Raw genomic sequence first — 112,734 nt, 5'->3', positions numbered from 1 at the left:
TCCCGGCCCCTACGACGAGGTCCTGCGGGAGATGGTCGAGGAGGGCTGGCGGGTTGACGCGGTCCTCTTCGACCTTGGGCTTTCGAGCCACCAGGTCGACGACCCCGGACGGGGCTTCAGCTACGTGCGCGAGGGGCCGCTGGACATGAGGATGGATCCGACCTCTGGTGTCTCCGCGGCGGACTTCCTGAACGGGGCTTCCGAAGAAGAGATCGCGGGGGTCCTCGTGCGCCACGGGGACGTCGTGCCGGGCGAGGCCCACCGCATCGCGCGGGAGATCGCCGCGCGGCGCCCGCTTTCGACCACGACGGATCTCGCGGAGGCGGTGAGGGCGGCGGTCGGCTGGAGGCGTCGGGGGGGCAATCCCGCCAAGCGCGTCTTTCAGGCGGTGAGGATGCACGTCAACGACGAGCCCGGCGGGCTCCGGCGCGCGCTCGAGGCCACGGAGCGTCTGCTCCGGGAGGGAGGGAGGCTCGTGGTCGTCTCCTTCCACTCCGGGGAGGACCGGATCGTCAAGCGGTTCATAAGGGAGAGGGAGGGCAGGTGCACCTGTCCCCCGGAGCTGCCGGTCTGCGTCTGCGGGGCCCGTCCGACGTTCCGGCGGGCCAAGGTGATGCGTCCCTCGCGGGAGGAGGTGGGGCGCAACCCCCGCAGCGCCTCCGCCCGGCTCAGGAGCGCCGTGCGTACCGCCGAGCCTCCGAGGGAGGGTGAGGCTTAGGTGGCCGTCCCGCAGGAGAACCGGGGGCGTGCGTGGTCGCCGGAGATCTGGGAGAGGGGCGACGAGCGGGAGCGTGAGATCCGGCGGCGCGAGATCCGGCGCCGCCGGCAGATGCGCCGGCGTGCCGCCATCCGGCGTCGCAGGTTCATCGCGCTCGTCGTCGTTCCCGTGTTGCTGATGCTCGGCAACGTCTACGTACACACCATCTTGAGCCGGCTGGACGTCCGGGTGCAGGATCTCAGGCAGCAGCAGGCCCGGATGCAGGCTCAAGGGGAGAAGCTCGACGTCCGGGTGGCCCGGCTTTCGCGGCCGCAGAGGATACGCACGCTGGCACGCACGGAGCTCGGGATGAGAGACCCGGGCGGCACCGACATGAAGGTCTACGTCACAGGAAAGAACGGGGAGGATGGGGAGAATGCCCAGCAGAAGAAGGACGCCGGAGGAGGAAGATAGGCGGAGGATGAAAACCAGGCGCGGGAGGCGATCCCGCGCGCGTCCCGGGACCGGCCGGTCACGCCTGCGGGCGGTGGCGGCCGGGGTTGCCGTCGCGGGGCTCCTGCTGGGCGGACGGGCTGCCTACCTGAGCCTGGATGGGACCGGGGCGTACAGGACGCTCGCCTCCGAGCAGGCGGGGGGCGTGGTACAGGACGTGGCCGCCGGGCGTGGCGACATCGTCGGCATGGGGGGACAGAAGCTCGCGACCTCGGTCAAGACCGCCGACGTGGTGGCCACGCCCTATCAGGTCAGGGACCCGGAGAAGGCCACAAAGGAGCTCTCGCGCGTCCTCGGCGGGGGGATGAACCCGAAAGAGATAGAGGGGTTGCTCACCAGGCGCGGCTCCGACGGCCGGCTCAGCGGCTACAGTGTGGTCGCCCGGGACGTGGATCTCGGGGTGGCGCGGAAGGTGCGTGCACTCGGTATAGAGGGCGTATACACCATATCCGACGCGAAGCGCGTCTATCCCGACGGGGACCTCGCCAGCCAGCTGCTCGGCTACTACAGCGATTACGGCCGGGCCTACGGTGGAGTCGAGGCGACCTACGACGGGAGGCTCTCGAGGGGGCAGGACGTGCGCCTGACCATAAACGCTGCGGTGCAGCAACAGCTGCAGAAGGCCCTCTCCGAGTCGATGAGCCGCTTCCACGCGAGGAGCGCCCAAGGGCTGGTGATGAACGTGAGAGACGGCTCCATCCTGGCCCTCGCCAACGTTCCCGGCTACGACGACAACCACTACGACCAGGCGCCGGGCGCACTCCAGCGCGACCGGGTGCTCACCGATCCGTACGAACCGGGCTCGACCTTCAAGGCGTTCACGGTCGCCGCCGCTCTGCAGGAGGGGGTAATAACCCCGCGAACCACCTTCACGGTGCCGGATCAGATCCAGATACCCGGCGCCGTGGTGCATGATTCGCTGCCTCATCCTGTGGAGCAGATGACCCCGGCGAAGATACTGCAGCAGTCGAGCAATGTGGGGGCGACCAAGATCGCGGAGAGGCTCGGGGGGCGGCGGCTCTACGAGTACATAGAGCGGTTCGGGTTCGGCAGGAAGACCGGCATAGACCTCGCCGGTGAGGCGACGGGGTACGTGCCCCCGTATCGGCAGTGGAGCGGGACGACGATAGGCAACATACCCTTCGGCCAGGGGCTCACTGTCACCCCGCTGCAGCTCGCCGCCGGCTACGCGGCGATCGCCAACGGCGGCCGGCTCGTCACCCCACACGTGGTGCAGGGACACGACACCAGGCCCGGACCCAGGGTGATAAGCCCCCGAACCTCATCTATAGTAAACCGGATGCTGCAGAGCGTCGTCGACAAGGGGACAGGAGTGTGCGCCAGAATTCCGGGATACAGGATCGCCGGGAAGACCGGTACGGCACAGAAGGTCGATCCTGCGACCGGTGCCTACTCGAGCACGGACTACGTCGCGTCGTTCATCGGGTTCGCTCCAGCCGACGACCCCAGGTACCTGGTGCTCATGATCGTGGATGATCCACAGGGGGATATCTACGGGGAGACGGTCGTGGCACCGTACTTCAGGGATGTCATGGGCTACACATTGAGCTACTACAACGTGCCGCCCGACCCCCGGGTCGCGGGCGTGGCCCCCGACAAGAGGGCGGTTTGCCAGACATGAGGGGTACGCCGCTCGAAGAGGTGGCCCGGGTGATCGGGGCCCGGCTGGTGGGCGCACGGGTCGGACGGACGGTGCGCGGCGTGTGCATCGATTCCCGCCGGGCGGGGCCAGACGAGCTCTTCTTCGCGCTCAGGGGGCGCGTGGACGGCGCCGAGTACGCCGGGGACGCCCTCGCGCGCGGGGCCGTGGCGGTGGTCGCCAGCCGGCCGGTCGAAGGGCCCACGCTCGTGGTGGACGACCCGCTCGACGCCCTGCAGCGTCTGGCGCGCTGGAGCATCGAGACCTGGGAGCCCGAGCCCCCGGTCGTCGTCGGGATAACCGGGAGCGTCGGCAAGACCACGACAAAGGACGCGCTCGCCGCCATCCTGAGGACGGCGGGCAGGCACGTTACCGCCACCGGCGGCAACTACAACAACGAGATCGGGCTGCCGCTCACCGTACTCTCGGCGAACGAGAGCTCGGAGGTGATGGTGCTCGAGATGGGGGCGACGCACGAGGGTGACATCGCCCACCTCTGCCGGATCGCACCCCCGCAGGTGGGTGTTCTCACCGCCATCGCCCCGGTGCACCTGGACACTTTCGGGAGCATCGAGGGCATCGCCCGGGGCAAGGGGGAGCTCGCGCGCTCGCTCCCCGACGATGGGGTGATGGTCGCGCCGGTGGGGGTTCCCCCGGCGGCGATCGCCGAGGGAAGAAACCTCCGTCGCCGGATAACCTTCGGTCGGGAGCGGCAGGAAGGCGTGGACCTCTGGGCCTCGGAGGTCAGGGAAGGGCCGGAGGGGCTCGGTTTCAGGATGCACCTGGGGTCTCAGAGCGTCCGGGTGTGCAGCCCCGTCTTCGGGACGCACCTCGTTCAGCCTCTGCTCGCCGCCACGGGCGGGGCGCTCGCTCTGGGGCTCTCGCTGGAGGAGTGTGCGGCGGGGCTCTCGCGGGTGAAGCGGACCGGGCTGCGCGGGGAGGTCTATCGCCTGCGGGGGGACATAGTGCTCTACGACGATACCTACAACGCCTCTCCGGCGGCGATGCAGGCCGTGCTGCGCTACGCGAGGTCGCAGGCCGGAGAGCAGGGGCGGAGATGCGTCGCCGTGCTCGGCGGGATGTACGAGCTCGGTCTCTGGGCCCGGGAGTACCACCGGGAGATCGGACGCCTCGCGGACGAGCTCGGCTTCGATCTTCTGGTCTGCGTCGGCGACGAGGCGCGCTGGTACGCCGAGGGTTTCTCCGGCGAGGTCGTCCCGTGCGGGGACGTCGAAGAGGCTTACGGGGTGCTGGAGGAGCGCCTGGAGGACGGGGATTACGTGGTCGTCAAGGGGTCGCGCGGCGTCGGGCTCGACGCGCTGACCCGCAGGCTGAGAGAGAGCCTGGCCGTTGTTTAGCGTGATTCTGGGGGCCGGGGTCGCATTCTTCGTGACGGTCAGCCTCGGCTCCAAATTCATAGCGTTTCTGCAGAGCCGGAAGTTCGGCCAGTTCGTGCGCGAGGAGGGTCCGCAGACGCACCTGATCAAGGCGGGCACCCCGACGATGGGCGGGGTGGTCATGCTGCTGGGGCTCCTGGGGGCGCTCGCGGTCGTGGCGCGGCTCAACTGGACGACGGTGGCGATGCTGATAATCATCGCGGTGGCCGCCGGGATCGGGCTCTACGACGACTGGCAGAAGATCTCCAAGCGGCGCAGCGAGGGGCTGAGCGCCCGCTACAAGTTCCTCTTGCAGGTGGGGGCGGTGGTGGTTGCGGACGTGCTGGCGCTGCACTACGTCGGGATGACGCAGGAGGTCGTGGTGCCGGGGCTCGACCGGAACCTGATGCTCGGTCCCGGGGTACTGGGAGTGGTGTTCTTCTGTTTGTTCTCGCTGCTCGTCATAGCCGGGACGACGAACGCGGTGAACCTCACCGACGGGCTCGACGGGCTCGCGGCCGGGACCGGAACGCTGGCGCTCACCGCCTATACCGGGATAGCCTTCCTCGAGCGGCAGTACGACGTGGCCGTGATCTGCGGGGCGATGGCCGGGGCAGCGGTCGGATTCCTCTGGTACAACGCGCACCCCGCGGAGGTGTTCATGGGGGATACCGGGTCTCTGGCCATCGGTGGGGTGCTCTCCGCGGCCGCCATCCTGACCAAGACCGAGCTGATCCTGCCGGTGGTGGGCGGGCTGTTCGTCATAGAGGCCCTCTCGGTGATCATCCAGTACACGGTCTTCAAGATGACCGGCCGGCGGGTGTTCAAGATGGCCCCGATCCACCACCACTTCGAGCTCTCGGGGTGGAAGGAGAACAAGGTCGTGGTGCGTTTCTGGATCGTGCAGGCGGCCTTCGCCGCCTCGGGGTTCATCCTCTACTACTTCACCCTCTACAACTCGGCGTGAGGAGGTCATGAAGTCAGGGAAGACACTGGTTTACGGGCTCGGAGAGTCGGGACGCGCGGCGTGCCGGGCGCTGCTCGATGAGAGCGGGATGGGGGTCGTCGCCGCGGACCTGGCGGATTCCACGGAGCTGCGCCGGCTCGTGCGGGAGCTCGGGGTCGAGGGACGGCTCGGGGTCTCCCCGGACGAAGCCCTGGAGGGCGTCGGGCGGGTGGTGGTGAGCCCGGGCGTGCCGCCCTCTGACCCGGTTCTCTCGGCTGCGGAAAAGAGGGGGCTGGAGATCGTACCCGAGGTCGGGGTCGCGCTCGGGATGCTCGGAGGTGGGGTGCGGATCGCGGCGGTGACGGGCACCAACGGCAAGACAACCGTGGTGGACATGGCGGGCGCGATGCTGCGCGAGGCCGGCGTGGATCACGCCGTGGCGGGCAACTCCTGGCGGGCGCTCAGCGGTTGCGTCGAGGAGGCGCGGCGCGCGGGGGTGCTGCTGCTCGAGCTCTCCTCCTTCCAGCTCCACTACCTCGAAGGGTTCGGTTTTGAGGCCGCCGCCCTCCTCAACGTGCGGCCGGACCACCTCGACTGGCACTCCTCCTTCGAGGAGTACGCCCGGGACAAGCTCAGGATCTTCGCGGGGCAGCGGCCGGAGGATCTCGCGGTCGTGAGCGCCCGCGACCCGGTCGGGAGCGGGGCAGCGCCGTCGCTCGCGGCCGAGACTCTCGTGGTCGGGGAGGAGGGAACGGAGGTGCGCGACGGGTGGCTCCTTCTGCGCGGCGAGCGTCTCGTCGAGACCGGGCGGCTCTCTTTCACCGGCCGGCACAACCTGGAGAACGCGCTCTTCGCGGCGGCCCTGGCGCAGAGGCTCGGCGCGGACCGGGCCGGGATCGCCGCAGCCCTCGTCTCCTACCGGCTCAAGCCGCACCGCATGCAGGTCGTCGCCGAACGGGGGGGCGTGCTCTACGTGGACGACTCGAAGGCGACCAATCCCTCCTCGGTCGCCGCCGCCCTGGAGAGCTTCGACCGGCCGGTGGTGCTCCTGCTCGGAGGCTCGGAGAAGGAGACCGGCTTCGAGGAGATCGTGCCGTACCTCGGGCGGTGCCGGACGGTGGTCTGTTTCGGGAAGGCGGGCCCCAAAATACGAGGTTATCTGGCGCGGGAGGCGGCGATGGACGGGAGGCTGTTGCTGGTGCCCGACCTGGCCCAGGCGGTGGAAGCCGCGCGCCGGGAGGCCCGGGCCGGGGACGTGGTGCTCCTCTCGCCCGGATGCGCGAGCTTCGACGAGTTCTCCGGATACGCCGAGCGGGGGGAATTCTTCGCGCGGCTCGCGAGGGAGGAAGCCGGCTAGATGCTGCAGCGGGGATCCGTTCGGGCCAATCTGTTCCTCGTCGCGCTCGGGCTCTCGCTGCTCGGGGCGGTGATGGTCTACTCGGCCACATATAGAGATTACGGGGCGCACTACCTGCTCGTACGGGCGGCGCACATCGTGCTCGGGGTCGTCATCTTCGCGGTAGTCAGGAAGATCCGATACACCACGTGGCGCAGGGTCTACCCGGCCTTCTACCTGGCCGTGCTCGCGGCCCTGCTTCTGGTCCTTGTGCCGGGGGTCGGGACCGAGGTCGGGGGGGCGAGGAGGTGGTTCGACCTCGGATTTTTGAGCCTGCAGCCCTCGGAGTTCGCCAAGCTGGCCGCCATCTTCGTCGCGGGCTTCGCGCTCGCCCGCTACCGGCCTGGTGGGAGGTTCCCGGTCGGCGCGCTCGCGGCGGTCGGGCTGCTCTTCCTGCTGGTGGTCGCCGAGCCGGACTTCGGGACCTCGCTCGTGATCATCTCCGGGGTCGGCGGGGTGCTCCTCGCCTCCGAGGTACGCACGCGGAGCCTGGTCTCTCTGGGAGCGGTGTCGGCCGTGCTGCTGGTCGGGGTCATGCTGCTCGAGCCCTACCGCAGGCAACGGTTCCTGACGTTCCTCGACCCGTGGTCCTCGGCCAAGGGGTCGGGGTACCAGATCGTGCAGTCGATACTGGCGATAAAGAGTGGCAACATACTCGGGGCCGGACCCGGCGCCGGGGAGCGGGTGGCCTACATCCCGGAGATACGGACGGACATGGTCTTCGCGCTCATCGGGGAGGAGCTCGGCCTGATAGGCATGCTCGTCGTCATCGCGGCTTTCGTCTTCGTGGCGCTCGCGGGCTACAGAATCGCGCTCGATGCCCCCACGATCGCCGCGCGCTGCGTGGCGGCCGGGATCACGACGATGCTCACCGTGCAGGCGGTCTTCAACGTCGGGGCCGCGACCGGTATGCTGCCGCTCGCCGGGATGACGCTCCCGTTCGTGAGCTATGGCGGATCGAGCCTGATGGTATCTTTTGCAGCCGTCGGTATCCTCTACCGGATATCCGAGGACAGCGAGCGAGTGAGAGAGGTCGATGCGGGTGCGAGCACCAGCGAGGATACTGATAGCGGGCGGCGGAACGGGCGGGCACGCGATCCCCGCGCTGTGCGTGGCCGGGGAGCTCGCCGGGCGGAGGGCCACGGTTGAGTTCGTGGGCGCCTCCTCGGGGATAGAGGCGGATCTGGTGCCCCGGGCGGGATACCCCTTCCACCCGCTGCTGCTGCGGGGGATGGCGGGCGGCGTCTTCGCCCGGGGACGGGCGGCGGCGCTCTTCGCCCGGGCCGTGCTCGCCTGCCGCGGTCTGATGCGCTCTTTCGAGCCCGGCGCGGTGCTCGGGGTCGGTGGGTACGCGAGCGCGCCGGCGGTGGCCGCGGCCCGCTCGCTCGGGATACCGACGTTCCTGCACGAGCAGAATTCGGTGCCCGGCCGGGTGAACCGGCTGGCGAGCCGCGTGGCCTCCGGTACGTTCGTGACCTTCCCCGAGGCGGCCGGGGTGCTGCGCGGGGCGCGCGTGGTGGGGATGCCGACCCGGCGCGAGTTCTTCGCGGCGGACAGGGAGAGGGCGCTCGCGGAGCTCGGCCTCGAGCCGCCGGTCGTCCTCGTCTTCGGCGGGAGCGGCGGGGCGCTCAGGATCAACCTGGCCGCACAGGAGGCCTTCGGCTCGGGCGAGACCCCGTACACGGTGGTGCAGGTCGCGGGCAGGAGGGACTACGGCCGGCTCTCGACGAAGAACCCTCGGCACCTCATCCTGGAGTACGAGCCCGAGCTGTGGCGCTACGTCGCGGCCTGCGAGCTCGCGGTCACGAGAGCCGGCGCCGGCTCGCTCTTCGATCTGGCGGCGGCCGGGAGGGCGGCGATACTCGTCCCCTACCCCTACGCCGCCCAAGACCACCAGCTGCACAACGCCCGCTACTTCACCGGGCGTGGGGCGGCCGAGCTGATGCTGGACGGGGAGGTCGACGCCCGGAGGCTGCGGGAGAGGGTCGAGGGGTTGCTCGGCGACAAGGGGCGCCGGGAGCAGCTCGCCGCCCGGATGAAGGAACTGGCGACGCCGGATGCCGCCGCGGAGGTGGCCACGGCCCTCCTCGAGGCGGCCTGGCGGAAGGACGATCAGGGGAGGATGAAGCGTTGAGGATACACATGGTCGGGATCGGGGGGGCCGGGATGAGCGGCATTGCCCAGATCCTCCGCGCCAGAGGACACGATGTGACCGGCTCCGACCTCAAGGAGTCCAGCTACACGAGGCGGCTGCGCGAGGTGGGGGTGCCGGTGGTGATCGGTCACGACGCCTCCAACGTCGGCGATGCGGAGGTCGTCGTGGTCTCCACCGCGATCCCGGAGACCAATCCGGAGGTTCTCGAAGCGAGGAGGAGGGGTATCTCCGTCATCCCCCGGGCGCAGGCCCTCTCCAAGATACTGGAGGGCAAACGGGGTATCGCGGTCGCCGGGACCCACGGCAAGACGACCACGACGAGCATGATCGCCCACGCTCTCAGGGTTCTCGGGGAGAGCCCGACGGCGCTCGTCGGCGGGGAGCTCAACGACATCGGCTCCAACGCCCTTGATGGTACCGGGGAGCTCGTGGTGGCCGAGGCGGATGAGAGCGACCGCTCGCTGCTCTACCTGAGCCCGGAGGCTGCCGTGGTGACCAACGTCGAGTTCGACCACCCGGACTTCTACCACTCGCTCGACGACGTCCTGGAGACTTTCGCGTGCTTCGTCGGGAGGCTGCCGGAGGACGGCCTGCTGGTGACCTGCGCCGAGGACGAGCGCTGCCTGAAGCTCGCCTCCCGGGCTCCGTGCGAGGTGGTCACCTACGGCATCTCCGGCGGGGAGCTGCGGGCGCGCATACTCGGCCCGAACCGCTACGTCCTGCTCGAGGACGGGAAGGAACTCGGCGAGGTCAGGCTCGGTGTCTTCGGGAGGCACAACGTGCTCAACTCGCTCGCTGCGGCCGCGGTGGCACGCTGGCTCGGCCACGACGCCCACGAGGCGGCCCGCGCCCTCGCGACGTTCTCCGGGGTGCGGCGGCGCTTCCAGCTCAAGGGGGTGCGCTCGAACGTCAGGGTCGTCGACGACTACGCCCACCACCCGACCGAGCTCGCCGCGACCCTTGAGGTGGCGCGGGCGACGCTGGAGCCCGGAGGTAGGGTGATCGCGGTCTTCCAGCCGCACCGATACTCGCGCACCCGCCGGCTCTACCGCGAGTTCGGCGGAGCTTTCTCGGCGGCGGACGCGGTGCTCGTCACCGAGGTCTACGGTGCCGGGGAGATGCCCCTGCCGGGCGTGAACGGGAAGCTGATCGTCGACGCGATCTGCGACGTTCCGGACTACGGACCGCGCCGGCCCGAGGTCTATTACCTCCCGGAGCTCAACGTCATCCCCCGCGTCCTGCGCGAGATCTGCGAGAGCGGGGATACCGTGCTCACTCTCGGCGCCGGGGACGTCTCCAGGGTCGGCGATGAGCTGCTCGCACTACTCTGAGGGGAGGGGGATGAGCTTTTCGCCGGCCCGGCTGCTGCGCGCGATCTCGGTCTCGGTCGCCGTCGCAGCCCTGACCGCCGCGACCGTCTACATCGTCTCCGGGCTGCTCTTCCCCGTCAAGGGCGTCCGGGTCACGGGCAACCACGTGGTGTCCGACGGCGAGGTCCGGGCCCAGATTCCGGACCATTCCAGCCTCCTCACCCTCAACTCCGGACTTCTGATCCGCAGGCTCAAGACTGACCCATGGATCGAGGGTGTGAAGGTGATCCGTAACTGGAGATCAGGTATAGTGACGGTTGAGGTAGAGGAACGGCGGGCCGTCCTGGCCGCGAACGTCTCCGGAAGGAGGATCTTCGTCGCGCAGGACGGTACGCGTCTGCCGGGGTCGGGAGGCGCCCGGCTCAGCCCCGTGAACCTCGACCACTACGAGCTCGGGAGGGTGGTGGAGAATGTCAGGGTGCTCGAGAGAAACGGTGTGCGCGTGCAGGAGATAGGAGGCGTGACCCCCGGAGGGGTGCACGCCCGGGTCTCCGGGCGTGAGGTGGTGTTCTACGGAAGGGTGACGACCGCGCAGGCCCGGGCGCTGAAAGAGATCATGCGCCGCAACCCCACCGCGAAGGTCTTCGATCTGCGCTCGCCGGAGCGCGTGGTGGTCGGCAGCTCCGGAGATGCCGGCAGGGGGTAGTGGGGGCGCGGACTCTCCGCGCCGTCAGGTCTACGCGCTGGACGTTGGCACGACCAAAGTGGTAGCCCTCGCCGGGGTGCCCGCCAGAGGGGAGGATCCCGCCGGGGTCGCCTCGATGGGCGAGGCGCCGAGCCGCGGGCTCAGGAAAGGCGTTGTCGTGGACCGGGACGCTGCCGCCGATACCGTGGCGCGGGCGCTGGAGCGCTGCGGCGTCCCGGCCGGCTCGCAGGTCGTCGTGGGGATCGCGGGCAGTCACATCGAATGCACGCGGCTCGAGGCCACGTTGCTCAACCGCGGGGGGGACCTGACCGTTACGGAGACTTTCCTTCGGAGGCTCGAGGAGGAGGTGAGGCTGGCCGCCGCCCGGGAAGGTCGCCAGGTCATCCACGTCGTGCCCCGCGAGTACGTCCTGGACGGCTCCGAGGGAGTCAGGCACCCGATCGGGCTCGCCGCCCACCGGGTGACGCTTCGCGCGAGCGTCGTCAGCGGCGCGATGACCAGCATCCAGAACCTACTCTACGCCGTGGGGGACTGCGGGGTAGAGGCGCAGAGGGTCGTGCTGGAGCCTCTGGCCTCCGCCGGGGCCTGCCTGCCGGAACGGGCCCGCTCCAGGGGCGCGGTTCTCCTGGACGTCGGTGGCGGTACCACCGACGTGGCCGTCTTCGAGGACGGCGCACTCGTGCACGCCGCGGTCATCCCCATAGGCGGAGAGAGCTTCTCCTCGGACGTGGCCTACGGTATGAAGGTGCCGTTCGAGGTCGCCGAGCGGCTCAAGGTGCGCTACGGCTCCGTCCTCTCCCGCACCATAGATCCCGTCGCCGCCGTCAGGCTCGGCGGCCGTTATTACAACGCCCACTTCCTGAGCGAGATACTCGAGTACCGCGCCAGGGAGGTCTTCGAGTACGTCCGCGAGACCCTGCGGGAGGCCGGCGTGCGGAGCCTCCCCGGTGGGGTCTTCATCACCGGCGGGGGATCCCTGCTCGAGGGTATGGACGAGGTGTGCGAGGAGATACTGGGGATGCGCGCCTCCAGAGCCGCGCCTCGCAGGCTCGAGGAGAACGCTAAAGCTCTACGCAAACCTCAGTATTCGACCGCCGTAGGGCTTCTGGATTTCGCTCCGCCCGACGATAACCCTGTAGCAGAGAGTGAGGGTGCAACGAGATTCAGTTTTGGTAGCATTGTGGCCGCTATCAAGAGTTGGTTTTGGGGCGAGTGAGTAGCCAAGAGGAAACTTCGGGAGAACAGGCGTTGGAGGAAGAGCACGGATGTTAGACGCGGGCACGAACTATCTGGCGGTCATAAAGGTCGTGGGCATCGGTGGTGGCGGGACCAACGCTGTCAACCGCATGATCAACTCCGGGTTGCAGGGGGTTGAGTTCGTCGCGGTCAACACCGACGCGCAGGCTCTGCAGATGTGCGACGCGGACCAGAAGATCCACATCGGGGAGAAGATCACGCGGGGCCTCGGCGCCGGGGCGGACCCGAAGATCGGGATGGAGGCCGCCGAAGAGAACAAGCAGGAGATAGAGGAGGCGCTCAAAGGGGCGGACATGGTCTTCATCACCGCCGGGAAGGGCGGGGGCACGGGGACCGGGGCCGCGCCGGTCGTCGCGAAGATAGCGCGCGAGCTCGGGGCGCTGACGGTCGGGGTGGTGACCCGGCCGTTCACCTTCGAGGGGCGGCGGCGCTCGACCTACGCCGAGGAGGGGATAAAGCGCCTCAAGGAGAACGTCGATTCCCTGATCGTCATCCCCAACGACCGCCTGCTGCAGGTCGCCGAGAAGCGCACCAGCATGATGGACGCCTTCAAGATGGCCGACGACGTGCTGCGCAAGGGCGTGCAGGGGATAACGGACCTGATAACCGTGCCCGGTCTCATAAACCTCGACTTCGCCGACGTGCGCACGATCATGCAGAACTCCGGGTCCGCGCTGATGGGCATCGGGGAGTCCAACAGCGAGAACCGCGGCGTGGAGGCGGCTAAGGCGGCCATCTCGAGCCCGCTGCTCGAGGCGAGCATCGAGGGGGCGACCGGGATCATCCTGAACATCACCGGCGGGCCGGACCTCGGGCTCTTCGAGGTCAACGAGGCCGCCGAGATCGTACACGGCGCGGCGCACGAGGATGCGAACCTGATCTTCGGGGCCGTCGTAGACGAGAACTTCGGCGACAAGGTGAGCGTGACGGTCATCGCCACCGGCTTCGACGAGCGTCTCGCCAACCAGCGGCGCGAGCGGCCGGCGTTCGAGCCGCGGGAGAGCGGAGCCTCCTCCGAGGCCGACGGCGACGAGGACTCCCTTGACATCCCCGCGTTCCTGCGCCGCCGCTAGCGGCCTCCACACCGCCCCCGGCGGGGCCGTCTACCTCGCCCCCGAGCCTCAGCCCGAGGGCGTGCGGGTGTGGTTCTTCACCCGGCGTGGGGGCGTCTCGGCTCCACCCTACGCGAGCCTGAACGTCTCCAGGGCGGTCGGGGACGACGAGAAGGCCGTCGCGCAGAACCTGCGCCTGGTCTCCCGGGCGCTCGGGGACGCTCCGAGGGCCTGGGCCGCCCAGGTCGCCGGAGACACGGTGGTCGAGGTCTCCGAGGGCGGCTTCGCCGGGGAGGCCGACGCCCTCGTGAGCCGGGAGCGGGGGCTCGCGCTCACCGTCACCGTGGCCGACTGCGTGCCGGTCGTGCTCGTGGGCGAGGAGCAGGTCGCGATCGTCCACTCCGGCTGGCGGGGGACGCTCGCCGGCATCTCCGGGAAGACCGTCCGGAGCATGCGCTCCCGCCCCCGCCTCGCGTACATAGGGCCCTGCATCCGGCGCTGCTGCTACGAGGTCTCGCCCGGGCTCGCCGGACGCTTCGCGGAGAAGTTCGGGGAGGAGGTCGTCACCGGTCGGATGCTCTCGCTCCCGGAGGCGATACGGCAGGACCTCGAGGATGCCGGGGTGGAGGACGTGTGCGACCTCGGGGTGTGCACGGGGTGCACGCCCGACCTCTTCTTCTCCAACCGCAAAGAGAAGCCGAAGACTGGCAGGAACCTGGCGGCGGTGATGAGGCTCTGATGCGGGTCTCCTCGCGCACCATACGCGAGAACCTAGAGGAGGTCGAGCGAAACGTGGCGCGCGCCCTCGAGCGCGGCGGCCGCACCGGGGAAGAGGTGCGGGTGCTCGTCGCGACGAAATACTTCGAGCCCGAGCAGATGTCCGCGCTCGCCGGGGCCGGGGCGCGCCTGGTCGGGGAGAACCGGCTGCAGGATCTCGTGCGCAAGCAGGAGATCTTCGGCGAGACCTTCGAGTGGCACTTCATCGGGCACCTCCAGCGGCGCAAGGTTAGGGAGGTGGTGCGCAGGGTCAGCCTAATACACTCGGTAGACTCCGTGCGGCTCGTCGAGGAGCTCGCGAAGCGCGCCCCGGAGGGTGGAGGGGTGCCCGTGCTCCTGCAGGTCAACGTCAGCGGGGAGGAGTCCAAATACGGCGTGCCGGAGGGCGAGGTGGAGAGGCTCCTCGAGGCGGCCGCCGCGACCGGGGGGAAGGTCTCCGTGCGCGGGTTCATGACGATGGCCCCGCTGGTTGAAGATGCAGAAGATGTGCGCTATGTTTTCGCGAGGTTAAGAGCCATTCGCGATCGTCTCAGGGAATCCTGGCGCGGATGCTTCGACCTTTCGGAGCTCTCGATGGGGATGAGCAACGATTACACGGTCGCCGTCGAGGAAGGTGCCACCATAGTGAGGATAGGGCGCACGCTGATACGGGAGGGTTGAGCCCTTTGAGGAGGCGAGATGGGAGTTAAGGACAGCTTCGGACGCATGGCGGCGTGGTTCGGCTTCGGGGTGGACGAGGAGGACTACTACCTCGAGGAAGAGGAAGAGGGCGTGCGGGCCAGGGGGGAGTCCGCGCGCCAGCGGGAGATAGAACCCGAGCCGACCGTCAGAAGGCTCGGGCGCTCCGAGCGCTCCCCGTCCTCCTCCTACGGGGGCTCCTCGCTCGGGGACATCTTCGGCGAGAGCCGGGAGCGATCCTCCGGGGGTGCCCCGGCGCGCCTGCGGGCCGTCCCCGACCAGCGCCCGACGCGGGTGAGCGTGGTCGAGCCCACGAGCTTCAACGACGCGCAGGATCTGGCGGACCGCTTCAAGCGCCAGCAGCCGGTGATCCTCAACCTGCAGAACGTGGACTCCGACCTCTCGCGGCGGATGGTCGACTTCTGCTCCGGGCTCACGTACGCGCTGGAGGGTCAGATCCAGACGGTGGCCAGCCGGGTCTTCCTGCTGACGCCGCGCAACGTCGAGGTCTCCGCCGAGGAGCGCAAGCGCCTCGCCGAGCGGGCTTTCTTCAACCAGCTCTGAGCATGGAAGGGACGGGCCGCAAGAGGCGGGTCGGGATAATCGGAGCCGGCAAGATCGGGGGCTCGCTCCTGGTACGGCTCGCCGCATCGGGGGACTACGAGCTTTCGGTGAGCGACACCCACCCCGAGAGGCTCGCCGAGTACGAGAGGTCCTACGGCGTCGGTGCGGCATCCTCCAACGCGGAGCTCGCCGAAGGATGCGAGATAATCATCGTGGCGGTCAAGCCCTGGGACGTCGCCGGGGTGCTGCACGAGATCTACCCGGCGGTGGAGGGGACGGAGAAGGCCGTGACCAGCGTGGCCGCCGGTGTATCCATCGCGTCGATCGAGGATGGGCTGCCTCCGGGGACGGCGGTGTTGCGGGTGATGCCGAACGTGTGCGCCTCGGTCGGGTTGGGGTCGGCCGTGGTCACGTCGAACGAGCCGGGGAGGCGCCTGCTGCCGGAGGTCATGGCGATCTTCCGGCACGTGGGGGACGTGATCGAGCTGCCCGAGCGCCTCTTCGACGCGGCGACGGCGCTGCACGGCTCGGGGCCGGCCTACGTGGCGTTGTTCGCCGACGCCCTGATCCAGGCCGGTGTACGCGAGGGCATCCCGCGCGAGGTGGCCCGTCGGCTGGTGAACGCCACGCTGCAGGGAACGGCGGTCCTGCTCAAGGAGCAGAGCCCGCATCAGGTGCGCGACGAGGTGATGACGCCGGGGGGGACGACCGCCGCGGCGTTCGTCGCGATGGAGAAGGCCGGTTTCGTCGGCGCCGTCTACGACGGGGTCAACGCCGCGGCCGAGCGGGCGCGCGGGCTGGGCGGTAAGTAGCGGTGGCCCTTCTCCTGCAGTCGTTCGGCTTCAGCGTGGCCCGGCTTCTCGCGGGCGTGGTCGTCTACTTCTACTACATCCTGTTCGCCTTCATCCTGATAAACGTGCTCTTGAGCTGGTTCCCGGGGTATCCCTCGAACAGCTTCCTGCAGGCGCTCTACGACATCGTCGGCAGCGTGGTGCGGCCGATCCTCTCTCCCATAAGGCGGGCGATACCCGCGTTGCAGTTCGGTGGAATCGCGCTCGACCTCTCGCCGATCATAGCCTTGATCGGGCTCTCGATAGCGCGTAGTCTACTGCTCTCGATCATCGCGAACTTCATCCGACCTGTGACGGGGTGATGAGTCATGAGCATCAAGCCGCTCGATATCCGAAACAAGGAGTTCGGCCGCAGCTTCCGGGGGTACGACACCGCCCAGGTGGAGGACTTCCTTGAGACCGTCGCCGACGAGTTCGAGCGCATCTACACCGAGAACATCAAGATAAACGAGGAGATCTCGAGCGTAAGGGAGCGCCTGGAGCAGTTCGAGGAGCTCGAGTCTTCGATCCGCGAGGCTCTGGTTCAGGCGGAGAAGGCGGCCGAGGACGTGCGCGAGAGCGCGAAGAGGGAGGCCGAGGGACTCCGGCTGAACGCCAACCGCGAGGCGGAGCTCATCGTGCGGGAGGCGCGGACGAAGGCCTCCCAGATGCTCTCCGACGCCTCCGCGCGTATCGAGCAGGCACGCTCCTCCTACGAGGCACTCAAGGCGGCGAAGGAACGGTTCGCCTCGGATTTCAGGGAGCTGCTCAGCGGCTACCTGCGGGTGATGGAGGGGGCGGAGGTGGCCTCGGCCAGGGAGATCGAGGCGTCGCTCAGGGAGCGGCTCGACCTGCACGCCGTGCGCGCCCTGCAGGAGGAAGAGCCTCCAGATGAGGAGGCCCGCCCGGCGGAAGAGGAGACGCGGGTGCTGGAGGGGCGGGAGGAAGGAGATCCGCCGCAGGCCGGCGAAGGGGAGGAGGCGGCCTCCGGGCGTGGATGAGGGGTTCCTCCTGGAGGCCGGCGACGGTGGGACGCTGCTGAGGGTGCACGTCTCGCCGGGGAGCGGGCGCAGCCGGATCGCGGGAAGCTACGGCGGGAATGCGCTCAAGGTCCGGGTGGGCGCCCCGCCCACACAGGGCCGGGCCAACGCCGAATTGCGCCAATTCGTCGCCGGCCTGCTCGGGATGAAGCCCTCCGACGTGGAGCTGGTGCGCGGTTCTTCGGCTCGTGAGAAGGTGCTCTTCCTGAAGGGTGTGGAGCCGGAGGGCGTCGCCGGGGCCTTCGACGAGTACCTGCGCGGCGGGTGAGCACCGGGCGGTTCGAGATCTCCCCCGGGGACGAGGGCGAGCGGCTCGACAGGCTCGCCGCGGAGCGCCTCGGGATCAGCCGCAGCGCCGTGCAGCGTATGATCCGCGACGGAGAGCTCCTGGTGGACGGCGCCCCTTCCACGCCCTCCTACCGGGTGCGCGGCGGTGAGCGCGTGGAGGCCCGCCTCCCCGAGACGGTTCCCTCGCCCGAGGAGATCCCCGTCCCCGTCGTCCACGAGGACGATCACCTGCTGGTCGTGGACAAGCCCGCCGGGCTCGTGGTGCATCCGGGCGCGGGCAACCCCTCCGGGACGCTCGTGAACGCGCTCCTGGACCGGGGCATCGCGGGCGGGGACGACCCGCAGAGGCCGGGGATCGTCCACCGGCTGGACCGGGACACCTCGGGGCTCATGATCCTGGCGAAGGGAGAGCCCGCCTACTCGCGGCTCGTGGAGATGATGGCCGCCCGGCGGGTGCGGAGGATCTACCGGGCGCTCGTCGTGGGGGAGGGGCTGCCCGAGACCGGCACGATAGACTCCCCGGTCGGGCGCGACCCGGAGCGCCCGGCGCTGATGGCCGCCGGGGTGGGGAGGCCCGCCGTCACCCACTTCGAGGTGCTGCGGGAGGCCGCCGGGCACACGATGCTCGGGGTGCGCCTGGAGACGGGGAGGACGCACCAGATCCGGGTGCACCTCGCCGCCATAGGCTACCCGGTCTACGCCGACCCGCTCTACGGCAAACCCGTCCCTGGCAGGAGGCTCTGGCTGCACGCCGAGTACCTCGCCTTCGAGCACCCGGTCACCGGGGAGAGGATGGAGTTCCGCTCGCCGATCCCGGAGGAATTGCGCGAGGCCGCGCACGCGCTTGATTCATCCTTCGACCTCTGGTAACTTGGCCAGAAGCACTGGCCATCCTTTAACGGCGTCCCGTGAGGCGCGAAGGAGGTGATCTTTTGGGTGTCTCAGGCACCAATGAAAGGGTGCGCGCGGAGATACTCTCCCCGGACGTCCTCGCCCGCTCTCTGAGGCGCATCTCGCACGAGATCCTGGAGAGAAACGCATCCCGGCTCGACGACCTCGCGCTCGTCGGCATACTGACGCGCGGGGTGCCGCTGGCGCACAGGATCTCGGAGAACATCCGCCGCTTCGAAGGGATCGAGGTCCCGGTGGGATCTCTGGACATCACGCTGCACCGCGACGACCTGACGGATGATGAACCCGAGGTCAGGGGCAGCCGCATCCCGTTCGAGGTCGAGGGCCGGATCGTCATCCTGGTCGATGACGTACTCTTCACCGGCCGGACGGCGCGGGCGGCGATGGACGCTTTGCTCGAGCGGGGTCGCCCGGCGGCGATACAGCTCGCGATCCTTATCGACCGCGGGCACCGGGAGCTCCCGATCCGGGCGGACTACGTGGGCAAGAACGTCCCGACCTCGCTCGACGAGCGGGTGCGGGTGAGGCTGGTCGAGACCGACGGGGAGGATGGGGTGATCACCATTGAGCGCTAAGGACTTCATCTCGCTGGAGAACGTCGGGAGGGAGGAGCTCCTCGAGGTGATGGAGCTCGCGCGAGATCAGGAGGAGGGGCGCCTCGGCCGCCTGCTCGAGGGCAGGACGGTCTGCCTCGCCTTCTTCGAGCCCTCGACGAGGACCGCTGCCTCCTTCGAGCTCGCGGCGCGGCGGGCCGGGGCCGACGTGGTCTCACTCTCGTCGGGGACCTCCTCGATCTCGAAGGGCGAGTCGCTGGTGGACACGGTGGTGACCCTGGACCGGCTCGGGATGGACGCGCTCATCATCCGGCACCCGGCGGCCGGGGCGGCCTCTCTCGCCTCGAGGCACACCTCCGCCGCGGTGGTAAACGCCGGGGACGGCTGCGGGCAGCACCCCACGCAGGCGCTCCTCGACCTCTACGCCCTCGGCAAATCCCTCGGCGGATTCGAGGAGCTCGCCGGTCGGCGGGCGGCGATCGTCGGGGACATCCTGCACAGCCGGGTGGCGCGCAGCGTGATCCCGGCCTTCGGGACGGCGGGGATCGAGGTCTCGCTCGTGGCTCCTGCCACCCTCCTGCCGCGCGAGGCGGACGTGTGGGGGCTTCCGGTCCTCGGCTCGGTCGACGAGGCGCTCGAGTGGGGGGCGGAGGTGCTCTACATGCTCCGGCTGCAGAAGGAGAGGATGAGCGGCGCGCTCGTCCCCTCGGTCGCCGAGTACGCCCGCTACTACGGGGTCGGGCGGCGCCACCTGCGGCCCGGCGTGCGGGTGATGCACCCGGGGCCGGTGAACCGGGGCGTCGAGATCGCCTCGGACGTCGTCCTCGACAGTAGCTCGCTCATACCCGATCAGGTATCCGCCGGGATCGCGGTGCGTACCGCCGTGCTCGCGCTCGCCACGGGTTCCGTCGAGAGGGCGGCGGCGTGAGCACGCGCAGCGGAGCGGACCGCGAGCTCGTCATCCGCGGGGCGCACGTCCTCGACCCCTCCTCCGGACTCGACGGGGTGATGGACGTGCGCATCAGCGGCGGGCGCGTGGCCGAGGTGGGGGAGGATCTGCACGGGGTGCGTGAGCTGGATGCCTCCGGGCTGCACCTCTTTCCCGGCTTCGTCGACGTGCACGCCCACTGGCGGACGCCGGGGCGCGAAGAGGAGGAGGACCTCGAGAGCGGTTCGGCGGCGGCCGCGGCGGGCGGGTTCACGGGCGTGGTGATGATGCCGAACACCGACCCGGTGCTGGACAGACCCGCGCTCGTCTCGGGCCTCGTGCGGCGGGCGGAGCGGGAGTCGAGGGTGCGGGCGTACGTCGCCGCGGCGCTGCACGCCGGGCTCGCCGGGAGCGAGCTCACCGAGATGCGCCTGCTGAAGGAAGCGGGGGCGCTGTGCGTCTCGGACGATGGGCCCGGCACGCAGAACGCCGACGTCTTGAGGAGCGGGATGCTCTACGCCCGCTCGGCGGGGCTCGCGGTCCTGCTGCACTGCGAGGACCGCTCGCTCGCGAAAGGCGTGGTGCACGACGGGGTCGCGGCGGCGCTCGCCGGGGTTCCGGCGACGCCCGCGAGCGCCGAGGACGCCGCCACGGCGGCGGCGCTCGTCCTCGCCGCCGAGACCGGGGCGAGGGTGCACATAACCCACGTCTCGACCGCGCTCTCGGCCGCGCTCGTCGGTTTCTTCAAGGGGCGCGCCGGCGTCACCGCGGATACCACCCCGCACCACCTGACCCTGACCGACGACCTGGTGCGCACGCTCGAGGGGCTCTACCGGGTCAACCCGCCCCTCAGGCCCGAGGGGGACCGCCGGGGGGTGATCGAAGCGCTGCGCGACGGGACGCTCGACTTCGTCGCGACCGACCACGCCCCGCACGCGGCGCAGAGGAAGGAGCTCCCGCTGCAGGAGGCCGCCCCGGGTTTCCTCGGGCACGAGACGGCCTTCGCCGCCCTCTACACGGAGCTGGTGCTGGGGGAATCTCTCCCGCTCTCCCGCCTCGTCGAAGCGATGAGCTGCGCGCCGGGGCGATGGGTCGGGGGGCTCGGGAGCCTCGCCGTGGGGGCCCCGGCGGACATCGCGCTCGCCGACCTCGAGGAGGAGTGGACCGTGGAGCGGGAGAGCCTCTCGAGCCGCTCGCACAACAGCCCCTACCTGGGGAGGAGGATGAGGGGCAGGATCGTGGGTACCATAGTCGGAGGAGAGCTCGTACACGACAGGATGGGAGCGAAGCTTGGAGTACGGACGTAACAAGGCCCTGGTCGTCCTGGAGGACGGGACGGCCTTCCGGGGGTGGAGTTTCGCCGGCGAGGGCGAGACGGCCGGCGAGGTGGTCTTCACGACGAGCATGGTCGGCTACCAGGAGACGATCACAGACCCCTCCTACCGGGGTCAGATCGTGCTGTTCACCTATCCCCTGATCGGTAACTACGGCGTCATCCCCGGCGACGAGGAATCCAGACGGGTGCAGGCCGCGGGCGTTTTGGTGCGCGAGTACACCCCCTACCACAGCAACTGGGCAAGCGAGCGCTCGCTCGCGGAGATGCTCGATGAGGCCGGGGTGATCGGGGTAGAGGGCATAGACACCCGCGCGCTCACCCGCCACATCCGCACGGCGGGTGCGATGCGCGGCGTGATCTCGACCGAGACCGACGACGTCCAGGCCCTCAGGGAGAGGGCCCGCTCCCACCCGCAGATGGTCGGGCTCGACCTCGCCTCTTCGAGCGCCCAGCTCACCGAGCCCACGCTGCTGCCCGCCATCGGCGAGGAGCGCTGCCGCATCGCCGCGCTCGACTACGGGGTGAAGGGTTCGATCTACCGCGAGCTCAGGAGCCGCGGCGCCTCGGTGCTCGCCCTGCCCGGCGCCACGCCCCCGCAGGAGATCCTCGCCTCCTCTCCCGACGGGCTCTTCCTCTCCAACGGCCCCGGCGACCCGGCGGCGCTCGAGGCGGCGATAGAGCGCCTCAAACCGCTGCTCGGTGAGCTACCGGTCTTCGGGATCTGCCTGGGGCACCAGCTCCTCGGGCTCGCGCTCGGCTGCGAGACGTACAAGATGCCCTTCGGGCACCACGGGGCGAACCACCCGGTGAGGAACCTTTCGACCGGGCGCATCGAGATCACCTCGCAGAACCACGGCTTCGCGATCCGGGAGGAGACGATGCCCGAGGGCGTCGCGCTCACCCACCGCAACCTCTACGACGGCACGGTCGAGGGGCTCCGCTGCGACGCCGCGGGCGCCTGGAGCGTGCAGTACCACCCCGAGTCGAGCCCCGGACCGCGCGACTCGGGCTACCTCTTCGACGAGTTCGTCGCGGCGGCCTCCGGCGGAAAGGTGGTGGCCTAGCATGCCCCGGCGCGAGGACATAGAGAGCATACTCATCATCGGCTCCGGGCCGATCGTGATCGGGCAGGCCGCCGAGTTCGACTACTCGGGCACCCAGGCCTGCCGCGCGCTGCGCGACGAGGGCTACCGGGTCATCCTGGTCAACTCGAACCCGGCGACGATCATGACCGACCCCGAGGTGGCCGATACCACCTACATCGAGCCGCTCGACGCGGAGACGGTCGCGGAGATCCTGCGCCGCGAGCGGCCCGACGCCCTGCTCCCGACCCTGGGCGGCCAGACCGCCCTCAACATCTCCGTCGAGCTCTACGAGGCGGGCGTCCTCGACGAGCTCGGCGTGGAGCTGCTCGGGGCGTCGGTCGCCTCGATCCGCAAGGCCGAGGACCGCAAGCTCTTCCACGACGCGATGGAGCGTATCGGCCTCAAGGTCCCCGAGAGCAGGACCGTGAAGAGCGTCGCCGAGGCCGAGGAGCTCGCCGAGAAGATCGGACTGCCCCTCATCATCCGCCCCAGCTTCACCCTGGGCGGCAAGGGCGGCTCGATGGCGACCACCCTCGAGGGGCTCCGGCGCTCGGTCGCCGAAGGGCTCGCCGCAAGCCCCGTCCACAGCGTCCTCGTCGAGCGCAGCATCGCCGGCTGGAAGGAGTTCGAGCTCGAGGTCATGCGCGACCTCGACGACAACGTCGTCATCATCTGCTCCATAGAGAACGTCGACCCCATGGGCGTCCACACCGGCGACTCCATCACCGTCGCCCCCGCCCAGACCCTCTCCGACAGGCAGTACCAGGCCCTCCGCACCGCAGCTATACGCATAATACGGGAGATCGGGGTACAGACGGGGGGATCGAACATCCAGTTCGCGGTCGATCCGGGGAGCGACGACTTCTACGTGATCGAGATGAACCCGCGCGTTTCGCGTTCGAGTGCGCTGGCGAGCAAGGCGACGGGTTTTCCGATCGCGAAGATCGCGGCCAAGCTCGCTTGCGGGCTGAGGCTGGATGAGATCCCGAACGACATCACGGGGGTGACCCCGGCCTCCTTCGAGCCGGCGCTCGACTATGTGGTAACCAAGATCCCGCGCTTCGCGTTCGAGAAGTTCCCCGGGGCGGCGCCGCGGCTGACGACCCGGATGCATTCGGTCGGGGAGGTGATGGCGGTCGGCAGGACGTTCACCGAGAGCCTCCTTAAGGCGATGGCGTCGCTCGAGGTCGAGCCGCAGGACGTGAAAGCCGAGCTCGACGAGCCGAACCCGTACCGCATCTTCGCCATCTTCGAGGCGCTTCGGGCCGGGATGGACATCCCCGAGATATACCGCAGGACCAGGATCGACCCGTTCTTCATCGCCTCGGTCGCCCGGATCGTCGCCGCCGAGGGGGCGGTGCAGCCCGAGATGCAGCCCGGGGAGCTGCTCGAGGCTAAGCGGGTCGGGCTCTCCGATGCGGCGATAGCCGCGGCGGCCGGGACCCGGACCGACGTGATCCGGGGCGTCAGGAGGATGCTCGGCATCCGGCCGACCTACAAGGCGGTCGACACCTGCGCCGCCGAGTTTCCGGCCCGCACGCCGTACTACTACTCCACCTACGAGGAGGAGGACGAGGTCGAGCGGGGGGAGAACCGTTCGATCGTGGTGCTCGGGAGCGGACCGAACAGGATCGGGCAGGGGGTCGAGTTCGACTACGCCTGCGTGCACGCCAGCTACGCGATAAAGGAGAGCGGCTACGACGCGGTGATGGTCAACTCCAACCCCGAGACCGTCTCGACCGACTACGACACCTCGACCCGGCTCTACTTCGAGCCGCTCGACGCCGAGCACGTGCTCGAGGTCATCCGGAGGGAGAGGCCGGAGGGGGTCATCCTGCAGTTCGGCGGGCAGAGCCCCCTGAAGCTCGCGCGGGAGCTCGAGCAGGAGGGCGTGAGGATCCTTGGCACCCCCTCCGAGGCGATAGACCTCGCCGAGGACCGCTCCCGTTTCGGACGGCTCCTGGAGGAGCTTGGGATGCCGCACCCCCGCTTCGGTGCGGCCCGGAGCGCCGAGGAGGCCCGGGCGGTCGCGCGCGAGGTGGGCTACCCGGTCGTCGTCCGGCCCTCCTACGTGCTCGGGGGGCGCCGGATGGAGATCGTCTACACCGAAGAAGAACTGGACCGCTACCTGGAGTCGGAGGCCGGTGCCACGCCCGAGCACCCGACCCTCATCGACCGCTTCATGGAGGACCACGTCGAGGTGGACGTGGACGCGGTGTGCGACGGGGAGCGGGTCTACATCGGTGGGATCATGGAGCACATCGAGGAGGCCGGCGTCCACTCCGGGGATTCCTCGTGCGTCATACCCCCGATCACGCTGCCGCGTCCGGTCGTGGCGAAGATCGAAGAGTACACCAGGAGCCTGGCGCTCGCGCTCGGCGTTGTCGGCCTGATGAACGTGCAGTACGTCGTGCGGGGCGAGGAGGTGCTCGTCATCGAGTGCAACCCGCGCGCCTCGCGCACGGTCCCGTTCGTCTCCAAGGCGACCGGGGTGCCGCTCGCCAAGATCGCCACCCGCGTCCTGCTCGGCGAGAAGCTCGCGGAGATGCGGCTCGAGGGGAACCGTCCGGAGCACTTCTCGGTCAAGGCGCCGGTTCTGCCGTTCGAGCGGTTTGCGGACGTGGACCCGCTGCTCGGCCCCGAGATGCGCTCGACCGGGGAGACGATGGGCATAGACGAGACCTTCGGCGGGGCGTTCGCCAGGGCCCTCTCCGCGGCAGGGCAGCCGCTGCCGGTCTCCGGTAGGGTCTACGTCTCGGTCAACGACCGGGACAAGCGGGCCGTGGTCCTGCTGGCGCGGGCGTTCGCCGACCTGGGGTTCGAGATCCTGGCGAGCGAGGGGACCGCGGAGGTATTGCGCAGCAACGGCCTCTCCGTCGGGGTGGTGCCCAAGATCGGGGAGCCGGGGAAGGACGTGCTCGCGCTCATCGAGGCGGGGGAGGTGGACCTGATCGTGAACACCCCCGGCGGGCGGGGGCGTCGGGAGCGCACCGACGGCTACGCGATAAGGCGCGGGGCGCTCATGCACGGGGTGCCGTGCATAACCACGCTCTCGGCGGCTGCCGCGGCGGTGCAGGGGATAGAGTCGAAGATCCGGGGCAAGACCCGCAGCGTGCGCGCGCTGCAGGGTTTGTATCCCGCCAGGGCGTGAGGCTGCGCGAGGCGGAGATCGTCTCTCGCGAGAGCCTGGGCTCCCACCGGCTGCTCCGGTGTCGCTGGCGGGGCGAAGAGCCCTCGCCCGGGCAGTTCCTGATGGTCCGTCCCGGGGGGAGCACCCTTTCTTACGACCCCTTCCTCTCACGACCCTTCTTCGTCCACGACTTCGAGGGGGACGTTGTCTCTCTTTTGTTCGAGGTCCGCGGCCGGGGCACCGAACTTCTCGCCCGCGAAGAGGGGGATCTGCTCCTCGGTGGGCCGCTCGGGCGCGGCTACCCGCTCCCGGAGGCGGGGCCGGTCGCGCTCGTCGGCGGGGGGGTGTGGGTCTCTCCGCTCGGGTTCCTCGCCCGGCGCCTGGAGGAGCTGGGTGTGGAGCACGAGGTCTTCCTGGAAGTGCCGGCTGGTGCTCCAGAGGCCTACGTGGAGGGGCTGCGCGGCCTGTTCCCGGGGGCGGAGCTCGTACCGACCGGGCCCGATGATCCCCCGGCCGCCCTGCTCGGGGCCATCGGGAACCTCTCGCGCTACCGCGCGCTCTACGCCAGCGGCCCGGCGGCCACCCTGCGGGCGGTGGCCGGAGCCGGCGTCCCCGCGTACCTCGCCGTGCGCGAGCGGATGGCCTGCGGCACCGGCGCCTGCCGGGGCTGCGCCGTCCCGGTTCGCCGCCCGGGCGGCCTCTCCTACGCCCGGGCCTGTGCGGAGGGGCCGGTCTTCGCCGCAGAGGAGATCGCGTGGTGAGGGAAACCCTCGAGGTCGAGCTGTGCGGCTTCCGGCTGCGCACCCCGCTCGTCCCGGCGGCGGGCACGCTTTCCAGAGAGGAGCTGCCGGAGATCGCGGGGGCGTTCGGAGCCGTGCTGCCGAAGACGGTGACGCTCGAGCCGCGCCCGGGCAACCCTCCTCCCCGGATAGCCGAGGCTCCATCCGGCATGATCAACTCGATCGGGCTCGAGAACCCCGGGCTGGACGCCTTCCTCTCGGAGCTCGACCTCTACGACGTCGGGCTCCCCGTCTTCGTCTCGGTCGCGGGGGAGACGCCCGGGGAGTTCGCCCGGGTGTGCCGGAGGCTCGCGGGTGACGAACGGGTGGCCGCCGTGGAGCTGAACCTCTCCTGCCCCAACACCGAGAGGGGAGAAGAGACTTTCTGCTCGCATCCCCCCTCCGTCGAGGAGGTGGTCTCGGCCTGCCGGGAGGCTATGCCGCAGAAACCCCTCTTCGCCAAGCTCGCGAGCGAGCGGGTCCTGGAAAACTCTTTAGCAGCCGGGCGCGCCGGGGCCGACGCCCTGACCCTCATAAACACCATCCCGGCGCTCGCGGTGGACGCCCGCACGCGGCGGGTCTTCCTCGCGGGAGGACTCTCCGGACCCGCGATAAAGCCCGTGGCGCTCCGCTGCGTCCACCAGGTCTCCCGCACCGTGGAGGTCCCGGTCATCGGCTGCGGCGGCGTCGTGAGCGGCACCGACGTAGCCGAGTTCATGCTCGCCGGGGCCACGGCCGTCCAGGTGGGCTCCGGGAGCTTCGTCAGGGATGTGCGTGAGATCCTGGAAGGGTTTTTATTCTACCTGCAGGAGAACGGCCTGCGTGCCCGCGACCTTACGGCAGGTTCAGTACCGCTGCGGCGGCCGGTAGGGCCACCTCCCTGACGGTCTGCTCATCAGCTTCGGGGAAGGAGATCACCGCCGAGCGCAGCACCCATAGCGCGCCATCGGCCCGTATCATCTGCTTGAGGTCAGCTCCCTCTCCGGCCACCTGTTCTCGCAGCCGCCGCATCAACTCCACAACCTTCTCGCCTACGCCGGGACGGGTACGCACCGAGAGATCCGTAGCCAGCAAGGTGGCTAGGTCCCGCTCTGCGAGCATGATCTCCAGGTACCCTTCCAGCAGTTCCTTCTGTCCGGGACGCCTCTTTAGGAGCTCCTCCACCCTCCCGAAAGAAGGTTCGAAGAGGGCGCAAAGCAGCTCGTCTTTGGACCTGAAGTGGTGATAGAGTCCCGCCTTGCTGATCCCGACATTCTCCGCGATCTCCGACATCGAGGTGCCCTTGAACCCACGCTCTCGGAACGACCTCAACGCGACCCCGAGGATCTGCGCCTCGCGTACCTTCCCGGGTAACCTTGTTCTTCCCACTTCTTACACCTCCGCCGCTGCTCCACTGCCTGCCCATTCGCTCATGTCTTGTCTACTTCAACCATTCTTGTAGTGTAAGGACGAGATCTTAGCAGACGCCCTTGACAGTAATGATGCGCTTGAGACATAATCTTACCGGTAGGACGGTAACAAGGGTAAGGGTGTCATCATGGAGATGGCGGAGCTCGGGGCGTACGCCGCGAGGTTCTTCCTGGCTGCGGTGTTCGTTGCGGCTGGACTGTCAAAACTCTTCAGGAGTGCCGAGTTCGAGCGTGCGGTGGAGAACTACCGGCTTTTGCCTGCGGGCTGGTCGCGTACTGTGGCGTTCTGGCTTCCCGAGGCCGAGCTTCTGGCGGGAATATTTCTGGCTTTTGGGGTGCTGCTCGTTCCTGCGGCTTCGGTGGTCGGCTTGATGCTGCTCGTCTTCAGCGGAGCGGTGGCTATAAACCTGCTCCGGGGCAGGGAGATGGGCTGCGGGTGCTTCGGGGCGGGCTCACCGGAGAAGATGACCTGGCTAACGGTGGTAAGGAACCTGCTCCTCTTTGGCTTGGCGCTCGTGGTCGTGTTCGTTCCACCGGCGGCGCTCGCGGTGTGGGCAGGGCCGGGTGCGGGTTCGGCCATCGCAGTACAAGATGCATCCGTGATCGCGATGCTCATCTTCTCTACTTCCGCTGCGCTCTTGTTGGCACTTTTGGAAGAAGGCTGGCGGGTAGCGAAAAGCTTTCGCCGGTTGGCGCAGCGCAGTACTTCTGAATTCAGACAGGAGGGTAATTCGTGAGCTGGCCCTGGGAAGCGGCCATCGTGGTTTTGTGGGTGGTGGTGCTCGTCCTCTGTGTGATGGTGCTAGGGATGCTAAGGAGGATCGCCCCCGTGCTGGCCCGGGCTGAAAAGATCATCGAGCTACAGCAGACGCTCTCACCGGGGATCGGAGGTCTCGAGCCCGGCTCCGAAGTTACGCCTTTCGAGGTAGTGGCAGACGGAGACAAAGTCCTCCGGCTGGGAGAGGAGCTTGCTTACCGACGCTGAATCTCTGTTGCGAGAAGAGTTCAAGACGCTCCGGGAGCGTGGTTTAGAAGTCTTCGAGCAGAGAGAAGAAGCTGCTTCCAGGGCGTTCCGGCAGAAAGCCTTCCCGCAGGCTTTCGACGTGGATGCCTCTCGCAAGGTGAAAGAGGTAAGAGTGCCCACCACCGTCGAGGACCTGAAGGTGCTGGCCGAAAGAGTCGCCGCGTACCGGGGAAAGGAGGTGCAGGAGGAGAGCATAATCGAGGGCAGAAGAATGTAAGCAAAAGCGGGAAAGGGAAAGAGGAGAGAGATCGTGCAAGACGATCAAAGCCGAGAGAAGCTACCGGCAATCCTCCAGGAAGAAGGTGTGGTGGAGGAGTACCGAGGGCTGGAAGAGGTGCCGATGGACCGCCGGGGGTTCTTCAAGTACCTCGTCTACACCCTGCTGGCAGGGTTGGGCTTCATCGGGGTTTCGGCTGCATTCCCCAAGCAGGCGTTCGCTGCCGGGATAACCTGCTATCCGGCCAGTAACTGCAGTAGTGGTAATAACTGCTCCGGAGGCAAGCACAGGTTCCATTGCTACAACAACTGCAGCGGGGGAGCCTTTTACACCTGCGTGAACCACTCTTGCAGCACTTTTGTCACACCTTGTTGAGAGCTTGTGATGTGCGGGGTAAGCGCGCCTAAGTAGACACGGCTAGGCTAGGTAGGAGAGAAGCGAACTGCTCCGCTATCTCACAAACCAGCTCAGGTCCCGGGGCGGACGCACCCTCGCGCTCGCCTTCGGGATACTCGTCGCTGCAGTTAGCTTCGTGCTGCTCACCTCAGCCGCCACCACCAGCCAGCTCGAGGTAAAGAGCACCTTGAGGAAGAACTTCCGTCCCGCCTACGACATCCTTGTACGTCCCAGAAACTCCTTTACCCCTTTGGAGAAGAAGGAGAAGCTGGTGAAGGCCAACTATCTCAGCGGCATCTTCGGTGGGATCAGCATGAAGCAGTACCGCCAGATAAAGAACATACCCGGTGTGGAGGTTGCAGCTCCTATAGAGAATTTGGGATACGTCTTGCTGCAGGTTCCTATCCCTATACGCATAAACGGCGTTCTGAACAAGAACCCTGTGCAGATCTACCGGCTCAAAGGCGTATGGAAGGCTGACAGGGGGCTTTCTACCTACCCTGAGAACCTCACTACCTACGTCTACTACACTCGCAAGGACCCTCTGGTCTCGATGGGGAGCTCATCTCCCGGCGCGCCGCTCGCCAGGCAGGCTCCGAGCCAGGGTGATCCCTACGAGGTAGTACCGGGCAAGAAGAACCCGCTGCCCGTTTGCACCACCCTGGAGAAGGCGGAGTCCGGAGGCTCGCCGTTCGGATACATGCCGGACTCTCCGTTCGCCCACGTTCCCCCGAGCATAAACTGCTTCTCTGCACTCTCCCCCAAAGACGGTACGCGCTACTTCGGTCCCACGGAGCCTGCCGGAACGGTGGGAATCATTGATGATTTATCTGCGCCGATCCTCCTCGCCGCCATAGACCCTAAGGAGGAGAGCAAGCTGGTGGGGCTTAAGAAGACCGTCGTAAACGGGAGCTACCTCAAGGAGGATGCAGCCTTCAAGAAGGTGATCTACGACAAGCAGTTCGGCGACAAAGCTCGCCAGGTGCCAGTGCTGGCAAGCACCAAGACCTTCGTGGACGACATCCTCTCCGAAAGGGTCGAGCGCCTGAATATACCCGGGGGCACCAACGTGCCGGAGATTTTATCCAACCAGCACCGGGTGAGGGGCTTTCTCAGCGGGCTCTCCGGCAGGGTAGTGGAGAGTAAGGAGGTAAAGCCCGGCCCCGTCTACCACAAGCTGCTCGAAGCGCTTCGCACCAAACGGGGAGCTTCGCTGATCAACTCCAGAGAGATAGACGCCTACTGGTCCTCCTCGCCCGTGCGCTACGAGCAGGAAGGCGGTAAGCGCCTGCGGGTGCTCACGACGACCAACCCTCCCTTCTCTACCTGGAACGTGCCGCTCTACGGGGGTGTCTTCCCCGCTCCGATGGACAACGCGGACACCCAGTTCAGAAGGCTCAAGCTGCACGCGGGCAACAACAACGTCATCGGCGGCCTCTACGAAACGGCCACGGTGAAGGTCGTCGGAGAGTTCGATCCCGAGAAGCTGCCGGGCTTCAGCTCCCTCTCCAAAGTACCTCTAGAGACCTACTACCCTCCGGTAGCCATGCCCGCCGATGCAAAAAGCAAGAAGCTCCTGCATAACAAGCCACTCTTGCCGTCTATGAACCTCGGCGGCTACCTCTCCCAGCCTCCCCTTATGCTCACCACCTTGAAGGCGGCAAAAGCCTTCACCAACCCCGTCTCCTACACCCACACAGACTACAAGAAGCACATAAGCGTAATAAGGGTGAGGGTGAAGGGAGTGAAGGGTCCAGACCCACTTAGCCGGGAGAAGATAAGGCGGGTCGCCCAGGCCATAGTGAAGGAGACCCACCTCAGGGTTGATGTCACCGCAGGCTCTTCTCCCACCACGGTAACTATAGATCTGCCCAAGGGTAAGTTCGGAAGACCTCCTCTCGTCCTGAAGGAGGGGTGGGTGAAGAAGGGGGCTTCGGTTGAGATCCTGAGAGGGATAGACAAAAAGAGCGCTACCCTCTTCGCCCTTATTCTGGTGGTTTGCGCCTTCTTCCTCTCAAACGGGGCCTTCGCCTCCGTAAGAGCGAGGCGCAAGGAGTTCGGGATACTGCTCTCTTTGGGATGGTCGAGGGGCAGGGTGCTTGCGGTTGTCCTGGAGGAGCTAGCGCTAATAGGGCTCGTAGCAGGCATCGTAGGAGCGGCAATAGCGGCGGGGATGGTGGAGGCATTCTCTTTGAAGCTGCCCCTGCTGAGGACGCTCTTGGTAGTGCCGCTCTCGATGCTGTTGGCGGTGCTCTCCGGGCTCATACCGGCCCTGCGCGCAGCGAGAGGCAAGCCCATGGACGCCATCCTACCTCCCGTGAAGCCTCCCCGCTCCTCTTCTGGCAGAGTACGCACCATCTTCGGGATGGCAATGAGGAACCTAACCCGCCTTCCCGCGAGAACCGCTTTGGGGGTAGGAGGGCTGGTGATAGGAGTAGGAGCCTTGAGCGTGCTCTTCGGGATAGACCTCTCCTTCTACACCCTTGCCTCGGGTACCGCTCTTGGGGACTTCCTTACCACCCAGGTGAGGCCGGTAGACTACCTGAGCGTGGCTTTAGCCATAGCCCTGGGAGGACTCTCAGTTGCCGACGTGCTCTTTCTGAACCTCAAAGAGCGGGCGCCGGAATCGGTAACGCTAAGGAGCTGCGGGTGGGAGGAGAGACACCTGAGGCTTCTAGCACTCTTTGAGGGTTTAGGGATGGGGCTAATAGGCTCTTTAGCAGGAGCTATTCTCGGGTTCATAGCCCTCTTTGTGCTTACCGGTCTTAACGCAGAGATAGTGGGGCTTACCCTCTTGGCGGCTATGGGAGGGGTAGTGGTAGCGCTTGTGGCTTCGGTGGTACCGGCTGTTGTGCTCTCGCGGCTTGCTGCCCCGGAGGTGCTGGCGGAGGAGTAGAGAGAGAAGAGCTATTGTGAGCGGCTTCGAGGTGAGCGTAGAAGGTTTGAGCAAGGTGTACGAGGTGGGAGGTGGAGTGCGCCTGGTGGCCTTAGATAACGTAAGCCTCTTCGCGGGATCAGGTGAGGCCCTGGCCTTGATGGGACCATCGGGGTCCGGGAAGTCCACCCTTTTGCACCTGATCGGGGCTATGGATGAAGCAAGCGCGGGGAGCATAAGGGTAGGGGAGGTGGAGGTGACGGGGCTCTCCCGCTCCAAGCAGCCGGCCTACAGGAGGACCGTAGGCTTCGTCTTCCAGCGCTTCCACCTCCTTCCCGCGCTCACCGTACTCGATAACGTAATAGCCCCCGTGCTTCCATACCGCACCCCTTTTGACAAGAAAGAAGAAGCCACGAAGCTCCTCGAGGCCGTAGGGCTCTACGAGAAAGCCTCCACCATGCCCGCAAGGCTCTCCGGAGGCCAGCAGCAGCGGGTGGCCATAGCCCGCGCGCTGATAAACGACCCCGGGCTCCTTCTGGCGGACGAGCCTACCGGAAACCTCGACACCGCCACCGGTAAGGAGATAATGGACCTCATCTTGAGGCTGCGTACAGAGAGGGGCATGACGGTGATAGTCGCGACCCACGACCCCGCCGTGGCCGCCCGCTGCGACAGGATCGTCTCTCTGCGAGACGGCAGGGTGGTCTCCGACGATGCCGCGGCGGGGCGGCGTCCGGGGGCGGGACGCGAGGACCTGGAACCGGGAAAAGATAGAAAGGAGGACTGAAGAATGAGTAAAGAGCAAGGTCATGGAGACTCCCTGAGGATGGACCGGCGCGGGTTCATCCGTTACCTCGGCGCCACGCTGCTGGCGGGGCTCGGGGTGGCACTCTCGCCCGAGGTCGCCGAGGCTGCGGGAAGCTGCTGCCGCTACGACTGCCGCAGCTGCTCCTCCGGTCGTGCCTACCGGTGCAGCTGTCCGGGATACACGTACTGCATCTGCTCGAGCAGCAGTCGCTCCTGCTTCCCGGCAGCCTGTTAGGGTAGAGGACTCTGCAACTTGCGAGGTTTGCCGAAGACCTCCGCAGGGCCGGAGCTTCGAACGACGAGAGAATATGAGGTCATGAGGACACGGAGTGCGGTCCCTTGGTAGGCTACCTGGCGCGGAGGGCACTCTTCGGACTCCTGACGCTCTTCTTTGCCAGCGTAATCATCTTCTTCGTGGTGGGTACCCTCGGTCAGGCGGTGGTGACACCCGGAGGATATGCCGCCTGGGCGGCAGGTCTGCTGCGCGGAGACCTGGGGACCAGCCTCTGGCAGCATGCCTCCGTAGACTCCGTTATCGCCCTCCACGTGTGGCCCACGGTCCTGCTCATGGGCTCCTCCCTGGCCCTGACCGTGATCGTGGCCATCCCTTTCGGTACCTGCGCAGCCATAAAGAGAGGCGGTTTGCTGGATAACGCCGGAAGGGCCTTCTTCTTCGTGGGCTACAGTCTGCCCGGCTTCTGGCTCGGGGCCATCCTGCAGCTCGTTTTGGGGATCTACCTCGCAGATTGGGCCGGAACCAGGGTCTTCTACGTCTCGGGGATTAGTACCCCCGGAAACGGGGGAGTAGTAGATCTACTGCAGCACCTGGTGCTCCCCGTCATAACGCTCTCGGCGGCGAGCGTGGCGCAGTTCGTAAGGTTCCAGCGCGGGGCCATGGTGGACGCGCTCGCCTCCGACTACGTGCGTGCCGCCCGGGCCAAGGGGCTCGGACGCCGGGGCGTCTACCTCAAGCACGCCCTGCGCAACGCCCTCCTTCCGACCGTTACCCTCTTCGCGCTCAGCATGGGGACCATCTCCGGAGGAGCGATAGTCATAGAAGCGGTGTTCTCCTGGCCGGGGCTGGGGTTTCTGTTCGTGGACTCATTGGCCAAGGGCGACTACGAGGTGATCCGGGCGCTCGCCATCATCAACGCGGCGTTCGTGATCTTCTTCAACCTCCTGGCCGATGTCGCCTACACCCTCCTGGACCCGAGGATAAGCTATGGCTCCGAGCAAGCCTGAGATGGCAGGTCAGGACGATACGGCCACCAACCTCCGGGCCGCTCCGGACACCGGCGCGCTCGTGGGCTCTCGCGTAGTAAAGCCCCGCGGCCATCTGGGACTGGTGTGGCGTCGCTTCGGACGTAACAGGCTCGGGGTTATCGGGGGAGTAGGGCTCGTCCTGCTATGCCTGCTCTCCCTTTTAGCTCCCTGGCTGACACCTTACGACTACTCCGGGCTGGACCTCACCAGCGCAAGCCGGGGACCGAGCCTGGCGCACCCGATGGGCACCGACCTCCTGGGCCGCGACGAGCTGACACGCGTCTTGTACGGCGGTAGGATCTCTTTGGGGATGGGGCTCGCGGTGGGGGCGCTGTCCACGACCGTAGGAGCGACCGTAGGGATCATCTCCGGTTACTACGGCAGGAAGCTCGACGCCGGAGCCACAGCACTTGCGGACCTCGTCCTGGCTCTTCCTCTCGTTCCCCTGGCCCTCGTTACGGGGTTCAGGTTCGGATTCTCTCCGCTAGTCGTGACCCTTGTGTTGGCCCTGCTTCTGTGGCCGAGGATGGCCCGGATGGTGCGCGCGGAGGTCCTCTCGGTGCGCCAGCAGGAGTACGTAGAGGCCGCCAGAGCCCTTGGGGTCTCCGGGGGCAGAATCGTGGCCCGCCACGTCCTGCCTGGGGTGGCTGGCATAGTTGCTGTGGAGGGCACCCTTAGCGTGGCCGCGGCCATCCTGCTGGAGAGCGCGCTTTCGTACCTGAGCGTGTTCATGTGCGACCTGAACACTAACTGCTTTCTGGCACCGGGGGTAGAGTCCGGGGTGCACTCGTGGGGGAGGCTGATCGGGGAGGCAAGGCTCAGCATGCCGGATCAGTGGTGGCTCACTCTCTTCCCGGGTTTGATGATGACGCTGAGCATCCTGTACGTCAACTTCCTCGGCGACGCTCTGCGCGACGCCCTGGATCCCAAGACCGGAGGATAAAGACCGGGAGACTCCGCGTCGGCGTTTTAGTACTACAGTTGTAGATAGCTAGGACGTTTGCATCATGTCTTCATCCGAGATTACGGAGGCTCGCGATGCCAAAGATGGTGAATCGGAAAATGGTAAGGGCGTGGACTGGGGAGCTAGAGGCGCTCAACGAGCGCCTCGCCCCGCGCTTCTCGCGCAGCGAGGTTCGGCGCCGGGCGCAGGACTATCTGCTGGGTTTGCTTTCGGCGGCCGAGCGCAAGAACTCCTGGCAGTTGGCCGAGGTGGCGGGCAACGCCACGCCTTATGGTATCCAGCATCTCCTGGGACAGCCAACTGGGATGCCGACGCCGTCAGGGACGACTTGAGGGAGTGCGTCCTCGAGCATCTGGCGTGCGATGAGGGTGTTCTGATCATCGATGAGACGGGCTTCATCAAGAAGGGGGATAAGAGCGTCGGGGTCAAGCGCCAGTATACGGGGACCGCGGGCAAGACGGAGAATTGTCAGGTGGGGTGTTTTTGTGCTATGCCTCCGAGCGAGGGGCGGCCTTCATCGACCGCGAGTTGTATTTGCCCGAGGAGTGGACCAGAGACATGGAGCGACGCGAAAGGGCGGCGGTGCCAGAAGAGGTCGGGATGCGAACCAAACCCCAGCTTGCCAAAGAGATGCTCGGACGCGCCTTGGACGGAGGGGTGAGGGCTTCCTGGGTTCTCGCCGACAGCGTTTACGGCGACACAAGAAGGCTTGGGATGTTCCTCGAAGAGAGGGAGCAGCCCTACGTTTTGGCCCTCTCGGGCAAGGCTTACGTGTGGGCCGGCTTCTACCAACACCGCGTCAGCGAAGTACTCGAAGCCCTTGGGCGAGGAAGACTCCTACCCGAGGAAGGCTTCAAGCGTATCTCGGTTGGGGACGGCTCGAAAGGTCCGAGGCTCTACGACTGGACCAGGTTGCCACTCAACCCCCCGATACAGGAAGGCTTCGAGCGGTGGCTACTTGTGCGCCGCTCCATCGAGGAACCCGAAGAACTCACTGCCTACACGGTCTTCGCCCCCGAGGGCACAACACTCGAAAAGTTGGCGAGGGTAGCCGGCATGCGCTGGCGGGTGGAGAGAGGCTTTGAGGAGGCAAAGGGAGAGGTGGGCCTCTCTCACTACGAAGTGAGAAGCTGGCACGGTTGGTACCGTCACACCACTCTCGCCCTCTTGGCCCACGCCTTCCTCACCGCCATTCGCGCCGAAGGGATAGACATCGAAGCCTCACAGGAAAAGGGGGCTCTCGGAACGAGGGAGGGCACCAACAGCCTCTCGGCTTTCAAGAGAAAGCGAGGGCTCTCGTGGAACTGACGGTCTCCGAAGTGCGCAGGCTTGTGTGGCGGTTGGTTCTCGACCGACGACCTTCGCGCTGGGAAGAGGCGCTCTGGTGGTCGGTGTGGCGTTGTCACCATCAGGCCGTAGCCAGGCGCTCTCACTACAAGCGGAGAGGCGTGTTACTGGCATGATTTACAACTGTAGTACTATTCGCTCGACTTCCGAGAAAGGTGTCGGTAGTACCAAGCCGGGGTTATCCTTGCGGATCGATGACCTTCATTGCTACGCGTTCGTCGGGGAGATCGAATGGTATAATCCCGTATCAATGCTGAGGCGCGCGCCGGAAAGAACCGCGCAACAGAGGTTGAGCGCGCTCGAGGATGCAAACCGGGTGCGCTTCGCTCGTGCTGCCGCGAAACGCAAGCTCAAGAGCGGGGAGCTGGACATTTACGACCTGTTGATGGATCCCTCGGAAGAGCTCAAAGGGGCCAAGGTGGAAGAGATGTTGCTCGCGCTGCGGGGCATGGGGCGGGTGAAGGTGAGCCGGCTCCTGCGGGAGGCCAGGATAAGCCGTTCCAAGACGCTCGTCGGGCTCACGCACGGGCAGAGGGACCGTCTGATCAGGGCTTTAGGTTGCAGGGAAAGCTGATAGTCGTCTCCGGGCCCTCCGGAGCCGGGAAGGACACCCTGATAAAGGCGGCGCTCGCGGAGATCCCCAGCCTGGCGCTCGTCGCCTCGGCGACCACCAGGCCCCCGCGTCCCGGGGAGGTCGACGGGCGCGACCACGTCTTCCTGAGCCGGGAGGAGTTCGAGCGCTGGATCCGGGAGGGGAAGCTGCTCGAGTGGGCCGAGTACTCCGGCAACCTCTACGGGACGCCGAAAGAGAGCGTCGAGCGGCTGCTTGCCGAGGGCAGAAACGTCATACTCAGGATAGAGCTGCAGGGGGCCAGGGCGATAAAGAAGAAGCGTCCGGATGCGGTCATGATCTTCGTACGGGCCCCGTCGCTCGAGGAGACCCGGCGCCGGCTCGAGAGCCGGGCCACCGAGACCCGGGAGTCGCTGGAGAGCAGGATGGCCACCGCGGTCAAGGAGGTCGCCGCCCGGGAGGAGTTCGATTACGAGGTGGTCAACGGCGACAGGGAGCAGGCGAGCGCGGCCATGATAGAGTTGCTCAGAAAGATCGTCGAAGGAGAGGACGAAGATGCTGGATGATCTCAGGATAGACGAGCTTCTGGAGAAGGTAGACTCGCGGTACACGCTGGTCATGGCCACCGCCAAGCGAGCCCGTCAGATCAACGAGTACACCGCCACCCTCGGTCTCAACGAGTCGCTCGGCATCCCGGGGCCTCAGGTTCCCACCCGCTCCCAGCATCCTCTCACCATCGCCATCGAAGAGTTGCGCGCCGGGAAGCTGAAGGTGGGCTTCAGGGGCGAGGAAGAGCCCCGGCAGGAGCAGAGGGAGGATCATCCCGCGCAGCAGGAGGAGGACCAGGGCGCGGCCTGATCTCCGCGGATGATCCAACTCCATGTCGGGCCCGGGCCCGGTGCGCTGGAGGCCCCGGAGCTCTGCCGGCGGCTTCTCGCCGCCGGGCATCAGGTCGGTCTCTCCTTAGAACCGGGAGCGACCCGCTTCGTCGGGCCGCTCGCCTTCTCGGGGCTCGCTCACGATCCGGCCGCCCTGCCGGGACCGGTCGCGGCCGTCGTCCACGCTCCGGCGTCCGCCGGTACGATAGCCCGGATCGCCGGTGGGCTCACGAGCCCTGGTGAAGACGCCCCGCTCGTTATCGCACCGGACCTCGACCCGCAGAGCGCGCTGCACCCCGCGGTGCGCGACAACCTCTCCCTGCTGCGCGGGTGGGGGTGTGCCGTGGTCGAGGGGACCGGGGGGAGGATGGCGCCGGTGCAGGAGATCGCCCGGGCCGTCTTCGGGGTGATCGGCGGCCCCCTTCGGGGGCTGAAGGTTCTGGTCAGCGCCGGGGGGACCCGCGAGCCGATAGACGGGGTGCGCTACATAGGCAACCGTTCCTCCGGAAAGATGGGCCTCGCGGTGGCCGAGGAGGCGGCGGCGAGGGGGGCGGAGGTCACGGTGGTCGCCGCGAACGTCGCCGGAGGCGGGAGCGGGTGGGTGCCGGTGGAGACCTTCGGCGAGATCCGGGAAGAGATCCTCCGGCGGGCGAAGGAGGCGGACGCGCTCGTCATGGCCGCCGCCGTCTCGGACTTCACCCCCGCCGCCCCCTTCCCGGGCAAGATGAAGCGCAAAGAGAAGCTCACCCTCGAGCTCGTCGCCACCGGGGACATCCTGCGCGAGGTCCGCGCCGGGAACCCCGACCTCTTCGTGGTGGGGTTCGCCGCGATCCACGGGGATCCCGTCGACGAAGCCCGGGAGAAGCTCCTCTCGAAGGGAGCCGACCTCGTCGTCGGCAACGACGTCTCGCGCGACGACATAGGTTTCGGAGCCGACGAGAACGAGGTGTACGTCGTGAGCGCCGGGCGCGAGTGGTTCTTCCCACGGGCCCCCAAACGCAGGATCGCCGGGGCTATACTGGACGTCATGGCCGAGGAGATGAGCAAGAAAGGTCGTAAGTCGAATGGTTGAGAAGGCCGTATCGGAGCCCGATGCCCGGGGGAGGGCGAGAGCGCGCACGTCGCACCTTTTGACGGCGGAGTCGGTCACGGAGGGGCACCCGGACAAGGTGGCCGACCAGATCTCCGACGCCATCCTCGACGCCGCGCTCGCCGACGACCCGGCGAGCCGCGTCGCCTGCGAGACGCTCGTCACCACCGGTCTCGTGATCGTGGCCGGCGAGATCACGACCAGGACCTACGTGGACATCCCGACGCTCGTCAGGGCGAAGATCTCGGAGATCGGCTACACGCGGGCGAAGTTTGGCTTCGACGCCGAGACCTGCGGGGTGATGACCTCCATCGATCCCCAGTCGGCGGACATAGCACAGGGGGTGGACCGCGCGCTCGAAGCCCGCGAGCGGGAGGGGCTCGACGAGATCGGGGCGGGAGATCAGGGGATGATGTTCGGCTACGCCTGCCGCGAGACCAAGGAGCTGATGCCGCTGCCGATAATGCTCGCCCACGCCCTGACGAGGAAGCTGGCGGAGGTGCGCAAGAGCGGCGAGCTAGAGTACCTGCGCCCCGATGGGAAGAGCCAGGTCACCGTACGCTACGAGGGAGCGCGCCCGGTAGCCGTCGAGAAAGTGCTCGTCTCCGCGCAGCACCGCGAAGGCGTCGAGAAGCGCATCCGCACTGATCTCCTCGAGGCCGTCATAGAGCCGGTGATGCCGGAGGAACTCTTCGACCGCAGGAAAGCGGAGGTGATCGTCAACCCCACCGGGCGGTTCGTGATCGGGGGTCCGCAGGGGGATACGGGCCTGACCGGGCGGAAGATCATCGTGGACACCTACGGCGGCGCGGTGCCCCACGGCGGGGGGGCATTCTCCGGCAAGGACCCGACGAAGGTGGACCGCTCGGGGTCTTACGCCGCGCGCTGGGTGGCGAAGAACGTCGTCGCCGCCGGGCTGGCGGAGCGGTGTCTGGTCCAGATAGCCTACGCCATCGGCGTGGCGCGGCCCGTGAGCCTCGCCATAGACACCTTCGGGACCGAGACGGTGGACCCGGCGCTCATCTTCTCGCTCGTCGAGGAACACTTCGACCTGAGGCCGGGGGCGATCATCCGCGACCTCAGGCTGCAGCGTCCGATCTACGGGGCGACCGCCGCCTACGGGCATTTCGGGCGCCGGGAGCCGGGGTTCACCTGGGAGGAGACGACCCGCGCGGAGGCCCTGCGCCGGGCGGCCGGCCTGTAGTTGGCGCACCCCGCAGGGGAGATGGAGGCGCTGGTCTGCCTCCTGATCGGCACGCACGCGCTGCCCCCGCTCGGCTACCGGGTTCCGGATCGTCTGGAGGGGAGGGTCGGGGTGGGCTCTGCGGTCGTGGCGCCGCTCTCGGGGATCTCCCGGATCGGGGTCGTGCTCGAGGTCTCGCCGCCGGGGAGCCTCTCCCGCGCGACGGAGGAGGTGAGGGGCGTTCTGGAGGAGCTCTCCCCGGGGCCGGAGCTGGTGGAGCTGTGCCGCTGGGCTTCCGAACGGGCGGCGGCGCCGCTGGCGCAGGTCCTTCGGGGGACGCTCCCGCCGGGGTTGGATGCCACCCACTACCGCGTGCGGGCTCCCCTGCCGGGCGGGCGTTTCGAGGAGGGGGCCCTCGTCTCCCGGCGTGCTCTGCGTCGGGCGCTCGGCCCCGAACGCCTGAGGCGGGCCGAGGAGGAGTGGTTCGTCGAACTCGCCCCCGGTGTCCGGGAAGACGAGAGGAGCAAGTGGGCCGTGGTCGTGGGGGGCGTTTCCGGGGGGCGGGAGTGGACCGATCCGCAGAGGCGTCTCTTCGAAGAGCTGGTCTGCCGGGGGGGAGAGTATCCCGTCGGCCGGCTGCTGGAGGAGACCGGAGCGCGCCGCGACGTCCTGCGCAGGCTCGCCGGGCGGGGGGCCGTACGGATCGAAGTTCGTCCTCCGGAGGTGATCCGGGGGAGCGAGAACCCGAAAGAGCGTCCCTTTCCCAGAGAGATGGACGCCGTCATGGCGCGCGGCGGGGCCTGGCTCTGGCGCCGTCCTTCGCCCGACCAGCCGCTCGTCGCCGCCGGGCTCGCAAGTACTGCCCTCTCGGACGGGTTCCAGACCCTGGTCCTCGTGCCCACCCGGGAGGACGCGGAGAGGGTGGCGCAGGAGGTCGGCCGGGTGCTCCCCGAGGGGCGCTCCGCCGCCGTCTACCACGCCGGGATTCGGGAGGGGCGGGCGGAGATCCACCGGGCGGTGCGTGCGGGGCGGGTGGATGTTCTGATCGGCACGCGGTCCGCCGTCTTCGTCCCGTTCGAGAGGCTTGGGGCGATCTGTGTCCTCGAAGAGCCGGACCTCGCCCACCGGGCGGAGGAGGGGTACGAAGGGGTGCCGCTGCACGTCAGAGATCTCGCGCTGCAGCGGGCGCGCATCGAGGGGGCGAGCGCGCTGTTTTTGTCCCCCGTCCCCTCCCTCGAGCTCTACGCCCGCAGGGGGAGGGAGGTGAAGGAGATCGCCCCGCCGGAGCGGACCCGATGGCCGGCCGGCCGGGTCGTGGATCTGCGGGGCACCGGGGCCCGGCTCGGGGGCTCCCTGGTCGAGACCTGCCGCCAGGCGGTGGAGGAGGGCATGTCCGTTGGGGTCGTCGTGACCCGGGTCGGGCACGGCCGGGTGCTCGTCTGCAATGGGTGCGGGGCCGTGGCGGTCTGTTCGCGCTGCGGTCTTAGCCTCTCCGTCCGCGACGAGAAGACGCTCGTGTGCAACGGGTGCGGGAAGGTCGAGCTTCGGACCGGGAGGTGTCCGGAGTGTGGCTCCGGGAGGATGAGCACCACGGGGATTGCCGCCGACGGGGTGAGGTCCGAGCTCTCCCGACGCCTCGCGAGGAGGGTCGGTCTGCTCACCGCCGGGCGTAGGGAGAGGGAGGATGCCGGGGTGGTCGTGGGAACCCCGCGGCCGATGCTCGCGTCGGAGTGGGACGTTGTCGCGCTCCCGGATGTGGACGGTCTCCTGCTCGGCAGGAGGGTGCGGGGAACCGAGGAGGCCTTCAGGCTGGTCTACCGGGCCACGGAGCGTACCAGGACCCTGCTCGTGGTGCAGAGCCGCGTGCCGGACCACTACGCCCTGCGCGCCGCCCTCGAGGGCGACTATCCGGCCTTCGCGCGCAGCGAGCTGTCCCGCCGGCGCGCCTTCGGCTATCCGCCGTTCGCCCATCTCGCCGAGATCGTCCTCGAAGGGGACGGGGAACCGCTGGCCCGTGCGGTAGAATTCTTTCTCGAAGAGTCCGCCAGGCACCGGGTCGAGGCGATCGGTCCGGCGCCCGGCCCCGAGGGAACTTCGCGGCGCCTGCTCCTGCGCGGGACGGAGCCGTACCGGGTGGCGGCCGCCGCGCTCGAGCCGTACGCGGCGTTGAGCAGGAAGAAGGCGCGGGGCCTTAAGGTACGCGTCACCATCGATCCACAGGAGGTCTGATCTCACGTGCTCGAGATAAGGAAGTTCGGCGACCCCGTCCTGAAGTCCCGGGCCACGCCGGTGAAGAAGTTCGATGAGTCGCTGGCCCGGCTGGCCGGGGAGATGATCGAGACCATGCACGCGAGCGAGGGGGTCGGGCTTGCCGCCAACCAGGTCGGATACCTCAAGCGGATCCTCGTCGCCACGGCCGACGATAAGGACTACGTGCTGGTCAACCCCGAGATCCGGGAGCGTTCATCGGAGGTCGTCACGAGCACGGAGGGGTGTCTCTCCATACCCCACGTGCAGGTGGACGTGGAGCGTGCGCGCCGGGTGGTCGTGAGCGGCCAGGACCTCCAGGGCGACCCGGTCGAGATCGAAGCCGAAGAGCCGCTGGCGATCATACTGCAGCACGAGATCGACCACCTGGATGGCATCCTGATCCTGGACCGTACCGACCGGGAGTCGCGCAAGCGTGCTCTGCGCGAGATGCGGGAGCGAACGCTGGCCGGCAGGCAGCAGTAGAAGGTTCCGGACTCATCACCTTGAAGGTAGCCTTCGCCGGTACGCCGGAGTTCGCGGTGCATATCCTGGAGGGGCTGCTCGGCTCCGGACACGAGGTTGGGCTCGTTGTATCGCAGCCACCGAGGAGGCGGGGACGGGGTAGAAAGTTTTCCCAGACACCTGTCGGCAAGCTCGCCGCCTCACGTAACCTCGATCTCGTTCAGCCCGAGGACATCGGGGAGGTCACGGACCGGATAGCCTCCTCGAGCGACGTCCTGGTCGTCTCGGCCTACGGCCAGATCCTCCGCAGAGAGGTGCTCGAGGCGGCGCGTCACGGGGCGTACAACGTGCACCCCTCCCTCCTGCCCGCCTACCGCGGGGCGGCCCCCGTCGAGCGGGCCATAATGAACGGCGAGAAGGTCACCGGCGTCTCGATCATGAAGATGGACGAGAGGCTCGACACCGGCCCCGTCGCGCTCAGGCAGGAGGTGGAGATAGGCCCGGAGACCACCGGCGGCGAGCTCTCCGGGCGGCTCGCTCGGATCGGGGCGGACCTCCTCGTGCGGGTCCTGGACGACCTCGAGGCCGGACGCCTGCACCTCGAGGAACAGGATCACTCCCGCGCCACCTACGCCGCGAAGATCTCGCCGGAGGAGAGGTTCATCCGCTGGGAGGATCCTGCCCGGCGGGTGCACGATCACGTGCGGGCGCTCTCCCCGCACATCGGAGCCCGAACCACCCACCCCGACGTCGAGGGGCCCGTCAAGGTCTGGCGCACCCGAATCGCGCGTGACGTGGCAGGGCTTGGACCGGGTGAGATCCTGGCGCAGAAGGAGCGTCTTCTGGTCGGATGCGGCGAGGGTGCGCTCGAGATCCTGGAGCTTCAGCTTCCCGGGGGGCGCCCGCTATCTGCCGGGGAATTCCTGCGCGGACACCGGCTCTCCGGGGCCTTCGGAGGCTAGGCCGGGCGCAGCGGACTCCCATGGATGTTAAACTGGCTCGCCAGAGCATGCGAGGGGAAGGCGAGACAGAGAGGGCCCGCAGCGGAGTCGGCGTCTCGGAACCCGAACCCGAAGCCCGGCGGGTCGGTTTCGAGGAGGAGACCAGGATCGCCATCGTCGGGGCCGGGGGATACGGGCGGGTCGCGCTCGACGTGCTCATAGCCGCGGGCTACGAGGGCTGCATCCTCGGTTTCTACGACGACGCCCATCCCATGCTCGACAGCCACGTGCGCGGCTACCCGGTGCTCGGGGACGTGGCCATGCTCAAGAGCATGCTCTCCGTGGAGCCCGTCTCCGTCGTCGTCGCCATAACCGACAACCGGGCGCGGCTGCGCGTGGCCAACTCCATAAGGGGGCTCGGCGGCACGTTCTTCACCGCTGTCCACCCCTCCGCCTACCTCTCCGACGCAGCCGTGGTCGGCGACGGGACCGTCGTCGGTCCCGGATGCACGGTCTACCCGGACACGATCGTGGGGAGTCACTGTTGCCTGGGTCCCTCCTCGGTGGTCGAGCGCGACGCGGTCGTCGGCGCCGGGGTGTGGGTCGCGGCCGGGGCCGTGGTGGGGCCCGGGGCACAGGTCGGTGCGCGGGCCGTGCTCGGGCAGAACTCGAGCGTGGGGCGCAAGGCCGTGGTGATGGAAGATGGAAGGGTGAGCGCGCTCGAAGCCGTCGAGCGGAGGGGCGGATGAGCCTTGCCCTGCTCACCGCGCTCTTCGGGCTTCTAGTCGGCAGTTTCCTGAACGTCGTGATCTATCGCGTCCCGCGCGGGCTCTCCGTCGTCTGGCCGCCCTCCCACTGCCCCGTCTGCCGGGGAACGATCTCCCCCAGGGACAACGTACCGGTGCTCTCCTACCTCCTGCTGCGGGGCAGGTGCCGCCGCTGCAAGGCGCACATTCCGCTGCGCTATCCGGCGGTCGAGCTCGCCACGGCGCTGCTCTTCGGGGCCGCGGGATATACCTTTGGGTTGGGGATGGACCTGGCGCGGGCGCTGGTTTTCGTCTGTGTTCTGATAGTGCTCGCCGCGACCGATGCGGACCGACGCATCTTACCCAACGCAGTAGTATTGCCGGGGGCGGCGGCCGGGCTGCTGCTCTCGTTCGCAGCAGACCCCGCGCACTGGTGGGTATATCTCCTGGCCGGGGCGGGCGTAGGTGCGGCGCTCCTCCTGCTCTGGCTCCTATATCCTGGGGGCATGGGGATGGGGGACGTGAAGATGGGCGGGATGCTCGGCGCCTTTCTCGGCGGGTACGCGGCGCTCGCCGTCTTCCTCGGGGCCCTGCTCGGTGCCCTGGTCGGCGTGGGTCTCATGCTTGGGGGCAGGGCCGGACGCCGCAGCGCCCTGCCGTTTGGTACCTTCATGGCTTTCGGGGGGATGGTGGCGCTCTTCTGGGGGCGCGACATCTGGGAAATCTACCTCGGCCTTTTGTCGGGCGGGTAGGGGGCCGGCTTGGGGCGTCTCAGGTTGCCCGGGAGGGCGCAGGCGGTCGGGCTGGAGATGGACAGCGGGGCGCTGAAGGCGGTGCAGATCTCCCGCACGAGAGCCGGGCTCGTGCTCCGTCACGTCGGCTACCACCGGCTCGCGCCGGGGGCGATAGAGGAGGGGGAGGTCGCCGACCACGACCTGCTCGCCGCGGAGGTGAAGAACTTCTGGGGAGAGCACTCCTTCAAGGGCAGGGACGTCTATCTCGGGGTCGCCAACCAGGAGGTGATAGTCAGGCTGCTCTCCCTGCCGCGCATGCAGCCATCGGACCTCAGGAGCGCCCTCTCCTTCGAGGCTGCGGAGCACGTCCCGATGCCGCTCGAGGAGGCCGTGATAGACCACGTGGTGCTCGGGCCGGACCCGGCCGACCCGGACTCCGACCGGGTGCTGCTCGTCGCCGCCCGGCGGGAGATGGTGGCTCGCTACGCCTCGGCCGTGCGGGTGGCCGGCCTGAGGCCCGTGGGGGTGGATTTCAAGCCGCTGGCCATCTCACGCACGACTCTGCCCCGGGATATCCCGCTGCAGGAGAGTGCCGCCCTGCTCGTCGATATCGGCACGGAGATGACCTGCGTCGCGATCTGTGAGGAGGACGGCCCCGTCCTCACCAGCCTGGTTCCACTTGGAGCGCAGGACTTCGTGCGGGAGATCTCCGGGGTCGCCTCTATCCCGGAGGACGAGGCCGAGGAGCAGTTGATGAACCCCCACATCCGGCTGGGGTTCGAGCCGGTGGAGGAGCCGGAGGAGACCCCAGATGAAGCCGAGCGGGCCCTTCTGTACGATATCAGGCGTGCGCTTGAAGGCGTTGTAGGGAGGTTGGCCGGGGAGGTGCAGCGCTCCATCGAGTATCACTACTCATACTCCGGGGCCCGGGAGGTCTCCGAGATGTTCGTCTCCGGGGAGGGGGCTGTGGTCCCCGGGATCGCGGAGTACATGGGGGACGTACTGGGTATCGCGTCTCGCAAGGGACGGCCACTACGGAGGTTCGCCGCCAACGAGTCGAACGTCTCCGACGAGCAGCTCGAGGTGATGGAGCCGGTGCTGGCGGTGGCCGCCGGACTGGCCCTAGAGGAGTAGGATGCGGCGTGTCAACCTCCTCCCCGAGGAGGAGCGCGGCCGGGCGGGTCCATCGCTCAGGGAGGGGAACACGGTGCAGCTGTTGCTCATCCTTGGGGCCGCCCTGCTCGTGTTGATGGTCGGGGTGTACGTGCTCTTCCTGGTCAGGATAAACTCGGAGGAGGACCAGATAGCCGGTCTCGACCGTCAGCTGGCAACCCAGCGCGCGCGCCTGGCGGCCCTGGCTCCCTACCAGGGGCTCGAGACGAGGCTGCACCAGAAGGAGGAGGTCGCCGACGGGATATACCGCTCGCGCTTTGCGTGGGATGCCTTCTTCCGGGCGCTCTCCTATGTGATACCCGATTCCACCGCGCTCAGGAGCCTGAGCGCGAAGGCCCCGCCGGTGAACGTCAACGCCTCCCCGGGACATGAGCTCACCCCGCCCGGCGAGGTCTCCTTCACCGGGGTGGCGCTCGGCGGCTACGAGGACGTCGCGGCGTTCCTGGTGCAGATGGACAGCCTCCCTTACCTGAGTGATACTCGCCTCAACTCGGCGACGCTCGATCGCAAGACCTACGTGCGCCCGGTGATAGACTTCGACGCCACCTCCCGGCTGGTGGTGAGGGTGGGGCAGGAGGGGGAGCGGCTCCCTCTGGAGGGCTCCTCCGGCTCCCGGCGTCCCCGGGCGCAGGGGGGTGGGCCGTGAACCCCCGCGACCGCAACATACTGATCGGCGCCATCGTGGCCGTCGTGCTCGTGGTCGTCGCCTACTACGTGTTCCTGCTGGGGCCGGCACGCAGCCGCTACGCCCGACTGCAGCGCCAGCACAGCAGCAAGCAGGCCGAACTCGCCCGGCTCGAGAGCAGCGTGGCGCACCTGAACCGGGTCAAGCAGCAGTCTCCGAGGATACAGCGCCAGCTTCTGCAGCTCGACAAGCGCCTGCCGAACAGCCCCCAGATCCCGACCCTGCTCGTACAGCTGCAGGAGATCTCCCGGGCCTCCGGCGTCACCCAGCTTTCGATCAAACCCGGCTCCCCGGAGCCGCCGGTTGGGGGTGGAGACTTCTCCCGCATACCGATTACAATGTCCTTCGAAGGTTCATACGATCAGATGCAGGACTTCTACACCCGCCTGTTGAACCTGGCGCGCCTGGTTTCGGTCACGCAGGTGACCTACCAGCCGGCCGGGGGGACCACCGGGGCGGGATCGGGAGGAGGGATGCTGCAGGTCCAGATCGAGGCCGAGGTCTATGTACAGCCACCCATCGGGCAGACGGGAGGCGGCTCCGCGCCGCCTGCTCCGGTCACCTCCGGTGGGGCTGCTACTGGAGGTGGATAGGGGGAGGCTGTGTCCAGGATCTCTGTTGGATGGGCTGTGGGCGTGATCGCGGTTTCCTTCGCCGTGCTCTTTTTGCTGTGGTCCTTTTCAGGCAGGTTTTACGAGAACGATGGATCTGGCACGTCCGCGTTCCATCGCGCGGCGGACGTACAGGCCGGGAATAAGGCGGCGAGCACTACCTCCTCGGCTGGCCCGGGCGAGTCCTTCGCTGCCTACGGTCCCCCGAAGGACCCTTTCAGGGAGCTGCTGGCCCGGGCTAAAACCGGTGAGAAGAGCCCCGCCCCGGCACGCGGCGGTAGGAAGGGCTCCCACACGTCGGCCTCCGGTAGATCCCCGACCCCCAGCCGTCCCCCGGCGCACGCCGCCTCACGGGGGACATCCTCCCGTCCGGCGTCCTCCGAGGCCGGCCGCGGCAGACCCGTATCCCGGCCCACCCCTGCCTCTTCCCACCTCGCAGGAGGGCGGAGTAATCCGGGCCGCGCATCCGGTTCGGCTACCCGGAGTGGGGCGCTCTTCGATAGCGGCGGGAACCTTCCGTTACCCTGAGAGAGATAGAGAGGCGTGAATATACGAATATGAGGTTCGATTTTTCTACGGCGGGAGAGTCCCACGGCCCGGCGGAGGTCACGATAGTGCACGGCGTGCCCGCGGGGCTCAGGCTCCTGGCCGAGGACGTCAACCGGGATCTTGCGCGCCGCCAGCGCGGCTACGGGCGCGGCGGGCGTCAGAAGATAGAGAGGGACGAGGTAGAGTTTCTCGGCGGGGTCCGCCACGGGTACACGCTGGGCTCCCCGGTCGCGATGCTCGTACGCAACCGCGACTACGCCAACTGGGAGCAGAGGATGAACCCCGCGCCCGTGGAGGATCCGCCGAAGCCCATCACCCTGCCGCGTCCCGGGCACGCCGACCTCGCCGGGATGCAGAAGTACGCCACGGGTGATCTGCGCAACGTCCTCGAGCGCTCGAGCGCCCGGGAGACGGTAGCGCGGGTGGCCGCCGGGGCGGTGGCGAGGAGGCTGCTCGCCGAGTTCGGGGTGAGCATCTCCAGCGCCGTCTACCGCATCGGCGGGGCGTCGATGGAGAGGGAGCGCGCCGCGCTGGAGGCCGACAAGGCCGACTCGTCCGAGGTCCGCTGCCCCGATCCCGAGGTCACGGAAAAGATGAAGGCCGAGATAGACGCGGCGCGCCGGGCGCGCGACGCGCTGGGCGGGGAGTTCGTCGTCGTCGCCGAGGGATGTCCGCCGGGGCTCGGGTCCTACGTGGACTGGCGGGACAAGCTCGACGCCCGGCTGGCGCACGCGGTCATGTCCATAAACGCGATAAAGGGCGTCGAGATCGGGATGGGCTTCGGCCTCGCCCGGCGCCGCTCGAGCGAGGTACAGGACGAGATCCTGCCGGGCGGGGGGTTGCCGGTGAGGGCGACCAACCGGCTCGGGGGGCTCGAGGGCGGGATGACCAACGGCGAGCCCGTCGTCGTCTCGGCGGCGATGAAGCCCATCTCGACGATAGCCCGGGCGCTGAGGACGGTCGACGTCTCGAGCGGGGAGGAGGCGCGCGCGTTCAAGGAGAGGGCGGACTCCTGCGCGGTGCCGGCGGCGGCGGTGATCGGGGAGGCGATGGTCGCGGTGGTGCTCGCGGAGGCCTTCCTGGAGAAGTTTGGCCGGGACAACCTCACCGACATCCGGGCCTCCTACGAGGCGTACATGGGCCGCCTGCGCGGCGGGTTCGGCGCGGGGGGGAGTTGAAGGGCCCGCTGGCGATAATCGGGTATATGGGGAGCGGCAAGAGTACGGTGGGCCGCATCCTCGCCCGCCGGCTCGGCTGGGAGTTCGTGGACCTCGACACCGAGATCGCGGTGCGCGAGAAGCGTCCGATCCCCCAGATCTTCCGGGAGTCGGGCGAGGGGTACTTCAGGGACCTCGAGAGCAGGGGGCTCGCGTGGGCGCTGGGTACGGAGGAGCGGGTCGTGGCCTGTGGGGGAGGGGTGGTGCTGAGGGAGGAGAACCGCAGGCTCCTCTCCGCGGCATCCACGGTCTTCCTGGAGGAGGATCTCGGCGTACTCTACGCCAGGACGCGGGGCGACTCCCGGCCGCTGCGGGGTACTTCCAGGGAGGAGTTCGAGCGGCGCTACGCCGAGCGTGAGGCGCTGTACGCGGAGTCCTGCGGCCTCAGGGTCCTGGTCGACGGCAGGACGCCCGAGGAGGTGACCGAGGAGGTTCTCCGGTGGATGAAAGGATAGAGATCGGGGGGGATAACCCGTACCCGGTGGTGCTCGGGGAGGGGATCGACCTCGCCGGGGCGCTCGAAGGGATGATCGAGGGCGGGCCGTGCGCCCTGCTCACGGACTCGGAGGTCGGGGCGCACCATGCCGGGGAGGTCGTCCGTGCTCTCGAGCGTGGAGGCTGGCGGGTGGTCTCGGTGGTCGAAGTGCCTCCCGGAGAGCACTCCAAGAGCCTCGAGACCTACGGGCGGGCGGCGGCCGCGCTCGCGCGCGACGGCCTGACCCGCGACGGGACGCTCTTCGCGCTCGGCGGAGGGGTCGTGGGGGATCTCGGGGGCTTCCTCGCCGCCACCTACATGCGGGGGGTGGGGCTCGTGATGCTGCCGACCTCGCTTCTCGCGATGGTGGACAGCGCCGTCGGAGGCAAGACGGGGATCGACCTCCCCGAGGGGAAGAACCTGCTCGGGGCTTTCGTCCGTCCCAGGGCGGTCGTGGCGGACCTGGCCTGGCTCCGAACGCTGCCGGAGCGCGAGGTCTCGTGCGGGCTCGCCGAGGTGGTGAAGATGGGGCTTTTATGCGGGGGCGGGTTCTTAGAGGATCTCGCGCTCGTCGGGGCGGCCCGCGGCGGGGACATGGTGGCCGTGCGCACGCTCGTCGCCCGTTCGGTGCGGTTCAAGGCCTCGGTGGTCGCCTCCGACGAGCGGGAGCGCGGCCGGCGCGCCATCCTCAACTACGGGCACACGATAGGACACGGCATCGAGGCCGCCTGCGGGTACGAGATCAGGCACGGGGAGGCCGTCGCCGTCGGGATGCTCGCCGAGGCCGACCTCTCGCGCGAGAGGTTCGGTCGGGACCTGCTCGGGCTGCATCGGGAGCTCGTCGGGCTCGCCGGGCTCCCCTCGCGGGCTCCGGGGGTGCGGGTAGGGGACGTCCTGCTCGCGATGCGCCGGGACAAGAAGCGCACGCAGAAGGACGTTCATCGCTTCGTCCTTCTGCGGGACGTCGGTGAGCCCGTGTGGGGGGTGGAGGTCGGAGAGGAGGAGGCTGGGCGGGCCGTGGAGAGGGTCGTCGCCTGAAGATTTTCTCCGGAGACGCGGGCACGATGTGTGCGATAATATCCACTTGCCCGGACGGGGCGGCGAGCCTGGGAGGTATCTGTCTCTCTATGTGTGGCTGAAGATGCGTGCGAGGTGATCTGCGTATGATATCCACGAACCAGTTCAAGAACGGATCGGCGATAAAGGTGGACGGCAAGAGGTTCACGATCCTCTACTTCCAGCACGTGAAGCCCGGCAAGGGGGGGGCCTTCGTCAGGACGCGCCTGCGCAACATGGACACCGGGGCGGTCATAGAGAAGACCTTCCGGGCCGGGGAGAAGGTCGAGGACATAAGGACCGAGTCCAAGGAGATGCAGTACCTCTACCGGGACGGGGACCTCTTCTACTTCATGGATCTCGAGACCTTCGAGCAGGTCGCGATCCCGCTGGATGTCGTCGGGGACGCGGTCAACTACATCGTGCCCAACGGCACGGTGAGCGTACTCTACGCCGACGGGGAGGTAGTGAGCGTGCAGCCCCCGGCCCACGTCGACCTGGAGGTCACCCAGACCGACCCCGGCGTCAGGGGGGACACGGCCACGGGCGGGAGCAAGCCGGCGACGCTGGAGACCGGGCTCGTCGTGCAGGTCCCGCTCTTCATCAGCGAGGGTGACCGGGTGAGGGTCGACACCCGCACCAGAGAGTATCTGACCCGGGTATGAGCCGCAGGAGGGCACGCAAGCAGGCATTCATGGTGCTCTACCAGGGCGACGTGACCGGCGAGCCCGTCGAGAAGCTCATGGCCCGCTGGACCCTGTTCAAGGGAGAGCTCGACCCCTACGCCCGCCGTCTCATCCACGGGGTGGACGAGAGGCGGGCGCTGCTCGACGAGAGGCTCGAGGTCGCCTCGGAAGGATGGCCGGTCTGGAGGATGAACGCCGTGGACCGCACGATACTGCGCCTCTCGCTCTACGAGATACTCCACGTCGAGGACGTCCCCTTCGAGGTCGCGGTCGCGGAGGCGAAGGAGCTGGCCAAGGGGTTCTCCGGAGAGGAGGCGCCGGCCTTCGTCGGGGGGGTCCTGCGGGGGGCCGGAAGGCTGGTCGAGCATGGATAGCATGCTGCGGTGGGAGAGCCACCGCGAGAGGTTCGAGGAGTACCTGCACGGGCTGCGCTTCTCGCAGAACCCGGAGCTCGGTCCGCTGGTCGAGGCGATGCGCTACGCGATGCTCTCCGGCGGCAAACGCGTACGTCCCACGCTCTGCATGGAGTCGGCGTGGGTCTTCGGGGCCGACCCGGAGCTGGTGCTGCCGTCCGCGGCCGCGATAGAGCTCATCCACACCTACTCGCTGATCCACGACGACCTGCCGGCGATGGACGACGACGACTTCCGGCGCGGGCGCCCGACGGTGCACAGGAAGTACGGTGAGGCGATGGCGATCCTCGCCGGGGATGCCTTCTTCGGCGAGGCGCTCACCCTGATCACGGTCCACCAGAAAGGCACCCCGGAGCAGGTGCTGGAGGTGGTGCGCGAGCTCGCCGCCTCGACCGGTGTCGAGGGGATGGTCGGCGGGCAGGTTCTGGACATAAACTTCACCGGGGCCGGATCCGAGGTCGACACCGAGACGCTCTACATGATCCACCGCTACAAGACCGGCGCCCTGATCAAATCCTCGGCGCGCATCGGGGCGATCCTCGCCGGCGCCTCTGCGGAGGAGCAGGCCGCGATCTCGGAGTACGCGCTCGAGCTCGGGCTCTGCTTCCAGATCGTCGACGACGTGCTCAACGCCACCTCGACTGCCGAGAAGCTCGGCAAGAGCGCCGGCAGCGACGCCGAGCGGGGTAAGGCGACGTTCGTGAGCGTCTTCGGCGTGGAGGGGGCGCGGCGGGAGGCGGATGCCGCCACCGAGCGGGCGCTCGCGGCGCTCGACCGGATCGGTGGGGACGTCTCCGGGCTGCGGGAGATGGCGATGTTCGTTCGACACCGGGAGAGTTGAGCCGAGAGGTGATGCGAGGGTGAGGATGGTGCGCCTCGACCGCCTGCTGGTCGAGCGCGGGCTCGCCCCGGGCGGGAGCCGGGCGCGGGAGATGGTGCTCTCGGGAGCCGTCCGGGTGCGTGGGGAGGTGTTTGGGAAGCCCGGCCGGCGGGTGCGCGAGGACGAGGAGATCTCCGTCGAGGAGGGCGCCGGCCGCTACGTCTCGCGCGCGGCGGCGAAGCTCGAGGCGGCGCTCGAGCGGTTCGGCCTCACCGTCGAGGGGCTGGATTGCCTGGACGCCGGGTGCTCGCGGGGTGGTTTCACGGAGGTCCTGCTGCGGCGGGGGGCCCGGCGGGTGATCGCGGTGGACGTCGGGCACGGGCAGCTGCACCCTTCGCTCGCGCGGGACGGGAGGGTATGCTACATGGAGGGGACGAACGTGCGCCACCTCTCCGGCGGTGATCTCCCCTTCCCTCCGCGGTTTCTCGTTGCGGACCTCTCCTTCATCCCGCTCGGGGTGGCGCTCGCCGGGCTCCTCTCGAGCACGCCTTCGATCGAGGAGGCCGTCGTCCTGGTCAAGCCCCAGTTCGAGGCCGGTCCGGAGGGGGTCGGGCGCGGGGGGCTCGTGAGGGACCCCGAAATCCGCCTGCGGGTCGTGCTCAGGGTGGCGGAGGCGATGGGGTCTTTGGGATTCGGGGCGCGGGATCTGATGCGGGCGCCGGTCGCCGGGAGACGCGCCGGAAACGGCGAGTACCCGATGTACCTCGTGAGGGGGGCGGGGAGCGCGCTGGGAGAAGGGCGCATCCGGGAGGTGGTCGCCGGTGAATGAGGTGAGAAGGGTCGGGATCGTGCGCAACCCGGAGGTCAGCGGCGGCTACTTCGAGCGGCTGGTGGCCGCCCTGGAGAAGGAGAAAGTCGAGATCGAGAAGGTCGTCGAGGCGGACGGGGGACCCGGGTATCCGGTGGACGCCGACCCCGACCTCGTCTTCGTCCTCGGGGGGGACGGGACGATGCTCAGGGCCTCGCGGATCTTCCCGGGGAGGGTGCTGCTCGGGGTGAACCTGGGCAAGGTGGGTTTCATGAGCGGGATGCTCCCCGAGGAGATCGAATCCGGCGTCGAGCAGGTCACGGGAGGCGGGCTGCACATCCAGGACTACCGGATGCTCGAGGTGCGGGTCGGGGATGAGGCGGCGACGAGCCTCGCCGCCAACGACGCCGTGCTCGTCAAGCAGAGGACGCACCAGATCATCTCGGTCGACGTCTCGGTGGGGGGGGAGGAGCTCTTCGCCTTCCGCTGCGACGGGTTCATCGCGGCCACCCCGCTCGGGTCCACGGCGTACGCGCTCTCGGCGGGGGGGCCGATCGTCTCGAACGACGCCCAGTGTTACGTGCTGGTCCCGATAGCCCCGCACGCGCTGGTGAGCCGGCCGCTGGTCCTGGGCGAGAAGCAGACCGTCGAGCTCAGGCTGGTCGAACGGAAGGCCCTGCTCTCGCTCGACGGGGCCGAGCCGCGCGAGATCTCGCCGGGGGAGAGCGTGAGGGTGAGGCTCTCGAGGGAGAGCGTCAGGATAGCCCGCACCGGCGGGTGGACGTGGTGGCGGGCGGTGAGGAGGACCTTCTTGTAGTGCTTTCGCGGCTCTCCGTAGAGAACGTCGCCCTGATAGAGAGGGTGAGCCTGGAGTTCGAGCCCGGGCTGAACGTGATCACGGGGGAGACGGGCACCGGGAAGACGCTCCTGGCGACGGCGCTGCAGCTGCTTCTCGGCGCACGGGCCCGGGCCGAGACGGTGCGCGCCGGGGCGCAGAGGGCCACGATCGAGGGAGAATTCGGGCTTCCCGGGGATCTGGCGGAGGGGATCCTCCGGGAGACGCTCGGGGATCTGGCGGAGGAGATCGAGCCGGAGGACGGGATCGTGCTGCGGCGGACGATCACGCCGGACGGGCGATCCCGCTGCTACGTGTGCGGGGTCTCGGTGCCGGTGCGGGCGCTGGCCGCGCTGGGCGGACGGCTGGTCTCCTACCACGGCCAGCGGGAGCAGGCGAGGCTCTCCGATCCCTCGGAGCAGCTCGCGATCCTCGACGACTTCCTGGACAAGGGGGCGCGCCGGGCGAGGGAGGGGCACGCGGCGCTCTGGACCGAGGTGGAGAGAAAGCGTCGCCAGCTCGAAGATCTCAAAGGGTCCGAGGAGGCGCGCCTGAGGGAGCTGGACTTCCTGCGCTACCAGATCTCGGAGATCGAAGAATCGGGCTACAGCGCGCGGGAGGTGGAGGAGCTCAGGCGCGAGCAGCGCCGGCTGCGCAACGTGGCCGAGCTCGCGGGCTCCGTCTCGGCGGCGGCCGCGGCGCTCTCTTCGGAGGAGGGAGGGGCGAGCGAGGCCCTGGCCTCGGCCGCCCGTGAGCTGGAGTCGGCCTCCCGGCACGACGAGGAACTCTCGGGGCTGGCCGGGAGGCTCTCCGGGCTCTCGGCGGAGCTGGACGACGTGCTCTACGAGCTGAGGTCCTACGCGAACGACCTGGAGGCCGACCCGGCGAGGCTGGAGGAGGTGGAGGCGCGCCTCGAGGAGCTGCGCTCGCTGGAGCGGAAGTACGGGGAGGACGTCCCGGGTTACCTCGAAGAGGCCAGGGAGCGCCTCTCGGGGCTCGAGAACTTCGAGGCGGAGACGGCCGGCCTCGAGCGGGAGATAGAGGAGGGGGCGGCCCGGCTTGATGAGCTCGCGGGGAGGCTCTCGGAGGGCAGGAGGGAGGCCGCTCGAATCCTCTCGCAGAGGGTGCAGGAGAACCTCGAGGGGCTGAACCTGGGGCAGAGCGTCTTCCGGGCGGTGCTCGAGCCCGCGGAGGCCGGTCCTTCGGGCCGGGAGCGGGTGGAGTTCGTCGTCCAGCCGAACCCCGGGGAGCCGGAGCTCGCGGTGAGGCGCTACGCCTCCGGCGGCGAGCTCTCCAGGATCATGCTCGCCATCCGCCTCGCCCAGCGCCGGGAGGATCCCGCGCTGAGCTACGTCTTCGACGAGGTGGACGCCGGGATCGGAGGCGAGACGGCGACCGCGGTGGGCCGCAGGCTCGAGGAGCTCGGGCGGCGCTGCCAGGTGCTCACGATCACGCACCTGCCGCAGATAGCCTCGGTGGCGGGATCCCACGTGGTGGTCTCCAAGGGGGAGCTGGACGGGAGGACGGTCACGCGGGCGGTGCGGGTCGAGGGGGAAGAGCGAAGGCGGGAGATCGCCCGGATGCTCTCCGGGAGGGTCGACGGCGCCTCCCTCGCCCACGCCGCGCGGCTCCTCGAGGAGGAATAGGGTCTCTCAGCGGCCCCACGTCTTGCGCAGGACGCGCAGCCAGTTCTCGTGCGCGATTTTCTTGAGGTCTTCCTCGCCGTAGCCGTGCTCCCGGAGCGCCTGCATTAGGCGGGGCAGGCCCCTCACGTCACCGATGGCGTCGGGGATGCGGATCCCATCGAAGTCCGAGCCGAAGCCGACCCTCTCCATGCCGAGGTGCTCAACTAGGTGGTCGATGTGCCGGACCATGACCTCGATGGGGGTATCGGTATCCTCGGAGCCGTCCTCGCGCAGGAAGTGGACCCCGAAGTTCAGCCCGACCATCCCGTCCGAGGCGGCTATGGCCTCAAGCTGCGCGTCGGTGAGGTTGCGCGGGGAGGGGCAGATGGCGTGGGCGTTGGAATGGGTCGCGACGAGCGGCGCCTCGCTCAGTTCGGCCACGTCCCAGAACCCGCGCTCGTTCAGGTGCGAGACGTCGATCACGATGCCGAGCTCGTTGCAGGTGCGGACCAGGCGCCGCCCGGCCTCGGTGAGGCCCGCCCCGGTGTCCGGCGTGCTCCCGAACCGCACGCGCACCCCCTCGGCGAAGGCGTTGGGGCGGCTCCAGACTATCCCCAGCGAGCGCAGCCCGGCGCGGTGGAGCACGTGAAGCGCGTCGAGGTCCGTGTCTATGGCGTCGGCACCCTCCATGTGGAGCACGGCGGCAAGGATGCCCTCGTTTATGCAGCTTCGTATCTCTGCGGCGCTGCGGACGATCCTGACCTGCCCCTCGGAGAGCTTCTCGATCCTGAACAGGGTGGCCGCGGCCGAGAGGGAGTGCCGCAGCGCGTAGGAAGGATCTAGCGTCTCGTGCGCAGCCTTCCCTTCCGGCGGCGGGACCCACACCGCGAACATCCCGCCCCCGAAGCCGCCCTCCCGCGCCCTCGGCAGGTCCAGGTGTCCCTCTTCCCGGCGCTCGAAGAAGCCGGCCGGGCCGTCGAGCCGCTCGAGCACGTCGTTGTGACCGTCGAACACGATCGGAAATCCAGCCTCTGACACTGATAAACCTCGCTCTCGAAGACTTCAGCGACGGCAGCCGAACGATGCAGTCTACCCGAACCTGCAGACCCTTCACTACCGGATATAGTAATCGTTTGCACAATGTACGAGTCGTATGATATATTTATGTCTAGCTGGAAAAGACCGGGTTGCCTCCGGTATCACCTCTTTTGTCAGGAGGAGTGTGGGGGATGACTGATTCCTTCTCGATACATCCGCTGGTGGATGGTGGCGTCGAGCGTGGCCGGGAGGGTTTTTCCGGCAGCACGCTGATGTGCAGGTGCACCGCCGACCCGGTCGAGGTCTCCGTGCAGAGCGAGTTTCTGTACAACCACCTGTGCGGTTGCACCCAGTGCTGGAAGCCCGAGGGGGCGTTGTTCTCGATACTCGCGGCTGCACCACGTGAGCGTGTCAGGGTGGCGAGCAACGAGCAGAAGCTTGCGGTCGTGGATCCGAACAAGCTGCTCCACCGCTACGCCTGCCGGGACTGCGGCGTGCACATGTACGGCGTGATCGAAGACCCCGAGCACGTGTTCCATGACTTCGCGTTCATACATCCCGAGCTCTCGCGCGACCCCGGGTGGAACCCGCCGACTTTTGCCGCGTTCGTGTCTTCGGTCATCGAGTCGGGCTTCCCGCCTTCGCGCATGAGCGAGCTCCGTTCGCGTCTCAGGGAGCTGGGGCTCGAGCCCTACGACTGCTACTCGCCGGAGCTGATGGACATCATCGCGGCGCACGCGGCCAGGCGAGCGGGGGTGTTGCAGGAGGAGTAGGCCGGACCTATCCCCCGGCGTCCGAGAGTGCCCGGGCGTGGTGTCTTATGTGGTCCTCCATGAAGGTGGCGATGAAGTAGTAGCTGTGGTCGTAGCCGGGGTGGCGCCGCAGCTTCAGGGGTTGACCAGACTCCCGGCAGGCTGCCTCGAACGCCTGCGGGGAGAGCTGCTCTGCGAGGAACTGATCCTCCAGGCCCTGATCTATCAGGATGGTCCCATCGAAGGTGCGTCCCGCCTGCACCAGCTCCGTCGCGTCGTGCTCCCTCCAGCGTTCCTCGTCTTCGCCGAGGTAGCGCCCGAAGGCCTTCCTGCCCCAGGGTACCTCCACGGGGTGGCAGATCGGGGCGAAGGCCGAGACCGATTGGTAGAGGGAGGGGTTCTTGAGCGCCAGGGTGAGCGCGCCGTGGCCGCCCATCGAGTGCCCGAAGATACCCTGTGCATCGGTGCGGGCGGGGAAGTTGTCCCGGATCAGGCCCCTCAGCTCCTGGGTGACGTAGGTGTACATGTTGTAGTTGGTGGCCCAGGGCTCCTCGGTTGCGTCCACGTAGAAGCCGGCTCCCGTGCCGAAATCCCAGTCCTCCTCATCCGGTATGGTCTCGCCGCGGGGGCTCGTGTCCGGGGCGACGAGCATGAGGCCGTACTCCGCGGCGTAGCGTTGCGCGCCGCCCTTCGTCTGGAAGGTCTCCTCGGTGCAGGTGAGCCCGGCCAGGTAGTAGAGGACCGGCACCGGACCATCTTCGGCCTGCGGCGGCAGGAAGACCGAGAAGGACATCTCGCACGAGCAGGCCTCCGAGGGGTGGCGGTAGAAGCCAACGGCACCATCGAAGCAGCGGTGCTCCTCGATCGTCTCCAGGGAGGGCATCGTCAGTAGATCACCACGCTGCGGATGGACCTGCCCTCGTGCATCAGGTCGAAGGCGGTGTTTATCTCCTCCAGGGGCATCGTGTGGGTTATGAGGTCGTCTATGTTGATCTTGCCCTCCATGTACCAGTCGACGATCTTCGGTACGTCGGTGCGGCCCCGCGCTCCGCCGAAGGCGGTCCCCCGCCAGACCCTTCCCGTGACGAGCTGGAAGGGACGGGTCGAGATCTCCTCTCCGGCGCCGGCGACTCCTATGATGATCGCCTCTCCCCAGCCCCGGTGGCAGCACTCGAGTGCCTGGCGCATCACGTTCACGTTGCCGATGCACTCGAAGGTGTAGTCCGCCCCTCCTCCTGTGAGATCGATCAGGTAGGGGACGAGATCCCCCTCGACCTCGTTCGGGTTTACGAAGTGGGTCATCCCGAACCTCTCGGCCAGCTCCCTTTTGGCCGGGTTTATGTCCACCCCCACGATCATGTCCGCACCGACCATCCGGCAGCCCTGGATGACGTTGAGCCCGATCCCACCGAGCCCGAAGACGACAACGTTCGCCCCCGGCTCCACCTTAGCCGTGTTTATCACCGCCCCGATACCGGTCGTCACCCCGCATCCGATGTAGCAGACCTTGTCGAAAGGTGCATCCTCCCGGATCTTCGCCACCGCTATCTCTGGAAGCACGGTGTAGTTGGCGAAGGTCGAGGTGCCCATGTAGTGGTGGATCATGCGCCCGTCGAGCGAAAAACGACTCGTCCCATCCGGCATGACCCCCCGCCCCTGCGTCTCCCGGATCGCCGTGCACAGATTTGTCTTGCGGCTCAGACACGCCTCGCACTCCCGGCACTCGGGGGTGTAGAGCGGGATCACGTGATCCCCCTCCTTCACGCTCTTCACCCCCTCACCGACCTCGACGACGACCCCCGCGCCTTCGTGACCCAGAATCGAGGGGAAGAGCCCCTCCGGGTCCGCCCCGGAGAGCGTGTAGGCGTCCGTGTGACAGACCCCCGTGGCCTTCAACTCGACCATCACCTCGCCCTCCTTGGGCCCCTCCAGCTGAACCGTCTCCACGCTCAAGGGCTTGCCCGCCTCAAATGCTACAGCGGCCTTCACGTCCATGCCGTCCTCCTCTCACCGAGCCGGAATCCCGGAGATGTCCCAGGCACCCCAAGGGCCCTCGCCACACCCGGACTGAACCTCTCCAGAAACCTCCGTTTACCCTCCTACAGTCTAGTGCCGATCGAAACCAGAGACAAGCATGGAACGTCGCTGGCTGCCATGTAGTTAGTAATATTTGATTTTAAAAGCCTTAAGCTTGCATACATGAGGGCTTGAGTGGGTGATCCAGGGCAGTTCTTGACACAAAAAGATCAATGGGGTATCATCAGCACCGCGGTTATCAGCGCGGATGATCTTTTGGGGAAAGGCGAAGCATTGGACGTGGTGGTCTGATGGTGCCGAATCTTCCGGGGCTGGGAAAGGGGGTGAGATCCAGGGGAAGATCTATGTGACTGAGTACGGGGTATGGTTTTGTGGGGAATCGTCTCTTTGCTCTGCAGGAGGAAACGCACTGATGCCGGAGACGACGAAGCTCCCCAAAAGTGTGGAGGAGCTAGGGTTAGACAGGCAGAACAAGGCGGCGCTCGGCCGGCTTCTCGCCCACGGCAACCTTGCCTGGGCTGAGGAGGGGTCTGACGGCAGGATGCGCGCCACGCTCAGGATCCCGCCTGATGAGCTCGTGTGGGATCCTGCGATCCTGGTCATGCCGCATGGCGGGGATCTTGAGCTTGAGATCTATAACGACGACAACAACACCCACTGTGCGGTTTTGCCGAGCAACGGGGACAACCAGTTTCTGTGGCTCGTCAACCGCTCCCGGGGGACGGCGACCATCAACCTCGACGGTCCTGGCTACTACTGGTATGGCTCTCGGACGGGCAACGACGAGGGGAGAGGTCTTACCGGGGTGATCGCCGTACTTGGGGATGCTCCACCGGAAGCCCGTCTCGACCGCCCGCCCCAGCCGCGACCGTAGGAAGGAGGGGTCATGACCACTGAGTATGTGGACGCCGGGAGTGCCATCAGGCAGGCGGCGCTGAGCGGTGTGGTCGGCAAGGCGCCGCCGGTGGCGCGTGGCGTCACTTACGAGCGGATTCTGAACGCCCGACTTGAGCCGCAGAACTGGCTCACCTACTACGGGACCTACGACGGGCAGCGTTACAGCCCGCTCGATCAGATCAACACGGAGAACGTCAGGCGCCTGACCCCTGCCTGGGTCTTCCAGTGTGGTTCGGTCGGCATGCACTCCGGTGCCTCGACCTACTCGTTTGAGGCTACCCCGATAGTCGTGGACGGGGTCATGTTCATCGCCGGATGGGATGGATGGGTCTGGGCGCTCGACGCCGCAACCGGTCAGGAACTGTGGCGCTACAAGCACGCCATCCCGTACGACGTCTCTTTGTGCTGCGGTAACGTCAACCGCGGGGTTGCCGTGGCGGAGGGCAAGGTATTCGTCGTCACCGCCAACGCCCACGTTCTCGCGCTCGACGCTGAGACCGGCGAGTGTGTGTGGGACAAGACGTGTGGTGACGTGAGGGCCGGCGAGAGCCTGACGCTGGCCCCGCTGGTCGTGAAGGACATGGTCATCGTCGGGAGCTCCGGTGGGGAGTTCGGTGTGCGCGGCCACCTCGACGCCTTCAAGATCGAGGATGGCGAGCACGTCTGGCGCTGTTACACTATCCCCAAGCCCGGTGAGCCGGGTTCTGAAACCTGGCCCTCCGAGGGCGATGCCTGGGCGCGGGGTGGTGCGAACTGCTGGGTGACGGGCACCTACGACCCGGAGCTCAACCTGCTTTACTGGGGTACCGGCAACCCGGCGCCCGACTTCGACGGGGAGGTGCGCCCGGGTGACAATCTCTACACCGACTGCGTCATCGCCGTCGACGCCGACAGCGGCCAGATAAAGTGGCACTACCAGTACACGCCGCACGACGTGTGGGACTACGACTCCACGATGGAGAACATCCTCTTTGAGATGGGCGGGCGCAAGCTGCTCGCTCACTTCGACAAGAACGGGTACTTCTTCATCCTGGACCGCACCAACGGCGAGCTGGTGAGGGTTGCTCCCTTTGTCGACAGGATCACCTGGGGCGAGATCAGCCCTGATGGGACGGTCACGCCGAAGGTTTACCCGGACAAGGAGGGGGAGCCGGTTCATTTCTGGCCGGGGCCTGCCGGTGGCAAGGAGTGGACGCACGCGGCCTACAGCCCGAGGACGAAGCTCTTCTACGTCCCGGTGCAGGAGGTCGGGGCGACCGCCACGCGGCGTCGCAGAGAGTTCAAGGAGAGCATCCCGTACTGGGGGGCCGGCGTCGAGGTCGACATAAAGGACATGTACGGTTATGTGGGCGCCTTCGACCCGGCAAACGGTAAAGAGGCCTGGCGCTGGCGCAACGAGGTGCCGATGTGCGCCTCGGTCCTGGCCACCGGCGGTGATCTCGTCTTCGCCGGTGAGCCCACCGGTGAGTTCAACGCGCTCGACGCCCGCACCGGGGAGCTCCTCTGGCAGTTCCAGTGTGGAAGCGGGCATCACAGCAGCCCCGCCACCTACAGCGTCGACGGCCGGCAGTACATCGCCGTCCCGGTGGGCTTCGGTGCCTGGGCCGAGGGGTTCGCGCCGATGATGCTCGGTGCACCGCAGGGGGACGCTCTCTTCGCCTTCGCCCTGCCGGAGTGAACGTTCTTCGAGAAAGGAGGTGATCGGCTCCATGGAGTGGAAGACCCCGGATTTCGAAGAGATAGAGACCAGAGCTGAAGTAACCGCTTACGCCGGCACCTGGAAGTAGGCGGTGAACGACGGGGCCGGGCCACGTGGCCCGGCCCCGTCGCGATGGAGGGGTGGGTTGTGTGGGTGCGCGTGCTCGGAGCGGCTGCCGGAGGAGGGTTCCCGCAGTGGAACTGCGGTTGCCCCTGCTGCCGGGCCGTACGTGAGGGCTCGAGGCCCTGCCGCTCGCGCACCCAGTCCTCCGTCGCCGTGAGCGCTGACTACCGGAGATGGTTCCTCCTCAACGCTTCACCGGACGTTCGCGCTCAGATCGAATCTTTCGATGCCCTGCACCCGCGTGGGCTGAGGGAGAGCCCCATCGAAGCCGTGTTGCTGACGGACGCGGAGCTCGACCACACCGCCGGGTTGCTGTTTTTGCGGGAGGCTGAAGGGGTGGAGGTACACTCCACTGCGGCTGTACGCGAGGTCCTTCTTACGGGTACCGCCGTGCTGCGTACGCTGGAGGCATTCACCAGCGTCGGGTGGCGCAGGGTCGTCGCAGGGGAGGAGGCGCAGCTCGGAGGTGGCCTTCTTCTCTACCAGGCGTTTGAGGTACCGACCAGAAAACAGGCCCGTTTCGGGGGCGGGAGGGAGAGCGTGATCGGGTACCGCATCACCGACGGGCGTGCTGGCGGGAGTCTGGTGTACCTGCCGGGGGTTCAGGAGCTGACGGAGGGGGTGCTCGATCAGATCGAGAGAAGCAGTTGCCTGCTCTTCGACGGTACCTGCTGGCGGGATGACGAGCTGATCCGGCTCGGCGTCTCCGGGAAGAGCTCGCGCGAGATGGGGCACCTGCCAGTGGGTGGTGAGGACGGCAGTCTGAAACGGCTCTCTGCGCTCGATATCCCACGCAAAATCTATGTCCACATCAACAACACCAATCCCATCCTGCTCGAAGACTCACCCGAGCGGCGTGCCGTCGAGGAGGCGGGGCTCGAGGTGGCCGAGGACGGGATGGAGCTGGAGGTCTGAAAGGGATGGAAGCATCGGAGAAGGGTGGCTTCGTCGAAGCTCTGCGCGCGCAGTCGGAACGCTACCACAGCCGGCACCCCTTCCACGTGGCGATGAACCAGGGGAAGCTGGGGCGAAGTCAGATCCGGGGCTGGGTGGCGAACCGTTTCTACTATCAGAAGAACATCCCGCGCAAGGACGCGGCCATCCTCTCCAACTGTCCCGACATCGGGGTGCGCAGGCGTTGGATCCGTCGCGTCCTCGACCACGATGGAACGTCCGAAGGGGAGGGAGGGATCGAGGCCTGGCTGCGCCTGGGTGAAGCTGTGGGGCTTGGGCGGGAGGAGGTGTGGGACGAGCGGCACGTCGTTCCCGGCGTGCGCTTCGCCGTCGACGCCTACGTGAACTTCGCCCGCACCCGACCGTGGACCGAGGCGGTCGCCTCCTCGCTCACCGAGCTGTTCGCACCGGATCTGATGGCCGAACGCCTGGAGGCTTTCGAGCGGTTCTACACCTGGATCGACCCCGGGGGACTCGCGTACTTTCGATCCCGCCTCTCGCAGGCCCCACGTGACTCCGAGCACGCGCTGGAGGTGGTCCTGGAGTACTGCAAGACACCGGAGCAACAGCAGCGGGCGGTGGATGCGCTCGCTTTCAAGAACGATGTTCTCTGGAGTATGCTCGACGCGATCGAAAAGGCGTATCCAGCCGAGGATGGATAGACCCGTGGACGTGCAGGTTCTGAGCACCAGCAGGCCCCGCCTCGCCCGACAGGCACGCACGCAGTGGGACCCCGTGCGGGAAAAGAGGGTGTTGCTCTCGCCAGAGGGGGTTCTGATCCTGAACGAGACCGGTGCCCGGATCATCGAGTTGTGTGATGGAGAGCGGACGGTCGGGGAGATAGTCGAGAGGCTGCGCGAGCGGTACGAGCGCGTGGTCGAGGAGGAGGTGTGTGACTTCATCGCCCGGCTCGCCGCCCGGCGGTTGGTGGAGGTGAAAGATGGATGAGAGACCCTTCGGGATGCTGGCGGAGCTCACCTACGCCTGCCCGCTGCACTGTCCCTACTGCTCGAACCCGCTCAACCTTTCGGACTACCGTGAAGAGCTGACAGCAGACGAATGGAAGCGGGTGCTCGGTGAGGCGCGCTCCTTTGGGGTACTCCAGCTCCACCTTTCGGGTGGCGAGCCGCTTCAGAGACGCGATCTCGTCGAGATCGTCGCCTGCGCCCGCGAACTCGGCTTCTATACCAACCTCATCACGAGCTCCATAGGCCTGTCGAGAAGGAGGGCCTGCGAGTTGCGGGAGGCCGGCCTCGACCACGTCCAGATCAGCATCCAGGCCGACGAGCCCTCTCTCTCCGACCGCATAGCCGGGACGCCGTCTTACGAGAAGAAAGTCGCCGCGGCGCGCATGGTCAAGGAGATGGGCTGGCCGCTGACGCTGAACGTCGTACTCCACCGGCACAACATCGACAGGATCGGAAGCATCCTGGATCTGGCCGAAGATCTCGGGGCGGATCAGGTGGAGCTTGCCAACACCCAGTACTACGGATGGGCCTGGCTCAACCGCGCGTCGCTCCTGCCCAGCAGGGCACAGCTCGATCGGGCCGAGGAGGTGGTACGCGCCGCGCGCGAGCGGCTTTCCGGGAAGATGGAGATCGTCTACGTCATCCCCGACTATTACAGTGAGTATCCCAAGCCCTGTATGGGTGGCTGGGGGCGGAGGCAGATGACGGTTACCCCGAACGGTGACGTGCTGCCGTGCCCTGCGGCGCACATTCTGCCCCTCCCCAGGGCCAGCGTGCGCGAGAGATCGCTGGAGTGGATCTGGGAGGAGTCGACCATCTTCAACCGCTTCCGGGGAACCTCTTGGATGCCTGAGCCCTGCCGCAGCTGCCCCCGTCGCGAGATCGATTTCGGCGGCTGCCGTTGCCAAGCCTTCCTGCTCACCGGCGACGCAGCGCGCACCGACCCCGTCTGCCACCTCTCGCCCGACCACGGCCTCGTGGAGGAGGCCGTGCAGGCCACCGGCAGAGAGCCGGAGCCCGACGGGTTCGTCCCCCGCGCCTACGAGGGCCACAGGGTGTAGGGCATGGTCGGGTTCTCCCTGATCCTCTTACAGGCCGGCTCTCCCGGTGCCCCGCAGGCTCTCTTCTCCCTCTTCGTCCTCGGCTTTTTCCTGAGCCTGGACAACTTCCGGCTCTCCATAGCGCTCGGGGCCTTCCGACTCGGGTGGCGCCGGGCGCTCAGAACGGCGGTGGTCTTCGGGTTCTGGGACGGGCTCTCCCCGCTGGTCGGCCTCTTCATCGGGAGTTACTTCGGGGGGGAGATGGGTTCTGCGGCCGAGGAGGTCGGTCCGATCGTGCTGGTGGTTTACGGGCTGTACCTCGTCGTACGCAGCCTGCAGACCGAGGCACCCGAAGACCTCGATGACCGCATGGCCCTCTTCGGCATCCCTCTCTCTCTGAGCCTCGACAACCTGCTCGCAGGGACCGGACTCGGCATGCTCGGTTTCCCCGCTGCGCTCACCGCCGGCATCTTCGGCGCCATCACGGCCCTGATGTCCCTCGTGGGACTCCAGTTCGGCGGGGCCCTCTCGCGCTTCGTGCCGCTGCGCCCGGATCTGCTGAGCGGCCTCGGGCTGCTCGTCACTGGGGCCCTGCTGGCCTTCGGGTACTGAGCGGCTACGGAGAGCCTTTGATTTTTCACCCTCCCGGCTTATCATGAACGGCGATGCAAAGGCGGCGATCTCTACGGCCCTTTCTCTGTGGTCACCCCGCGTTCCCCGCGAGAGGTGGTAGTCCCGGTCGCCCGGGAGGATGGGGGTTGGTCTCCGGCGGCCGTGGGAGCCGGTTGGAAACAGCTGTTGTGAGGTGATGATGGAGGACTTCGATACCAAGTACATCTTCGTGACCGGCGGGGTGGTCTCCTCCATAGGTAAGGGGACCAGCGCTGCCTCCCTGGGGATGCTCCTCAAGAGCCGGGGTTACAGGGTGGCGCTGCAGAAGTTCGACCCCTACATAAACGTCGACCCGGGTACCATGAACCCCTACCAGCACGGGGAGGTCTTCGTCACCGAGGACGGGGCCGAGACCGACCTGGACCTGGGACACTACGAGCGCTTCCTGGACGAGAACCTGGGCCGGCTCTCCAACGTCACCACCGGCAGCGTCTACTGGGAGGTCATCCAGCGCGAGCGGCGGGGCGACTACCTGGGGGCGACCGTGCAGGTGATCCCGCACATAACCAACGAGATAAAAAGCAGGATCGGACGCCTCGGCGAGGACAGGGACATCGTCATCACCGAGATCGGCGGCACGGTGGGAGACATCGAGAGCCTGCCGTTCCTGGAGGCGATAAGGCAGTTCCGCAACGACGTGGGCCGGAAGAACGTCCTCTACGTCCACGTCTCCTACGTCCCCTACATCGAGGCCGCCGGGGAGCTGAAGACCAAGCCGACCCAGCACTCCGTGCAGCGGTTGCGCGAGATAGGCATCTCCCCGGACATCATCATCTGCCGCGCCGACCGCCCGATAAGCGAGGAGATAAGGCGCAAGATCGCCCTCTTCGGTGATGCGGACTTCGAGTCGGTGATCCCGGCGCTCAACGCCCCCTCGCTCTACGCGATCCCGCTCGATCTGCACGACGAGGGGCTCGACGAGCTGGTCCTGGAGAAGCTTGGCCTGCCTGCCCCGCGCGCCAACCTGGCCCGCTGGCGCGATCTGGTGGAGAGGATGACCTCCCTCGAAGAGAGCGTGAGGATAGCGATAGTCGGCAAATACACCCGGCTGCAGGACGCCTACATCTCCATCGTCGAGGCGCTCGGGCACGCGGGCGTGGCCTGCGGGCTCAAGCCCGATCTGGACTGGATAGACGCGGAGAGGATAACAGACCAGCGGGCGGCCGGAGAGCTGCTGGGCGGGGCGGACGGCGTCCTCGTCGTCCCCGGCTTCGGCAGCCGCGGGGTGGAGGGCAAGATCGAGGCCGTCCGTTACGCCCGCGAAAGCGGCAAACCCTTCCTCGGGCTGTGTCTGGGGATGCAGGTCGCGGTCATCGAGTTCGCCCGCAACGTCGCCGGGCTCAAAGGGGCAGATTCGACCGAGTTCGACGAAGACACTCCACACCCGGTCATAGACATCATGGCCGACCAGATAGGCGTCGACAAGGGTGGGACCATGCGTCTCGGCCACTACCCCTGCCGGATAGTCCCCGGCACGCTCGCCGAGTCGCTCTACGGCAGTGGCACCATCGGAGAACGACACCGCCACCGCTACGAAGTGAACAACGCCTACCGGAGCGCGTTGGAGGAAGCCGGGATGATCTTCTCCGGGCTCTCCCCGGACGGCAGGCTGGTCGAGCTGGCAGAGATCCCCGATCACCCTTTCTTCATAGGGAGCCAGTTCCACCCGGAGTTCAAGAGCCGCCCGCTGCGCCCGCACCCGCTGTTTCTGGGCTTCGTCAGGGCCTGCGGCAGGCTGCGCCACCTCTCGCCGGAGGTGGCGAGGAGTGGGGAGGGAGGCTGACGCTGAGGGGTAGGGTGCTGCTGCTGCCGGAGGAGCCGCCGGGCACCGTGGTGAGCCGCACCCCGGGCGCGATGCTGTTGCGCGCTAACCTGCGCTGGCAGGAGAGGCCCCCGCGGGAGGATGGGCTCCTCTCCTCCTGGAGCCGTGGGGTGCCGGACCGTGGCAGCCTGCATGCGGTGTGCAGGATGACCTCCGATACGACCGGCTACATCGCCTGCGAGCTGCGCTCCTTCTACCGGAGAGATCTCTCCGGGATGCTCGATTCGGTGCTGCGCGGGGTGAGCTCGCTTGCGGCCGTCACCGGGGCGATGCTCGAGATGGCGGCGGAACGCCTCGCCGGGGCCAGAGTCTTCAGCCGGAGCCGGCGCCTGGAACTCTGCCGCTCGCTGGAGTCCCGCGGGCTCTCGCCCCGGGAAGCGCCGTCTCTCGCCCCCGTGGGTTCCGGCTCCGACCTGTGTCTGGGTACGGGATCGCTTCTGGATGAGCTGCGCCGGATGCTGCTGCAGGACGGTTGGGAGGTCGCCGGGGTGTGGAGCACCGGGGGTGTGCTCGCCAGGGGAAGCAGGGGGGTGGCGGTTTGAGGATCGGGATCGTGCGCGAACGCGCCCCCGGTGAGACGCGGGTCGCGCTCGATCCTCACGCCGTCTACGAGTTGACGCGCGTGGGCCATCTGGTGCTGGTCGAACGCGGGGCTGGCGCGGGGGCCGACATCCCGGACACCCGCTACCGGGAGGCCGGCGCCCGCATCCTGAAGGAGGCCGCTTCGGTCTACGAGGGAGCGGAGCTCATCGCCCGTGTCTCGGGGCCGCCGCCCGAGGAGTACGCCTACCTGAGGGAGGATCTCATCCTTCTGGCCTTCCTCTCCCTCCCGGTCAACCCGCAGCTCATGCGGGCTCTGCTCGACTCTCGCTGCATCGCTGTCGCCCTGGAGAGCATCCGCGACCGCCGGGGACGCCTGCCGGTGCTGACCCCGATGAGCGAGATCGCCGGTCGCCTCGTCCCTCAGATCGGGGCTCGCTACCTGCAGAAGAACGAGGGGGGCCGCGGGATCCTGCTCGGCGGCGCGACCGGCGTGCGGCCCGGCCGGGTAGTCATCCTTGGGTGCGGGATCGTGGGGTCCGTGGCCGCCAGAGTCTCGAGCGGCCTCGGGGCCCAGGTGACCGTGATGGACCGGGACCTCGATCGCCTGCGACGCCTGGAGGAGATGAGCCCCGAGGGGGTGACCACCCTGGCGGCGAACGCGATGAACGTCGAGGAGGCGGTGACGCGTGCGGACCTCCTCATCGGGGCTGTCTTCGTCTCCGGGACGAGGACCCCTCACCTGGTCGGCCGCCGGACGGTCGCCGCCATGCGCGACGGCAGCGTCATAGTCGACGTGGACGTCGACTACGGTGGTTGCGTGGAGACCTCCCGTCCGACCACCCTCGACGACCCGACCTTCGTTGAGGAGGGCGTGATCCACTACTGCGTGAAGAACGTACCCGCGACCGTGCCCGTGACGGCCACCCACGCCCTCTCCAACGCCCTGCTCCCTTATGTCCGCAGCATCGCGGGACTCGGGCTGGCCGACTCTCTCAACTCCGACCCGGGGCTCGGCGTGGGCGTGGCGCTCGCCGAGGGAAGCGTGGTGAGCCGTTCGCTGGCCAGAGCCTGCGGCATGGAATATCATTCTCTCTCCTCAGTTCTGCCCCTCCACCGGGAGGTGAGATGAATCCGGGATCTCCTCGCCCCCTTTCGGACTTCAGCGTCGAGATCGAGGTCTACTCCGGACCGTACGAGTGGCTCCTCGCCCTGATACTCCACCAGGAGATCGACGTCTTCGAGGTCCCGCTGCGCGACCTCGTGTCCCTCTACCTGAGGGAGCGTATCTCGGAGGGAGAGAGAGCCCTCGAGCGCGACGCCGAGTTCGCCGGTTCTGCAGCGGCCCTCGTCCTGCTCAAGAGCAACTCTCTCTTCCCTGCCCTAGAGGAGCCGGCGGGTGATGCCGGGGAGGAGGTTTCCGCGGAGGACCTGGCACAGAGGCTATCCACCTACCTCAGGGTGAAGCGGGGCGCTGAGTATCTCAGGGGGCGTTTCGAGCGTGGTTGGGGATACCACCCGACGGGACACGCGCTCGAACCCCGGAGGGGAATGCTGCGGATTGACCGCAGGAGGCTTGAGGTGTCCGCGCGGCGCGTGTTCTCGAGGCTGGAGGAGCCCTCGCTGGCGCACATCGACCGGATAACGCTGAGCCTGCGGGATCTTGTGTCCCTGATCCGGGACGCTCTGCTCAAAGGTGGAGGGCCACTCTCCTACGAGGAGCTCGTGCGGGACATGGACCGCGTCGGCCGGGCACTGGCGTTCGCGGCCGCGGTCTCGCTCGCTTCCGAGGGCGAGGTGCGCCTGTTGCAGGAGGAGCCTTTCGGACCCCTGAGGGTAATGCCGGCGTGATGGAGAGCCCGGACCCCGCGGTGCTCGTAGAGGCCGTGCTGCTGGTGAGTGGGAGGCCGATCGGCGAGCGGGCCCTTCTCTCGGCCACCGGGCTTGACCGGGATGAGCTGGAGCAGGCGCTCTCCCGTCTCGCCGGCAAGTACGACGTGCAGAATTCCGGCATTGTCCTGCGGCAGGTGGCCGGAGGGTGGCAACTCGCGACGAACCCCCGCTGCGCGGGAGCGGTCGAACGCTTCCGCGGTGAGGCCCGTCCCGCGCCGCTCTCGGGCGCCGCCTACGAGGTGCTCTCCTGTGTGCTCTACCTGGGGCCGATGACGCGTGGCGCCATCTCCTCCGTGCGGGGTGTGAACTCCGACGCCGTGGTGCGTCACCTCATCGAACGCAACCTCCTCGCCGAGGTGGGCACCGACGGGGAGAGCCCGGGGGCGCCGGCACTGCTGGACGTCACCGAGGATTTCCTCATCGCGACCTCCGCCGAAGGGCGCGGGGACTTCACACCCCTCGAGGAGCTGGTGAGCGAGGAGGAGCTCGCGCGGGTGCGCGAGCGGCTGACAGACCGGGCTCCGGGGAAGGAATGATGCGTTTGCAGGCTTACCTCGCCCGCAGCGGCGCCGCGCCCTCCCGGCGTAAGGCGGAGGCCCTCATCAGGGAGGGGCGCGTGCAGGTCAACGGAAGCGTGGCCCCTCTGGGGATGAAGATCTCCCCTGGAGACACCGTGCTCCTCGACGGAAGACCCGTCCACCTGCCGGAGACCAGGGCCTACCTGGCGCTCAACAAACCGGCGGGTTACATCACCACCCTCTCCGACGAGCGGGGCAGGCCGACGGTCGCGGAGCTCGTCCCCTCCATTCCCGGTCTCGTCCCCGTGGGGCGGCTCGACGCGGATACGACCGGCCTGATCGTCATGACCAACGACGGCAGGCTTGCTCACCGCGTAGCCCACCCCTCCTACGAGATCGAAAAAGAGTATCGCCTCACCCTGCAGAACCCGGTTCCCAAAGATGCGCTGCATGCTCTCGCCGCAGGGCCCGATCTCGAGGACGGTCCGATGGCCCCGCCCGTGATCTCCCGCCTGCACCGCGGGCGGCACCGCACCGTCCTCCACCTCACCATCCATGAAGGCCGTAAACGCATAATACGCAGGGCCTGCCAGGCCGTGGGACTTCACCTCGTCCACCTGGAGCGTGTGAGGGTGGGGCCGGTGCGGCTCGGAGATCTCGCGCCGGGAGAGTACCGCCGACTGACCGGAGAGGAGGTGGAGGAGCTGTGGCGAGGGAGATAAAGGGCGTCCCCGGACGGGACTTCGGCGTCGAGGACGTGCGCGGAAATTTCCCGGACGAGCTGGAGATCGTACCACTGAAGAAGCCACCGGACGCGGAGGTTGGGGTGCCCGGCTCCAAGTCCATAACCAACCGGGCGCTCATCCTGGCCGCCCTGGCTGCTGGCCGCTCAACGATCTCGAACCCCCTCTTCTCGGATGACACATTCTGGCTGATGCAAGCCCTCGTGCAACTGGGGTTCGAAGTCTTCGCCGACGTGCCGGGTCGGAGGGTGGAGGTGGTCGGGCTGGGCGGGAGGATCCCGGCGGGAAAGGCGGATATCTTCGTGGGCAACGCCGGGACGGTGGCCCGTTTCCTTCCACCCTTCCTGGCCCTGGGACGGGGCGTTTACCGGCTTGATGGAACCCCAAGGATGCGCGAGCGCCCCGTCTCCGATCTCGTTGACGCCCTGCGCGCCCTCGGGGTGCGCGTCGACTACGAGGAGGACGAAGGCCGTTTCCCGATAGTCGTCCATGGCGGTGGCATCCCCGGAGGCTCCGTCACCGTCCCCGGCGATAAGAGCAGCCAGTTCCTGAGCGGCCTCCTCCTCGCCGCGCCTTACACCAGGGAGGGCCTCTCGCTGAAGGTGGGCGGACAGCTCGTCTCGAAACCCTACGTGGAGATCACGGCGCGCATGATGCGCTCCTTCGGTGGCACCCTCGAGTCGTTCGAAGGCGGATACCGCGTGTCCCCCGGTGCCTACCGGGCGCGTCACTACGCCGTTGAACCCGACGCCTCGGCCGCCTCCTACTTCTTCGCCGTCGCCGCGGCGACCGGTGGGCGCATCCGGGTCGCTGGTCTGCCTCCCAATGCCATCCAGGGTGACCTCCGGTTCGTTCACCTCCTCAAACGTATGGGATGCCAGGTCGCCTTCGACGCCGGCGTGGTCGAAGTCCGGGGCCCCGAACGTCTGCGTGGTATCGACGCCGATATGGGAGATATCTCAGATACCATGATGACCCTCGCCGCTATCGCCCCCTTCGCCGATCGCCCCACCACCATGACCGGCCTCGGGCATACCCGCCACCAGGAGACCGACCGCCTCTCCGCCGTCGCCCGCGAACTCTCCCGACTCGGCGTCCGGGTCGAAGAGAGAGTGAATTCTTTACGCATAATACCCGGAAAGGACAGGAGGTTGCGTAGGGGGCTGGTCCGAACCTACGACGACCACCGGATGGCGATGTCGTTTGCGGTGGCTGGACTGGTGGCGGAGGGTATCCGGATAGAGAATCCCGGGTGCGTCACGAAGACGCTGCCCGGGTACTTCGGGTTGCTGGAGGGGCTACGCGGTTAGGGTGGGGTACATCGGCTATACTTCCGGTTCGTATATGGGTGGAATTCTGATAGCTATAGACGGGCCGGCCGGGAGTGGCAAGAGCTCGGTGGCCCGGGAGGTGGCACGCAGGCTTGGGGTGGTGGACATAAGCACCGGTGCTGTCTACCGTGCCGTGGCGCTGGTAGCTCTCGAGGAGGGTGTGGATCACGCCGACGAAGAGGGGCTGGTTCGGATAGCCAGGAAGATGGAGCTGGCGCCCGGCGGGGTGAGATACGACGGCAGGTGGATCTCCGGAGAAGAGCTGCACGCGCCCGAGGTCTCCGGGGTGGCGTCCCGGGTATCTGTGCACTCCGGAGTGAGGGAGGTCCTGCTGCCCGTGCAGCGCAGGGCGGCGGAGGAGGCCCGGCGGGCGGGTGGGGCTGTGGTGGAAGGGAGGGACATAGGCACGGTGGTTCTCCCCGAGGCCGACCTGAAAGTATTCCTCTCTGCCTCTACGGAGGAGAGGGCCCGGCGGAGGGCGTTGCAGAGCGGCATGGAGTCCGAGCTCGACGAAGTGCGCCGGGCCATAATGCTGCGGGATCGTCGGGATACGGAGCGGGAGAGCGCCCCGCTCAGGCCCGCCCCGGACGCGGTGGTGCTGGACACCACGGACATGGGCTTCGAGGAGGTAGTCGAGAAGATAACGGCCCTAGCCCGCCGGCGCAGCGGCTCCTCCGCGGGGGGGTGAGGGGATGCCCAGGGTCGAGATGTCGGGCAGGTACCGCCTGCTCCGGAGGGTGGTGGTCGCGGCTGCCCGGCTGGCCGTGGGGTTCGAGTGCGAGTGGGAGGAGCGGACGCCGGAGAGCGGGCCGCTCATCGTCGCTGCGAACCACACCAGGTACCTGGATCCTCTCTTCGTCTGCATGGCCGTTCCCCGGCGCATACAGTGGATGGCCAAGAAGGAGATCTTCGTCTTCCCCTTCCGTAGGTTCTTCCGGTTCGTGGGCGCTTTCCCCGTGGACCGGCAGGGTGGCGGGCACAACGCGCTGCGTGCCGGTCTCAGGCTGCTCGGGGAGGGGTGGGCGCTGGGTATCTTCCCCGAAGGCACCCACCGCACCGAGGGCGTCTCGCGCGAAGCCAAGAGCGGGGCCATCATGCTCGCGGCACGCAGCGGGGCGAAGATCCTGCCGGTGTATCTGGGGCCGGTGCCCGGTCCGATCGCGCGGCTGCGGGGCGCGAGGTTTCGCACCTACGTCGGAGAGCCGATCAGCGTACCGCGGGATCTCAAGGGGCGCGAGGCCTACCGGAAGGCCGCAGATGAGTTGTTGCGTGAGATCTACCGGCTCCCCGAGGCGGGAAAGAAGGGGGAGTGGCGTTGAGCAGCCACCTTCCGGTCGTGGCCGTGGTCGGGGCTCCCAACGTGGGCAAGAGCACCCTGGTGAACCGCATCCTCGGGCGCAGGCAGGCGGTGGTGGCAGAAGAGCCCGGCACCACGCGCGACCGCACCTACGCGAGAGCCGAGTGGGCCGGCAGGGAGTTCGTGCTCGTCGACACCGGAGGAATGGAACCCTACGGGGCGGATGGTCTGCAGGCGCTCGTGACGCTGCAGAGCAGGATCGCGGCCGAAGAGGCCGATGTGGTCATACACCTGACCGACTCGCGCACCGGGGTGACGGAGGCCGATGCGGTGATCGCGAGGGAGCTGCGCCGGATGGGATCTACGGTCGTGCTCGCCGTAAACAAGCTCGACGACCCGCAGAACGACGCCGATCGCTACGGGTTCTACTCTCTGGGGGAGGGGGAGCCGCATCCGATCTCCGCGCTGCACGGCATAGGGGTGGGGGACCTGCTCGATGTCGTGGTCGGGCTGTTCCCCGAGGCTGTCGGCGAAGAGGAGGCCGAACATCCGCGTCTCGCGATCGTGGGCCGTCCCAACGTCGGGAAGAGTACGCTGCTGAACAGCCTGCTCGGCTCCGAGCGGGCCGTCGTCTCCGAGGTGCCCGGTACGACGACCGACGTCGTGGCGGGGACGCTGGAGGTCGACGGGCAGACCTTCTCGGTGCTGGACACCGCGGGGGTGGCCCGGAACGCGCGCAGGGCAAGAGGCGTGCAGTACTACTCCGCGCTGCGCAGCGCCGAGGCGATCCGCAGATCGGAGGTTTCGCTCCTGCTCGTGGATGCGGTCGAGGGGCTCGTCTCCGGGGACCTGCAGATCGCGCGCCAGATACAGGAGGCTGGCAGGGCCTTCGGCGTGCTAGTCAACAAGCGGGACCTCGTCCCGCAGGAGAGGATAAAAGAGATCGAACGAACGCTCGAGGTACGCATGACCGACCTCAAGCCGCCGGTGAGGGCGCTCTCCGCGCTCGAAGGCAGCGGGCTCGAGGGGGTGTACGAGCTCGCCCTCGGGTTGCACCGGGCTTACGGTCTCAGGGTGCCGACCCACGAGGTCGCGGAGTTCGTCCGGGAGCTCACCGCGAAGAACCCGCCGCCGCGGAGGGTGAAGGTGCGCTTCGCCCTGCAGACCGGCGAGCGGCCGCCGGAGTTCACCCTTTTCGCCACCAGGCCGAAGGACATTCCCGACAGCTACGTCCGCTATCTCAAGAACGCCTTCAGGGAACGCTACGGGCTCTGGGGGGTGGGCTTCAGGCTCAGGCTGCGCTCCAGCAGATGAGTTTTAAGGTGGCCCCACGGGGCGGGTGAGGTTAAAGTTAAGATGAAGGAGTCGCCGCAAAGACCCGGGAGAACAGTACCGGGGAGGCTTACAAGGGGGTGTTGAGCAGAAGGTGAAGGCCGTGATAATGGCCGGCGGGCAGGGAACCCGTCTGCGGCCGCTGACGAGCAACCAGCCCAAACCCATGATCCCGATAGCCAACGTGCCGTGCATGGAGCACATCGTCAACCTGCTCAAGCGGCACGGTTTCACGGACATCGTGGTCACGCTGCAGTTCATGCCGGACGAGATAAGGGACTACTTCGGCGACGGATCGCGGTGGGGGGTCGACATCTCCTACTCGGTCGAGGACGTGCCGGCCGGGACGGCCGGTTCGGTGAAGATGGCCGAGCGCAAGCTTGACCTCAGGGGGGAGCGTTTCCTGGTCATAAGCGGGGACGCCCTCACCGACGCCGACCTCAGCGCGCTCGTCTCCTTCCACGAAGAGAAGGGCTCGGAGGCGACGATGGTCCTCAAGAGCGTCGAGAACCCGCTCGACTTCGGGATCGTGATAACCGAGGAGGACGGGCGCATCTCGCGCTTTCTGGAGAAGCCGGCCTGGGGGCAGGTTTTCTCGGATACGGTCAACACCGGCATCTACCTGCTCGAGGCCTCGGTGATGGACGAGATCCCGGACCCGGAGAAGGAGGGGGAGTACGACTTCTCCAAGGAGCTCTTCCCGAAGATGCTCGAGGAGGGAAGAAAGCTCTACGGCTACGTCACCGACGATTACTGGGAGGACATCGGCACCCTCGAGCAGTACGCCTCCGCCCAGCGCGACGTCCTCGACGGGAAGGTGAAGGGCGTCAGGCCGCCGGGCACCAGGCTCAAGGGCAACGTGTACATCGGCAGCAGGGCGCAGGTCGACGAGGAGCAGCTCGAAGGCCCGGTCGTCATCGGCGAGAACGCCCGCGTCGACGAGGGCGCCAGGATCAGCCCCTACTCGGTGATCGGGGACAACGTCGTCATCTCCTCCGGCGCGGTGATAGAGCGTTCGATCATCGCCGAAGGAACCTACGTCGGCGAGGGGGCCGAGCTGAAGGACACTCTGGTCGGGCGCTCGTCGTACATCCAGGCCCGGGCGCGCATCCTGGAGCGCAGCGCGCTCGGCGACGACGTCATCGTCGGGGAGGGGGCCACCATCGCCCCGGAGGTCAAGATCTACCCGCACAAGACCGTCGAGAGCGGGGCGAACGTCACCCACAGCCTCATCTACGAGACGATGGGGTTGCGCACGATCTTCAAGGGCGGGATCGTCTCGGGCAAGTTCAACGTGGACCTCACCCCCGAGTTCGTCGTCAGGCTCGCCTCTTCCTTCGGTACGACCCTCGACCCCGGGGCTGTGGTGACCCTGGGGCGGGACGCCTCTCTCGCCGCCCAGGCCTGCAAGCGGGCGATGACCGCGGCGCTGCTCGCCACCGGGGTCAACGTGCGCGATCTGCGGGCGGCGCATGCCGGGGTGGTGCGCCACGACGTCCTGGCGGGCAAATCCTCGGCGGGGGCGCACGTACGCTCGGGGGAAGACCCGGACGACGTGGAGATCCTGTTCTTCTCCTCGGACGGTACCCCGATGGGCGAGTCCGAGCAGCGCGGCATCGAGAAGGTCTTCGTGCGCGAGGAGTACCGCCGGGCCTTCGACGGGGACATAGGGGAGCTGATCTACCCCGGCCGCGCCGTCGAGCAGTACGTCGAGCGCCTGGAGCGGGCCACCGACCGTGGCAGGACCTCCGGCTCCACGATCGTAGTGGATTTCTCCGGCGGGGTCGCCGGCCTCGTCTCCAACCGGGTCTTCTCCCGACTGGGCGTGAACGCGGTCGTGATCTCCGGGTTCGTCAACGCGAACGTCGTGGGGAGTGTGGCCCGTCCGAACCTCGAGGAGAGCCTGGAGCGGGTGGGGAACATGGTCCCCACGGTCGGGGCGGCCTTCGGATGCGTCGTCGAGCCCTCCGGAGAGGCCGTCTGGTTCGTCGACGATCAGGGGGAGCCCGTACCCCCCGACGTGATGCTCGCCTGCCTCATCGTGGCTCTGGAGCCGAACCTAGTCGTGCTGCCGGTCAACCTGAGCAGCGAGTACACCCGCCTGGTCGAGGAGTCCGGTGGGAGGGTCATCCTCAGCCGCACGGGGCTCGGCAACGTCGCGCTCACCGCGGCCGAGCACCACGCGGACCTCGCCGGAACCGAGGATGGACATTACATCTTCCCCTCCTTCCTGCCGGCCTCCGACTGCTTCATGACCCTCTCCCGGGCGCTCGAGGCTTTCCGGGAGAGGCCGCTCTCCTCGGTGCGCCAGAGGTTCGGGGAGAGCTTCGGGCGGGTGGTGCGCGAGCGGCTCGAGTGCCCCTGGTCCGCGAAGGGCCGTGTGATGAGGGGTCTCGCCGAGCGCTTCGGGGGGGACCCCGACGCCATCCTCACCGACGGGGTGCGATTGAGCCTCGACGGCGGGTGGGTGCTCATGCTCCCCGACCCGGACAACCCGCTCTTCTACGTCTACGCGGAGGTCGAGGACGGCGGGAGGCCCCAGCATCTGATGCAGGAGTACGTGGAGCTCGTGCGGAACCTCATCCAGAGTGAGTGATGGTGGCCTAAGACTGTACTTCAGGTTCATGTCGGACTATACTGCACGTCGTATGGAGAGTCGAGGGTGCGAGGAGAGGTCCAGTGGAAGAAGAGTTTGATGAGAACCTCCCCGATCTGACCGCCGCTCCGTCCGACGAGCTCAGGGGTTTGCTCGAGGAGCTGGTCGTGGAGGAGCGGAGGATCAGCTACCGGCGCAGGATCATCCAGGGCAGGATAGACACGATACGGTCGGAGCTGGTCCGCAGGGGTGCGTCCTCCCTCGCGCCGGAGGATCTCGCCGATGCCATACTGCGGCGGGTCGATTTCCGGGAGGAAGACAGCTTTTGAGCAGGTGTCCCAACTGTGGAGCGGATGTCTCGCCGCAGATGAAGTTCTGTGGCGAGTGCGGGGTGCCGCTGACCGAGGGCTACGCGACGGTCTCCTACTCTCCCAGCTTCGCCGACTATGAGGACGAGATCTCCCGCCCGGTCCCCGGGGGAGGAAGCGAGGCCCTGCTCATAGAGCTCGACCAGGTGGAGGGGACCGCCGGGCGCCGGATGCACGACATCCGCGGGGAGCGGGTGACGGTGGGGCGCAGCCCGAGCAGCGATATCTTCCTCGATGACGTCACGGTCTCCCGGCGCCACGCCGAGATACGGCGCAACGATCACGGTTTCTCGATAAAAGATGTCGGATCGCTCAATGGGACCTACGTCAACCGGGTGCGGGTGGATGAAGTCGACCTGCGCAACGGGGATGAGATACAGGTGGGCAAGTACCGCTTCAAGTTCGTCTCGTCGTAGGCCGATGGGGGGAAGATGACAGCGCAGGGCGACGGAAGCAGAGAGAAGTACACCATCGGTGAGGTGGTTGAGCAGCTGAGGCCCGAGTTCCCGACGCTCTCGGTGAGCAAGATACGATACCTGGAGCGCCGGAGGCTGCTCTCGCTCTCACGCACCCGCGGTGGCTACAGGCTCTTCTCCCGCAGAGACGTGGAGCTCTTGCGCTACATCCTGAAGCTGCAGGACGAAGAGTACCTGCCGCTCAAGGTCATCAAGGAACGCATAGACAGGGGAGAGCCCTTCTACTCCTCACAGGACTCGCCGGACGGTCTCTCCCGGCTCGCCGAAGACCGCACCTACACCCGGGAGGAGCTCGCGGAGACCGTGGAGGTGGAGCCGCCTTTCGTCGACGAACTGGCCAGTCTGGGCGTCATCGGCAGAAACGGCGACCTCAAGCAGCGCGACGTGGAGATCGTGCGCATGGCCCGCGAGATGGCCAAATACGGCATCCAGCCCCGCCACCTGCGCGGCATCATGGCCGCCGTCGAGCGGGAGGCCGCCATGTTCAAGCAGATCCTCAACCCCGATCTTCGCAGCGGCGACGAGGCCCGTATCGCCGAGGCCATGCACAAGGCGCGGCACCTCGCCGGGGTTGACTCGCGCCTGAAGGAGCTCATGATGGCGAGTATCATAGAGTCGTTCGCGCCTTGAGTACGCTTACGTTGCGGGAGCTGGAGCGCAGGATAAGGACGGTCCCCGACTTCCCGCGCCCCGGCATCTCCTTCAAGGATATAACCCCCCTGATCGAGGACGGAGAGGCCCTGCACGCCGCCGTGGACGCGCTTGCGGAGGCCACAGAACCCTACGAATATGACAGGATCCTCTCCGCGGAGGCCCGGGGCTTCGTCTTCGGCACCGCCCTCTCCTACCGCGCGAGGAAGGGCCTGATACTTGCCCGCAAGCCGAACAAGCTCCCTCGCCGGACCATCTCGGCCTCCTACGATCTTGAGTACGGTACCGACTCGCTCGAGGCCCACGCCGACTCCATACCCCCGGGGACCCGCGTCCTCGTCGCCGACGACCTCCTCGCCACCGGCGGCACAGCCCGCGCCATGTGCGAGCTGGTCGAAAACGCAGGCGGGATCGTCGCCGCCTGCGCCTTCCTAATCGAACTTCGCTTCCTCGAGGGCCGCAGCCGCCTCGCTCCATACCCCGTGGTCTCGCTGATCTCCTACGATGAACCCTGAAAGCAGCCTCCCCGCCCGGCACACATCCCCCCCGCCCGAACGCCAGCGGCTCGTCGACCTCTTCCTCGATACCCTCTCCAGCCCTCAGACGAAAAAAACTTATAATACAGAGATCCGGCTCTTCCTCGAGTTCGTCGAAGGGGAGCTCGGCCTGGCTTCCGTCGCCGAGCTGAGTGCGGAGGACGTCTCCCTCTACAGGAGGCGGCTGCTCGAGGTGTACCCGGCGGTGACGGCGGCGAAGAAGCTCACGGTGGTGCGCAGGTTTCTGACGTTCGCGTACATGGCCGGGATGACGAGGCTGAACCCCGAGACCGTCAAGTTCTTCGCCAAGAGCCCCCGGGTGGTTCACGACCCGTCCTACAACGTGCTCACCCAGAGCGAACTCTCGCGCATGCTCCAGGCCGCCCGCCGGTGCAACCTGCGCGACTACGTGATGCTTGCGGTGATGGCCTCCTGCGGGCTCAGGGAAGCTGAGGTCGTGGGGCTGAAGATAGGGGACTTCCGGGAGGTGGTCGACGGCCAGGTCTTCGTGCGGGTCGAAGGTAAGGGGGGTAAGGTGCGCAACGTGCCCGCCTCCCCGGAGCTGTGGGCGCTCGTGCAGCGCTACGTGCTCTCGAGCGGAAGGAGCTTCGTCTCGCAGTCGGATGCCAGAAAGCCGCTCTTCCCCTCGAGAAAAGGCAGGGACAAGCCGCTCACGACCCGCGCGGTGCGCTACATGGTGAAGAAGTACGCGAGGGAGGCCGGGATCACGAAGGCCATCTCTCCGCATTCGATACGTCATACGGTGGGGACGAACATGGCGATGAACGAGGCTCCGCTGCTCGTCATACAGCAGTTTCTCGGGCACTCGGACCCGAAGACGACCCTGCGTTACATAAGGCGTGCCGAGGAACTCACCGCGAGGGCGTACAGGTACAACACCCTACCACCGCTGTAGGTTACCTCCTGTAGCAGCCGTCGCTCCTGTGCAGCGGGTACTCCACCGGGCACCTGCCGTCGGACATCAGTGGAACGGGGCCGAACCTGGGGCCGCCGGAGCTTATCCTGGTCCCCGTCGTGCCGTACTGGCCGGTCGACGGATTCGAGTACTGGGATGCTGCAGCGCCGGAGCTCGCGGGGCTCGAAGGGGAGGAGTTCTGAGGGATGGTCCGGGAGGGGGAAGACGGGTTCGTGGTCGCTCCAGAGGAGAAGGTGCTCCCGGATGACGTGGTACCCGCGGGGGTGGTGGAACCGGTGTCGCCCGAGGCGCCCGTGGTCTGGGCGATGGCGGCCTGGATGAACCCTAGGGTTTGAGAGCCACCCTCGAAGTAGGCAAGGGCGACCCGGGCTGTAAAAGCGCAGGCGACGATGAGGGCTGCCACCGCAAGCTTGGTCAGAAGGCTGGAGTTGAGCATCTGTGCATCCCCCTCGCGAGAACGTCTGACAAAAGCCTGGAGCAGATTATACCCTCTGGGCGGGAGCGCTTGAAGGGTTCCCCCGGCTTTACGGACACTTTACAGAGAGCTCACGGTATGTTTAAAAATCCGCGTTATGCTGAGGATAAGAAAAGATTTATGAACTGGATGCACCCTGACGGCAGAGGGGGCTTTTGTTGGCATCTTCGGCGGAACGGTTTTTGAGAGCGGGAGGAGCCTGGGTCTACGAGGAGAGCGGAGGCTCCGGTGCGGTCCTTTCACACGAAGCGTTACTCGAGGAATACCTCCAGGGAATAAGGTTTTCATCCGAACGGAGGCTCGGCGACCTCGTCAGGGCGATGAGGCTGCCGCTGCTCGCGGACGGGGAGGGTCGGGTGTACGGTCTTGCGTGCATGGAGGCCGCGTGCGACCTGGGGCTCGAGGCAAAGGAGGTGCTGCCGGCGGCCGGCGCGGTGGAGTTCGCGCACATCATCTCGATGATCCACGACGCGCTACCGGCTCTTGGGAGGGTGGTACCTGAGCTCGAGTCGTACCTGGAGGATGTGGATCAGGCGACGGCCATCCTCGCCGGGGACGGGTTCTGGGGAGAGGCCCTCGGGCTCCTCACCAGAGAACAGCGGGGAGCGCCGGAGCGGGTGCTGAGGGCGGTGCAGGAGCTTGCCCTCGCGACCGGCACCGGGGGTATGGTCGGCGGCCAGTCGGTCGGGCTCAGAGGGGTGGCGGAGCGTCCCGAGGATGTCTACCGACTGAAGTGGGGGGCTCTCTTCCGGGCGTCGGCCAGGATGGGAGCGGCGCTGGCCGGGGGGACGGAGAGGGAGCTGGACGCCCTCGGAAGGTGCGCCTGGTACGCAGGGGTCTGCCAGAGGATCTCGCTCGAGCTCGACGGTCTAATCCCGACCGAAGAGAGGGTGTTCACCGGGATGCTGGGCAGAGATGGGGCACTGGAGCTCTCCGGGGAGGCCCGGAGGTCCGCCCTCGCGGCGCTGGAGGATTCGGGCATCGAGGCGCGGGGGATGAGGGGGTTCCTGGAGTACGTGGTCGGGGTGCCGAGGAGGAAGGAGGGATGATGGAGGAAGCAAAGATCGAACCCCACTCGCTCGTCGAGGCCCAGCAGCGGGCCTTCGATTTCCTCGAGTCACACCGCAGACCGGATGGCTCTTGGGTGGGCGAGATGTCCTCCTCGGCCCTCGCCACCGCCATCTCCTGCCTCGCCCTGAGCCTGCATCCGGACGCCGCCCCGGAGGGGGCCGTCGAACGCGGGCTCGGGTGGCTCGCCGCCGACCAGAACCCGGACGGGGGCTGGGGGGATGGCGTCGTGGATCCCTCCAACATGAACGCGACGAGCCTCACGGCCGCAGTGCTCTCGATGTGTGCGCCGGGTGAGTACGAGGAGGAGATACGCGCCGCGCGGGAGTGGGTGGATCGGCACGGGGGTTTCGAAGCCATAAACGACCCGTCCAGGGTCACCCTGAGCGGTCCCTGCCGCTCGCTCTGGGCGCTCTGCGGGTTCGTTCGCTGGGAGGAGATAAGGAAGCTCCCGACGGAGATGATCCTGCTGCCCCGCCGCATCCGGCGCACGGTCTCCACCACCTTCCCCGCCTTCCTGAGCCTCTCGATGATGCACGAGCACTTCCGGCCCGCGCCGGGGTTCTGGCAGCCGGTGAAGAGCAGGGCGAGGAGGGAGGCGCTCGGCTGGCTGAGGAAGGCGCAGGGGCCCAACGGTTCCTACGAGGAGTCGGCCTTCCTGACCTCGCTCATCGTGGTCGCGCTCACCCAGGCCGAGGTGGGGGCGACGGACATCTTGGGCCGGGCGCTGCCCTTCATCCGCGAGAGCCAGAGGGAGGACGGCTCCTGGCCGATAGACCGGGACCTCGAGAACTTCGACTCGGCCCAGGCCGTCTTCGCCTACCACGCGGCCGGACGCCCGGTCCCGCGCGCGGGTGAGCTCAGGCGGTGGTTTCTCGCGGGCCAGTTCAGGAAACCTTTCTTCGCGACCTCTTCGCCGCCCGGCGGATGGGCCTGGGCGCTCCCTGCGGGGTGGCCGGATTCCGACGACACCGCCTACGCGCTGAAGGCCCTGAGGCTCCTGGGCGTGTCTCCGGACCACGAGGCGATCAGGCTCGGGCTGAGCTGGTGCTACGCCATGCAGAACAGAGACGGCTCGTGGCCCACGTTCGTGCGCAACTCCAGGATGCCCTTCGACCACGACGACCCCTACATAACCTCCCAGATCCTCTCGGCCTTCTCGATGATGGGAAAAGAGGTCAGGGAGGGCCGGCGCGCCAGGCGGGCGCTCCGCTACCTGAGGGAGAAACAGCACGAGGACGGGAGCTTCGATTCGCTGTGGTTCAGGGCCTACACCCGCGGCACGGCGAACGTGCTGGAGGCGCTGGTGGACCTGGGGCTCGCCCGGGACGAGATGGCGCAGAAGGCCGCGCGCTGGCTCGCGACGCACCAGAACGACGACGGTGGCTGGTCCGACGGTCATGGTGAGGCCCCCTCGACGGCGGAGGAGACGTCGTGGGCGGTGGGTGCTCTGCTCCGCTACGATCCGGTGCGCCACCGGCGCGAGATAGAGCGCGGGGTGAGGTGGCTGATCGACCGCCAGCGTCCCGACGGCGGATGGGACCCGGCCGTGATCGGTCTCTACTACGCCTCGCTCTCCTACTCCAACTCCTTCTACGCGCTCACCTACCCCCTGATCGCGCTCTCCCGCTACCGCAGGAGGGTACTCGAGGGATGAACCTCCGCACCAAGCTGCTTGCGCACCTGGAGATGATGCGTCCCTACACGATGTTCCACGCCGGGATGCTCGGTTTCGCCTCGGCGCTCTTCCTCTCCGGCGGGGGGGCGCCCTGGTGGCGCGTCACCCTCTGCTTCATCGTGCCCACCCTCGGCTGGATCGCCGGGCTTTACGCCGGCGACTACTACGACCGCGACCTCGACGCCATCGCCAAGCCCCACCGGCCTGTCCCTTCCGGCCGGGTCTCGCCGCGCGAGGCGTTCTCTTTCATGGTCTTCTACATCCTGCTCGGCTACGCCCTGGCGCTGGTGTTGAGCCCCGTCTCCTTCGCCATAGCCGTCGTGACCACCGTCTCCGGGATAGCCTACTCCAAGACATTCAAGAAGATGGCCATCCTGGGCAACTTCGACCGGGGGCTCCTCGCCGCGCTCACCATACTCTTCTCCGGGGCGGCGGTGGATGCCCTCTCCGGGGGTGGATGGGCGGTCGCGGCCCTCCTCGGTCTCTTCTTCTTCCACGACTCCTCCTCCAACCTCGTCGGCGCGATAAGGGACCTCGAGGGTGACAGGCGGGCCGGATACCGGACGGTGCCGGTCGTCTACGGTGTCGCGGGCTCCGTCTGGATCTCCGCGGCGCTCGCGCTGGTGTGGGTGGTCATCGCCCTCCTGCTCTTCTCCTACTACCACCACAGCAGCGTGGCCCTGGGGCTCTTCGCCGTCTCGTTCTGCATCGCCTGCGCCGTCTTCGTCCTGCTCCTGCTCAACCGCCACCACCTCACGCGTCCCCAGGCGCTCGCGGCGCACAAGGCGATGGTCATCGAGCGCGTGATCCTCAGCGGCGCCATCGCCGCCGTCCATGGACCGGCCCCGATCGTCATCGGGGTGCTCGTGTTCGTCATCGCCGCGACCGAACTCTCTCAGATAGCGCTTCGCAACCGCTACGAGTTCGGGGCTAAGAAGGGGGAATGAGAGAGGAGGGCGGCGGCTCAGCTCCGTCCGACCACGGACTCACGCCAGATCTTTTCGAGGGCCTTCCTGCTCTCGATCACCACTTCTTCCAGATCCCCCTCCCACAGCGCCCCGGGCACGTTGCGGGAGAAGATCTCGAGCGTGTACGGGCCGTCAAAGCCGGAGCGGTTTATCGCCCGGAGCAGCGGGACGAACGGGATCTCGCCGCGGCCTATCACCTCGCGATCCTCGAAGGAGCGCGGCGTCCTCCAGTCGCTGACGTGCACGCAGAAGATGCGCTCCCCGGCGCGAAGGATCTCATCCTCCACCTCCGCATCCTGCCAGACGTTCCAGAGGTCCAGGCACAACCCGAAGTTCTCCCGCCCCACCACTTCTATCACCCGCATCGCCTGCCCTACCGTCCAGATGGCGCTCTCGACGTTCATCAGGAGGGGGCTGAGGGGCTCGAGAGCGACTCGGACCCCGTAGCCGGCGGCGAACTCCGCCAGCGACCGGTACTCCCGGATGGCCGTCTCGATCACCGCCTCGACGTTGCCTCCCGGCGCGGGGCCGGTGTTGCAGACGAAGGCGGCTCCGGGCGCGAAGGGGGCTACGAGCTCTACGGTGCTCTTGAACCTCTCGAGGCGCTCCCCGATCTCCTGCGGCTCCGGCTGCATGCGGCTCGGAAAGAGCGTGCGGACGGCGGGCTGGACCGAGCTCGGTCTCATGCCATACACCTCCAGCAGGCCGAGTTGCTCGATCTCCCTGCCCCTCTCCAGTTTCTCCTCGCACAGCTCGAGCTCCTCGACCCCGAGCGCGGCGTAGCGGTCCAGGTCTTCCTCGAAGCTCCAGGGCATCGTGGTGAACTGGCTCACCGCGAAACGCACTTTTTCAGACCTCGGACCGGTCGTAGAGCAGGCGGTTCAGGATCCTCCTCGCCTTCCCGGGTCCCTTTGGGATCCCGCCGGCCGTCACCCGTCTCGAGAAGAGGATCAGCGCGTTCGCCGAGGCGGCCGCGACCCTGCTCTTCGGGTACCCTCTCATGAGCATCGCGGCCGGGAGGGCGGCGATGCTGAGCCCCACGCACAGCGGCACCACCCGGCTGTTCTTACCCTCCAGGAGCATCTTCTGCCGGAAGTCCTTCTCGCCGGATTCGATGAGCAGGGGTACCGCCCGCAGCGAACCACCGGCCGTCATGGCGGCGAATAGGTACGGCACGAGCTTCGGGGCGAGCATCATGCTCGCCCCTATGAGTGGGGCGACACCCCTGCCACCGGAGAAGGAGAGGAAGATGGGCCAGCACTGACCGGCCACCCCGGCCGTTGCTCCTGAACAGGCCAGGATCTCCTCTGTATTTTCGTCTTCGATTGGGAGGATGGTTTTGGCCAGAAGGGGGGGCAGGGCGCCCTTGGAGAGGTCGGCGAGCCAGCCTGAGAGGGCGAGGGTTGGGCTTTTGGTGCTCTGGAAGAGGTTGGCTGCGCCGACGTTTTTCGATCCGGTTTTCTTGAGGTCTATATTTTTTTTCTTTGCGAGGAGGGCCACGAAGGGCACCGAGCCGTAGAGGTAGCTCAACAGGGCGTACGAGGCGGCGAGGGCCAGCCTCCTCCCGTTCGGCGTTTCGGCGCTCACGCTCTGTGGCCCTCCGGATCCTCGTAGAAGGCCAGTCCGAGAAGACCCGGGCCGGTGTAGCTGGACATCACGGGGGAGAACTCGGCGATGCGCAGGGTCTCCGGCGAGAAGCGACGTGCGACCTCCCCCCGCAGCGACTCCGCCTCCTCGCGGGCGTTCGCGTGCTGGACGGCGACGTGCAGCGGGCCGTCGTGGTTGAGCCGCACCTCCATCAGATCCAGCATCCGGGAGATGGCCCTGCGGCGCGAGCGGGGACGGTCGAGGTGGTCTACGGTGCCCTGCCCGAAGTAGATGATCGGCTTTATCTGCAGCGCCTTGCCGAAGAGCGCCCCGATGCGGGGTATGCGCGAAGTCTTCGCCAGATACTCTAGGGTGTCCAGCGTCACCAGAAGTCCTACCCGGGAAGAGAGCAGCCTCACCCTGCGCAGGATCTCCTCCATCGTTGCGTCTCCGCGGGCCAGGCGGGCGGCTTCGAGCGCCACGAAGCCCTGGGCCATCGTCGCCGTTCCGCAGTCCACGACCTCTATGCGCGAGGTTATCCCCCGCTCCTCCTGTGCCAGCCTGCGGCCCTGTTCGGCTGCCTCGTACATCCGGGTGACCGCGGGGGTGGGGGAGACGCACAGCACCTGACATCCCTCCGAGGCGAGCCTGCAGAACTCCTCCATGTAGGTGCCCGGCGAGGGGGCGGAGGTCACGGCGGGGGGCAGGTCCGGACGGAGCATCTTGTTGAACTCCTCGGGGGTGATGTCCACGCCGTCGAGGTACTCCTTCCCGGCATACTCGAACGGTATGGGGATCACGGTGATGCCCCACCTGCTGGCCTCCTCTTCCGAGAGGCAGGCGATGCTCTCGGTGACGACGGCTATCTTTCCTGCGGCGGCCACAGCATCTCCGGGGACAAGAACTCTCCTTTCTTCTCTACCTCGTGCACAAGCTCGACCACGCGTTCATTGTAAGGGGTCTTCCGCCCGATCTTCCGCCCGAGCTCCACGATCTCTCCGTTGAGGTAGTCTACCTCGGTCCTGGAGCCGCGCTTGATGCTCTGCCAGGTCGAGCCGAAGATCGGCTCCCTGCCCACCGGCGTGCGCCCCAGGATTCCGAGCACCTTCCCGGGGATCCCCTCCGGCAGCCGGACCATCGCGCGCATCGCGAGGGCGGCGGGGGACAGATCCAGCCTGAACCCGGCGCCGTAGGCCACTTCTATACCCTCGCGCATCACCCTGAGCGGGATCTCGGAGGTGGCGGGGTCGAAGTAGATCCGCTGCATCGGGAGCCCTGTGATCGCCGGGAGGGCGTTGTTTAGGTTGAAGATGAGCTTGGTCCAGCGCGAGGCGAGTATGTCTCGCGAGATCCTCACCGGCAGGGCCTTGCTCAGTAACTCTCTGGTTTCCTGCAGGTGACCTGAGCCCGGAGCGAAGGGTTCTCCCACTATCAGGCGTCCCCGGACCTGCCAGCGCACCTCTCCGGGCTCGAGGTAGCTCGCGGAAAAGAAGACGACACAGCCCACGATCTGCTGCGGGCTAAAGAACTCCCGGGCGATCTCGTCGCAGCGCACCCCGTTCTGCATCGTGACGACCGGGGCATCCTCCGGGACGAGCGGTGCCACTTCGCGGCAGGCATCGGCGAGATCCTGGGTCTTGGTGGCGAGCAGGACGATGTCCGGACTCTCTTCCAGGGAGTGTGCCGCTTTCGGGCGCAGCACCCTCCGGCCGCCCGCCCCGCTCACATGGAGTCCCCGCTCGTTTATCCTGCGTACGTGCTCGCCGCGTCCGACCAGGGTGACGTCCTCGCCCGCCTCCCAGAGCAACCCGCCGACGAGGCTGCCCACGGCTCCGGCTCCCACCACTGCTACTTTCATTCCTTCTCCGCCTCGTCCGTCTCGTCGGTGGACATCGTGCGCCGTCCAGCATATCATTAGTCAGCCTTCGTGGAGGAGTACCGTCTGGAGCACTACAGGTGAGATCAGGTAGACGTAGCGCGCTGTTGGGACTCGCAGTCGGTTTGCTCTCCACCCTGGTTGCGTTGTGGATCATCACCTCGAAGGTGGGAGACAGCGTGCCGCGGGTGGTCGACTACTGGCCGCTTTTCGCCGGTGTCGGGGTGGCGATCGCCGGATGGATCGTGCAGGGTATGGTCATGTACATACTGGCCAGGCCACAGCTCACTGTGAAGAGCGTCCACCCCATGGACATGGTGAGGATCTACCTCGCCGCCGCATTCATCGGCAACGTCTCCCCCATAAGGGGTGCCGAGATACCCTACGAAGTCTACCTGTTGAGACGCCGGGTCGGCCTGCCTGTGGGACTCGGGGGGGGCGTGGTGTTCACCCGTGGGATGCTCAACTCATCCGTGATAGGGGCGGCGAGCCTGGTGGGCGTGTTCTTCTTCTCCGGCCTGACCCACCTCAGCCCGCAGGAGTTCGTAGCCGCACTCGCCCTTCTCGTGGGTGTCTGGGCGTTCGTGGCCTGGCTGGTACGCCGCACATCCGGAGAGGGAGGCGCGCGGCGAATCGGACGCGGGGGTGTATTCTCGCGGCTCTTCGGCCTCTACCGGGAGCTGCGCGAGGGGTTTGCGCTGGTCTGGAAGCAGGGACCACGTGTCATAGCCCTCTGCGTTCTGCTCATGGCCGTCTACTGGGCACTCAGGCTCGCCATCGGTCCGCTCGCGCTGATGGCCGCCGGCTGGGAGGGGAACTGGCTGCCGGTGATCGTTGCGCAGATGATCATAACCTCTTTCGTGATCCCGTTGACCCCCACCCCGGGTGGGAGCGGCGGGGCTGAACTGAGCTTCGCTGCCCTCATCTCACCGCTGGTCCAGCCCGCGATGCTCCTGAGCGGTGTCCTGATCTGGCGAGGCCTTACGTACTTCCTGCTCCTTCTGGCCGGGGCCTTCTTCGTCGGCTGGCTGCATCTGCACCACGGAAGGGGTGCCGGCCCTGGCTCACCCTCATCTGGCTGAGGGTTCCTTCTCCTCGACCACCTCCGCGTAGAGGTCCGCGATCATGCGTCTGAGCTCATCCAGCCGCCTCCGACCGGCTTCTGTCGCCGTGTAGTACTTCCTCACCCTTCCGTCGTCGACCCTCTCTTCACGGCTGAGAAAACCCTCCTGCTCCATCCTGTGCAGGGTAGGATAGAGTGTCCCGTAGCTGAGAGAGTAGCCGTGTCGGGCGAGTTCCTCCAGAAGCCAGGACCCGTAGACCGGCTGCTTTGAGGCGTGGTAGAGGATGTGGGCTCTTATCGCACCGAGCTCGAGCTCTCTGAACATGGTCTTCCTTCCTGCGCTCTCTTAAAATGACCGGGTAGCGGCAGTGTACAATGGGCTCACCGCCGTGATCTATAGAAAAACAGGGGATTCGGCGGTTGTTCATCGGGAAGAGAGATGGATGGGACGCGAGATTTGAGGCTCACACGCAGTGATTTCATGAAGGCCGCCGGGGCCGGTGCGGCGGGGGCTGCGCTCTTCGGCAGCTCGGTTGCTGCCGGCGCCAGGTACAAAAGCTATCTTCCGGAGGGCGGCTCCAGGATGAACGTCATCCTCGTGATAATAGACAGCCTCCGGCGCGACCACGTGGGGGCCTACGGCAACCGCTGGATAAAGACCCCCAACCTCGACGCGCTGGCGAAGGAGAGCCTGGTCTTCAGCCGTCCCTACCCGGAGTCTCTTCCGACGATCTGCGCGAGGCGGGCGATACACACCGGCACGCGCACCTGGCCCTTCCGCGACTGGCACCCGGTCAAGGGGGACGAGTTCATGCCCTACGGCTGGCAACCTGTCCCCGAGGGACAGGTGATGCTCTCTGAGATCCTGCAGAAGCAGGGTTTCTACACCAGCATAATAACCGACACCCTCCACCTGTTTCGCGCCTCCTACGACTTCCAGCGCGGTTTCGATGCCTTCAACTACATCCGGGGCAACGAGCGCGACGCCTACCGTCCGATAATGTCGGCCGACCCCGAGAGGGTTCGCAGGAACATCGTACCGGGCAACGACGCTCACATGAGGGAGAAGGTGCGCCAGTACGTGGCGAACACGGGCTTCCGCAAGAGCGAGGCCGACTGGTTCTCTCCCATGGTTTTCTCGAGCGCGGCCACATACCTGCGCCAGATAAGGAAATCCCAGCCGTTCTTCCTGCTCGTCGACTCCTTCGACGTGCACGAGCCCTGGGACCCACCCCAAAGATACATCGATCTCTACGGGGATCCAGACTACAGGGGGCCGAACCCCATAGTTCCCAACTACTCCGACGCCTCCTGGCTCACCGACGGGCAGCTCGAGCGCATGCGCAACCTCTACGCGGCCGAGATAACCATGATGGATCGCTGGTTCGGGCATTTCATGAACACCGCCCACGACCTTGGCGTGCTCGATGACTCTATCCTGATCGTCCTCTCCGACCATGGCGTCGCCCTCGGCGAGCACAACGACACAGGCAAGCCCTTCTGGGCCCTCTGGCCTGAGATGACCGATACCGTCTTCTTCATCCGCCACCCCGAGGGCAAGGGAGCCGGCGAAAGGAGCGACTATTATGCCTCAACCCATGACGTCGCACCCACCATCCTCTCCCTGCTGGGTATAGAGATCCCATCCCAGATGAACGGCACCGATCTCTCCCCGATCCTTCAGGGGGAAGAGCCCCGGCAGAGGAGGACCCACTTCAGCCTCGGCTACAACAACTACGCCTGGACCAGAGACGATCGCTACGTCATGTTCAGCACCAACACCGGCTCAGACCCCAAGCTCTACGATATCAGGGAAGATCCCGGTATGAACCACGATATCGCCGGCAGACACCCGTCGATCGTGCGGCGTATGTTCCGCGACTACATCCTCGCAGATGCCGGGGGACCGCTGCCAAACTACTGATAATACTCACGACCTCTGGCGTACACACGCGTCCCACCGTGGCCTCCTTAAGCTTCCGGGGCCGAGATCCGATAATCTCACCTGAGAAGACAGACCCAAGAGAACGGAAAAACGAGAAGAAGAGGGGGGAAGATGTGTCTCGAGTGCGGGGCTGGGATCAGCCGGGAGAGGTTCCTGCGTCTGGGGGCGGCGGGTATCGGTTCGCTCGGGTTGCTGGGGTTAACCGGAGGTGAGGCCTGGGCGGGCGGGATCGGTCTCCGGGAGGTTTTCCGGGTGGCGGCCAGGAGATATGGCGTGCCGGAAGAACTTCTCCTGGCGATGGGGTATGTCAACTCGATGTGGGAGATGCCTCCGAGGAGGTTCGGACGCTACCGTCCAGGTGACGTACACGGGATGGGCGGGTACGGGGTGATGGGGCTCAGGCAGGATCCCCGGGTGAAAACGCTTGCGGAAGCGTCGAGGCTGACGGGATTCTCAAGATTTTCTCTCGAGACCGAACCGAGGGCGAACATTATCGGGGCTGCGGCTGTGCTCTCGAAGCTGGCTGGGAAGAAGGCGGGATTTGGGAGATGGTACAGGGTGGTGGGGGAGTATGGAGGGGGACGGCTGTATGCCGATGAGGTCTATGCGGTTCTGGGACAGGGGGTATCCGCGAGGGTGGGGGGACGGTCCCTGAGTCTCGCTGCGGTTCCGGCGGCCCGGGCTTTCGGCGACCTGTACCAGGGACAGGCAGCTGGGGACTATCCCGGTTCGACCTGGTACGGCGCATCACCTTCCAACTACACCGCGGCGAACCGCCCGAACGGGGGGCTCAACATAACGACCATCGTCGTCCACGTCACGCAGGGGTCTTGGGCGTCGGCGATAGACTGGTTCAGCGATCCGAGGGCCCAGGTATCGGCGCACTACGTGGTGCGCCGCAGCGACGGGAAGATAGGGCAGTGCGTGCACGAGCACGACATTGCCTGGCATGCGGGCAACTGGAGCTACAACCAGCACTCCATCGGCATCGAGCACGAGGGGTATGCGGACAACCCGGGGAACTGGACCGATGCGATGCTGAGGTCATCGGCGAGGCTCACGGCACACCTGTGCCGAAGGTACGGCATACCGATCGACCGAGACCACATAATCGGGCACAACCAGGTACCCGGCTCGACACACTACTGTCCCGGTCCGTACTTCCCATTCGAGAGGTACATCTCACTCGTGCGCTCCTATGCTTCGGCGGGGACCGGGAGCAGCCAGGGAAAGGTAACCTACCAGCAGATAGTAGACAACACATCCTCCCGTTTCCGCGCCTCCTCGAACTGGGGGTACAGCCACTGGAGCAGCCAGCGTTACGGAGGAGATTACCGCTACGCCAGTCCGAAGGCGGTCTCGGATTCAGCCGAGTTCAGGGTGAAGGTGCCAGAGACCGCCGCCTACGACATCTACGCCAGATGGCCTGCCGACCCGGCGTACAACAGCGCCACGCCCTTCGGGGTGGTCACAACATCCGGCATACGCTGGGTGCACGTCGACCAGCGCAGGAACGGGGGGAGGTGGTTACATCTGGGGAGGTTCCGGATGAAGCAAGGGAACGCACGGCGGGTGCTGGTATCCAGGTGGACCTCCTCCGAGGGGATCGTGGTGGCCGACGCTGTCATGATAAGGCGATACGGATGAGGCTCCTCATGGACGCCTCTGAAAGAGCAGCCTGAGCAGGAACACCCGGAGGGGTGGGCTGTCGCTCTCGCGTATATCCTTGCCTACCCCCTCAAGCCTCCGCGATGCCACGAGGATCAGCAACAGCAGTGCGCCGGCTTTCAGGGGGATATGTTCTGTCGTGAGGAAGACGAAGCAGGTGTAGAAGATGAACCCCGATATGGTGCCGAGGGAGGTCTGGCGCAGAATGGCGCCCGTGGCGTAGGTGGCCACGAGCACTAGGAATCCCCAGGGGGCCATGGCCGTCGCCGCTCCCGTGCCGACCCCGAGCGCTCGCCCTCCCCGGAAGTTCATGAAGACCGGCCAGCCGTACCCGACCACCGCCCCCAGGGCCGCGGCTACGACCGTGGGATCCGAGGCGCCAAGATGGCGTGCCAGGAGTGGGGGCAGAAGACCCTGCAGGAATACCCCAAGCGCTGTCAGCGCGGCGGGTAGCCTGCCTGCCTGCTCGGCCACGTTGGCGGCGCCGATGTTGCCGGTCCCGCGCCTCCTTATGTCCACTCCGGAGAGGATCCTGGCGATGATCAGACCGAGAGGTATGGCTCCGATGAGGTAAGAGGCAAGGAAGGTGAGTGCCTGGATCATCTCAGCCAGAGGTATCCCTGTCGTAGAGCAGGCGGTTGATGAGGATCCTTTTTACTCCCTGGTCTCCGGGCTTACCCGGCAGGGGTTGCGCCGTGAGCCTCCTCAGGAGCATGATGGCGGCGTTGGCGGCGGTTGCGAGCACCACCTCCCTCTCGTGACCCTTCACCGCGCAGAGCGCTGGCATCAGGGAAATCGCCAGCGCTACCGAGAGTGGGCCGGATTTCGTATGTTTCGTCTGGAGGTGCAGCAGCTCTCTCTTTTCCGCCCGCACCTCTCCCTTCAGGACGGGCAGGAAGCGCGCGAGCCTGGCTGACGCCATCATTGCGAGCAGGCAGGGAGCGAGGCCAGGCGCGAGGATGAGGGAGGCGCCTATGATGGGAGCGACGCCCCTTCCTCCTGAGAAGGAGAGGAAGATGGGCCAGCACTGACCGGCCACACCGAAGACTGCCCCGGCTGCGGCTGCCATGCGGGCGGTTTTTTCATCTTTTCGCAGGACCGTTTTTGCGATCAGAGGGGGCATGGCACCCTTTGAGAGATCGAGAGTCCAGGCGGCGGTGGCCAGGGGGAGGCTCTTTGAGAGGGAGAAGAGGTTTGCCGCGCCCACGTTTTTCGATCCGGCTTTTTTGAGGTCTATACCCCTGCTTTTCGCCAGCAGGTCGACGAAGGGCACCGATCCGTAGAGATAGCCTCCAAGCGCGTGCAGGCTGACCAGCACAGGCTTCTTCCTTCTGCTCTCCATGGTATCGTCCTCCGGGAACCAGTATATCTGTTGTGGAGGGATCGCACTTGAAGAGATCCAGCTCGCATATACCGCAGAATCTGAGAGCAAGGGAACTACGGATGCACGGCATAGAGATCTTCCCCGGCATCGGCACCCCTTTCAGCCAGACGAGCAGGTTCGGTGCCGTCTTCTTTGCCGGATGCGAGGGGCTCCCAAAGACCAGGTTTCTAGGCTTCATAAACTACACTCCGATATTCTTCGGCCCCGGTACGGTCTGTTCGATCATCGGCGGATTCTGGATCTTGCTGCATCCTGGCCGCTTCCCGGTCCGTGGTTCCTTCGGCAGGGGAACAGTATCCTGGAACCACAACTGTAAACTCGCCCTCGCCGAAATGGACCTCCTCCTTCGCTCCAGACCCGCAGGCCAGATCCAGGCCATCCTCAGCCATTTTCCCTTCCCGCCATCCTGCCCGACCATAGAGGGTACCCTGCGTTTTCTTTGAATTTCCGAGAATTGTACTTATCGGAAATTCACGCGACGCGGTAGCGGGCGTAGCGTGACAGGGCGTGGTTTGGGATTGAGACGTCGAGGAGGGTTCCTCTTTCGAGGGGTTTTTGGGAGTGGACGATCGCCCGTTCGTAGAGGTTTGAGACTAGCTGGTAGTCGGAGTGTGGGATGAGGAGCTCGAGGCGCTCCATGCGCTCGGAGAGCCTGGAGTATATCCGGTCGAGGAGTTCGTGGGGGTTTCTCAGGGCGCTGAGGAGCGTTGCGGAGGGGTATCTGGTCTTTAGTGCTTTGATCTCGTGCGGGTTCAGGCGGTCGATCTTGTTGAGGCACAGGATGATGTCTTCCTCCTCTGTTGCCGGATCCAGGCCCGAGAGCGTCTCTCTCACGACCGCTATCTCCTCGTCCAGGAACGGGCTCGACGCGTCGGCGCAGACGACGAGCACGTCGGCGTCCGCCGCCGCCTCGAGGGTGCTCTCGAAGGAGTGTACGAGCTGGGTCGGGAGCTTGCGTATAAAGCCCACCGTGTCCGTCATCAGGATGTCCGGGTTCCCGTCGGTTCCCCGCACGATCCTGGTGGAGGTCTCGAGCGTCTCGAAGAGCCTGTCGGCGGTGGACCCTTCGGAAGAGCTCAGGGCGTTCAGCAGCGTCGTCTTGCCGGCGTTCGTGTAGCCCACGAGCGAGACTGCCGGTATCCTGAGCCTCTCCCTGGACTCCCTCCTCACCCTTCTTGATCTTCGTTCCTGCTCGAGCCTGCTGCGTATGGTTCTCATCCTGTTGCGGATGAGCCTCCTGTCGTACTCCAGCTGCTGCTCGCCGGGTCCCCTCGTGCCAACACCGCCTCCGAGCCGGCTCAGCGCCTCGTTCTTTCCTTTGATCCTGGGGAGCCTGTACTCCAGGTCGGCGAGCTCCACCTCCAGCTTGCTCGCCCGGTCCCTCGCGTGGGCCTCGAATATCCTTATGATGAGCTCGGTCCTGTCCACGACGCTCGCCCCGCAGTCCCTCTCGAGAACCCTCGCCTGTGATGCGCTGAGCTCGTCGTCCGTGATCACCATCCCCGCGCCGCTCTCCTCGACAAGAGACCTCAGCTCCGCTCGTTTGCCGCTCCCGAGGTATCCGACGGGGTCACGCCGGCTCTGTTCCAGGGTACCGACCACCTCCACCCCGAGCGTCCTCGCCAGGCTCGCCAGCTCCTCGAGGTATCTGTCCTCCCCGGCACCGACCAGGACGGCCCTCACGTCCCCGTCCACGGTACCGTCCTTTCCGTCATCTCCGAGGCGCTTTCGGCCACCAGGACCTCCGCTTCTCCCGACAGGTTCCGGGCCAGTTTGTCGAACCACCGTATCTGTCTCCTCGCCATCCGGCGCGTTCTCGCCGCTATCCTCCGGCGGGCTTCCTCCCGGGAGATCTCACCCTTCACCACCCCGAGCAACTCCCGAACCCCTATGGACCCCATCACCTGCTCGCTCACGGGCTCGCCGCCCCTCACCATGTCGTATATCTTCTCCGCCTCCTCGAGGCCTTCCCGGGCTATCCTCGTCGAGCGGCGTTCGATCATCTCGTCCAGCATCTCCCTGTCGGGTCGGAGGTAGACGAGCGTCGTGTCGTACCTGAGGTCTCCTTTCCATATCGAGCCTTCGGCCTTCGCCCCGATGAGCGATAGCTCTATCTTTCTGGTCTCTCTCCTCTCGTTATCGGATCCTCTGGCGAGCGCTCTGGCGCGTTCCCTCAGCTCTTCCTCTACCCTGGGCCAGAGCTGGATCTCGAGCAGCACGGCGTTCAGGTACATACCCGTGCCGGCGTCGAGCACCAAGAGCGGATGCTCTCGTTCTATCCTGCGGACGGCCTCCCTGTGCAGCGCCACGTTCCACTCTTCGTTCACGCTTATTATCCCCACCAGGTTGGCCTCTCTCCGGCGTTTCTGGTTGGTTATGTTCGGTATCTCCCGGTAGACCTGCATAGAGTCCACGACCGTGGCGTTGGTGGCGAGCATGCCCGCCAGGTGATCCGCGAGGTCGCTCTTCCCGCTCGCCGTGGGACCGCATACGGCTATCGCCTTTTTTCTTCCCTCAGATCTCCTCTGCATACAGTACGTGCGGTCCGGCGGAGTTCACTTTCGCCCTCACGTACTCTCCGGGTGAGGCGTCGGTCTCGACGTGCACGGCGTGTCCGCTCCAGGTCTCTCCTATCGCAATGCCATCTTCTCCCCTGGGGTGCCGGATGTAGATCTCTTCTTCCGATCCTATCTTCTCTCTGTTCCTCTTGAGCGCGTTGCCCTCGACCGCCCGGAGTACTTCGAGAAACCTCCTCTGCACGACCTCTTCCGGCACCCTGCCCGGCATCTCTGCGGCCTCCGTGCCCCTCCTCGGAGAGAACTTGAAGATGTAGGCTGCGTCGAAGCCGCAGTCTTCGACCAGCTCGAGCGTCTTCTGATGGTCTTCCTCCGTCTCTCCCGGGTGCCCGACTATTATGTCCGTGGAGAGCGTGCCGTCCGGGACGTTCTCCCTGAAGACCTCTATCTTCCTCCTGTACCTCTCTGCCTTGTACCCCCTGTGCATCATCCTCAACATCCGATCCGAACCCGACTGGACCGGCAGGTGGAGTCTCTTCACTATGTTGTCCTTCCTGCCGATCAGCTCCAGCGTCCTGTCCTCCATGTTCGAGGGATGACTGGTCGTGAACCATACCCTCGGCGCCACCTCTGATACCCTCTCCAGCAGGTCGCAGAACCTGAGCCCTTTCTGCCTCCAGGCATCCACCGTCTGCCCGAGGAGGGTTATGTACTTCGTCCCGCTCTCCACCAGCTCTTCGACTTCTCCGAGCACGTTCTCCAGCGGTCTGCAGATCATCCTACCCCTCACCGTCGGGACGATGCAGTAGCTGCACTGGTAGTTGCACCCCGTCATTATCGTGACGAAAGCGCTGTGCTGCCCTCTCATCCCGGGCAGGTCGGGCGTGAAGGTCTCCTCCATGTTGGGCAGCCCTATGAAGCTGGCGAGCTCGTAGGTGTTGTGGGTGCCGAGGACCAGGTCTATCCCGTACTGCTCTTTTAGCTCTCCGCCCTCCTCCGCAGCCCCTATGCAGCCCGTTAGCGCCACCTTCTTTACTTTACCTTCCCTCTTGAGCCTGTTCAGCTCCCCCAGGTGGCCCCTCACCCTGTCCACCGCGTTCTCCCTCACGTAGCAGGTGTTGAGTATCACGAGGTCGGCGTCCTCGTACCTCTCGACCTCTTCGTAGCCCGCTTCGAGCAGCATCCGGCGCATCCTGTCGGAGTCGTGGACGTTCATCTGACAACCGAACGTCCTTATGCACGCCGTTTGGGTCTGGTTCTTCGGGTTCGTCTTGGTATTATTCATATTCATCCTCTGGCTCGTAGAATCTTGCCTTCAGCGTCAGGATACCCGGCCGGCTCTCCGCCTCGATGGACTCGAGTCTAGCATAGCGGGCAGAGGCCGCCTCAGAGAGCAGGCTCCTCAATCGTTCCATCTCCTCCCGATCGAGAGCGACCTCGGGAAGAGTGGTGGTACGGAGCTCTGCATCTGCCCCGTCTCTCTCTTTTATCCTCCCCCTCCGCCCGGGCTCCTCCCATGAGATCCTGCGCGCAGGGTCGATCTCTCCTCTCATGATCCTCTGAACCGTACGTAGGGAGACCTTCAATCCGATCGAGCACGCCTCCTCCAGTACCGCGCTGGTCTTCCCATCTCTGCTGTTTAGTATTATGCGGTTTTGCAAGAGAGAAGCGAGGATGGCTGAAGGGGTACCGTAGTGGAGGCGCAGGTAGGGCGCATGGAGGAGGAAAGAACGAAGCGTGGCGATGAGGTTGGCTCTGGAGGGTCTGCTCTCGGACTGGAGGGAGCGTTCCGGCAGGGAGAGGGTATCCAGGGTTACGGAGAAAGAGGTTGGGGAGGAAGGAGAGACGAGGCGGGCCTCGACGGCGGCCTCCCTTATGTGGTAGAGGGAGAGGCCGGAGCCGTGCGGGGGTTCTCCGGGGAAGGTGGAGACGGGGTCGAGGTGGCGGGAGGTTACACCGGGTTCGAAGATGAGATCGGCGTAGGATTCCGGCACCCCCTCACCGTCGTCGATGACGGTGAGGGTCCTGTAGCGTCGGGAGCGCAGCGTGGAGGCGACGAAGACGTTTCGGGCTTTCGCGTCGCGTGCGTTGCGCACGAGCTCTCTCAGGACGGCCTCGACCGAGTCGATGCGCGAGGGAGCCCGGCGGTGGCCCTCCGGACCGCCGAGCCGGGCGAACCCGCCGCCGAGATCCCGGTAGGGAGAATCCAACGACCGCCTCCCTTTTTAGTGGGCGACCTCCGAGACCCGGCTCTCGCGGATGACGGTCACCCTGATCTGCCCGGGGTATTCCAGTTCTGATTCGATCTGACGGCTGATGTCGTAGGCAAGCTTGGCGGCTATACGGTCGTCCACCTCTGAGGGCTGGACCATCACCCGGATCTCCCGCCCGGCCTGGATGGCGTAGGCCTTGTCCACGCCCCGGTGGGAGAGCGCGATGTCCTCCAGGTTGCGCAATCTTTCCAGGTAGGTCTCGGTCGACTCCCTGCGGGCCCCGGGCCTCGCCGCCGAGACCGCATCGGCTGTGGCCACGAGGACGTCCTCCACGCTCTCCATCTCGATCTCGTGGTGATGCGCGGAGATCGCACGCACCACCTCCTCCGATTCACCGCACTTTCTGGCGAAACGACCGCCGATGAGTGCATGGGTACCCTCGACCTCGTGGTCTATAGCCTTCCCGATGTCGTGCAGCAGGCCGGCCCTGCGCGCCACCTTCACGTTGGCCCCGAGCTCCTGGGCCATCATACCGCAGAGGTTCGCCACCTCGACCGAGTGCGCCAGCACGTTCTGACCGTAGGAGGTGCGGTACCTCAGGGCCCCCAAGAGCCGCACGAGATCACCGTGCATCCCGCCCCCCACCTTCGCGTCGTACATCGCCTGCCGGCCGGCGCTTCTCATCTCCTTCTCCACGTCCTTCCGGGCCCGGGCGACGACCTGCTCGATCCGTCCGGGATGGATCCTGCCGTCCTCGACCAGGCGCTCCATGGCGACCCGGGCAACCTCCCGCCTCACCGGGTCGAAACACGAGATGACGACCGTCTCCGGCGTGTCGTCGATTATCACATCCACCCCGGTATTTGCCTCGAAGGCGCGTATATTGCGGCCCTCCCGGCCGATGATCCGACCCTTCATGTCGTCCGAAGGCAGGCTCACCGTCTTCACCGTGGACTCAGAGGTCAGCTCGGAAGCCAGCCGCTCCATCGTGGTCGAGATGATCCTGCGCGCCTCCATCTCGGCCCTCTCTTCGGCCTCGAGCGTACGATCCCGGACCATCCTGCCCATCCTGTCCTCGAGCTCAGCCTCGAGCCCGCTCAGCAGTCTACGCTCCGCCTCGGCACGGCTCAGGCCCGAGATCTCCTCCAGCCTTCTGAGCTGCTCGGCCTCGCGCTCCTCGATCTCCTCAAGCTTCCTCTCGAGCACCTCGTCGCGCCGCGAAAGCTCACGCCTGCGCTCATCGAGCTCCTCCTCCCGGCGGTCGAGTGAGGCATCCCGACTGTTGAGACGCTCCTCCAGCCGTGAGAGCTCGGCCCGCCGGGCCCGCAACTCGGCTTCGACCTCGTCCTTGACCCTGAGCGAGGCCTCCTTCGCAGAGAGAGCGGCCTCCCGTTTTATGGTCTCGGCCTCCCGGCGCGCGCTCTCCAGGATTCCCTCGGCCTCCGAACGAGCCTGAGCGCGCCGGGAACGCTCGTGCGAGCGCCAGAAGATGTATCCCGCGGCGACGCCCGCCATGAGGCCGATGACCAGCCCCAAAATCGGCACTAACACGTTCATAGATTGTCCTCCAAGGGACCGCCGCGGATGCGGCGGTCACCATGATCAAAGCCGTCCTGACTACCACGTCTGTACTGAGAGTGGTCTCCTTGAGGCCCTCATCTCTGGAGGGGGCTGCCGCGATACTCCCGCGCCACCAGGACACAGACCTCAGCCTGATACCCCCGCCGCCTCAGGAAACCGTGAACCCGACGCGCGAGGGCGTCGGATCTCTCACCGGTATTATAGCGCCGTGCAGCGAGAACGCGGGCCTCCTCAAGATCCGACACACCCTCATACTCCCGGCGGACGGCCTCCTCCGCCAGCTCCCGGCCCACCCCCCGCCGGAGCAGATCGGAGAGCACCCTCTCCCGCCCGTAACCCTTCCCCACCCGCTCCCGGGCGAACCTGCGCGCGAATGAGACATCGTCGAGATAACCCATCTCCGCGAGCCTCCCGACGACCTCCCTTACCACCTCCTCGTGGTGACCGAACCGTTTCAGCCTGCCGCAAATCTCCAGCCGCGAGCGATCCCTTCCAGACAGCAAACGCAGCGCCCGATCCATCGCCAGCGATCGCTCGTAACGGAAGAGCTGCTCCGGAGAGACTTCATCCCCCTCGCGGATCCCCCACCTGGAGAGCGTACCGGCCGGTACCTCCCCCCACTCCTCGCCGTCTACCAGAACCCTGACCCTACCGCGGTCAGCCTCGAGCCGGGTTACCCTGGACAAGGGTCATTCCTCAACCAGCGGTGTGCCACGCTCCCCGGCATCGACCTCTCCGGAGGAGACGTCCCGCTCCAGACCCAGCTTGCGGTAGATGTCCGAGATTATCCTCTCACGCACCTCGCGGTTCTCCTTGAGGAACTTCCTCGCGTTCTCCCTCCCCTGACCAAGGCGCTCGTCACCATAGGCAAACCAAGCCCCGGATTTCTGTATGACGCCCTGCTCGATCCCAACGTCGAGCAGGCTCCCCTCCTTGGAGATACCCTCACCATACATGATGTCAAACTCGACAGTCTTGAAGGGCGGCGCAACCTTGTTCTTCACTATCTTCACCCGTGTCTGGCTACCCACCGTCTCGTTGCCGTCCTTCAGGGAGCCTATGCGCCTTATGTCCAGCCTTACGCTGGAGTAAAACTTCAAAGCCCTACCCCCCGGCGTGGTCTCCGGAGAACCGAACATCACCCCGATCTTCTCCCGCAACTGGTTTATGAAAACAGCCGTCGTCCCCGAGCGCGAGAGAGAACCGGAGAGCTTCCGCAACGCCTGGCTCATCAACCGGGCCTGCAGCCCCACGTGGGAGTCCCCCATCTCACCCTCTATCTCAGCCCTAGGTACGAGAGCTGCGACGGAATCTACCACGAGGACGTCGAGCGCCCCGGAGCGGACCAGGGTATCCGCGATCTCCAGGGCCTGTTCGCCATTATCCGGCTGGGAGAAGTAGAGGTCGTCCAGGTTGACGCCGATGGCCTCGGCGTAGGTGGGGTCGAGGGCGTGTTCGGCGTCCACGAAGGCGGCGAGCCCGCCCTCCTTCTGGGCCTCGGCTATGATGTGCAGAGCAAGGGTGGTCTTCCCGCTCGACTCGGGGCCGAAGATCTCGACTATCCTCCCCCGCGGCACACCGCCGACTCCGAGCGCGAGGTCCAGGGCCAGCGCCCCGGTGGAGATGGATGGGATGCGCTGCGGCCCGCGATCCCCCATACGCATGATCGACCCCTTGCCAAACTGGCGCTCTATCTGTGCTACTGCCGCGCCGATCGCTTTCGTCTTGTCCAATATGGGAACCCCCCGGAGTTTCGTTCAGGCTCTCTAATTCTGGTGCCAGGACAATTATACGGGGTGAGGGCTCTCCTCCCAACACGCTGCTCTAGGATGAGCCTGCCTGTTTGAGGGTGAAGGTCCGGGTGAGGACCTCTCCCATGTCGCCGAGCGTGCCATAGTTCTGGCCGTTTATCCTGACCCTGACCGCTCCGGCGTTGCCGCTGGTTATGCTGATTTCGTGCTTCGCGGTGAAGGTCTTGGAGAAACCGGGCTCCACCGTCCGGACGAAGACCACCTCTCCGTCGCTCCTGACCTCGAGCCAGGACGGTCCTCCGGAAACGTCCAGCCTGGCTTCGAGCGAACGGGTGGTCTTTTGGTTACCGCCGGCAGGATGTCCCTTGCCATGCTCAGAATGCTGGACCTGGCGCTCTCCGGCGGCGGGGTGAACCTTATCTGCTCCACCATGGTTGTTCGCCGAGACTCCCGGCGAGTAGACCCTGCCCAAGTAGTAGAAGGCCGCCACGATGACAAAAAGCAGCACGACCGCGAATATGGGAAGTGCTATCGAAGAGCCCGAAAAACGCCGCCTCCTCTCGGCCTCCCTGATCCCCCCGGAAGAAACCAGCGGCGGTGGGGACCCGTAATCCCCTCCCGCGAAATCTTCACCCCCGAGCACACGCTCTTCTTCGACGCCCTCCTCCAGATGCGTGGCCTGGTATTCCCGCATCCGCCGGGCATACTCCTCACCGTCCAGCCCCAGGTAATCCGCGTAGGTCCTCACGAATCCCCGTACGTAAACCGGGGCCGGCATCACCCCGTAGTCTTCCCGCTCGATTCCCTCGAGGTAGCGCCGCCGGATCTTGGTGGCACGCTCAACGTCTTCCAGCATCAGGCCGCGCTCCTCCCGCGCCCGCCTGAGCTCCTCACCTATCCCTACCCCGTCTCTGGCCTCGAAAGACCCGCGCTCCCGTCCGCTCATATCATCCAAAGAATATCACACGAGTTACCATCATCCTTCATCCTCTCCATCAGCTTCAGGTTCACCCATCCCCTCCGTGCCGAAGATGGTCGGGAGGTCGGTCTCTCCTGCGATGACGGCGCGACTCTTCGAGCCCTCATAAGGCCCCACGACCCCTTTGCGTTCGAGGGCATCTATTATCCGCCCGGCTCTGGAGTAACCCACCCTGAAGCGGCGCTGGATCGCGCTGACGGAAGCCTGGCGGGTCGTCACGACGAAGTTCGCCGCCTCCGGCAGGAGTTCGTCCTCCGGCTCACCAGCCTCCGGTTCCGATGCGGTGGGCCGGGTCACCTCTTCGATGTAGCGGGCGGAGGCGCGTTCGGCGCAGGCGGAGACGACCCTCTCCACCTCGGCCTCGGAGATAAAGGCGCCCTGCACCCGCGACGGCCTGAGGGCCGTGACGGGCTTGAAGAGCATGTCACCCCGACCCAGGAGGGCCTCCGCACCCGGGGTGTCGAGGATCACGCGGGAATCGACCTGGCTGGAGACGGCGAAGGCTATCCTGCTCGGCACGTTGGACTTTATCATCCCGGTTATCACGTCGACGCTGGGACGCTGGGTGGCCACGACGAGGTGTATGCCGACCGCGCGGGCCTTCTGCGCGAGCCTTATGACCGCGTCCTCGACCTTGGCTGCGGCGCTCATCATGAGGTCTGCGAGCTCGTCTATCACCACCACGACGTAGGGGAGCTGCTTCTCGGCCCGGCTGTTGTAACCGTCGAGAGATCGGGTGCCGAACTCCTCGAGTATCTCGTAGCGGCGCTCCATCTCGGACACGGCCCAGGAGAGCGCGTTGGAGGCCTTCTTCACGTCGGTGACGACGGGCGTGATCAGGTGCGGAACCCGCGCGAACTGGGAGAACTCGACCCTTTTGGGGTCTATGAGCACCATCTTCACCTGCCGGGGGTCGGTCGTGAGCAGAAGAGAGGTAAGAAGCCCGCTGAGCATCACGCTCTTCCCGCTGCCGGTGGCACCAGCGACGAGCAGGTGCGGCATCTCGGCGAGGTCGAAAAAGACAGCGCGGCCCGAGATGTCCTTGCCGAGCCCCACCGGCAGCGCCCACTCGTTCGCGCCAGGATACTCCTGGAAGACGTCCCCGAGCGTGACGGTGGCGGGCCGCTGGTTCGGTACCTCCACCCCGACGGCGCTCTTGCCGGGTATTGGTGCGAGTATCCTGATCTCGGTGGCGGCGAGCGCATAGGCTATGTCCTGGCGCAGGTTGCTGATCTTGCTCACCTTCACCCCGGAGCCGAGCCTGAGCTCGTAGCGGGTGACCCGGGGGCCGACCACCGCGCGTATCACCTGGGCCTCCACCCCGAGGTCGGAAAGAGCCTCCATGAGGCGCCGGCTGGTACCCTCGGCGTCGTGCTCGGGCTCGCCGCTACCCGGCTCGAGCAGCGAGAGCGGCGGCGGGGTGTAATCTCCTTCCACCCTCTCCGGGAGCTCTTCGAGCCTGCCGGCAGCCTCCCGTCTCTGCGCGGGGAGCACTATCTCGAAACCGGCATCCTCACGCACCCGGTCCTCCTCCCCGCCAGATCGCGGGCCGGATCCCCCGGAGTCACCTCCTCCAGCCTCCTCCCGGCGGGCCTCCTTCCTACGCCTCTCGGGCTCGGACCTGCGACGGAGGTGGTGCCACTGTCTCATCTTCCCGAGGAGTCCGGCCATAGTGGATGGCAGAGAACCGGCCAGGCCGGGAAGCAAAAGGCAGAACCCCGCGAGATAGATCAAGACCAGGAAGAAGATCACGCCGACGAAACCGCCCACCCCGTAGACCGTGGCGTAGAGCCCACTTCCTGCAACGCCGCCATACAGAGGATACAGTCCGGGATCGAAGAGCCCAGACGTAGGGATCTTGCAGGCCAGGGTCATCGCCCCGGCCAGGAGGAGCAGCGACACGCCAGCCACCTGTCGGCGGGAGAGCCTGCCCGCCAGCCACAGGATGCCGCCCACGGCCACGAGCGGGGCCAGCAGGAACCCGATCCGTCCCAGCAGGTAGGTTACGGCCACGCTCCCGGCGTGACCGAGCAGCGCGCCCCGCCCGGTTACGAACGCGGCCGTAAAAAAGACCCCACATCCGGCCACGAAGAGTCCGAGCGCCTCCCGGGGCACGGACGAGACCAGACGACCAAGCCCTACAACCCGGAAGCGCCGTCGCGAGGAGGCCCTGGAGGTGTTGCCCTTTCTTCTGCGCCCCGCGGCAGCCCGCCTGGAGGTTTTCCTGGATGTCCGGCCTCTCGAAGCCACCTTTCTAGTTTAACTTATGAGCTCTTTATGCCGGAATACGCACCCCATATGGGGTGCACGGGCGCTCTACACCTCAACTATTAGGGGGATTATCATGGGACGCTTGCGGGTGCGCTCGAAGAGGAAGCTTGAGAGGTCCTTGCGTATGGCGTTCTTCAGCTCCCCCCAGTCGGTGATGTGGCGCCGGGCGGTAGCCTGGAGCGTGCCGCGCACCCGCTCTACGGCCTCTTCCATCAGGCCGTTGGAGCTCTGCGTCGCGACGAACCCGCGCGAGATCACGTCCGGGTCTCCCAGAAGCCTGCCGCTCTGGGCGTCGATGCGCGCTATCACGACGAACATGCCGTCCGCGGAGAGCTGCTGTCTCTCGCGCATGACGCCGTCGGCGGTGTCTGCGAGCCCTCCACCGTCCACCAGGAACATCCCCGCGGAGACATCCTCGAGCCTGCGGGCGAGCCCATCCCGGAACTCGAGCCGGCCGCCGTTCTCCAGGATGAAAATGTTCTCCTCGGGAATGCCGAGGTTCATCGCCGTGTTCGCGTGATGCCTGAGGTGCCTGTACTCTCCGTGAACCGGTACCAGATAGCGCGGCTTCAGGAGGTTCAGAACTATCTTCTGTTCCTCCCGGGCGGCGTGCCCGGAGACATGTACCTGCTCCAGAGGGCTGTAGAGCACCTCGACACCCCGCCTCATGAGGTTGTTGATCGTGTTGGAGACGCTCCGCTCGTTGCCCGGAATGGGGTGCGCGGCAATGACCACCGTATCCCCCCGACCCGCCTCTATGGTGCGGTGGGTCCCGTTCGCGATGCGCGAGAGGGCGGCCATCGGCTCCCCCTGGGAGCCTGTGGTCAGAACCACCAGGTCCGAGTCGGGGATGCGAGCTATCTCCCGCTGGTCGACCATCATCTCCGCTGGGAGATCGAGGTACCCCAGATCGCGCGCTATCTGCACGTTGCGTACCATCGACCGCCCGGTGACGGCGACGAGCCGCTCGTGTTCTTTCGCCGCCTCGACCACCTGCTGGATGCGGTGGATGTGCGAGGCGAACGAGGCGACTATGATCCTCCCGGTAGCTTTCTCGAAGACCTCCTCGAGGGTCTCGCCCACGACCTTCTCCGACGGCGTGTAACCGGGACGCTCGCTGTTGGTCGAGTCCCCGAAGTAGGCGAGCACCCCCTCCTCGCCGAGCGCGGCGAGCCGCCCGAGGTCCGTGGGTTCACCCTCTATCGGGGTGAGGTCTATCTTGTAGTCGCCGGAGAAGACGATGAGCCCGGCCCCCGTGCGTATCGCGACGGCCACAGCGTCCGGGATGGAGTGGTTGACGTTTACGAACTCGACCTCGAACCCGCCCAGCGAGACGCGCTCCCCGGCGGAGACCTCGCGCAGGTCGGCCCGCTTTATCCCGAACTCCTGCAGCTTGCTCCTGACGAGCCCGAGCGTGAGCTTGGTGGCGAAGACCGGGACGCCGAACTCTCGCAGCAGATAAGGGAGCGAGCCGACGTGGTCCTCGTGCCCGTGGGTGAGGATCACCGCCCGAATCTCACCGGAATGCTGCCTGAGATAAGTGAAATCCGGCAACACCAGGTCTATGCCGGGCATCTCCTCGTCCGGGAACGCCATGCCGGCATCCACGACGAGGATGCCGCTGCCGCCCCGGACGGCGGTCATGTTCTTGCCGATCTCCCCCAGTCCTCCCAGGGGGATGACCTGCAACGTCTTTTCGTCTAGCAGCTCGTACTACCTCCTCCTTTTCTTCGTCCCCGCAGGGTGTGGATCATCCTCTCCTCACGCCCTCCGGTTGCAGATACTCACCCAGATCGGTCTCCTCCGGCCCGACGGCCGCAAGATATATCTTCTCGAGATCCAGATACTCCCTCGCCAGACGCTGCACGTCATCCGCGGTCACAGCCTCTATGCGCGAGGCTATCTCCTCCGGCGAGAGGAGCTCGGTGCCCGTGATGACGCTGCGCCCGATGCGGTTCATCCGCGCCGGGGTGCTCTCGAGCGCCAGAAGCGTCGAGCTCTTGAGCTGCTGGCGCGTCCTCTCGAGCTCGTCCTCCGGAACGGGCTCCTCCTGTATGCGGGCGATCTCGTGAGCGATCACCCTGACCGCCTCCCGGACGTTCTTCGTCGTCGATCCGACGTATATCCGCATCGCTCCGGTGTCCGAGTAGCCGTGGTGGTAGGCGTAGACGGCGTAGGCCAGCCCGCGCTTCTCCCTGACCTCCTGGAAGAGCCGGCTGGACATCCCGCCCCCGAGCACGTTCGAGAGCGCCGCCATCGCGTAGCGGTCCTCGCTCGAGGCCGGAACGCCCCTGGCCCCGAGCGCCACGTGGTACTGCTCGGTCTTCTTGTGCCGGTAGAAGAAACGGCTCTCGGGCCTGCCCGGCCGCGCCTCCCTCTTGAAGGGCGTCCCCTGAGGAAGATCCCCCAGACGTCCCTCGACCAGCGCCGCGAAGCGGTCCGGATCGAGCCTGCCCGCCCCCACGACGAAGATGTTCGGCGCGGTGTACGTGCGCTCGTGGAAGGTTCGGATGGTGTCGAGGTCGACCCCACGCACCGTCTCGACAGAGCCTATCACCGGCCTGCCCAGCGGATCGCCGTGGAAGATCAGCGACGAGAGGTACTCGTCGGCCATCTGGTCCGGCCGGTCCTCGTACATCTTGATCTCCTCGACTATCACCTCCCGCTCGCGCTCGAGGTCGGCGAAGGTCGGTTCCCTGACCATCTCGCTCACGATCTCGAGCGCCCGCTCGAGGTGCTCCGGCAAAAAGCGGGCGTAGAGGACCGTGTACTCCTCGCTGGTGGCCGCGTTCTCCTGCGCGCCGATCGACTCGAAGGCCTGGGCTATCCCCAGCGCGTCCATCGAGGGGGTGCCCTTGAAGAGCATGTGCTCCATCAGGTGGGTTATGCCGGCGACCTCCTCGGGCTCGTCGCGGCTGCCGGCCCGGATCCAGACGCCGAGCGCGATGCTCTGCGCCTCCTCCAGGGGCTCGCTGAAGACCCTCACGCCCCCCGGAAGCACCCTCTCGAGTACGTTCTCGTCCGGCATCGGGCTAGTCCTCTAGCTTCTCGAGGGAGATACGGTTCTGCTTGTCCACCTCTAGCACCCGCACCTTGATCATGTCCCCCTCGTTGACGACGTCTTCGACCCTCTCGATGCGCTTCTTGCCCGGCGCGAGCCGCGAGATGTGCACCAGCCCGTCCCGCCCGGGCGTCAGCTCGACGAAAGCCCCGAAGTTGGTCGTCTTGACGACCCGGCCGGTGTAGATGTCCCCGGCCTCGACCTCCTTGGTCATGCCCCGTATGGCCGAGATGGCCCCCTTCACGGACCTGCCGTCCAGCCCGGCGACGTACACCGTGCCATTGTCCTCGATCGAGATCGAAACCCCGTACTCGTCCTGCAGCGCGTTGACGACCTTCCCGCCGGGTCCGATGACGAGGCCTATCTTGTCCGTCGGTATCTCGATCTTCTCGACCCGCGGCGCGTACTCGGAGACCTCCGGCCGCGGCTCGGGTATGGTCCGCTGGATGATGTCCAGGATCTCCAGCCGCCCCTTCTTCGCCTGCTCGAGCGCCTCCCTGAGAAGTTCGGCCGAGACGCCGGTGATCTTCATGTCCATCTGCAGCGCGGTCACCCCGTCGCGGGTGCCGGCGACCTTGAAGTCCATGTCCCCCAGGTGATCCTCGAGCCCCTGGATGTCCGTGAGGATGACGTAGTCGTCGCCCTCCTTCACCAGACCCATCGCTACCCCGGCCACCGGTGCCTTTATCGGGACGCCGCCGTCCATCAGCGAGAGCGTCGAACCGCAGACGCTCGCCATCGAGGAGGAGCCGTTGGACTCGAGCACGTCGGAGATTATCCTGATCGCGTACGGGAACTCCTCTTCGGAGGGGATCACCGGCAGAAGCGCCCTCTCCGCGAGGGCACCGTGTCCGATCTCACGCCGCCTGGGCGCCCCGAGCCTGCCGGTCTCGCCGGTACAGTAGGGCGGGAAGCTGTAGTGGTGCATGTAGCGCTTGGTCGTCTGCGGCTCCAGGGTGTCGAGCCGCTGCACGTACCCGAGATCGGCCAGCGCGAGCGAGGAGAGGACCTGCGTCTCCCCCCGGGTGAAGAGCCCCGTCCCGTGCACCCTGGGAAGGACCCCTATCTCGGCCGTGGTCGGCCTTATCTCGTCGAACGCCCTGAGGTCGGTGCGCTTGCGATCCTCGAGGTAGAGCTTCCTGAAGGCCTCCTTCTCGAGCTCGTGGACGGCCTCGGCTATCTTCTGGGCCTCCTCTTCCTCTTTGCCCTCGATGAGCTCCTCGACCAGTTCGTCCAGCGCCTCGTTGCGCGCCCGGCGGTCGGTGGTGACGATGGAGTCTTTGATCCGATCGAGGTACCACTCCCGCAGCTCGGCGACGAAGGGGTTCTCCTCCGGCGCCTCGAACTCTTGCTTGGGTTTTCCGACCTCGCGGGCGAAGTTCTCTATGGCCTCGGCCTGAGCGCGGATCGCCTCCTGGGCGAAGAGCATGGCCTCGACGATGACGTCCTCGGTGACCTCGTTGGCCCCGGCCTCGACCATCGTTATGGCCTCGCGCGTGCCCGCGACCACCAGGTCGAGGTCGCTCTCCGCGATCTGCTGGTAGGTGGGGTTGAGGATGAACTCACCATCGAGGCTCCTCCCGACCCTGACAGCCCCTATTACCTGCTCGAGCGGGATGTCGGATATCGCGAGAGCGGCCGAAGCCCCGACCATGCTCACCGTGTCGTACGGCGTTATCTGGTCCGCAGCTAGTACGGTGCTTATGACCTGGACCTCGTAGTTGTACCCCTTCGGGAAGAGGGGCCTCAGCGGCCGGTCCGTGAGCCTGGCGGTGAGGATGGCCTTCTCCGAGGGCCTCCCCTCACGCTTTATGAACCCTCCGGGGATCTTCCCCGCGGAGGACATCCTCTCCTCTATGTCGACCGAGAGTGGCAGGAAACTCACCCCGGCCCTCGGCTCCCTGGAGCGGGTGGCGGTCGAGAGAACCATGGTGTCCCCCAGCCTGGCCGTCACCGCGCCGCCGGCCTGACGGGCGAGCCTGCCGGTCTCGAGCACCAGCGTCCTGTCGCCGACCGGTATCTCTAGACGCATATTCACTTATTCTCCTCTTTACCGGTGTCTGTAAGGGGCCTCTACCGCCGTAGGCCGAGCCTGCTGATCAGCGACCTGTAACGCTCGATGTCGTTCCTCGCCAGGTAGTTCAAAAGCCGGCGCCTTTTACCGACCATCTTCAGTAGACCCTGGCGTGAGTGATAGTCGTGCTTGTGGGTGCGCAGATGCTCGGTCAGGTGGTTGATCCGCTGCGTCAGTATCGCGACCTGCACCTCGGGGGATCCGGTGTCCTCCTCGTGCGTCCGGTACTCTTCTATGATCCTCTGCTTGTCCTCGACTACCGCCAACTTCTACCTCTCAAGCTTTTCGTCTCTTTCTCTTACATTCAAACCTATCGAATCTTCTACACCCCATATGCTAACACATGCATCAAAACGTCTTGCCCTGGAGTATCTCGCGGGCTTTGTGCACGTCGGTCGCTATCTGGGCCCTGAGCTCCTTTACGCCCGAGAAGCGCCTCTCCGACCTTATCCTCTCGTCGAAGGCGACGTCCACCGTTCTGCCGTAGAGATCACCCTGAAAATCCAGGATGTGGGCCTCCACGCGTACGACCCGGCCGCCGAAGGTGGGGGCCACCCCGACGTTGGTGCAGGCGGCGTGCTCTTCTCCCTCCACCCTGACGAACCCGGCGTACACGCCCCGGGCCGGAACGGCGACCTGGGCGTCGGGGACCACGTTGGCAGTCGGAAATCCTATCTTCCGTCCGCGCTTCTCGCCCTCCCTCACCTCTCCCCTGACCGCATGCGGCCGTCCGAGCAGCCGAGCCGCCTCCCGTACCTCCCCGCGTGCGATCAACTCCCTGATCCTGGTCGAACTCACCCTCTCCCCATCACCCCGCTCGAGCCCGACCACCCGTACCCGGCCCCCGCTCCTGCGCATGAGCTCCTTCAGATCCTCCGTGCTCCCGGCCGCCCGGTGCCCGAACCGGAAGTTCTCCCCCACGACGACGACGCACGCCCCGAGCTCGCCGAGGAGAACCTCTTCGACGAACTCCCGGGGACTCTTGCGCGCCATCCCGGAATCGAATTTCACGACCCGCACCTCGTCGACACCACACCCGAGCAGAAGCTCCTTCCTCTGCTCGAGCGTGGTCAGCAGCGGAGGTCCCCCCCCAGGTGAGAGCACCTCCCTCGGATGCGGCCAGAAGGTGGCTGCGAAAACGGGTATACCCAGCCGGGCTCCTTCTTCTGCCGCCGCCCGGATCACGGCCCTGTGCCCGAGATGTACCCCATCGAAATTCCCCAGCGCCACCACTACCCCGCGCACAGCACCACCTCCGGAACCGACCGCCCCCCCTC

Annotated in this window: 117 protein-coding genes and 1 pseudogene (1 of these 118 only partly in view); 91 read left to right on the top strand and 27 right to left on the bottom strand. The window is 66.7% G+C overall.

The genetic code is table 11. The features are described 5' to 3' along the window. The 27 genes from rsmH to PJB24_RS10990 all read left to right on the top strand — a co-directional run. Positions 1–718 carry the 3' portion of a 16S rRNA (cytosine(1402)-N(4))-methyltransferase RsmH gene (rsmH, locus tag PJB24_RS11120; RefSeq protein WP_273845861.1) on the top strand. 218 nt of this gene lie to the left of the window's left edge, so 718 of the gene's 936 nt are visible here — the last part of the coding sequence; the start codon falls outside the window, past its left edge; its stop codon occupies positions 716–718. Then, positions 719–1,171, top strand: coding sequence for a septum formation initiator family protein (locus PJB24_RS11115; protein WP_273845858.1), 453 nt, complete (start codon positions 719–721; stop codon positions 1,169–1,171). It abuts the gene before it with no gap. Between the two features lie 7 nt (positions 1,172–1,178). Then, positions 1,179–2,852, top strand: coding sequence for a peptidoglycan D,D-transpeptidase FtsI family protein (locus PJB24_RS11110; RefSeq protein ID WP_273845856.1), 1,674 nt, complete (start codon positions 1,179–1,181; stop codon positions 2,850–2,852). Beyond that, positions 2,849–4,228, top strand: a complete 1,380-nt coding sequence (locus PJB24_RS11105; protein ID WP_273845872.1) for a UDP-N-acetylmuramoyl-tripeptide--D-alanyl-D-alanine ligase — start codon at positions 2,849–2,851, stop codon at positions 4,226–4,228. The genes PJB24_RS11110 and PJB24_RS11105 overlap by 4 nt, the downstream gene beginning before the upstream one ends. A 1-nt stretch (position 4,229) precedes the next feature. Next, positions 4,230–5,213 (top strand): phospho-N-acetylmuramoyl-pentapeptide-transferase, encoded by a 984-nt coding sequence (gene mraY / locus PJB24_RS11100; RefSeq protein WP_273845870.1) that lies wholly within the window; start codon positions 4,230–4,232, stop codon positions 5,211–5,213. Positions 5,214–5,220: 7 nt separating this feature from the next. After that, positions 5,221–6,549 carry a UDP-N-acetylmuramoyl-L-alanine--D-glutamate ligase gene (gene murD / locus PJB24_RS11095; RefSeq protein WP_273845853.1) on the top strand — a complete coding sequence of 443 codons (1,329 nt, stop codon included), beginning with the start codon at positions 5,221–5,223 and terminating at the stop codon, positions 6,547–6,549. Then, complete coding sequence (locus tag PJB24_RS11090) at positions 6,550–7,737, top strand: FtsW/RodA/SpoVE family cell cycle protein (RefSeq protein WP_273845851.1); 1,188 nt, start codon at positions 6,550–6,552, stop codon at positions 7,735–7,737. Next, positions 7,631–8,722 carry a UDP-N-acetylglucosamine--N-acetylmuramyl-(pentapeptide) pyrophosphoryl-undecaprenol N-acetylglucosamine transferase gene (locus tag PJB24_RS11085; RefSeq protein ID WP_273845850.1) on the top strand — a complete coding sequence of 364 codons (1,092 nt, stop codon included), beginning with the start codon at positions 7,631–7,633 and terminating at the stop codon, positions 8,720–8,722. Before PJB24_RS11090 ends, PJB24_RS11085 begins: the two co-directional genes overlap by 107 nt. Continuing rightward, positions 8,719–10,074 carry a UDP-N-acetylmuramate--L-alanine ligase gene (murC, locus tag PJB24_RS11080; RefSeq protein WP_273845848.1) on the top strand — a complete coding sequence of 452 codons (1,356 nt, stop codon included), beginning with the start codon at positions 8,719–8,721 and terminating at the stop codon, positions 10,072–10,074. The genes PJB24_RS11085 and murC overlap by 4 nt, the downstream gene beginning before the upstream one ends. A 10-nt stretch (positions 10,075–10,084) precedes the next feature. Continuing rightward, positions 10,085–10,759, top strand: a complete 675-nt coding sequence (locus tag PJB24_RS11075) for a cell division protein FtsQ/DivIB (protein ID WP_273845846.1) — start codon at positions 10,085–10,087, stop codon at positions 10,757–10,759. Further along, positions 10,743–11,975, top strand: coding sequence for a cell division protein FtsA (gene ftsA, locus PJB24_RS11070; protein ID WP_273845843.1), 1,233 nt, complete (start codon positions 10,743–10,745; stop codon positions 11,973–11,975). The genes PJB24_RS11075 and ftsA overlap by 17 nt, the downstream gene beginning before the upstream one ends. Before the next feature lie 49 nt (positions 11,976–12,024). Beyond that, positions 12,025–13,089 carry a cell division protein FtsZ gene (gene ftsZ, locus PJB24_RS11065; protein ID WP_273845840.1) on the top strand — a complete coding sequence of 355 codons (1,065 nt, stop codon included), beginning with the start codon at positions 12,025–12,027 and terminating at the stop codon, positions 13,087–13,089. Then, positions 13,058–13,807 carry a purine nucleoside phosphorylase YfiH/LACC1 family protein gene (locus PJB24_RS11060; protein ID WP_273845837.1) on the top strand — a complete coding sequence of 250 codons (750 nt, stop codon included), beginning with the start codon at positions 13,058–13,060 and terminating at the stop codon, positions 13,805–13,807. Before ftsZ ends, PJB24_RS11060 begins: the two co-directional genes overlap by 32 nt. Continuing rightward, the gene (locus PJB24_RS11055; RefSeq protein ID WP_273845832.1) at positions 13,807–14,505 is read left to right on the top strand and encodes a YggS family pyridoxal phosphate-dependent enzyme; all 699 of its coding nucleotides are present in this window, start codon (positions 13,807–13,809) and stop codon (positions 14,503–14,505) included. The genes PJB24_RS11060 and PJB24_RS11055 overlap by 1 nt, the downstream gene beginning before the upstream one ends. A gap of 18 nt (positions 14,506–14,523) precedes the next feature. Further along, the gene (locus PJB24_RS11050; RefSeq protein WP_273845830.1) at positions 14,524–15,087 is read left to right on the top strand and encodes a cell division protein SepF; all 564 of its coding nucleotides are present in this window, start codon (positions 14,524–14,526) and stop codon (positions 15,085–15,087) included. A gap of 2 nt (positions 15,088–15,089) precedes the next feature. After that, positions 15,090–15,899 (top strand): pyrroline-5-carboxylate reductase, encoded by an 810-nt coding sequence (gene proC, locus PJB24_RS11045; protein ID WP_273845827.1) that lies wholly within the window; start codon positions 15,090–15,092, stop codon positions 15,897–15,899. Positions 15,900–15,901: 2 nt separating this feature from the next. After that, a complete protein-coding gene (locus tag PJB24_RS11040; RefSeq protein WP_273845825.1) occupies positions 15,902–16,240 on the top strand; it encodes a YggT family protein in 339 nt (112 codons plus the stop codon). A gap of 6 nt (positions 16,241–16,246) precedes the next feature. Next, the gene (locus PJB24_RS11035) at positions 16,247–16,918 is read left to right on the top strand and encodes a DivIVA domain-containing protein (RefSeq protein WP_273845822.1); all 672 of its coding nucleotides are present in this window, start codon (positions 16,247–16,249) and stop codon (positions 16,916–16,918) included. Next, the gene (locus tag PJB24_RS11030; RefSeq protein WP_273845820.1) at positions 16,911–17,225 is read left to right on the top strand and encodes a DUF167 domain-containing protein; all 315 of its coding nucleotides are present in this window, start codon (positions 16,911–16,913) and stop codon (positions 17,223–17,225) included. Before PJB24_RS11035 ends, PJB24_RS11030 begins: the two co-directional genes overlap by 8 nt. Next, positions 17,222–18,115 (top strand): RluA family pseudouridine synthase, encoded by an 894-nt coding sequence (locus PJB24_RS11025; RefSeq protein ID WP_273845818.1) that lies wholly within the window; start codon positions 17,222–17,224, stop codon positions 18,113–18,115. The genes PJB24_RS11030 and PJB24_RS11025 overlap by 4 nt, the downstream gene beginning before the upstream one ends. Before the next feature lie 62 nt (positions 18,116–18,177). Then, a complete protein-coding gene (pyrR, locus tag PJB24_RS11020; RefSeq protein WP_273845816.1) occupies positions 18,178–18,732 on the top strand; it encodes a bifunctional pyr operon transcriptional regulator/uracil phosphoribosyltransferase PyrR in 555 nt (184 codons plus the stop codon). Further along, a complete protein-coding gene (locus PJB24_RS11015) occupies positions 18,722–19,639 on the top strand; it encodes an aspartate carbamoyltransferase catalytic subunit (RefSeq protein WP_273845814.1) in 918 nt (305 codons plus the stop codon). Before pyrR ends, PJB24_RS11015 begins: the two co-directional genes overlap by 11 nt. After that, on the top strand, positions 19,636–20,946 hold the full coding sequence (locus PJB24_RS11010; RefSeq protein ID WP_273845811.1) for a dihydroorotase: 1,311 nt from the start codon (positions 19,636–19,638) through the stop codon (positions 20,944–20,946). The genes PJB24_RS11015 and PJB24_RS11010 overlap by 4 nt, the downstream gene beginning before the upstream one ends. Further along, positions 20,930–22,039, top strand: coding sequence for a glutamine-hydrolyzing carbamoyl-phosphate synthase small subunit (carA, locus tag PJB24_RS11005; protein ID WP_273845809.1), 1,110 nt, complete (start codon positions 20,930–20,932; stop codon positions 22,037–22,039). Before PJB24_RS11010 ends, carA begins: the two co-directional genes overlap by 17 nt. Before the next feature lies 1 nt (position 22,040). Then, on the top strand, positions 22,041–25,211 hold the full coding sequence (gene carB / locus PJB24_RS11000; RefSeq protein WP_273845806.1) for a carbamoyl-phosphate synthase large subunit: 3,171 nt from the start codon (positions 22,041–22,043) through the stop codon (positions 25,209–25,211). After that, positions 25,208–25,951: an iron-sulfur cluster-binding protein gene (locus PJB24_RS10995; protein ID WP_273845805.1), complete on the top strand. Its 744-nt coding sequence runs from the start codon at positions 25,208–25,210 to the stop codon at positions 25,949–25,951. Before carB ends, PJB24_RS10995 begins: the two co-directional genes overlap by 4 nt. Next, positions 25,945–26,853, top strand: a complete 909-nt coding sequence (locus tag PJB24_RS10990; protein ID WP_273845803.1) for a dihydroorotate dehydrogenase — start codon at positions 25,945–25,947, stop codon at positions 26,851–26,853. Before PJB24_RS10995 ends, PJB24_RS10990 begins: the two co-directional genes overlap by 7 nt. Here the strand turns inward: PJB24_RS10990 and PJB24_RS10985 are convergent. Next, positions 26,804–27,337: a TetR/AcrR family transcriptional regulator gene (locus tag PJB24_RS10985; RefSeq protein ID WP_273845801.1), complete on the bottom strand. Its 534-nt coding sequence runs from the start codon at positions 27,335–27,337 to the stop codon at positions 26,804–26,806. The genes PJB24_RS10990 and PJB24_RS10985 overlap by 50 nt on opposite strands. A 169-nt stretch (positions 27,338–27,506) precedes the next feature. Between PJB24_RS10985 and PJB24_RS10980 the strand changes: the two genes are divergently transcribed. The 23 genes and pseudogenes from PJB24_RS10980 to PJB24_RS10870 all read left to right on the top strand — a co-directional run bounded on the left by PJB24_RS10980 (position 27,507) and on the right by PJB24_RS10870 (position 47,577). Further along, entirely contained in the window at positions 27,507–28,115 is a 609-nt protein-coding gene (locus PJB24_RS10980) for a MauE/DoxX family redox-associated membrane protein (protein WP_273845799.1), read from the top strand. Next, complete coding sequence (locus PJB24_RS10975) at positions 28,112–28,363, top strand: hypothetical protein (RefSeq protein ID WP_273845797.1); 252 nt, start codon at positions 28,112–28,114, stop codon at positions 28,361–28,363. The genes PJB24_RS10980 and PJB24_RS10975 overlap by 4 nt, the downstream gene beginning before the upstream one ends. Then, positions 28,347–28,619 (top strand): hypothetical protein, encoded by a 273-nt coding sequence (locus PJB24_RS10970; RefSeq protein WP_273845794.1) that lies wholly within the window; start codon positions 28,347–28,349, stop codon positions 28,617–28,619. The genes PJB24_RS10975 and PJB24_RS10970 overlap by 17 nt, the downstream gene beginning before the upstream one ends. A 90-nt stretch (positions 28,620–28,709) precedes the next feature. Continuing rightward, positions 28,710–28,994, top strand: a complete 285-nt coding sequence (locus PJB24_RS10965) for a hypothetical protein (RefSeq protein ID WP_273845792.1) — start codon at positions 28,710–28,712, stop codon at positions 28,992–28,994. A gap of 157 nt (positions 28,995–29,151) precedes the next feature. Continuing rightward, positions 29,152–31,911, top strand: a complete 2,760-nt coding sequence (locus PJB24_RS10960; RefSeq protein WP_273845790.1) for an ABC transporter permease — start codon at positions 29,152–29,154, stop codon at positions 31,909–31,911. Positions 31,912–31,987: 76 nt separating this feature from the next. Next, positions 31,988–32,677 carry an ABC transporter ATP-binding protein gene (locus PJB24_RS10955; RefSeq protein ID WP_420541930.1) on the top strand — a complete coding sequence of 230 codons (690 nt, stop codon included), beginning with the start codon at positions 31,988–31,990 and terminating at the stop codon, positions 32,675–32,677. Between the two features lie 3 nt (positions 32,678–32,680). Continuing rightward, entirely contained in the window at positions 32,681–32,932 is a 252-nt protein-coding gene (locus tag PJB24_RS10950; RefSeq protein WP_273845788.1) for a hypothetical protein, read from the top strand. A gap of 104 nt (positions 32,933–33,036) precedes the next feature. After that, positions 33,037–33,939 carry an ABC transporter permease gene (locus tag PJB24_RS10945; RefSeq protein ID WP_273845784.1) on the top strand — a complete coding sequence of 301 codons (903 nt, stop codon included), beginning with the start codon at positions 33,037–33,039 and terminating at the stop codon, positions 33,937–33,939. Further along, the gene (locus tag PJB24_RS10940) at positions 33,920–34,903 is read left to right on the top strand and encodes an ABC transporter permease (RefSeq protein WP_273845782.1); all 984 of its coding nucleotides are present in this window, start codon (positions 33,920–33,922) and stop codon (positions 34,901–34,903) included. Before PJB24_RS10945 ends, PJB24_RS10940 begins: the two co-directional genes overlap by 20 nt. Before the next feature lie 95 nt (positions 34,904–34,998). Continuing rightward, positions 34,999–36,232: pseudogene (locus PJB24_RS10935) on the top strand (IS701 family transposase). A 355-nt stretch (positions 36,233–36,587) separates the two neighbouring features. Next, positions 36,588–36,845, top strand: a complete 258-nt coding sequence (locus PJB24_RS10930) for a hypothetical protein (RefSeq protein ID WP_273845780.1) — start codon at positions 36,588–36,590, stop codon at positions 36,843–36,845. Then, positions 36,830–37,408 carry a guanylate kinase gene (gene gmk / locus PJB24_RS10925; protein ID WP_273845778.1) on the top strand — a complete coding sequence of 193 codons (579 nt, stop codon included), beginning with the start codon at positions 36,830–36,832 and terminating at the stop codon, positions 37,406–37,408. Before PJB24_RS10930 ends, gmk begins: the two co-directional genes overlap by 16 nt. Beyond that, a complete protein-coding gene (gene rpoZ / locus PJB24_RS10920; RefSeq protein ID WP_273845776.1) occupies positions 37,398–37,700 on the top strand; it encodes a DNA-directed RNA polymerase subunit omega in 303 nt (100 codons plus the stop codon). Before gmk ends, rpoZ begins: the two co-directional genes overlap by 11 nt. Before the next feature lie 9 nt (positions 37,701–37,709). After that, positions 37,710–38,792 carry a phosphopantothenoylcysteine decarboxylase domain-containing protein gene (locus PJB24_RS10915; protein WP_273845773.1) on the top strand — a complete coding sequence of 361 codons (1,083 nt, stop codon included), beginning with the start codon at positions 37,710–37,712 and terminating at the stop codon, positions 38,790–38,792. Next, the gene (gene metK / locus PJB24_RS10910) at positions 38,785–40,014 is read left to right on the top strand and encodes a methionine adenosyltransferase (protein ID WP_273845771.1); all 1,230 of its coding nucleotides are present in this window, start codon (positions 38,785–38,787) and stop codon (positions 40,012–40,014) included. Before PJB24_RS10915 ends, metK begins: the two co-directional genes overlap by 8 nt. Further along, a complete protein-coding gene (locus PJB24_RS10905; protein ID WP_273845770.1) occupies positions 40,015–42,222 on the top strand; it encodes a primosomal protein N' family DNA-binding protein in 2,208 nt (735 codons plus the stop codon). A gap of 6 nt (positions 42,223–42,228) precedes the next feature. Beyond that, positions 42,229–42,726, top strand: a complete 498-nt coding sequence (def, locus tag PJB24_RS10900; protein WP_273845768.1) for a peptide deformylase — start codon at positions 42,229–42,231, stop codon at positions 42,724–42,726. A gap of 20 nt (positions 42,727–42,746) precedes the next feature. Next, on the top strand, positions 42,747–43,667 hold the full coding sequence (fmt, locus tag PJB24_RS10895) for a methionyl-tRNA formyltransferase (RefSeq protein WP_273845766.1): 921 nt from the start codon (positions 42,747–42,749) through the stop codon (positions 43,665–43,667). 47 nt (positions 43,668–43,714) lie between these two features. Next, on the top strand, positions 43,715–44,395 hold the full coding sequence (locus PJB24_RS10890; protein ID WP_273845764.1) for a PglD-related sugar-binding protein: 681 nt from the start codon (positions 43,715–43,717) through the stop codon (positions 44,393–44,395). Beyond that, the gene (locus PJB24_RS10885; RefSeq protein WP_273845760.1) at positions 44,392–45,144 is read left to right on the top strand and encodes a prepilin peptidase; all 753 of its coding nucleotides are present in this window, start codon (positions 44,392–44,394) and stop codon (positions 45,142–45,144) included. Before PJB24_RS10890 ends, PJB24_RS10885 begins: the two co-directional genes overlap by 4 nt. A gap of 9 nt (positions 45,145–45,153) precedes the next feature. Then, complete coding sequence (pilM, locus tag PJB24_RS10880) at positions 45,154–46,260, top strand: type IV pilus assembly protein PilM (RefSeq protein WP_273845757.1); 1,107 nt, start codon at positions 45,154–45,156, stop codon at positions 46,258–46,260. A 1-nt stretch (position 46,261) separates the two neighbouring features. After that, positions 46,262–46,945, top strand: coding sequence for a PilN domain-containing protein (locus PJB24_RS10875; RefSeq protein ID WP_273845755.1), 684 nt, complete (start codon positions 46,262–46,264; stop codon positions 46,943–46,945). Next, complete coding sequence (locus PJB24_RS10870; RefSeq protein ID WP_273845752.1) at positions 46,942–47,577, top strand: type IV pilus inner membrane component PilO; 636 nt, start codon at positions 46,942–46,944, stop codon at positions 47,575–47,577. Before PJB24_RS10875 ends, PJB24_RS10870 begins: the two co-directional genes overlap by 4 nt. A gap of 212 nt (positions 47,578–47,789) precedes the next feature. On the opposite strand, the gene PJB24_RS10865 is transcribed toward PJB24_RS10870, so the two are convergent. Further along, positions 47,790–48,011: a hypothetical protein gene (locus tag PJB24_RS10865; RefSeq protein WP_273845750.1), complete on the bottom strand. Its 222-nt coding sequence runs from the start codon at positions 48,009–48,011 to the stop codon at positions 47,790–47,792. Between the two features lie 141 nt (positions 48,012–48,152). Between PJB24_RS10865 and aroC the strand changes: the two genes are divergently transcribed. From aroC to recN, 9 genes are all read left to right on the top strand, one after another. After that, complete coding sequence (gene aroC / locus PJB24_RS10860) at positions 48,153–49,322, top strand: chorismate synthase (protein WP_273845748.1); 1,170 nt, start codon at positions 48,153–48,155, stop codon at positions 49,320–49,322. Continuing rightward, entirely contained in the window at positions 49,319–49,816 is a 498-nt protein-coding gene (locus PJB24_RS10855) for a shikimate kinase (protein WP_273845746.1), read from the top strand. Before aroC ends, PJB24_RS10855 begins: the two co-directional genes overlap by 4 nt. After that, positions 49,801–50,874 (top strand): 3-dehydroquinate synthase, encoded by a 1,074-nt coding sequence (aroB, locus tag PJB24_RS10850; RefSeq protein ID WP_273845744.1) that lies wholly within the window; start codon positions 49,801–49,803, stop codon positions 50,872–50,874. The genes PJB24_RS10855 and aroB overlap by 16 nt, the downstream gene beginning before the upstream one ends. A 125-nt stretch (positions 50,875–50,999) precedes the next feature. Beyond that, a complete protein-coding gene (gene efp, locus PJB24_RS10845) occupies positions 51,000–51,557 on the top strand; it encodes an elongation factor P (RefSeq protein WP_273845742.1) in 558 nt (185 codons plus the stop codon). Next, a complete protein-coding gene (nusB, locus tag PJB24_RS10840) occupies positions 51,554–51,952 on the top strand; it encodes a transcription antitermination factor NusB (RefSeq protein ID WP_273845741.1) in 399 nt (132 codons plus the stop codon). The genes efp and nusB overlap by 4 nt, the downstream gene beginning before the upstream one ends. Further along, positions 51,945–52,832 (top strand): polyprenyl synthetase family protein, encoded by an 888-nt coding sequence (locus PJB24_RS10835; protein ID WP_273845739.1) that lies wholly within the window; start codon positions 51,945–51,947, stop codon positions 52,830–52,832. The genes nusB and PJB24_RS10835 overlap by 8 nt, the downstream gene beginning before the upstream one ends. A 25-nt stretch (positions 52,833–52,857) precedes the next feature. Next, positions 52,858–53,640 carry a TlyA family RNA methyltransferase gene (locus PJB24_RS10830; RefSeq protein WP_273845868.1) on the top strand — a complete coding sequence of 261 codons (783 nt, stop codon included), beginning with the start codon at positions 52,858–52,860 and terminating at the stop codon, positions 53,638–53,640. Then, a complete protein-coding gene (locus tag PJB24_RS10825) occupies positions 53,633–54,436 on the top strand; it encodes an NAD(+)/NADH kinase (RefSeq protein ID WP_273845737.1) in 804 nt (267 codons plus the stop codon). The genes PJB24_RS10830 and PJB24_RS10825 overlap by 8 nt, the downstream gene beginning before the upstream one ends. After that, on the top strand, positions 54,397–56,100 hold the full coding sequence (recN, locus tag PJB24_RS10820; RefSeq protein ID WP_273845734.1) for a DNA repair protein RecN: 1,704 nt from the start codon (positions 54,397–54,399) through the stop codon (positions 56,098–56,100). The genes PJB24_RS10825 and recN overlap by 40 nt, the downstream gene beginning before the upstream one ends. A 6-nt stretch (positions 56,101–56,106) precedes the next feature. Here the strand turns inward: recN and PJB24_RS10815 are convergent, their stop codons facing one another. After that, positions 56,107–57,093, bottom strand: coding sequence for a dipeptidase (locus PJB24_RS10815; RefSeq protein WP_273845732.1), 987 nt, complete (start codon positions 57,091–57,093; stop codon positions 56,107–56,109). 215 nt (positions 57,094–57,308) lie between these two features. Here PJB24_RS10815 and gfa point away from each other — a divergent pair, with 215 nt between their 5' ends. Next, positions 57,309–57,890 (top strand): S-(hydroxymethyl)glutathione synthase, encoded by a 582-nt coding sequence (gene gfa, locus PJB24_RS10810; protein ID WP_273845730.1) that lies wholly within the window; start codon positions 57,309–57,311, stop codon positions 57,888–57,890. Between the two features lie 7 nt (positions 57,891–57,897). Here gfa and fghA read toward each other — a convergent pair whose 3' ends face one another. Together fghA and PJB24_RS10800 are read right to left on the bottom strand one after the other, a co-directional pair. Further along, on the bottom strand, positions 57,898–58,752 hold the full coding sequence (fghA, locus tag PJB24_RS10805) for an S-formylglutathione hydrolase (protein WP_273845728.1): 855 nt from the start codon (positions 58,750–58,752) through the stop codon (positions 57,898–57,900). 2 nt (positions 58,753–58,754) lie between these two features. After that, the gene (locus PJB24_RS10800; RefSeq protein WP_273845726.1) at positions 58,755–59,864 is read right to left on the bottom strand and encodes an S-(hydroxymethyl)glutathione dehydrogenase/class III alcohol dehydrogenase; all 1,110 of its coding nucleotides are present in this window, start codon (positions 59,862–59,864) and stop codon (positions 58,755–58,757) included. Between the two features lie 454 nt (positions 59,865–60,318). On the opposite strand from PJB24_RS10800, the gene PJB24_RS10795 reads away from it, so the two are divergent. From PJB24_RS10795 to PJB24_RS10685, 24 genes are all read left to right on the top strand, one after another. Beyond that, positions 60,319–60,780 (top strand): MSMEG_3727 family PQQ-associated protein, encoded by a 462-nt coding sequence (locus PJB24_RS10795; protein WP_273845724.1) that lies wholly within the window; start codon positions 60,319–60,321, stop codon positions 60,778–60,780. Between the two features lie 12 nt (positions 60,781–60,792). Further along, positions 60,793–62,481, top strand: coding sequence for a PQQ-dependent dehydrogenase, methanol/ethanol family (locus PJB24_RS10790; RefSeq protein WP_273845722.1), 1,689 nt, complete (start codon positions 60,793–60,795; stop codon positions 62,479–62,481). A 31-nt stretch (positions 62,482–62,512) separates the two neighbouring features. Then, the gene (gene pqqA, locus PJB24_RS15930; protein WP_420541929.1) at positions 62,513–62,590 is read left to right on the top strand and encodes a pyrroloquinoline quinone precursor peptide PqqA; all 78 of its coding nucleotides are present in this window, start codon (positions 62,513–62,515) and stop codon (positions 62,588–62,590) included. Between the two features lie 65 nt (positions 62,591–62,655). Next, positions 62,656–63,540, top strand: a complete 885-nt coding sequence (gene pqqB / locus PJB24_RS10785) for a pyrroloquinoline quinone biosynthesis protein PqqB (protein WP_273845719.1) — start codon at positions 62,656–62,658, stop codon at positions 63,538–63,540. Between the two features lie 5 nt (positions 63,541–63,545). Then, complete coding sequence (pqqC, locus tag PJB24_RS10780; protein WP_273845717.1) at positions 63,546–64,241, top strand: pyrroloquinoline-quinone synthase PqqC; 696 nt, start codon at positions 63,546–63,548, stop codon at positions 64,239–64,241. Positions 64,242–64,245: 4 nt separating this feature from the next. Continuing rightward, complete coding sequence (pqqD, locus tag PJB24_RS10775) at positions 64,246–64,527, top strand: pyrroloquinoline quinone biosynthesis peptide chaperone PqqD (protein WP_273845714.1); 282 nt, start codon at positions 64,246–64,248, stop codon at positions 64,525–64,527. After that, the gene (gene pqqE, locus PJB24_RS10770; protein WP_273845712.1) at positions 64,520–65,608 is read left to right on the top strand and encodes a pyrroloquinoline quinone biosynthesis protein PqqE; all 1,089 of its coding nucleotides are present in this window, start codon (positions 64,520–64,522) and stop codon (positions 65,606–65,608) included. Before pqqD ends, pqqE begins: the two co-directional genes overlap by 8 nt. A 3-nt stretch (positions 65,609–65,611) precedes the next feature. Then, positions 65,612–66,199 (top strand): manganese efflux pump MntP, encoded by a 588-nt coding sequence (locus tag PJB24_RS10765; protein WP_273845710.1) that lies wholly within the window; start codon positions 65,612–65,614, stop codon positions 66,197–66,199. Positions 66,200–66,398: 199 nt separating this feature from the next. After that, complete coding sequence (locus tag PJB24_RS10760) at positions 66,399–68,042, top strand: CTP synthase (protein WP_420541928.1); 1,644 nt, start codon at positions 66,399–66,401, stop codon at positions 68,040–68,042. 14 nt (positions 68,043–68,056) lie between these two features. Next, positions 68,057–68,623: a hypothetical protein gene (locus tag PJB24_RS10755; RefSeq protein ID WP_273845706.1), complete on the top strand. Its 567-nt coding sequence runs from the start codon at positions 68,057–68,059 to the stop codon at positions 68,621–68,623. Beyond that, entirely contained in the window at positions 68,620–69,753 is a 1,134-nt protein-coding gene (ald, locus tag PJB24_RS10750; protein WP_273845704.1) for an alanine dehydrogenase, read from the top strand. Before PJB24_RS10755 ends, ald begins: the two co-directional genes overlap by 4 nt. Next, positions 69,750–70,472 (top strand): segregation and condensation protein A, encoded by a 723-nt coding sequence (locus PJB24_RS10745; RefSeq protein WP_273845702.1) that lies wholly within the window; start codon positions 69,750–69,752, stop codon positions 70,470–70,472. The genes ald and PJB24_RS10745 overlap by 4 nt, the downstream gene beginning before the upstream one ends. Beyond that, complete coding sequence (scpB, locus tag PJB24_RS10740; protein WP_273845865.1) at positions 70,472–71,050, top strand: SMC-Scp complex subunit ScpB; 579 nt, start codon at positions 70,472–70,474, stop codon at positions 71,048–71,050. Before PJB24_RS10745 ends, scpB begins: the two co-directional genes overlap by 1 nt. After that, on the top strand, positions 71,050–71,754 hold the full coding sequence (locus PJB24_RS10735; protein ID WP_273845700.1) for a pseudouridine synthase: 705 nt from the start codon (positions 71,050–71,052) through the stop codon (positions 71,752–71,754). Before scpB ends, PJB24_RS10735 begins: the two co-directional genes overlap by 1 nt. After that, positions 71,739–73,085: a 3-phosphoshikimate 1-carboxyvinyltransferase gene (gene aroA, locus PJB24_RS10730; protein WP_273845697.1), complete on the top strand. Its 1,347-nt coding sequence runs from the start codon at positions 71,739–71,741 to the stop codon at positions 73,083–73,085. Before PJB24_RS10735 ends, aroA begins: the two co-directional genes overlap by 16 nt. Positions 73,086–73,119: 34 nt before the next feature. Next, positions 73,120–73,794, top strand: a complete 675-nt coding sequence (cmk, locus tag PJB24_RS10725; protein ID WP_273845695.1) for a (d)CMP kinase — start codon at positions 73,120–73,122, stop codon at positions 73,792–73,794. 19 nt (positions 73,795–73,813) lie between these two features. Continuing rightward, positions 73,814–74,425 (top strand): lysophospholipid acyltransferase family protein, encoded by a 612-nt coding sequence (locus PJB24_RS10720; RefSeq protein WP_273845694.1) that lies wholly within the window; start codon positions 73,814–73,816, stop codon positions 74,423–74,425. Continuing rightward, positions 74,422–75,717, top strand: coding sequence for a ribosome biogenesis GTPase Der (gene der, locus PJB24_RS10715; RefSeq protein ID WP_273845691.1), 1,296 nt, complete (start codon positions 74,422–74,424; stop codon positions 75,715–75,717). Before PJB24_RS10720 ends, der begins: the two co-directional genes overlap by 4 nt. Positions 75,718–75,829: 112 nt before the next feature. Next, a complete protein-coding gene (locus PJB24_RS10710) occupies positions 75,830–78,331 on the top strand; it encodes a sugar phosphate nucleotidyltransferase (protein WP_273845690.1) in 2,502 nt (833 codons plus the stop codon). An 83-nt stretch (positions 78,332–78,414) separates the two neighbouring features. Then, complete coding sequence (locus PJB24_RS10705) at positions 78,415–78,660, top strand: RsiG family protein (protein WP_273845688.1); 246 nt, start codon at positions 78,415–78,417, stop codon at positions 78,658–78,660. Then, positions 78,657–79,115 carry an FHA domain-containing protein gene (locus PJB24_RS10700; protein ID WP_273845686.1) on the top strand — a complete coding sequence of 153 codons (459 nt, stop codon included), beginning with the start codon at positions 78,657–78,659 and terminating at the stop codon, positions 79,113–79,115. The genes PJB24_RS10705 and PJB24_RS10700 overlap by 4 nt, the downstream gene beginning before the upstream one ends. Before the next feature lie 15 nt (positions 79,116–79,130). Further along, a complete protein-coding gene (ftsR, locus tag PJB24_RS10695) occupies positions 79,131–79,805 on the top strand; it encodes a transcriptional regulator FtsR (protein WP_273845685.1) in 675 nt (224 codons plus the stop codon). Next, positions 79,802–80,341, top strand: coding sequence for an adenine phosphoribosyltransferase (locus tag PJB24_RS10690; protein ID WP_273845682.1), 540 nt, complete (start codon positions 79,802–79,804; stop codon positions 80,339–80,341). The genes ftsR and PJB24_RS10690 overlap by 4 nt, the downstream gene beginning before the upstream one ends. Then, on the top strand, positions 80,331–81,278 hold the full coding sequence (locus tag PJB24_RS10685; RefSeq protein WP_273845679.1) for a tyrosine-type recombinase/integrase: 948 nt from the start codon (positions 80,331–80,333) through the stop codon (positions 81,276–81,278). Before PJB24_RS10690 ends, PJB24_RS10685 begins: the two co-directional genes overlap by 11 nt. 1 nt (position 81,279) lies before the next feature. On the opposite strand, the gene PJB24_RS10680 is transcribed toward PJB24_RS10685, so the two are convergent. Further along, positions 81,280–81,735, bottom strand: coding sequence for a hypothetical protein (locus tag PJB24_RS10680; protein WP_273845677.1), 456 nt, complete (start codon positions 81,733–81,735; stop codon positions 81,280–81,282). Positions 81,736–81,956: 221 nt separating this feature from the next. On the opposite strand from PJB24_RS10680, the gene PJB24_RS10675 reads away from it, so the two are divergent. Genes PJB24_RS10675 through PJB24_RS10665 form a run of 3 tightly spaced genes read left to right on the top strand, consistent with a single transcriptional unit; the run spans position 81,957 to position 85,467 of the window. Further along, entirely contained in the window at positions 81,957–82,823 is an 867-nt protein-coding gene (locus PJB24_RS10675; RefSeq protein WP_273845675.1) for a polyprenyl synthetase family protein, read from the top strand. After that, positions 82,820–84,499, top strand: coding sequence for a prenyltransferase/squalene oxidase repeat-containing protein (locus tag PJB24_RS10670; protein WP_273845673.1), 1,680 nt, complete (start codon positions 82,820–82,822; stop codon positions 84,497–84,499). The genes PJB24_RS10675 and PJB24_RS10670 overlap by 4 nt, the downstream gene beginning before the upstream one ends. After that, entirely contained in the window at positions 84,496–85,467 is a 972-nt protein-coding gene (locus PJB24_RS10665) for a UbiA family prenyltransferase (RefSeq protein WP_273845670.1), read from the top strand. The genes PJB24_RS10670 and PJB24_RS10665 overlap by 4 nt, the downstream gene beginning before the upstream one ends. A gap of 17 nt (positions 85,468–85,484) precedes the next feature. Here the strand turns inward: PJB24_RS10665 and PJB24_RS10660 are convergent, their stop codons facing one another. From PJB24_RS10660 to PJB24_RS10645, 4 genes are read right to left on the bottom strand one after another with little or no spacing between them, the layout of a single operon-like run. Continuing rightward, positions 85,485–86,321 (bottom strand): sugar phosphate isomerase/epimerase family protein, encoded by an 837-nt coding sequence (locus tag PJB24_RS10660; protein WP_273845668.1) that lies wholly within the window; start codon positions 86,319–86,321, stop codon positions 85,485–85,487. A gap of 16 nt (positions 86,322–86,337) precedes the next feature. Continuing rightward, positions 86,338–87,075, bottom strand: coding sequence for a glycerol-3-phosphate acyltransferase (locus tag PJB24_RS10655; RefSeq protein ID WP_273845665.1), 738 nt, complete (start codon positions 87,073–87,075; stop codon positions 86,338–86,340). Beyond that, positions 87,072–87,959, bottom strand: coding sequence for a DegV family protein (locus tag PJB24_RS10650; protein ID WP_273845663.1), 888 nt, complete (start codon positions 87,957–87,959; stop codon positions 87,072–87,074). Before PJB24_RS10650 ends, PJB24_RS10655 begins: the two co-directional genes overlap by 4 nt. Then, complete coding sequence (locus PJB24_RS10645) at positions 87,938–88,933, bottom strand: ketopantoate reductase family protein (protein ID WP_273845661.1); 996 nt, start codon at positions 88,931–88,933, stop codon at positions 87,938–87,940. Before PJB24_RS10645 ends, PJB24_RS10650 begins: the two co-directional genes overlap by 22 nt. A gap of 98 nt (positions 88,934–89,031) precedes the next feature. Here PJB24_RS10645 and PJB24_RS10640 point away from each other — a divergent pair, with 98 nt between their 5' ends. After that, the gene (locus tag PJB24_RS10640) at positions 89,032–90,033 is read left to right on the top strand and encodes a lysylphosphatidylglycerol synthase transmembrane domain-containing protein (RefSeq protein ID WP_273845659.1); all 1,002 of its coding nucleotides are present in this window, start codon (positions 89,032–89,034) and stop codon (positions 90,031–90,033) included. On the opposite strand, the gene PJB24_RS10635 is transcribed toward PJB24_RS10640, so the two are convergent. Beyond that, complete coding sequence (locus tag PJB24_RS10635) at positions 90,022–90,339, bottom strand: PadR family transcriptional regulator (RefSeq protein ID WP_273845657.1); 318 nt, start codon at positions 90,337–90,339, stop codon at positions 90,022–90,024. The two genes, PJB24_RS10640 and PJB24_RS10635, sit on opposite strands and share 12 nt — an antisense overlap. Positions 90,340–90,453: 114 nt before the next feature. Here PJB24_RS10635 and PJB24_RS10630 point away from each other — a divergent pair, with 114 nt between their 5' ends. Further along, the gene (locus PJB24_RS10630) at positions 90,454–91,938 is read left to right on the top strand and encodes a sulfatase family protein (protein ID WP_273845653.1); all 1,485 of its coding nucleotides are present in this window, start codon (positions 90,454–90,456) and stop codon (positions 91,936–91,938) included. A 132-nt stretch (positions 91,939–92,070) separates the two neighbouring features. Beyond that, positions 92,071–93,606 carry an N-acetylmuramoyl-L-alanine amidase gene (locus PJB24_RS10625; protein ID WP_273845651.1) on the top strand — a complete coding sequence of 512 codons (1,536 nt, stop codon included), beginning with the start codon at positions 92,071–92,073 and terminating at the stop codon, positions 93,604–93,606. Between the two features lie 6 nt (positions 93,607–93,612). Here the strand turns inward: PJB24_RS10625 and PJB24_RS10620 are convergent, their stop codons facing one another. Further along, on the bottom strand, positions 93,613–94,230 hold the full coding sequence (locus tag PJB24_RS10620; RefSeq protein ID WP_273845649.1) for a glycerol-3-phosphate acyltransferase: 618 nt from the start codon (positions 94,228–94,230) through the stop codon (positions 93,613–93,615). 1 nt (position 94,231) lies between these two features. Further along, on the bottom strand, positions 94,232–94,969 hold the full coding sequence (locus tag PJB24_RS10615) for a glycerol-3-phosphate acyltransferase (protein WP_273845647.1): 738 nt from the start codon (positions 94,967–94,969) through the stop codon (positions 94,232–94,234). Between the two features lie 47 nt (positions 94,970–95,016). Here PJB24_RS10615 and PJB24_RS10610 point away from each other — a divergent pair, with 47 nt between their 5' ends. Further along, positions 95,017–95,454 carry a hypothetical protein gene (locus PJB24_RS10610; RefSeq protein WP_273845643.1) on the top strand — a complete coding sequence of 146 codons (438 nt, stop codon included), beginning with the start codon at positions 95,017–95,019 and terminating at the stop codon, positions 95,452–95,454. Between the two features lie 28 nt (positions 95,455–95,482). On the opposite strand, the gene hflX is transcribed toward PJB24_RS10610, so the two are convergent. From hflX to PJB24_RS10540, 14 genes are all read right to left on the bottom strand, one after another. Then, positions 95,483–96,706 (bottom strand): GTPase HflX, encoded by a 1,224-nt coding sequence (gene hflX / locus PJB24_RS10605; protein ID WP_273845640.1) that lies wholly within the window; start codon positions 96,704–96,706, stop codon positions 95,483–95,485. Beyond that, positions 96,691–97,542, bottom strand: coding sequence for a hypothetical protein (locus PJB24_RS10600; RefSeq protein ID WP_273845638.1), 852 nt, complete (start codon positions 97,540–97,542; stop codon positions 96,691–96,693). Before PJB24_RS10600 ends, hflX begins: the two co-directional genes overlap by 16 nt. Next, entirely contained in the window at positions 97,526–98,812 is a 1,287-nt protein-coding gene (miaB, locus tag PJB24_RS10595) for a tRNA (N6-isopentenyl adenosine(37)-C2)-methylthiotransferase MiaB (RefSeq protein WP_273845636.1), read from the bottom strand. The genes PJB24_RS10600 and miaB overlap by 17 nt, the downstream gene beginning before the upstream one ends. Further along, positions 98,805–99,737, bottom strand: coding sequence for an ATP-binding protein (locus tag PJB24_RS10590; protein WP_273845634.1), 933 nt, complete (start codon positions 99,735–99,737; stop codon positions 98,805–98,807). Before PJB24_RS10590 ends, miaB begins: the two co-directional genes overlap by 8 nt. A gap of 15 nt (positions 99,738–99,752) precedes the next feature. Then, positions 99,753–101,297 (bottom strand): ribonuclease Y, encoded by a 1,545-nt coding sequence (rny, locus tag PJB24_RS10585; RefSeq protein WP_273845632.1) that lies wholly within the window; start codon positions 101,295–101,297, stop codon positions 99,753–99,755. A gap of 98 nt (positions 101,298–101,395) precedes the next feature. Beyond that, positions 101,396–102,007, bottom strand: a complete 612-nt coding sequence (locus PJB24_RS10580) for a regulatory protein RecX (protein ID WP_273845630.1) — start codon at positions 102,005–102,007, stop codon at positions 101,396–101,398. Positions 102,008–102,010: 3 nt separating this feature from the next. After that, positions 102,011–103,057 carry a recombinase RecA gene (gene recA, locus PJB24_RS10575; RefSeq protein WP_420541927.1) on the bottom strand — a complete coding sequence of 349 codons (1,047 nt, stop codon included), beginning with the start codon at positions 103,055–103,057 and terminating at the stop codon, positions 102,011–102,013. Between the two features lie 88 nt (positions 103,058–103,145). Continuing rightward, entirely contained in the window at positions 103,146–104,018 is an 873-nt protein-coding gene (locus tag PJB24_RS10570) for a helix-turn-helix domain-containing protein (RefSeq protein ID WP_273845626.1), read from the bottom strand. A gap of 30 nt (positions 104,019–104,048) precedes the next feature. Next, a complete protein-coding gene (locus tag PJB24_RS10565; protein ID WP_273845624.1) occupies positions 104,049–106,301 on the bottom strand; it encodes a DNA translocase FtsK in 2,253 nt (750 codons plus the stop codon). Between the two features lie 66 nt (positions 106,302–106,367). Then, positions 106,368–108,011, bottom strand: coding sequence for a ribonuclease J (locus PJB24_RS10560; RefSeq protein WP_273845622.1), 1,644 nt, complete (start codon positions 108,009–108,011; stop codon positions 106,368–106,370). Positions 108,012–108,072: 61 nt separating this feature from the next. Then, positions 108,073–109,350, bottom strand: a complete 1,278-nt coding sequence (locus PJB24_RS10555) for a M16 family metallopeptidase (protein ID WP_273845619.1) — start codon at positions 109,348–109,350, stop codon at positions 108,073–108,075. Positions 109,351–109,354: 4 nt separating this feature from the next. After that, positions 109,355–111,415 carry a polyribonucleotide nucleotidyltransferase gene (locus tag PJB24_RS10550; RefSeq protein ID WP_273845617.1) on the bottom strand — a complete coding sequence of 687 codons (2,061 nt, stop codon included), beginning with the start codon at positions 111,413–111,415 and terminating at the stop codon, positions 109,355–109,357. A gap of 41 nt (positions 111,416–111,456) precedes the next feature. Beyond that, on the bottom strand, positions 111,457–111,723 hold the full coding sequence (gene rpsO, locus PJB24_RS10545; RefSeq protein ID WP_273845616.1) for a 30S ribosomal protein S15: 267 nt from the start codon (positions 111,721–111,723) through the stop codon (positions 111,457–111,459). Positions 111,724–111,805: 82 nt separating this feature from the next. Beyond that, a partial coding sequence (locus PJB24_RS10540; protein WP_273845613.1) for a bifunctional riboflavin kinase/FAD synthetase occupies positions 111,806–112,734 on the bottom strand: 929 nt, incomplete at its 5' end.

Origin of the sequence: Rubrobacter calidifluminis, from assembly GCF_028617075.1 — a bacterium.
GTDB classification, from domain to species: domain Bacteria; phylum Actinomycetota; class Rubrobacteria; order Rubrobacterales; family Rubrobacteraceae; genus Rubrobacter_E; species Rubrobacter_E calidifluminis.
This window is presented reverse-complemented; position numbering and strand designations above follow the sequence as displayed.

What these genes read in the sequence shown, in the direction of transcription:
- PJB24_RS11035 (WP_273845822.1), top strand. Translation starts at nt 16,247, where the DNA reads ATGAGCATCAAGCCGCTCGATATCCGAAACAAGGAGTTCGGCCGCAGC.
- PJB24_RS10835 (WP_273845739.1), top strand. Translation starts at nt 51,945, where the DNA reads ATGGATAGCATGCTGCGGTGGGAGAGCCACCGCGAGAGGTTCGAGGAG.
- PJB24_RS10635 (WP_273845657.1), bottom strand. Translation starts at nt 90,339, where the DNA reads ATGTTCAGAGAGCTCGAGCTCGGTGCGATAAGAGCCCACATCCTCTAC.
- PJB24_RS10600 (WP_273845638.1), bottom strand. Translation starts at nt 97,542, where the DNA reads ATGCAGAGGAGATCTGAGGGAAGAAAAAAGGCGATAGCCGTATGCGGT.
- PJB24_RS10790 (WP_273845722.1), top strand. Translation starts at nt 60,793, where the DNA reads ATGACCACTGAGTATGTGGACGCCGGGAGTGCCATCAGGCAGGCGGCG.
- PJB24_RS10950 (WP_273845788.1), top strand. Translation starts at nt 32,681, where the DNA reads ATGAGTAAAGAGCAAGGTCATGGAGACTCCCTGAGGATGGACCGGCGC.
- PJB24_RS10625 (WP_273845651.1), top strand. Translation starts at nt 92,071, where the DNA reads ATGTGTCTCGAGTGCGGGGCTGGGATCAGCCGGGAGAGGTTCCTGCGT.
- PJB24_RS10550 (WP_273845617.1), bottom strand. Translation starts at nt 111,415, where the DNA reads ATGCGTCTAGAGATACCGGTCGGCGACAGGACGCTGGTGCTCGAGACC.
- murD (WP_273845853.1), top strand. Translation starts at nt 5,221, where the DNA reads ATGAAGTCAGGGAAGACACTGGTTTACGGGCTCGGAGAGTCGGGACGC.
- miaB (WP_273845636.1), bottom strand. Translation starts at nt 98,812, where the DNA reads ATGAATAATACCAAGACGAACCCGAAGAACCAGACCCAAACGGCGTGC.
- PJB24_RS10615 (WP_273845647.1), bottom strand. Translation starts at nt 94,969, where the DNA reads ATGGAGAGCAGAAGGAAGAAGCCTGTGCTGGTCAGCCTGCACGCGCTT.
- PJB24_RS10795 (WP_273845724.1), top strand. Translation starts at nt 60,319, where the DNA reads ATGCCGGAGACGACGAAGCTCCCCAAAAGTGTGGAGGAGCTAGGGTTA.
- PJB24_RS10570 (WP_273845626.1), bottom strand. Translation starts at nt 104,018, where the DNA reads ATGAGCGGACGGGAGCGCGGGTCTTTCGAGGCCAGAGACGGGGTAGGG.
- PJB24_RS10980 (WP_273845799.1), top strand. Translation starts at nt 27,507, where the DNA reads ATGGAGATGGCGGAGCTCGGGGCGTACGCCGCGAGGTTCTTCCTGGCT.
- ftsA (WP_273845843.1), top strand. Translation starts at nt 10,743, where the DNA reads ATGCCGGCAGGGGGTAGTGGGGGCGCGGACTCTCCGCGCCGTCAGGTC.
- fghA (WP_273845728.1), bottom strand. Translation starts at nt 58,752, where the DNA reads ATGCCCTCCCTGGAGACGATCGAGGAGCACCGCTGCTTCGATGGTGCC.
- PJB24_RS10685 (WP_273845679.1), top strand. Translation starts at nt 80,331, where the DNA reads ATGAACCCTGAAAGCAGCCTCCCCGCCCGGCACACATCCCCCCCGCCC.
- pqqC (WP_273845717.1), top strand. Translation starts at nt 63,546, where the DNA reads ATGGAAGCATCGGAGAAGGGTGGCTTCGTCGAAGCTCTGCGCGCGCAG.
- PJB24_RS10885 (WP_273845760.1), top strand. Translation starts at nt 44,392, where the DNA reads ATGAGCCTTGCCCTGCTCACCGCGCTCTTCGGGCTTCTAGTCGGCAGT.
- PJB24_RS10630 (WP_273845653.1), top strand. Translation starts at nt 90,454, where the DNA reads ATGGATGGGACGCGAGATTTGAGGCTCACACGCAGTGATTTCATGAAG.
- pqqE (WP_273845712.1), top strand. Translation starts at nt 64,520, where the DNA reads ATGGATGAGAGACCCTTCGGGATGCTGGCGGAGCTCACCTACGCCTGC.
- PJB24_RS11075 (WP_273845846.1), top strand. Translation starts at nt 10,085, where the DNA reads ATGAGCTTTTCGCCGGCCCGGCTGCTGCGCGCGATCTCGGTCTCGGTC.
- scpB (WP_273845865.1), top strand. Translation starts at nt 70,472, where the DNA reads ATGGAGAGCCCGGACCCCGCGGTGCTCGTAGAGGCCGTGCTGCTGGTG.
- proC (WP_273845827.1), top strand. Translation starts at nt 15,090, where the DNA reads ATGGAAGGGACGGGCCGCAAGAGGCGGGTCGGGATAATCGGAGCCGGC.
- cmk (WP_273845695.1), top strand. Translation starts at nt 73,120, where the DNA reads ATGGGTGGAATTCTGATAGCTATAGACGGGCCGGCCGGGAGTGGCAAG.
- PJB24_RS10670 (WP_273845673.1), top strand. Translation starts at nt 82,820, where the DNA reads ATGATGGAGGAAGCAAAGATCGAACCCCACTCGCTCGTCGAGGCCCAG.
- PJB24_RS10555 (WP_273845619.1), bottom strand. Translation starts at nt 109,350, where the DNA reads ATGCCGGACGAGAACGTACTCGAGAGGGTGCTTCCGGGGGGCGTGAGG.
- pqqA (WP_420541929.1), top strand. Translation starts at nt 62,513, where the DNA reads ATGGAGTGGAAGACCCCGGATTTCGAAGAGATAGAGACCAGAGCTGAA.
- PJB24_RS10915 (WP_273845773.1), top strand. Translation starts at nt 37,710, where the DNA reads ATGATCCAACTCCATGTCGGGCCCGGGCCCGGTGCGCTGGAGGCCCCG.
- PJB24_RS10760 (WP_420541928.1), top strand. Translation starts at nt 66,399, where the DNA reads ATGGAGGACTTCGATACCAAGTACATCTTCGTGACCGGCGGGGTGGTC.
- rpoZ (WP_273845776.1), top strand. Translation starts at nt 37,398, where the DNA reads ATGCTGGATGATCTCAGGATAGACGAGCTTCTGGAGAAGGTAGACTCG.
- carB (WP_273845806.1), top strand. Translation starts at nt 22,041, where the DNA reads ATGCCCCGGCGCGAGGACATAGAGAGCATACTCATCATCGGCTCCGGG.
- PJB24_RS10665 (WP_273845670.1), top strand. Translation starts at nt 84,496, where the DNA reads ATGAACCTCCGCACCAAGCTGCTTGCGCACCTGGAGATGATGCGTCCC.
- PJB24_RS11110 (WP_273845856.1), top strand. Translation starts at nt 1,179, where the DNA reads ATGAAAACCAGGCGCGGGAGGCGATCCCGCGCGCGTCCCGGGACCGGC.
- PJB24_RS10765 (WP_273845710.1), top strand. Translation starts at nt 65,612, where the DNA reads ATGGTCGGGTTCTCCCTGATCCTCTTACAGGCCGGCTCTCCCGGTGCC.
- efp (WP_273845742.1), top strand. Translation starts at nt 51,000, where the DNA reads ATGATATCCACGAACCAGTTCAAGAACGGATCGGCGATAAAGGTGGAC.
- PJB24_RS11050 (WP_273845830.1), top strand. Translation starts at nt 14,524, where the DNA reads ATGGGAGTTAAGGACAGCTTCGGACGCATGGCGGCGTGGTTCGGCTTC.
- PJB24_RS10745 (WP_273845702.1), top strand. Translation starts at nt 69,750, where the DNA reads ATGAATCCGGGATCTCCTCGCCCCCTTTCGGACTTCAGCGTCGAGATC.
- nusB (WP_273845741.1), top strand. Translation starts at nt 51,554, where the DNA reads ATGAGCCGCAGGAGGGCACGCAAGCAGGCATTCATGGTGCTCTACCAG.
- PJB24_RS10720 (WP_273845694.1), top strand. Translation starts at nt 73,814, where the DNA reads ATGTCGGGCAGGTACCGCCTGCTCCGGAGGGTGGTGGTCGCGGCTGCC.
- PJB24_RS10680 (WP_273845677.1), bottom strand. Translation starts at nt 81,735, where the DNA reads ATGCTCAACTCCAGCCTTCTGACCAAGCTTGCGGTGGCAGCCCTCATC.
- PJB24_RS10645 (WP_273845661.1), bottom strand. Translation starts at nt 88,933, where the DNA reads ATGAAAGTAGCAGTGGTGGGAGCCGGAGCCGTGGGCAGCCTCGTCGGC.
- rny (WP_273845632.1), bottom strand. Translation starts at nt 101,297, where the DNA reads ATGAACGTGTTAGTGCCGATTTTGGGGCTGGTCATCGGCCTCATGGCG.
- gfa (WP_273845730.1), top strand. Translation starts at nt 57,309, where the DNA reads ATGACTGATTCCTTCTCGATACATCCGCTGGTGGATGGTGGCGTCGAG.
- PJB24_RS10940 (WP_273845782.1), top strand. Translation starts at nt 33,920, where the DNA reads ATGGCTCCGAGCAAGCCTGAGATGGCAGGTCAGGACGATACGGCCACC.
- ftsZ (WP_273845840.1), top strand. Translation starts at nt 12,025, where the DNA reads ATGTTAGACGCGGGCACGAACTATCTGGCGGTCATAAAGGTCGTGGGC.
- PJB24_RS11055 (WP_273845832.1), top strand. Translation starts at nt 13,807, where the DNA reads ATGCGGGTCTCCTCGCGCACCATACGCGAGAACCTAGAGGAGGTCGAG.
- aroC (WP_273845748.1), top strand. Translation starts at nt 48,153, where the DNA reads ATGAGGTTCGATTTTTCTACGGCGGGAGAGTCCCACGGCCCGGCGGAG.
- PJB24_RS10735 (WP_273845700.1), top strand. Translation starts at nt 71,050, where the DNA reads ATGCGTTTGCAGGCTTACCTCGCCCGCAGCGGCGCCGCGCCCTCCCGG.
- ftsR (WP_273845685.1), top strand. Translation starts at nt 79,131, where the DNA reads ATGACAGCGCAGGGCGACGGAAGCAGAGAGAAGTACACCATCGGTGAG.
- PJB24_RS10875 (WP_273845755.1), top strand. Translation starts at nt 46,262, where the DNA reads ATGCGGCGTGTCAACCTCCTCCCCGAGGAGGAGCGCGGCCGGGCGGGT.
- PJB24_RS11090 (WP_273845851.1), top strand. Translation starts at nt 6,550, where the DNA reads ATGCTGCAGCGGGGATCCGTTCGGGCCAATCTGTTCCTCGTCGCGCTC.
- PJB24_RS11105 (WP_273845872.1), top strand. Translation starts at nt 2,849, where the DNA reads ATGAGGGGTACGCCGCTCGAAGAGGTGGCCCGGGTGATCGGGGCCCGG.
- PJB24_RS10800 (WP_273845726.1), bottom strand. Translation starts at nt 59,864, where the DNA reads ATGGACGTGAAGGCCGCTGTAGCATTTGAGGCGGGCAAGCCCTTGAGC.
- PJB24_RS10830 (WP_273845868.1), top strand. Translation starts at nt 52,858, where the DNA reads ATGGTGCGCCTCGACCGCCTGCTGGTCGAGCGCGGGCTCGCCCCGGGC.
- PJB24_RS10620 (WP_273845649.1), bottom strand. Translation starts at nt 94,230, where the DNA reads ATGATCCAGGCACTCACCTTCCTTGCCTCTTACCTCATCGGAGCCATA.
- metK (WP_273845771.1), top strand. Translation starts at nt 38,785, where the DNA reads ATGGTTGAGAAGGCCGTATCGGAGCCCGATGCCCGGGGGAGGGCGAGA.
- PJB24_RS10890 (WP_273845764.1), top strand. Translation starts at nt 43,715, where the DNA reads ATGCGAGGGGAAGGCGAGACAGAGAGGGCCCGCAGCGGAGTCGGCGTC.